The following is a 111,080-nucleotide window of genomic DNA, read 5'->3' as shown; positions in this document are numbered from 1 at the left end:
ACTCCGCCTGCATATTCTTTCCGCTTCGGCGCTGGAGTACCCCGCACTGGCCGTCCGGCGGGATCGGAATAGACCAGTGAAGCATGGACAGGGACCGTTCGCACACCAATCCTCAATCCTTCGTCCGGCGCCCAGGCCGGACCGGTGGCTGGATGGAGGGTGCGTATGCGTGCATACCGTCTCTTGGCCCACTCCCTGACCCGCGCCTTCGCGCCTGCGGTCGCCCGTCTTCCGATCCTCGCTCTTTTATGCCTGTCCGCATTCGTGGGTCCGGCCGCGGCGCAGACGCCGGTGGACGTGGAACTGGTCTTTGCGGTCGACGTGTCCGGCAGCGTCGATCCGGATGAGGCGAAGCTTCAGCGCAACGGCTATGTCCAGGCCCTGCTGAACCCGAAGGTGCAGGCGGCGATCCGCGGCGGGCCCTTCGGCCGGATCAGCGCCACCTATGTGGAATGGGCGGGGGAAAGCCACCAGCACACCGTCGTCGGCTGGACCGAACTGAGCGATCCGGCCAGCATCGAACGCTTCGCCGCCAGCGTGGCGGAGGCGCCGATGATGACGGAGCAGTGGACCTCGATCAGCGCGGTCATCGACTATGCCGTCCCGCTGTTCGGCAACAACGGGTTCGAGGGGACGCGGCGGGTCATCGACATTTCGGGCGACGGCGAGAACAACCGCGGCCGTCCGGTGGAGGAGGCACGCGACGCCGCGGTCGCCCGCGGCATCACCATCAACGGGCTGCCGATCCTGAACGACCGCCCCAACCCCTGGGGCGGGGCGGCGCCGAACGATCTGGAAGCCTATTACCGCGAGCATGTCATCGGCGGCCCCGGCGCCTTCCTGGTGCCCGCCCGCGACTTCGACGCCTTCGCCGACGCCATCCTCAGCAAGCTGCTGCTGGAGGTGTCGGGCATTCCGCCGACCGGGCGGGGGCAAGGGAGAGGGCGGGACTTCGCCGCCCGCTGAGCGGGCGGTGACTCACTTCGCCGTCCGGCCGTCAGTTGACCGTCCGGTCGATGGCGCGGCCGGCCTTTTCCGCCGGACCCGGCGGATCGATGGCGTCCTTGACGCTCTGGCCGGCATTGTCGAGGGACTTGCCGGCCCGCTCGGCCGGGCCTTCCTGGTGGCAGGCGGCCACGGCGACCAGCGGCAGGACCAGGGCGGCGGCGCGCAAAAGCCTCAGCATCGGATTCTCCTTCACATATGGCGCGCGGCGTCCGGTGACGGGCGGCGCGCTGCAGTGCGGAAGGAACGCCATGGCCGGGCTTCGGGTTCGCCGGCCTAGCCGATTTCTCCGCCGACGGCCACGCCTGGGCCGGAACGCCACCGTTCAAGCTACTCCCCCTGATCGCGCCTTTCTCTCTCCGGCCGGCATTTTGTGTTCTACGGTCAACTGCCCGCCGCCGCACCCGTGCCACTCTTGCGTCCGTGACGAGACAGGCGGGAGGCCGGCATGGCTGGTTACCAGTGCGACCTGGGGCGGCAGCGCCACCGGTTCGACGATCTGAAGGCGGTGATGGCCTGCGCCTCGCCGCGGCGGTCGGGCGACGAGCTGGCGGGCATCGCCGCCGACAGCGACGAACGGCGGGTGGCGGCGCGCATGGTGCTGGCCGACCTGCCGCTGAAGATCTTCCTGAACGAGGTGCTGGTCCCGTACGAGACCGACGAGGTGACGCGCCTGATCATCGACCGCCACGATGCGGACGCCTTCCGTCCGGTGGCGCACATGACGGTCGGGCAGTTCCGCGACTGGCTGCTGTCCTATCAGGCCGATACCGCCGCCCTGGCCGCGCTGGCCCCCGGCCTGACGCCGGAGATGGTCGCCGCGGTGTCGAAGCTGATGCGCAACCACGATCTGGTCTGCGTCGCCGCCAAATGCTCGGTCGTCACCCGCTTCCGCACCACGGTCGGGCTGCCGGGCCGGCTGTCGAGCCGCCTGCAGCCCAACCACCCGACCGACGATCCGACCGGCATCGCCGCCTCGACGCTCGACGGGCTGCTCTACGGCATCGGCGACGCGGTGATCGGCATCAACCCGGCCACCGACAATGTCCCGGCCTGCATCGCTCTCCTGGAGATGCTGGACGCCGTGCGCACCCGTTTCGACATCCCGGTGCAGTCCTGCGTGCTCGCCCACGTCACCACGACGATGCAGGCGATGGAGCGCGGGGCGCCGGTCGATCTGGTGTTCCAGTCCATCGCCGGCACCGAGAAGGCCAATCGCGGCTTCGGCGTCACCCTGTCCTTGCTGGCCGAGGCGCAGGAGGCGGCGAAATCGCTGAAACGCGGCACCATCGGCGACAATGTCATGTATTTCGAGACGGGGCAGGGATCGGCCCTGTCGGCCGACGCCCATTTCGGGGTCGACCAGCAGACGGTGGAGACCCGCGCCTATGCCGTCGCCCGCGCCTTCGACCCGCTGCTGGTCAACACGGTCGTCGGCTTCATCGGTCCCGAATATCTCTATGACGCCAAGCAGATCACGCGGGCCGGGCTGGAAGACCATTTCTGCGCCAAGCTGCTGGGCGTGCCGATGGGCTGCGACGTCTGCTACACCAACCATGCCGAGGCCGACCAGGACGACATGGACGTCCTGATGACGATGCTGGCGACCGCGGGCGTCAATTTCGTCATCGCGGTGCCCGGCGCCGACGACGTGATGCTGAATTACCAGAGCCTGTCCTACCACGACGTGCTCGGCCTGCGGCACCTGCTGAAACGTCCGCCGGCCCCGGAGTTCGAGGCGTGGCTGGAGAAGGCCGGCTGGCTCGACGAGCAGCGCCGCCTGCCGCCCTGGCCCGACCAGAGCCTCGTCGTCTCCGCCCTGCTGGGGAGTGCGGCCTGATGAGCGACACTCCCAAGGATCCCTGGGCGCGCTTCCGCAGCGCCACCCGCGCCCGCATCGCGCTCGGCCGCAGCGGCGACGCCCTGCCGACCAAGGCGTTGCTGGAGTTCCAGCTGGCCCATGCCCGTGCCCGCGACGCCGTCCACAGTGCCGTCGATTTCGACCGGCTGGCCGCCAACCTGTCGCCGCTGGAGGCGATCCGCGTCCACAGCGCCGCACCCGACCGCCCGACCTATCTGCGCCGTCCGGATCTCGGCCGCCGGCTCGATCCCGCCAGCGCCGCCGGGCTGATGGCGGGGGAGTGGGACTTGGTCTTCGTGATCGCCGACGGGCTGTCGGCCGCCGCGGTGCAGGTCAACGCCGCCCCGCTGGTCCAGGCTTGCACGGCGCGGCTGGGGCATCTGCGGATCGGGCCGGTGGTGCTGGCGGAACAGGCTCGCGTGGCGCTGGGCGATGAGGTGGCGTCCGCCATGGGAGCCCGGCTGGTGGCACTGCTGGTGGGCGAGCGGCCCGGCCTGTCGGCCGCGGAATCGCTGGGGGTCTATCTGACCTGGGAGCCCAGGCCCGGCCGCGCCGATTCCGAACGGAACTGCATTTCCAACATCCATTCCGACGGCCTGTCGATCCAGACGGCCGCCGACAAGCTGTGCTGGCTCGCCACCGAGGCGGCGCGGCTGAAACTGACGGGGGTCGCCCTGAAGGAGGACGCCCCGTCGCTCGCCGGTCCGGACAACGAGAAAAACCAACTGACCGACCGGTCGTGAGAGAGCGCCGCCAACGGCATCAACGCCACTGAATCCAAAGCCTTGAACAGGGGCAGGAGGCAACATGTCTGGGAACACGAAAGCTGAATTGAGCAAAAGCCTGAGCGGGCTCCATCTTTGGGGCATCGCCGTCGGGCTGGTGATCTCCGGCGAATATTTCGGCTGGAGCTACGGCTGGGCGGCGGCGGGGACGCTGGGCTTCCTCGTCACCACGATCCTGATCGCGGCGATGTACACCACCTTCATCTTCAGCTTTACCGAGCTGACCACCGCCATCCCCCATGCCGGCGGTCCCTTCGCCTACAGCTACCGCGCCTTCGGGCCCAAGGGCGGCTTCGTCGCCGGCTTCGCCACGCTGATCGAGTTCGTCTTCGCCCCGCCGGCCATCGCGCTGGCCATCGGCGCCTATCTGAACGTGCAGTTTCCCGGGCTCGACCCCAAGACCGCGGCGGTCGGCGCCTATATCCTGTTCATGGGGCTGAACATCGCCGGCGTGTCCATCGCCGCCACCTTCGAGCTGTTCGTCACCATCCTGGCGATCATCGAACTGGTGGTGTTCATGGGCGTCGTCTATCCCGGCTTCTCCTGGGCCAACTTCACCGCCAACGGCTGGGCGGGGCAGGCCAGCTTCAGCAAGGACGCTCTCGGCGGCATCTTCGCCGCAATCCCCTTCGCCATCTGGTTCTTCCTGGCCATCGAGGGGGCAGCCATGGCGGCGGAGGAGACCAAGGACCCCAAGCGCACCGTGCCGCGCGCCTATATCGGCGGCATCCTGACGCTGGTGGTGCTGGCCTTCGGCACGATGATCTTCGCCGGCGGCGTCGGCGACTGGAACGCGCTGTCCAACATCAACGACCCGCTGCCGCAGGCGATGAAGGCGGTGGTCGGTGAGTCGAGCGGCTGGCTGCACATGCTGGTGTGGATCGGCCTGTTCGGCCTGATCGCGTCGTTCCACGGCATCATCATGGGCTATTCGCGCCAGATCTTCGCGCTGTCCCGCGCCGGCTTCCTGCCGCCGGTGCTGGCCCGCCTGCACCCGACGCGCAAGACCCCGCACTGGGCGATCCTGGCCGGCGGCGTGATCGGTATCGCGGCCATCTATTCCGACTCCTTCATCGAGATCGGCGGCCAGCCGCTGACCGCCAACATCGTCACCATGTCGGTCTTCGGCGCCATCGTCATGTACATCATGAGCATGGCGGCGCTGTTCCGGCTGCGCGCCACCGAACCGGCGCTGGAGCGTCCGTTCCGCGCGCCCTTCTATCCGGTGTTCCCGGCGATCTCGCTGGTGCTGGCGGTGCTGGCCCTGGTGACGATGGTCTACTACAACACCCTGGTCTTCGGGCTGTTCGTGGCGCTGTTCGCTCTCGGCTACCTGTTCCACCTCGCCACCGCCGGCATGCGGGTGAAGGCCGGGGGTGCCGCCGGGCTGACCCACATGGATGCCTTCACCGAGGCGCGGACCATGGTGGACTGAGTGCTTTTGGCTGGTTGACGTCAGAAAAGGGGCGCCGGTGTTCGGCGCCCCTTTTCTGTTTTCACTGCCCGTCGTGGCTTTGGATGAAGCTGCGGATTTCCGGCAGGATGCTCTCGCGCCAGCGGCGGCCGTTGAAGATGCCGTAATGGCCGACGCCCTTCTGGAAATGCGTCTTGCGCATGTCGTCCGGCAGCGACGAGCACAGGCGCTGCGCCGCGATGGTCTGGCCGGGGGCGGAGATGTCGTCCAGCTCGCCTTCCACCGTCATCACGGCGGTCTTGCGGATCGCCGACGGCTCCACCTTGCGGCCGCGCGACACCATGGTGCCTTCGGGCAGGGCGTGCTTCTGGAACACCGTCTCGATGGTCTGCAGGTAGAAGTCCGCCGACAGGTCCATCACCGACAGATATTCGTCGTAGAAGCGGCGATGCTGTTCGGCCGAATCGCCGTCGCCGCGGACGAGGTGGCGGAACAGCCCGACATGCTCGTTGATGTGGCGGTCGAGATTCATCGACATGAAGCCCGACAGCTGGATGAAGCCCGGATAGACGCGGCGGAAGGCGCCCGGATAATAGACCGGGACCGTGGTGATCACGCTGCGCTCGAACCACTTCAGCGGGCGTTCCATCGCCAGCTTGACCGGCACCGTCGGGTTGGCCATCGGGTCGATGGGGCCGCCCATCAGGGTCATGCTGCGCGCCTGCACCGGCTCGTCCGCCGCCGCCATCAGCGACACCGCCGCCATCACCGGAACCGCCGGCTGGCACACCGCGATGACGTGGGTGTTGGGGCCCAGGAAGCGGATCAGCTCCGCCACCGTGTCGATGTAGTCGTCTAGGTCGAAGCGCCCGGCCGACATCGGCACCAGCCGCGCGTCGATCCAGTCGGTGACGTAGACGTCATGGTCGCGCATCAGCGCTTCCACCGTGCCGCGCAGCAGCGTGGCGTGATGGCCCGACATCGGGGCGACCAGCAGCACCTTCGGCTGGTGCGGCGTGCCGGCCGGCTTGGCGAAGTTCAGCAGCTTGCAGAAGGGCGACTGCCAGACGAACCGCTCGGTGACCGGAACGGTCTGCCCGTCGACCACCGTTTCCGGCAGCCCGAAAGCGGGCTTGTCGAAGCGGCGGGTCGTCCGCTCCACCAGTTCGGCCCCGGCGGCGACCGCCCGGCCCAGCTTGGTGTAGGACAGGGGCATCAGCGGGTTCTGGAAAGTCTGCTGGGCGGCTTCGGCCCAGAAACGCATCGGCCGCATGGCAGCGTGTTGCATGTCGTACAGGTGATACAGCAAGTCAGATCCTCACGTCACGGCTGTCCCCCGGTCGGCCAGGGTCGGTTATCTCTTCGATCGCTTATTGATCGTATGACCAACCATATCCTTCGTCGGGGGTCGCGTATAGGTCAAGAGCCTTTTCGCATTTGCAAAGCTCTGTTGTTAAAAGAACATTGCGGTGCACAAAAAATTATCAACCGCAACAATCCCGCTATGACCTCAGTGCGTGACTCCGTTGGTCATACTGACGTTCTGGAACGGCCCTCGACGATCAGGGAACGGCCAGCACCGCGCGGACCGGCAGATGGTCCGATGCCCGACGGGTGAGGATGGTGCGGATCACCTCGAAAGCGGGGATTTGCAAGCCGCCGGTCACATAGATGCGGTCGAGCCGCAGGGTCGGCATGCGGGCGTGGAAGCTGCGTGGGTTGGCGACGTCGGCGAAGGAGGACTCCAGCTGGCGCAGCCGGGGGGAACTGGGCGTCCATTCGTTGAGGTCGCCCATGAACAGGGTCGGCAGCCCAGGCTGGCTCTCCACCCGCGACACTATGTCGCCGACCTGCTTGGCCCGTTCCCAGGGGTCGAGGCCGAGATGGGCGACGATAACCCGCACGGGACGGCCCTGCACCTCCACCACCGCGTCGATGCCGCCGCGCGGCTCGCGCTTGCCGACCGACAGGTCCATCGTCTCCATCGACCGCACCGGCAGGCGGGTCAGCAGGCAGTTGCCGTAATGGGCGCGCTCGCTGTGCTTGGTCGGGCCGGCATAGGCTTTCAGCCCGGTGTTGCGCTCCAGGAAGGCGAACTGGTCCATCCCCGATTCGCCGCGGTGGTGCCAGCCGACCTCCTGCAGCCCGATCAGGTCGACGTCGAGGTCGCGGATCACCTGGGCGATGCGGTCGGGGGCGAAGCGGGCGTCCAGCCCGACGCAGCTGTGGATGTTCCAGGTGGCGACGCTGAGCGCCGCCATGCCGTCGGGAACGGGGAGGCTGCGGCGGTCGGCACGGCGGGGGCGGCGGGAGCGGGCTGCGCGCAACGCGGCGGCGATGCGCTGGACACGGTCGCGGCTGAAACGGATCACGGTTCCAAATTCCTTTCCTTCGGCCTTTCGGCTGCCCTGTCGTCTTGCCGGCCCGGCGTGTCGCCAGCCCGATCCCGGCCGGAGCGGCCGAGAAGCCGGCTGGTCAGCCAGCCGAGCCCGATGGCCACCGCCGCCATTCCCGCCAGCAGCGCGAAGTCGGCGCCGCCGGGATTCGTCATGGTGCGCTCAAGCTGGTGTCCGAGCAGATTGAAGGCAAGGATGCCGGGGGCAAGACCGACCATGGTGCCGATCACAAAATCGCCGAAGCTGAGCTTCGACGCACCGGCGGCGAGATTGACCACGGTGTAAGGCGCAATCGGCACGGCGCGCACGCCGGCCACCGCGGCGATGCCGCTGTCGGCCAGTTTCCCGTTGATGCGGGCGATCAGCGGGCCGCCATGGCGGTCCAGCAGGTCGCGCCCGGCGATCCGCCCGGTCCAGAACATCGCCGCCGCCGAGGCGACCGCCCCGGCCATGGCGGTGGGGAAGCCCCACCACGGCCCCATGACGATGGCGGTGGCGGCGATCATCACCGTCAGCGGGAACATGACGTAACCGCCGGCGACATAGGCCAGCATCAGCCACAGCGGTGCCAGCGGGCTGTCGCCCAGGCTGTGGAAGGCCGACATCACGGCATCCAGCGTCGCCCATTCCCGGAGCGCCGTGTAGCGCCACATGCCCCACAGCCCCAGCAGCGCCAGCATGCCGGCCAGCGTCAGCCAGTGGCGGGTGCGCGGGATGCGCGACGGCAGCACGCGGCGGACGATCTCCACCGCGCCGACCGGATGTTCGGGATCGAAGACGCGGGCATCGGCCACCGCGGCGGCCAGCCCGTCCGGTTCGGGGTCGTGCAGCGGCTCCAGCGTGCGGCCGACCGGCTTGCGCAGCCGGTCGATGGCTGCGGCGAGCGAGCCCAGCCGCCGGTGCGCCTCCGCCACCTCGGCCGCGGTGGAGCCCAGATGCTCGGCGATCAGGTCGTCGCGGGTGTGCAGGATGGCGCGGCGGGTGTCGGCATGCTCCGGCCCCGGCCCGGCCTCCAGCGCCAGGTCGCACTCGGTGTCGAGCCCCATGGAGCGGTTGTTCAGGTTGGCCGAGCCGATGCGCAGCAGCCGGTCGTCGACCACCATCACCTTGGCATGGACGGTGATGCAGGCGCCACCGTCGGTCAGTGCGGCGAACAGGCGGAAGCGGCCATGACGGTCGGCCTCGCGCAGCTCGCGGGTCAGCCGGGCGCGGGCGCCGAGCATGACGGTGTTCTCCAGCCAGCTGGTGGTGCGCACCGGGTTGACGACGATCACCTCCGGGCCGTCGGGCTCCGCCAGCCGGGCCTTCAGCGCCTCGGCCACCGCTGACGAGGCGAAATACTGGCTTTCCAGATAGATGACGTCGCGCGCCGCGGCGATGGCCGCCAGATAGAGCGCCTCGACCTCGCGGATCTCCTCGCGTCCGTTGCAGGCGGGATCGGTGCGGGCGATGCCGACACGGACGCCGCGCAGCATCGGCTCGAAGCCCGGCGGCCAGGGGTCGGCGGCCAGCGGATGGCGGCGGGCCGGCCGGCCGGGGGCAGGGGCGGGGGGCTTCAGCGTCTCGCCGGTGGCGCGGGCCCAGCGGTCGCGGAACATCTCGCCCAGCGCGCGGGCGGCGTCGCCGTCCACCGCCATCATCACGTCGTGGAACGGCTCGTAGGGCTTGCCGTCGGGCTGGCGCCGCCGCGGGTCATGGGCATGGTGGGCGCGGGTGTCCCAGCGGTTGGCGGTGATGTCCAGCCCGCCGCAGAAGGCGACCCGGTCGTCGATCACCAGCATCTTCTGGTGATGGCAGGCGCCGGTCGGGTGGTCGCCGTCCAGCCGGTATTGCAGGCGCCGGTGGGTCAGCCAGTTGCGCAGCATGAAGGGGTGCGACCAGCGGGCGAGGTCGAACAGCTCGGCATAGTCCCACTTCAGCACATGGATGTGCAGGTCGGGCCGGGTGGTCGCCAGCCAGTTCAGCAGCGTGCCGAGCCGGTCGGGGCGGCGCGGCCGGCGGGTCTGCGGCATCAGGCGGATGCGGGCGTCGAAATCCCAGGCGGTCATGTAGATGCTGCGCCGGGCGCGCCGCATGGCGGCCTTGGCCAGCGCGAAGTAATCCTCCGCATCGACGATCACGCCGAGCCTTGCGGTGTCCTCCACCCGCCAGCAGGTCTGCCCCGGTTGCAGGATTGGCCGCAGCACACCGGCGGAACCGGCGATGTCGGGCGTCGATCCGGCTGACGGAAGCTGCTGGGGCGAGTGGGCGTACATGGCGTCCGGTCTGGTGGATGTCCTGGGTCATAACATGTGGGAAGGCCGATCCTTCCCCACCCTTCGCCATTTGGTGAAAGCCGATGGGAATTGCAGCCATCCAGGCCACGCCCACGGTCGAAAAATCACGATGGCCGGAGCTGTCCAGGGCGCCGGGGCCGCTCGATTGACCTCGCTCAGTGCGGGCGGGCGCCGGGCGTGGCAGGACTGCGCCGTCGTCGGGCACCGCCTTCGAGGGGACCGCAGAGCATGAAGATCGCCATCGGCACCAAGGATTTCGCCACCATCGCCACCCATGGCGGCCGTACCCGCCGCTTCCTGGTCTATGAGGCCGATGCCGGCACCGCCCCGGTGGAGACCGGTCGGATCGAGTTGGGGGAGGAGGAGGTGCTGCACCTCTGCGACGACGGCCGGCCCCACCCGATCGATGCGGTGCGGGTGGTGATCGCCGGATCGTCGGGCGCCGGCTTCGTCGCCCACATGAAGCGCCGCGGCATCGAACCGGTGACGACGGCGGAGACCGACCCGCTGCGGGCGATCCAGGGCTGGTTCGCCGGCACGCTGGAGCCGGCGGCGGAACCGGCGCATCCCCATGAGCACCATGACGGGCATGACGATGGGCACGGGCACGTAATCCCCAGAGGGGGAGCCACTGGCCTCCTTAAACCGGGAAGCTGACGCTGGCCGTGGTGCCGGCGGCGTCGCTGTCGGTGGACAGCGTGTCGCCGAGCTGGCCGGCCAGCGCCTCGGCCAGCATCAGCCCGTCCTCGGCGGTGGTGTCGAAACCGGCGGGCAGGGCGCGGCCGTTGTCCTCCACCGTCAGGCGGGCGCGGCCGCTGTCGCCCTGCTGGCGCACGGTGATGCGGATCCAGCCGTCGTCGGGGAAGGCATGGTGCAGGCAGCTCGTCACCAGCTCTGCGATGATCAGGCCGAGCGGCATCGCCTCGTACAGGCCGATCTGGATCGGGTCGGAATTGACGGTCACCGGCACGCGCGACAGGGCGCCCGGCGTGCCTTCCCGCACCGCTTCGCAGAGTGCCGTGACATAGCGGCCGAGATCGACATGGGTGCCGGCGCCGCTCTCGTGCAGCTGGCGGTAGAGGATCGCCAGCGCCTCGATGCGGACCATGGTCTGCTCGTAGGCGGCGCGGGCGTCGGGATCGCGGATGCGGCCGGCCTGCAGCTTCAGCAGGCTGATGACCAGTTGCAGGCTGTTCTTGGCCCGATGCTGCAACTCCCGCAGCTCGGCTTCCAACTCCTGGATGCGCGCCGTCAGCCGGTCGGCCGGAGACAGGCCGGACACGCCTGACGCGATGCCGTCGCCGGTCTGGTCCGGAGGAGAATAGGCGGTCTGCGACCGCGGAAGCATCGGCATGGGGACGGACTCGGCTCGATCGTCACGGATAAGGATCGTCGAAAACATTCGTCAATCTAAGCGCTTGTCCGGCAGGCCCCACCGGTTCTGAGGGAGTAACCCGCCGCGCCTAGCCGATATGACCGGCCCGTTATGAGAGAGGTGGCGCAACGCTCGCCCTGCATCCTGCCGTATGTCTGACGCCGCGACCAGAAGAAAGCCAAAAGAAATATTGTATCCCTCGGTTGCACTGGCAAGAGTGGCCCGATGACGATACGCAAACGCCTGGCCTGGAGCCTGTTGCTGGTCGCCCTGTCCGGCGGTTGCGCCGCCGTGGTCGGTGCCGGCGGCGACTCCGACCCCACCTCCGGCCCCCTCTCCGTCACCGCCTCCGCGGTGCCGCTCGACCGCGGACGGCCGGACAAGGTCGCGGTCGGGCCGCTGCGCTTTCTGGGCGGTCTGGACATCGCCGGGGGCGAGCGGGTCGGCGGCCTGTCCGGACTTTGGGTCGATCCGGCCGGCGACCGCTTCGTCGCCATCGGCGACACCGGGCTGGTGGTGGACGGCCGGCTGCAAACCGATGCCGAGGGCCGGCTTGCCGGCCTGTCGGAGGTCCATGCCCGTCCCTTGGCGGTCGAGGAGGGGATCTCCCATCGCAAGCGCCGCACCGATGCCGAGGATTTGACGCGGTTGCCCGACGGCGGCTGGCTGGTGTCGCTGGAGCGCGATCACCGCATCCTGCGCTACAAGGGCGGCGATGGCACCGATCAGGGACCGGCGGGCACGCCATCGCCGATCCCGATGCCGCCGGGCATGGACGGCACGCCGGAGAATGGCGGGCTGGAGTCGCTGACCCTGCTTCCCGACGGCCGGCTGCTGACCATCGAGGAGGGCAAGGACGACGGCCATCAGGACCGCCGCGCCTGGATAACCCGCAGGGGCTCGTCCAGGGACGGCGTGCCGGCGAGCGCCGACGACTGGCAGCCCTTCACCTACCGGACGGCCCCGCGCTACCGCCCGACCTCCGTCGCCCCGCTGCCGGACGGCGGCGCGCTGGTGCTGGAACGAAGGGTGTCGCTGCTGGGCGGCTGGTCGTCGCGGCTGGTGCGGGTGGCGGCGCGCCAGTTGACCGCCGGTGCGGTGGTGGACGGCGAGGAACTCGGGCGTCTGGAGGCGCCGCTGGTGAACGACAATTTCGAAGGCATCGCCACCCGGCCTGGGCCGGTGGGGGAAACGCTGGTCTATCTGATCTCGGACAACAATTTCAGCGCGCTCCAGCGCACCTACCTGCTGATGTTCGCCCTGCACGGTCCCTCCTCGTGACCTTCACGGCCCAACCGAAGTAGGACCGACCAAAGTCGGACGTGGCCGGCAACGCTGGGCATTTGACAGGGCTGCCGCCCTGCGGCTAGCTGGGCGGGTCTGGTTGCAAGGGAAACAATCGTGGTGGCGAGCGATAAGACGGGTGCCGTTCCGGTGCCGGCGGCGCCCACTGCCGGGCGGGCGGCGCTGCTGACCCTGCTGGCGATGCTGGCCTTCGCCGCCAACTCCATCCTGTGCCGGCTGGCGCTGACCCAGACCGCCATCGACCCGGCCGGTTTCACCCTGGTGCGCATCGCCTCCGGTGCGGCCAGCCTGTGGCTGATCGCCCGGGCGACCGGACACGCGAAGGCGGGCGCCGGCAGCTGGCGCGGGGCGGCGGCGCTGCTGGCCTATGCCGCCGCCTTCTCCTTCGCCTATCTGACCATGACCGCGGGGACCGGGGCGCTGCTGCTGTTCGGGGCGGTGCAGGCCACCATGATCCTGGTCGGGCTGTATCGCGGCGAACGGCTGGTGCCGCTGCAATGGGGCGGGCTGGCGCTGGCGCTCGGCGGGCTGGCCCTGCTGCTGGCGCCCGGCCTGTCGGCGCCGGACCCGCTGGGGGCGCTGCTGATGGTGGGGGCCGGGGCGGCCTGGGGCGTCTATTCCCTGCTGGGACGGGCCAGCCGCTACCCCATCGCCACCACCGCCGGCAATTTCCTGCGCGCCGCACCGATGGCGGCGGTTCTGGCGCTGCCGGCGGCGCTGGCCGGACCGCTGTCCGGAGGCGGCCTGCGCTGGGACCAGGGCGGGCTGGTCTATGCGGTGCTGTCGGGGGCGCTGGCGTCGGGTGTCGGCTATTCCATCTGGTATGCCGCGCTGCCGGCCCTGACCGCCGCCCGCGCGGCCTCCGTCCAGCTGAGCGTTCCGGTCATCACCGCGCTTGTTGCGGTGCTGGCGCTGGGCGAACGGATCACGCCGGTCCTGGCGGTGTCGTCGGTCGCCGTGCTGGGCGGCATCGCCCTGGTCATCCTGGCCAAGTCGCGGCGGGGATGAGACCGCCCCGCCTCACACCGGAGCGGGCTGTGTCCGCTTCAACGCCCGCAGGGGCTCAGACAGGTTGCGCAGCCGGGAGGGCGGGAACAGCACGGTGGCGGTGGTGCCCCGGCCCAGCACGCTCGACAGCACGAAGCGGCCGTCCTGCAACTCGACCAGCGACTTGACCAGCGGCAGCCCCAACCCGGTCCCGGCATAACGGCGGGTGTGGGAGTTGTCGACCTGATGGAAGGGTTCCATCACCTGGTCCAGTTCGATGCCGGGGATGCCGATGCCGGTGTCGCTGACCCGCAGGCGCAGGCTGCGCGCCACCCGGTCGGCCTCGACGACGATCCGTCCGCCGGGCGGGGTGAACTTCACCGCGTTGGACAGCAGGTTCAGCAGGATCTGGCGCACGGCACGGGCATCGGCATAGAGGATGGGCAGGGAGGCGGGCAGCGCCGCCGTGAGGGTCACGCCCTTTTCCACCGCCAGCGGTCCCATCTGGCGCAGGCATTCGCCGATCAGGTCGTCGACCGGCAAATCCTCCTGATGCAGCACATATTTGCCCGACTCGATCTTGGTGGTGTCGAGGATGTCGTTGATCAGGCTCAGCAGATGCTGGCCGGACTTGCGGATGTCGCCGACATATTCGGTCTGCTTGGCCGACATCTGGCCGAAGATGCCGCTTTCCAGCGCCTCGGAGAAGCCGATGACGGCGTTCAGCGGGGTGCGCAGCTCGTGGCTCATGTTGGCCAGGAACTGGGTCTTGGCCCGGTTGGCGGCGTCGGAGACCTGCTTGGCGGCGATCAGCTCCGCCTCGATCCGGTGGCGGGCGGCGATGTCCTGGATCAGCCGCTGCTGGCTGTCGCGCAGCGCCCGTTCGCTGTCCTGGAGGTCCGCCATCGCCCGTTCCCGCCGCCCCGCCTCGCTCAGCAGGGCGAGCGTCATCGCCGCCAGCACCAGCGTCCCGGCAAGATCGGCGACCGCCAGCGTCATCGCCTTCGACCACCAGGGCGCCAGCACCGCGTCGCGCGACGACGAGACGGTCACCGCCACCGGCATCTCGGCCGATGCGCGATGGCTGAGGATCCGGCGCGGCCCGTCGCTGGCGCTGTCCAGCAGTTCGGTGCCCGCCCGCGTCTGCTTCAGCAGCGTGGTGAACAGCGGCAGATGGTGGGCGGAAAGGCCGATGTAGCTGTCATGGTCGGGGAAGCGGGCGATCACAGGCCCGTCGGCGTGATAGAGCGTGACCACCGCGTCGCCGGAGAGCGGAAGCGTCTGGTAGAAGCTGCGGAAGGCCATCGGTTCCATTACCGCGACCACCACGCCGGCGAAGCGGCCGTCCGGCCTCTCCAGCCGCCGGCTCATGCTGATGAACCAGGTGTTGGAGGTGCGGCCGCGCACCGGGTTGCCGACGAAGACCGCATCGGCACCGCCGGGCACCAGCCTGTCGCGGTGCGCCATCAGGTAATCGCGGTCCGACAGGTCGATGCCGGCCGGCTCAAGGGTCTGGGTGTCGTGGATCAGCTGGCCGCCGGCCGACACCACCAGGATTGCGCGGATCAGCGGCGACAGGGACGCTTGGCGGCGCAGCAGGGCGAAGACGTCGGCGTCGCCGCGTTCCCAGGCGTCGGCGCGCACGGCCAGGACCTCGACCGCCCCGGCAAGGATTTTCGCCACGCCGGACAGGCTGTCGGTGGCATGGTGCTCCAGAACCAGCGCCATCGCCGCGCTGTCCTCCCGCGCCCGGGCCAGCGTCTCGTCGCGCTGGTGCAGCAGGTCGTAACCGACCAGGGCGTTGAGGCCCAGGATCAGCGCCACACCGAATGCGCCCATTCCCCCTTTGAGACGCGAGATCAAGCGACGGCCCGCCATGTCCGGTCAAGGATCGTGCAATCCTACACCGTGCAGGGACCGGCCGGAAGTCGCCTTTTCGTGGAACAAAGAGGTCGTTTGTTCCCTTAAAGGCGGACGGACGTGCTGGAATAGCGCTCCGCGGTCGAGTGGTCCATCGTGTTCAGCACCGCAGCCGTGCCCAGCGCGATCACCGCCGCGGCGGCGAAGCCGAGGATCATTGCCTTCATTCCATCACTCCCTGACATGTGCGCGACTCCGGTCGCATAAAAGCAAAGCGGCCGCGGCGGCGCAATCCGCGCTTTCCCGGACGCCGGAGACCCGGCCGAAGCCGCTCAGATCCCGGCGGGATCTACCAGCGTCAGCGAGATGACGTCGCTGTCGATCAGCACCTTGCCGGCATGCTCGAAATTGACGGTGATGCGGTTGCGGATGGCCGACTGCACCTGTCCCAGCCCCCAGTCGGGCTGGTCCGGGTGGCGCACCCAGGCGCCGGGCACCAGCGAATCGTCCATGTCGGGTTCCATCCATCGAACTATTGTACATAGGAAATGCGACCGCCTGTGCGGCGGCGCCGGGAAAGTATAGAATCTCCAGCACCGTGCCGTCGCCGTTCCTTTTTTCCGGAGTCTGCCTCGTGACCGAATCGTCCTCCCTCCCCGTCAGCGTCGACATCCGCGTTCTGGAACTGCTGGCGTCGAAGCTCTGCCACGATCTGGTCAGCCCGGTCGGCGCCATCCGCAACGGGCTGGAACTGATCGAGGAGATGCAGGAGGACGAGGATGGCGGGACTGCCGTCGGCGGATTCCTGGGCGAGGCGGTGAAGCTGATCGACCATTCCTCCGGCCAGGCCGACCGCCGGCTGCGGGTGTTCCGGCTGGCCTATGGGGTGGCGGGGCGCGACCAGAAGGGCTTCGGCGACGCCCGCGCCGCCGCCGCCGGCTATGTCGAGGGCGGACGCACCCGGCTGGACTGGCCGGACCGGGTGCCGCACGACATGACCGCCCAGCGCCGCGGCGTGGTCAAGCTGGTGCTGAATCTGGTGATGCTGGCGGACGAGGCGCTGACCCATGGCGGGCTTGTCTCCGTCGCCGCCGACGGCGACGAGACGGCGGGCCGCATCACCGTGACCGCCGCCGGCCGTCCGGGCACCCTGAAACCGGAGGCCGCGGCGGCGCTGGCCGGAACGGCGACGGCCGAGGCGCTGAGCCCCCGCACCATCCACGCCTATCTGGCGGGCCGGCTGGCCGAGAGCGACGGATTCCGCATCGCCGTCGCCACCGAAAGCAGTGAGCGGCTGGTCTTCACCGCGGAGTGGTGAGGCGTCCGGCCGCTCTGCCGGGCGCTTCTACAGCAGTTTGAAAATCCGCGGCTCCAACACCACCTGCTCCACCCCGCCGGTGGTCTGGTGGGCCGTGGTGCGTAGCGTGACCGCCAGATTGTGGCGCGCGGCCTCCGCCAGCGCGGCGTTGAGGCGTTCCACGGCTTCGCGCACGGTTTGGGCGATTTCGGCGTCGCTCATCGATCCTCCCTGTGACAAAGGAACCCCGATCCTACCGGTAGCAGCCCCCGGAAGACTCCCTATCGGAAGAGGTAAGGTTCTCTTAATCAGTGTTTGACAGGCTCCCACCCTACCTGGACTGGAGCGCAACCGGCAGCCTTTCGATGCTGCCCGTTCGAGCCGCAGGCCGGCGCGGACCATAAACATTGGGCCTGGGGAATGCGACATGGATGATCTGCTGTCCGAATTTCTGACGGAGACCAACGAAAACCTCTCGGTGCTCGACGTCGAGCTGGTCAGGTTGGAGCAGAATCCCAACAATCCGGAACTGCTGTCGAATATCTTCCGGCTCGTCCACACCATCAAGGGAACCTGCGGCTTCCTCGGCCTGCCCCGCCTGGAAAAGGTGGCGCACGCGTCTGAGAACGTGCTGGGCAAGTTCCGTGACGGCGAACTGACGATCAACCCGGAAGCCGTTTCGCTGATCCTGCAGGCTCTGGACACCATCAAGAGCCTGCTGGCGGTGCTGGAAGCGACCGAGGCGGAACCGCCCGGCGACGACCTGCCGCTGATCGAGCGGCTGAACCTGTGCGCCGAAGGCAAGCTGGGCGGTCCCGCCCCGGCCGCCGCTGCCGCCCCGCCGCCCCCGCCGCCGACCGCCCCTGCGGTTGCCGCGTCGGAATCCCGGCCGGTGACGATGGACGAGCTGGAGGCGCTGTGGAACTCCACGCCCGGCCCGAACGACATTCCCGCTCCGGCGGCCGGCACCGCGGTCGCCACCCGCGCGCCCGAGCCGGCCGAGGAGCCCGTCCAGTCGCACGACCTCGTCGTGCCCGATGCCGAGCCGGCCGCCGCCAAGGTGCCGGCGCCGGTCGCCCCGATGGCCGGTGCCTCGGGCGGTGGCAACGCCGGTGCCGCCGATGCCGGCGCCGAGGCCGCGACCAAGGAATCGGCGGTCGCCGCCCAGACCATCCGCGTCAACGTCGACCTGCTCGAAAACCTGATGACCATGGTGTCGGAGCTGGTGCTGACCCGCAACCAGCTGCTGCAGATCCTGCGGTCGCAGAAGGAGAGCGAGTTCGCGGCACCGCTGCAGCGCCTGAACCATGTGACGTCGGAGCTGCAGGAAGGCGTCATGAAGACGCGCATGCAGCCCATCGGCAACGCCTGGGCCAAGCTGCCGCGTCTGGTGCGCGATCTGGCGCACGAACTGAACAAGAAGATCGACCTCCAGATGCTCGGCGCCGACACCGAGCTGGACCGCCAGGTCCTGGAGCTGATCAAGGATCCGCTGACCCACATGGTGCGCAACAGCGCCGACCATGGGCTGGAGATCCCGGCGGAGCGCGTGAAGTCCGGCAAGACGGAGACCGGCCGCATCACCCTGAACGCCTATCACGAGGGCGGCCACATCATCATCGAGATCCAGGACGACGGTAAGGGCCTTGCCATCGACCGGATCAAGCAGAAGGCGATCCAGAACGGGATGGCGTCGGAAGGCGAGCTGGCCTCGATGACCGACCAGCAGATCATCCAGTTCATCATGAAGCCGGGCTTCTCCACCGCCGCCAAGGTCACCAACGTTTCGGGCCGCGGCGTCGGCATGGACGTGGTGAAGACCAACATCGAGAAGATCGGCGGCACGATCGAGATCAAGTCGGCCCAGGGCAAGGGGTCGACCTTCGTCATCAAGATCCCGCTGACGCTGGCCATCGTCTCCGCCCTGATCGTGGAATGCGCCGGCGAGCGCTTCGCCATCCCGCAGATCAGCGTGGTCGAGCTGGTGCGTGCCGCCGCCGACAGCGAGCACACCATCGAGCGGCTGAAGGGTACCCCGGTCCTGCGCCTGCGCAACCGCCTGCTGCCGCTGGTCTCGCTCCAGCAGCTGCTGCGGCTGGACGACAGCGAGGGCGCCAAGAAGACCGAGGAAGAGACCTTCATCGTCGTCACCCAGGTCGGCACCTACACCTTCGGCATCATGGTCGACCGCGTGTTCGACACCGAGGAAATCGTGGTGAAGCCGGTGGCGCCGATCCTGCGCCACATCGAGATGTTCTCGGGCAACACGATCCTGGGCGACGGCTCGGTCATCATGATCCTGGACCCCAACGGCATCGCGTCGGCCACCGGCGAGATGGCGATGGGCGAGGCCGCGGGCAAGGAGACCACCGCGGTCCAGACCCAGCGCCAGGAGGACAAGATGGCGCTTCTGCTGTTCCGCGCCGGCGAGGGTGCGCCCAAGGCGGTGCCGCTGTCGCTGGTCGCCCGCCTGGAGGACGTCGATCTCGCCACGGTCGAGCTGTCGAACGGCCTGCCGGTGGTCCAGTACCGCGGCAAGCTGATGCCGCTGGTCCCGATCGACCCGAACTTCGTCGTCGCCAACGAAGGCCGCCAGCCGGTGCTGGTCTTCGCCGACGGCGACCGTTCGATGGGCCTGATCGTCGACGAGATCGTCGACATCGTGGAGGAGAAGCTGAACGTCCAGCTGGCCGCGGAGCGTCCCGGCCTGATGGGCTCGGCCATCATCGCCGGCAAGGCGACCGAGGTGATCGACGCCGGCTTCTTCCTGACCCAGGCCTACAAGGACTGGTTCGGCTCCTCCACCCAGGAGGGGTTCGAGGAGGAGAAGCTCCAGCGCGTGCTGCTGGTGGACGACAGCCCCTTCTTCCGCAACCTGCTGACGCCGCTGCTGTCGGTCGCCGGCTACGACGTGACGGCGGTGGAGAATGCCGGCGACGCGCTGGCGCTCTGCGAGGCGGGCGAGGACTTCGACGTCATCGTCTCCGACATCGAGATGCCGGGCATGAGCGGCTTCGACTTCGCCGAGGCGGTGCGCCACGGCAGCCGTTGGCAGCGCGTTCCGATGGTGGCGCTGTCCAGCCACGCCAGCGCCCGCGATCTCGACCGCGGCCGGATCGCCGGTTTCAACGACTATGTCGCCAAGTTCGACCGTGATGCGCTGCTCTTCGCGCTCCAGCAGACGCTGACCGACCAGAAAGGTGCCGCATGAGCAACGCCAAGCTGCCGTCCACCGTCCGCAAGTCGCGGGGCGACGACATCGTCGTCTCCGGCAACCAGGACTTCGTGACCATGACGATCGCCGACCAGATGTTCGGCATCCCGGTCCTTCAGGTGCAGGACGTGCTGGGCCATCAGCGGATCACCCGCATCCCGCTGGCTCCGCCGGAGGTCGCCGGATCGCTGAACCTGCGCGGCCGCATCGTCACCGCCATCGACGTCCGCCTGCGGCTCGGCCTGACCGGCCGTCCGAAGGACAAGCCCGGCATGTCGATCGTCGTCGACCTGCGCGGCGAGCTGTACAGCCTGATGGTCGATTCGGTCGGCGAGGTGCTCAGCCTGACCAAGGAGGACTTCGAACGCAACCCGGCGACCCTGGATCCGCGCTGGCGCGAGGTATCGACCGGAATTTATAGGCTGAACGGCCAGTTGATGGTTGTGCTGGACGTGCCCCGTCTGCTCAACTTCACAACCATCGAGACGGCCTGACGGTTTGCCGCGCCCTGCCCCCTGGGGAAGGGCGCCGCGCCGGCCGGCCGGCTTTCGCCGACGAACAGATGACCTGAGGCCCTGCCGCAATGAAATCCTGCCTGGTGGTCGATGACAGCCGCGTTGTCCGCAAGGTCGCGCGCAAGATCCTGGAAGAGCTGAATTTCGCCTGCTCGGAGGCGGAGGACGGCAAGCAGGCGATGGAAGCCTGCGCGGCGCAGATGCCGGACGCCATCCTGCTGGACTGGAACATGCCGGTGATGACCGGGATCGAGTTCCTGCGCCGGCTGCGCAAGATGAGCGGGGGCGAGCAGCCCAAGGTGGTGTTCTGCACAACCGAGAACGACCTTGCCCACATCCAGGAGGCGCTGTCCGCCGGGGCCAACGAGTACATCATGAAGCCCTTCGACAGCGACATCATCCAGACCAAGTTCGCGCAGGTCGGCCTTCTGTGATCCCGGCCGGGATTTCGGAAGAGTCCGCGTTGAACCAGTCGAGTTGAAAGGCGAATCGCCGTTATGTCGGACAGTTTTGGCAGAGGCCCCCTCACCACCGCGCGACCGGCCAACCCGGATCCCGTCCGGGTCATGGTGGTGGACGACTCCGCCGTCATCCGCGGCCTGCTGACCCGCGCGCTGGAAGGGGACCCGGACATCCGCGTCGTCACCTCCGTCGGCGATGGCCAGATGGCGGTCAATTCGCTGCAGCGCAATTCCATCGATGTCATCGTGCTGGACATCGAGATGCCGGTGATGGACGGGCTGACCGCCATCCCGAAGCTGCTGGCGGTGGCGCCGCAGGTGAAGATCATCATGGCCTCCACGCTGACGCTGCGCGGGGCCGACGTGTCGATCCGCTGCCTGTCCGCCGGTGCGGCCGATTACATCCCGAAGCCGACCTCCACCCGCGAGATCGGCGGGGCGGAGGACTTCAAGCGCGAGCTGGTCGCCAAGGTCAAGGCGCTGGGCGCCGCCGCCCGGCGTGCCGGATCGCGCTCGCGCGGCGAGATCCGCCCGCTGACCCCGGCGGCTCCGCTGGGGCTGCTGAAGCGCGAGGTCGGGCCGATCGTCACCCGGCCGACTCCGGCCGGCACCATCGCCACCAAGCCGGACGTGATCGCCATCGGCAGCTCCACCGGCGGTCCGCAGGCGCTGTTCGAGGTGCTGTCGCACCTCAAGGCCGGCGTCAGCCAGCCGATCCTGATCACCCAGCACATGCCGGCCACCTTCACCACCATCCTGGCCGAGCACATCACCCGCCAATGCGGGATCGATGCGCGCGAGGCCAAGGACGGCGAGCCGATCGTGCAGAACCGCTGCTACATCGCGCCCGGCGACTTCCACATGCTGGTGACCCAGCGCGGCGGCGCCAACGTGATCGCGCTGAGCAAGGATCCGCCCGAGAATTTCTGCCGCCCGGCGGTCGACCCGATGATGCGGTCGATCCTGAAGGGCTTCGGCGGCCGCAAGATCCTGGCCTGCATCCTGACCGGCATGGGGCAGGACGGGTTGAAGGGCTGCACCGACGTGGTCAATGGCGGCGGCACCCTGATCGCCCAGGACGAGGCGTCGAGCGTGGTCTGGGGCATGCCCGGTGCCGTGGCGCAAGCCGGCATCTGCAACGTCATCCTGCCGCTCAAGGAAATCGGTCCCCACATCCGCAAGCTCGCTTCGAGGGCAGCATGAGAGTCGAAGATTTCGACATGTTCTCCACGCTGCTCAAGCAGCGTTCCGGCCTGGTCCTCACCCGCGACAAGGCGTATCTGCTCGAATCCCGGCTGATGCCGGTGGCGCGCAAATGGAACATGAAGGGGCTTGAGGAGCTGGCGACCACCGTCCGCACCCGCAAGGACGAGGCGCTGCTGCGCGACATCACGGAGGCGATGACGACCAACGAGTCGTCCTTCTTCCGCGACCAGAAGCCTTTCGACCAGTTCCGCCAGCTGGTGCTGCCGAAGCTGATGGAGGCGCGGGCGGCCAAGCGGTCCTTGCGCATCTGGTCGGCCGCCTGTTCGTCGGGCCAGGAAGCCTATTCGCTGTCGATGATCCTGAACGACGAGGCGGCGAAGCTGGCCGGCTGGCGCATCGAGATCGTCGGCACCGACATCTCGGCGGAAATGGTGGAGCGGGCGAAGGCCGGCGTCTACACCCAGTTCGAGGTGCAGCGCGGCCTGCCGATCACCATGCTGGTGAAGCATTTCAAGCAGAATGGCGACAAGTGGCAGATCAGCCAGCAGCTGCGCCAGATGGCGTCGTTCCGCGAATGGAACCTGTTGGGCGATCTGTCGGCGCTGGGACAGTTCGACATCGTCTTCTGCCGCAACGTGCTGATCTATTTCGACCAGCCGACCAAGGCTAAGGTTCTGGAGTCCATTTCCCGCCAGATGCCGCAGGACGGCGTTCTGTATCTGGGCGGTGCTGAAACGGTGCTGGGCATCACCGACAAGTTCAAGCCGGTGGAGGGCCAGCGCGGTCTCTACAGCCTGGGCGGCTTCTCGGCCACCGGCGCCAAGGTGGCGTAAATCCTGGAATCCTTGTCCTGACGGACATCATCCCCGCGAAAGCGGGGATCCAGGCTTCCAATTCAATCGTTCGAACGGCTGGATCCCCGCCTTCGCGGGGATGGCAGCCAGAAAATGCACCAACTCTCAGGCCGACGGCGTGATCGACTTGATCGGGCCGCGCGGATTGCCGGACATTTCGGCGATCTTGCGGTCCTGCGCTTCGATGTAGGTGCGGATGGAATTCTCGCGGTCGAACTGATCGATGTCGGTGGTCGGCACCTTGCGGTTCGAGGTGCGCGCACCGTCCTGGTAAATCACGTCGAAAAGCGCGAAGGCGTTGTCGACGGGCTGTTTCTTCTGACGGGCCATGGCCTGTCCTCCGTATGGTCGCGGTCGGCCGCGCCTGCGGCCGTCCGTTCAGGCATTGTTGGTGTCGGTTTTGGTCTCGGCATCGGCGTCGGTGTCGGTCGCCAGGGTCTCGTCCTGCGTCTCCGTTTCGTCCGGATCGCCGGCGCGGCGGGCGGCGACGCCTTCCTCGCGACGCTGAAGCTTTTCCTGCTTCCTCTGTTCCTTGGCCCGGTTGCGCTCGGCCCGCTGCTGGTTGTAATTCGGTTTGAAAGCCATCGCGGATCTCCTCTGGGCAGAGCCCTGCATCTGGGCGACAGGGACTTGTGCAACACGGAAAAAGGGCACCGGTTTCCCGATGCCCCTTTTTCCGCAGGTCGGCGGTCAGGCGGTCAGACCGCCTTCAGATTTTCCGCCGAGGTCTTGCCACGCTTCGGATCGCGCTGTTCCTCGTAGGAAATCTTCTGGCCATCGACCAGGCTGCGCAGCCCGGCGCGTTCGACAGCGGAGATGTGCACGAACACATCCGGGCCGCCGCTTTCCGGCTGAATGAAACCGAAGCCCTTGGTGCTGTTGAACCATTTGACGGTGCCGACGGGCATGTCTGTCTCCCATAACGCAAAGGGCGCCACACCACCGGTGCGGCGCATCAGACTGGGTGTGGGATTGGCGGCCCCCAGGTGCTCGCGATCGAATTTTTGCGATGGCGAAAAAAGAGGGGCTGAGCGTGGAGGCTTTTGAAAGCCCCGCAGTCCGAAGCAGAATGACCCACCAGATATGGCGACGCCCGGTCCGACTTTCAAGGTGAAAGACGGCCGGGCGTGGAGAAGCAGCAAAAGAAAAGCGGAAGCGGTGAGGAGTCAGCCGGCGGCCTGCTGTTGCGGCACGCGCGGCGGGGGCGGGGGATTGCCTTCGACGATTTCCTCGTGCGGGTCGCGCAGCACGTAACCGCGGCCCCACACCGTTTCGATGTAGTTGTCGCCCTGGGTGGCGGCGGCGAGCTTCTTGCGCAGCTTGCAGACGAAGACGTCGATGATCTTCAGTTCCGGCTCGTCCATCCCGCCATAGAGATGGTTCAGGAACATCTCCTTGGTCAGCGTCGTGCCCTTGCGCAGGCTCAACAGCTCCAGGATGCCGTATTCCTTCCCGGTCAGGTGCAGCGGCGACTGGTCGACCTCCACCGTGCGGGTGTCGAGGTTGACGGTCAGGCGGCCGGTGCGGATGATGCTGTCGGAATGGCCCTTCGACCGGCGGACGATGGCCTGGATGCGGGCGATCAGCTCGCGCTTGTCGAACGGCTTGGTCAGGTAATCGTCGGCGCCGAACCCCAGCCCCTTGATCTTGTTGTCCATTTCGGTCAGGCCGGACAGGATCAGGATCGGGGTGGTCACGCGCGCGGCGCGCAGGCGGCGAAGAACCTCGTAACCGTCGATGTCCGGCAGCATCAGGTCGAGAATGATGATGTCGTAATCGTAGAGCTTGCCGATCTCGAGTCCGTCCTCACCCAGGTCGGTAGAATCGACGATGAAACCTTCCGTGTTCAGCATCAGCTCGATGCTTTTGGCGACGGAGGAATCGTCTTCAACCAGCAGAACCCTCATGGCGATATCCCGACGTTTGATGGCGCGCTTTCGCTACCCGACCCCGGACATGGTCCCCGATCCTTGATGACCGATTTCAACCATCCCGTTTACACAAGTTAACAGACGATTCAGCTTAACGCCAGTGCCAAGCGCTTACACAACGTTAATCCTTCCATCGCAAGATGCGATCATGGTGGTTAACGTCGCCTCCGTCCACAGAGCTACCACTTAATAGGAGCGCGTCCCGTCTTGGGACCGCCTTCCCAGGAAACGCCGGTATCCGATCCATGACGTTCGATATCGATCAGTTGATCCGCGACATCGACCTGATCCCGGACAGCAGCCGGTACGGCCGCGTCACCGCCGTGTCCGGCCTGATGGTCGAGGTCGGCGGGATCGAGAAGGAACTGTCGGTCGGCGGCCGCTGCATCGTCGAGACGCGCGACCGCCGCCAGGTCCCGTGCGAGGTGGTGGGCTTCCGTCAGGGCCGGGCGCTCGCCATGCCCTTCGGTGCGCTGGACGGGGTGGGGCTGGGCTGCCGCGCGCTGGTGGCGGGCGATCAGGCGCGGATCTATCCGACCGATGCCTGGCTCGGCCGCGTCGTCAACGCGCTGGGCGAACCGGTGGACGGCAAGGGGCCGCTGCCCAAGGGGCCGGAGGGCACGCCGATCCGCAACACGCCGCCCAACGCCCATTCGCGGGCCCGCGTGGGACAGAAGCTGGATCTGGGCATCCGCGCCATCAACGCCTTCCTCACCTGCTGCCGCGGCCAGCGCATGGGCATCTTCGCCGGATCGGGCGTCGGCAAATCGTCGGTCATGTCGATGCTGGCGCGCTTCTCCGCCGCCGAAGTCGCGGTGATCGGCCTGATCGGCGAACGCGGCCGCGAGTTGCAGGAATTCATCACCGAGGATCTGGGCGAGGAGGGTCTGGCCCGCAGCGTCGTCGTCTGCGCCACCTCGGACGAGGCGCCGCTGATGCGCAAGCAGGCCGCCTACATGACGCTGGCGGTCGCCGAGCATTTCCGCGACCAGGGCCGCGACGTGCTGTGCATGATGGACAGCGTCACCCGCTTCGCCATGGCCCAGCGCGAGATCGGCCTGTCGGCCGGCGAGCCGCCGACGACCAAGGGCTATCCGCCGACCGTCTTCGCCGAACTGCCGCGCCTGCTGGAGCGCGCCGGTCCGGGCGTGGTCGGGTCGGGCACCATCACCGGCCTGTTCACCGTGCTGGTGGACGGCGACGACCACAACGAGCCGATCGCCGACGCCGTGCGCGGCATCCTGGACGGCCACATCGTGATGGAGCGCCAGATCGGCGAGCGCGGGCGCTACCCCGCCATCAACATCCTGCGCAGCGTGTCGCGCACCATGCCCGGCTGCAACACGGCGAACGAGAACGAGCTGGTCGGCCATGCCCGGCGCCTGCTGTCGTCCTACGACAACATGGCGGAGATGATCCGGCTGGGCGCCTACCGCCGCGGCACCGACCCGCAGGTCGACGAGGCGATCCACTTCCAGCCGGCGCTGGAAGCCTTTTTGAAGCAGAGCAAGCGCGAGGCCACCGATCTGGAGACCAGCTATGCCATGCTCGCTGAAATCTTTGGGGTGCAGTGGCCGCAATGAGCCTGAAGACGATCATCCGCCTGCAAAAGCTGCAACTGGACGAGAAGCGTCGCGTCCTGGCGGACCTCCACACGCTGGCCGACCGGCTGCGCAACGAGATCGAGAAGGTGAAGCAGGAGATCGTGCACGAGCAGGAAACGGTGCGCGACGACTTTTCGGTTTCCTTCACCTATTCCAACTTCGCCCAGGCGGCGATGGAGCGTGGCCGCAAGCTGGGCGAATCGCTGGGGCAGGTGGAGATGCAGATCAACATCGCCACCGACGAGATGGCCGAAGCCTTCCAGGAGTTGAAGCGCTACGAGCTGGCCGAGGAAGAGCGGCTGAAGCGCGAGCGCGACAAGCAGAAGCGGAAGGAGGCCGCCATGCTGGACGAAACCGCGCTGGTGGGGTTCAGGCGCCGACAGGCGGAGGAGGAGGCGACCGGAGGGTGAGGATTACGGGCGGGGCAATCGGACGCCCTACCCGGTTCGAAGCTGCCCGGTTCGAAGCCGCCCGGTCAAACCCTTCAGACGGTCACCGAAACCAGTCCGCCCGGCGACCCGCCGCTGTATCCGCCTGTCGCGGCCGGTGTTAGCCCGCTTGTCGCCGGTGCCGCGGCGGTGGACCCTGCCGCCGTCCCGCTGCTGCCGGGAGCGCTGGCGAAGGACACGCCAATCGCCGTACTGGCTGACGTGGCCGCCGCCTTTCCGGTCGTCGTGCCGCCTGACCCGGACCCGCCCGCCGCTGCGCCATAGCCGCTGCCGGACGAACTCCCCGTGTTGCCGGCGGATCCGCCCGAGCCGTTCTTCGCCGCGGCCGCTTTCCGCTCGTCCTCCTGGGACAGGCGGTTGGCGGTGCGGCGGTATTCCTCCACCACGCGCTGGGACGGGATCTGGTCCTGGGTTTCGCCGGTGTCGAAGTCGCGGAAATACAGCACGGCCACCCGCGCGCCCTGGTCGTAGCGCATGAACGGGCTGATGAAGCCGGCGCCGGAGGCTTTTTCCGTTTCGCCGGAGGTGGCGTTGCCGGTGCTCTGGACTGCAGTCGATGGGGAGGCGGTGCCGGCTTCCGTCGGCTGGAAAGCCGTCGGGCGGAGTGCCGTCGTGCTGGAAACGCCACGGATCTCCATCGCTGCCTCCTGCGTTTCTTGCCCGCTTTCCAGGCGTTGCCCCTGGGACAGCCCCTTGGCTGGCGCCCTCCCTCGATGATCTCCTTGACCGACCCTGCCGCACCGGCCTGCCGCGCGATCCGCTACGGATCAGACCGTGATGTTCAGATTCTGGCCGCGGGTGGCGGTGGTGTTGCCGCCGCTCGATCCGCTCTGGGCCGTCTGCGCGTCCTGCTGGCGGCGGGTGCGCTCGGTCTGGTCTTCCTGTGCGGATTCGACGGGCGAGGTCGACCGCTGCGCCGCGGCCGGGCCGCTGCTGAGCGGGGTGACGTATGGCTGCTGCTGATAGCCGCCGATGCCGCCAATGCTGCTGACGCCCATGATCGTTCCTCCGCTCGCTGACGCGACGCTTCTCAACCCAACTAGGCAAATTTTGCCCGATCGAACGGGTTAGCGCCAGCGAAATCGCTTCGGTGGAGAAGCTTTATCGGGAATGTCAACGATCAAAGTGACTTGCGGGCAAAGGGTCACAACTCTTTTTCAGCGGTTGCGTCCGCTCCGGCAACCTGCGCTGCGGGTTCCGGCGGCGACTCGGCGTTCCGCCACAGCGCCGCTTCGACGGCCAGCGTCCAGAAGCTTTCGGCCGCCTTGCTCTGGCGCGCGCGCGGGCGGACCAGCCGGATCTGCACCGGCACGGTCCAGCGTTCGTCGCCGGCCGGCACGCCGGCGCGCACCAGCGAGCCGCGCGCCAGATCCTCGGCGATCAGGCTTTCCGGCAGCCAGGCCACGCCGCGCCCGTCGCGCGCCAGCGTGCGCAGGACCGCGGCAAGGTGGGACGTGAAGACGGTGTCGAGGGCGGCGGGGAGCGGATGCGCTGCCCGCACCGCCTCCAGGATGCGGCCCATGCCGGATTCGCGGCTGTAGGACAAATGCGGCAGCGCTGTGTCCTGACCGTCCGCCAGCAGATGGCGCGGCCGGCCGCCGGCATCGGGGGCGGTCACCGCCAGCAGCCGGTCGCCGCCGACGACGACGGAGCGGAAGGACTCCGCATCCAGCCGGCCGGCCGCCGCCGGATGGGCGTGGCAGAGCAGGAACTGCGCCTGGCCCGCCAGCATCAGCCGCTCGCAGGCCTCCAGGCTGTCCGACGACAGGGTGATGGCGCCCAGCCTTGCGCGGGCTTCCAGCGCCCGCAGCCAGGACGGGAAGAAGGTCAGCGACAGCGCATGGGTGGCGGCGAAGCGCAGGGTCGCCGCTTCCGACTGGGCGGCGAGGCGGGCCTCTTCCCGGCCTTGCAGCAGGCGGCGCACCGTCTCGTCGGCGAAGGGGCGGAAGCGCCGCCCGGCTTCCGTCAGGGTCACCGGCTGTCCGCTGCGGTCGAACAGCGGGGTGCCGGCCCAATCCTCCAGCGCGCGGATGCGGCGGCTGAAGGCCGGCTGGGTCAGGTGGCGCATGTCGGCGGCGCGGGAGAAGTTGCCGCAATCCACCAGCGCCAGGAAATCGTCGAGCCAGGAGAGTTCCATCGCCCAATCTTCGTCACGTCTGCCGGCCCGGCCCGGTGCCTGTGGGCGCACACCCTCCGGCAACCCTATGCCGAACCCGCATGACGCGTTCCGACCTTGGCATTGGCCCGGCGGCCCGCAACATCCCTACAGTGCCGGCACGAAACGCGCCACCACGCTGCAAGGGGAACCGCCATGCGCATCGTCGAAATCCGCGAGCAGACCGCCGGCATCAAGTCCGACATCGCCAACGCCTTCATCGATTTCAGCCAGATGACGTGCAGCGTCGTCGCGGTGGTCACCGACGTGGTGCGCGACGGCAAGCCGGTGATCGGCTACGGCTTCAATTCGAACGGCCGTTATGCCGCGGGCGGGCTGCTGCGCGAGCGCTTCATCCCCCGGCTGATGTCGGCGGCACCCGACAGCCTGCTCGACGACACGGGTGAGAACCTCGATCCGTTCCGCATCTGGGCGCGGCTGATGACCAACGAGAAGCCGGGCGGCCATGGCGAGCGCTCCGTCGCCGTCGGCACCATCGACATGGCGGTGTGGGATGCCGTGGCCAAGATCGCCGGCGTGCCGCTCTACCGCCTGCTGGCCGACCGTTTCCGCGGCGGGGTGGCCGACGACAGCGTCTGGGTCTATGCCGCCGGCGGCTATTACTATCCCGGCAAGGATGTGACGGCGCTTCAGGACGAAATGCGCAGCTACCGCGACCGCGGCTACAAGGTCGTGAAGATGAAGATCGGCGGCGCCCCGCTGGACGAGGATCTCCGCCGGATCGACGCGGTGCTGGAGGTGGTCGGGTCGGGCGAGAACCTGTGCGTCGATGCCAACGGCCGCTTCGACCTCGCCACCGCGATCAAATATGCCGAGGCGCTGAAGCCCTATGGCCTGTTCTGGTACGAGGAGGCCGGCGATCCGCTGGATTATGCGTTGCAGGCCGAACTCGCCAAGCACTACGACCGGCCGATGGCGACGGGCGAGAACCTGTTCTCCCACCAGGACGCCCGCAACCTGATCCGCCATGGCGGCATGCGGCCCGACCGTGACTGGCTGCAATTCGACTGCGCGCTGAGCTACGGTCTGGTGGAGTATCTGCGCACGCTGGACATGCTGAAAGACAATGGCTGGTCCAGCCGGCGGGTGGTGCCGCATGGCGGGCACCAGATGTCGCTGAACATCGCAGCCGGCCTGCATCTGGGCGGCAACGAATCCTACCCGGACGTCTTCAAGCCCTTCTGCGGTTTCGCCGACGGTATCGCAGTCGAGGACGGCCGCGTGCGGCTGCCCGATCTGCCCGGCGTCGGGTTCGAAGCGAAGTCGGAACTGTTCGCGACGATGAGCGGGCTGCTGGAAACCAGATAATCGCACTCAGGTTCAGGATCCGGACCTGTTCCATTGGGAGACGGCATCGCCAATCTTCGATTCGGCCATTGACCGAGTGCCTTACTGTGTCAATCTGTTGGAGGTCGCAACGTTTCAGAAAGGAGGTGATCCAATGTCTCATGGAGCCAGTCCGGTCGTCGCCGCTTTGTTCGGTCTCGCCACTCTCCTGACGGCGGGGATCGCCAACGCGGACTGTTCGCCCAACCACAGTGCGAGCGCGTCGCCGCCGCCGGCCTCCAGCACCGTCGGGTCGGCCGGAACACCGGCGCCCAGCAGCACGCGCGGCGGGTGATGGCCGAACGCTGACGACCAGGAAATTCCATGCACAGGAACGGGCTGCCCCTAACCGGGCGGCCCGTTTTCTTTGCGGGGTCCGACGAAACGAAACCCGGTTGTAGACAATTAAGCCCGAAAAATGCCACAGACGTAAATTTTAGTACTTTTCCGCATGGTAGAAGGCGCTGTATTGAAATTTTTAACAAAGCGATGCCACCATTGCGCGTGAACCCCCCCCGGCATGGGGTCGGGGCGTGTTGGGAGGGCGCAATGGAACATTCGACCGGTCATCATCATGGCTGCTGCCAGGGCGAGCACAGCTCTCGCCGCGGTTTTCTGAAGCTGGCGACGCTGGGCGCCGGCGTGACGCTGATGGCGCCGATGATGGTGAGCCGTCCGGCGCAGGCCGGGGGTGTCGACACGCTGCTGCTGACCTGCATGGACTACCGGCTGATGGCACGGGTGGCCGAGTACATGGAGGGGCGCAGTCTCAAGGAGAAATACGATCATATCGTTCTGGCCGGCGCCAGCCTGGGCGCGCTGAACGACAAGAAGCCGGCCTGGGGCGAGGCATTCTGGGACGAGGTGGAGATCGCCCGCGACCTGCATCACGTGAAGCGGCTGATCGTCATGGATCACCGCGACTGCGGTGCGTACAAGGCGTTCCTCAATCTGGATCTGGCCGCGGATCCGCGGCGGGAAAGCGACGTTCATGGCCAGTATCTGACGAAGCTCAGGACGATTGCCAAGCAACGCCATCCCGATCTGGAGGTCGAGCTGCTGATCATGGATCTCGACGGCAAGGTCGAGACGCTGGCGGTCTGATCGCATCGCGACGGCATGGCCGGCACTCCCGCCCCCGGTTCGGAGCGGGGAGTGCCGGCGGCCAGCCGTCACATATCCAGGCCGAGATCCAGATTCGGGGCGCTGTGGGTCAGCCAGCCGCAGCTGATCATGTCGACGCCGGTCTCGGCGATGGCGCGGACGGTGGCGAGCGTGACGTTGCCCGATGCCTCGGTCAGCAGGCGGCGATCCACCATCCGCACCGCGCGGCGCAGCGTGTCCGGGTCCATGTTGTCGAGCAGCACGACATCGACCGGCAGGCCCAGCAGCTCGTCCAGCTGGTCGAGCGTGTCGACCTCGACCTCCACCTTCACCATGTGGCCGATGGCGGCGCGGACGCGCTCCACCGCCGGGCGCACCCCGCCGGCGACGGCGATGTGGTTGTCCTTGATCAGCACCGCGTCATCCAGCCCGAAGCGGTGGTTGAAGCCGCCGCCCAGCTTGACCGCATGCTTTTCCAGAACGCGCAGGCCGGGGGTGGTCTTGCGGGTGCAGACGATGCGCGCAGTCGTGCCCTCCACCTCGCGCACCAGGGCGCGGGTGGCGGTGGCGATGCCGGACAGCCGGCCCATCAGGTTCAGCGCCGTGCGCTCCGCCGTCAGCAGGGCGCGGGCCCTGCCGGTCAGGGTGGCGATGGTGCCGCCGGGGGGCACGTCGTCGCCGTCGGCGCGCTCCACCGTCACCGAAATGCCGGGGTCGAGCAGGCGGAAGGCGATCAGCGCCGCCTCCAGCCCGGCGACGCGGCCATCCTTGCGGGCGGCGATGCGGGCGGTCGCCACCGCGTCGGCCGGGATGATGCTGTCGGTGGTGATGTCGCCGGCCCGGCCCAGATCCTCCGCCAGGGCGGCACGGACGATGGGCTCGACGGTCAGAGGATGCAGCATGCGGCGTCTCCGGGCAGGGGGCCGGCGGTGCCGGCCAGGTCGCTGAGGGTCAGGGTGCGGGAGAGGGAGGCGGGATTGGGCAGGGGATGGTCGCTGCGGCAATGGGCGCCGCGGCTTTCCTCCCGCGCCAGCGCGGCATGGACGACCAGACGGCCGACCAGCAGCCGGTTGCGTGCCTCGCCCCAGTGGCGGACGATGTCCGGCGGAGCCTGGACAGTGCCGTGGGCGTCGCCGTCCTCGCAGCGGAGCATGTCCAGCGCCGCCGCCAGCCGGTCGAGCTTGCGCCGGGCGGCCAGCAGCCCCAGACCGCTGCGGACCAGACCGGCCCCGTCATAGAGCGCCGTCCGCGCCTCCGCCCCGATGGCGTCGAGCAGGGCATGGCCGACATCGGCGGCGACCGCGGGCGGCCGGGGCAGGGCGAAGGGCGGCAGCGGCGCAAGGGTACGGTCCGCCACGTCGCGGGCGACGCGGGCACCGAACACCAGCGCCTCCAGCAGGGAATTGCTCGCCAGCCGGTTGGCGCCGTGGACGCCGGTGCAGGCGACCTCGCCGCAGGCCCACAGCCCCTCCAGGCTGGTCCGCCCGTCGGCGTCGGTGACCACGCCGCCCATATGGTAGTGGGCGGCCGGCGCCACCGGCATGGGCTCGGCGAAGGGGTCGAGCCCATGCTCGGCGCAAAGCGCCAGGACGGTGGGAAAGCCGCCGGGCTTGGCGGCCAGCGCCGGGCGCAGGTCGAGGAACACAGGCTCGCCCGCCGCGACGCGCCGGCCGATGGCGCGTGCCACCACGTCGCGCGGCGCCAGCTCGGCCAGCGGATGCTCGCCCGGCATGAAACGGTGGCCCTCGCTGTCGAGCAGCAGGGCCCCGGCTCCGCGCAAGGCCTCGGTCAGCAACGGCACCGGGTCGGCATCGACGGCCAGCGCCGTCGGGTGGAACTGCACGAATTCCAGGTCGGCCAGCTGGGCGCCGGCCCTTGCGGCGATGGCGAGCCCGTCGCCGGTGGCCTCCGCCGGGTTGGTGGTGCGGGCGAAGGCGGCGCCGATGCCGCCGGTCGCCAGGATCACGCGCGGCGCCCGGTGCAGCACCCAGCCTTGCCCATGGCAGGCCAGCAGGCCGCAGACCCGGCCGTTGCGCAGCACGAGATCGACGGCGAAGGCGTCGGTCTCCACCCGCACCGAGGGGGTGGCGCACAGGCGGTCCGCCAGTGCGGTGACCAGGGTGCGGCCGGTGGCGTCGCCGCCGGCATGGACGATGCGCGCCGCGCCATGGGCGGCTTCCCTGCCCAGCAGCGGCGAGCCGTCGGGCGCGCGGTCGAAGGGCAGGCCGCCCTCCAGCAGCCGGCGGACCTGGGCGGCGCCGTCGCGGGTCAGCAGGGCGGCCATCGCCGCATCGACCAGACCGGCCCCGGCGGCAACGGTGTCGGCGGCATGGTCCTCCGGCCGGTCGCCGGGACCGACGGCGGCGGCGATGCCGCCCTGGGCGTAGAGGCTGGAGCCGCCGGGCAGGCCGGCGGTCTTGGTGATCAGCGTGACCGCACGCGGCGCCAGTTGCAGCGCCGCGGTCATCCCGGCAAGGCCGGAGCCGACGACGATCACCTCGGCATCGCGGACATCGTAAGGCGTGCTGGAGGTCATGGGGGACTCCTGACTCTCCCTCTCCCGCCCCGGGAGAGGGAAGGGGCCCATGCGGGGCATGGGAAGGGTGAGGGGTGAGGCAAGGATCAGAAATCCATGTCCGGATAGCCCCTCACCCTCCCCGCGCCATTGGCGCGGGTCCCCTCCCTCTCCCGGGGCGGGAGAGGGCTTTCCACAAACTCACTTCGGCTTCACCGCCAGCATCCGCTCAACCGAGCGGCGGGCGCGGGCGGCCAGCGCGTCCGGGATCTCGACGCGCGGTTCCAGGGTCCGCAACGAGTCCAGGATGCTCGACAGCGTCACCGTCTTCATGTGCGGGCACAGGTTGCAGGGCCGCACGAACTCCGTCTCGGGCGAGGCGGCGGCGACGTTGTCGCTCATCGAGCATTCGGTGACCATCAGCACCCGCGGCGGCTTCTCGGTGCCGACGAAGTCGATCATGCGGGCGGTGGAGCCGACGAAATCGGCCGCCTCCAGCACGTCGGGCGGACATTCGGGGTGGGCGATCACGGTCAGCCGGTCGAAGCGGCGGCGGAACTCCTCGATCTCGGCGCCGGTGAAGCGCTCATGCACCTCGCAATGGCCCTTCCAGGCGATGATCTCGACCTTGGTCTGGGTGGCGACGTATTTCGCCAGATACTCGTCGGGCAGGAAAATCACCCGGTCGACGCCGAGCGATTCCACCACCTCCACCGCGTTGCCCGAGGTGCAGCAGATGTCGACCTCCGCCTTCACCTCGGCGGACGTGTTCACGTAGGCTACCACCGGAACGCCGGGATGCGCCTCGCGCAGCAGGCGAACGTCGGCGGCGGTGATGCTGTCGGCCAGCGAGCAGCCGGCGTTGCGGCTGGGGATCAGCACCGTCTTGGCCGGATTGAGCAGCTTCGCCGTCTCCGCCATGAAATGCACGCCGGCCAGCACGATCACGTCGGCGTCGGTTTCGGTCGCCTTGGCCGCCAGCGCCAGGCTGTCGCCGACGATGTCGGCCACGCCGTGGAAGATCTCCGGCGTCTGGTAGTTGTGCGCCAGGATGACGGCGTTGCGCTCGCGCTTCAGCTCGTTGATGGCGTGGACCAGCGGCGCGTGGAAGGGCCATTCGATGGCCGGCACGACGCGTTTCATGCGCTCAAAGATCGGCGCGGTCGCCGCGGCGACAGCAGGGGTGTAGGCGAGTTCGGCGACCTCGGGCATCGGATGCTCCGCTCTATGCTCGTTCTGAGCAAAACCATATGTGCTCGACTAGAGCATATCAAGCGGAAAAGCGAGGATGGAAACAATCGGCTTCGGGCGGCGTTGTGCGATGGCGGGAAAGGCCGGCAGTGCGGCCTCTCCCCCGGTAAGCGCTGTCTGGAGAATCGCCGATGAAAGTCTTCCTCGCCGCGCTCTGCGCCATCGTCGTCCTGGCGGGCGGCGCCTGGGCGGTGCTGCCGACCCTGTTCGCCCGCAGCGCCGACGAGACCTTCGCGTCGGTCGGTGCGCGGGTGGGGGAGGAATCGTCTGTCGCACACCGCAACTTCTCCGGCCGTCCGCAGCCCGACACCCAGCAGGGCGGCAATCCCCAGAAGTGAGTTCCGCTGCCGGAGAAAACGGATGACCCCGGCAGGGTAGCCCCGACCGGGTAAGGCAACCTTTGCCCGCGCCTGCCGTTGTTACGGTTCGGGCCTGCCATGGCCTTGAACAGGGCTTGCGGGAGTGCGATGACGGTTCACGATCCGGAAAGCGGCGCGGAGGACTTGCGCGCTGACGTCTACCGGCTGCTGGCGCTGACGCTGGCCGCCCCGCCGGGCGCCGACCTGCTGTCTCTGCTGGGCGGTCTGACCGGCGACGCGACGCCGCTCGGCCGGGCCTTCGACGATCTGGCGACCCGCGCCCGCACCACCGATCCACGGGCGGCGGAGCGCGAGTTCAACGCGCTGTTCATCGGCGTCGTCCAGGGCGAACTGGTCCCCTATGCCTCCTATTACCGCACCGGCTTCCTGACCGACCGGCCGCTGTCGGCCCTGCGCGCCGACCTCCAGGCTTTGGGGCTGGAGCGCGCGCCTGACGTGTCGGAGCCGGAGGACCACATCGCCGCGCTCTGCGACGTGATGGCGGTGCTGATCCGCGAGGGGGCCGACCCGACGGTGCAGCGCCACATGCTGGACAGCCACCTGACGCCCTGGGCCGGGCGCTTCTTCCAGGATTTGGAAAAGGCGGAGATGGCTGGCCTCTACCGCCCGGTCGGCACCATCGGCCGCCTGTTCCTGGAGATCGAACAGGAGGCCCTGAACAGACAGATCGACGACAGACAGATCGACCAGTTGGAGGGAGCCGACGCATGAAGACGCCGCCAGAATCCCCGCGCAATCCCCCCAAACGCAACCCGCTGCAACGCCGCGACATCCTGAAGACGCTGGGCCTGGGCGCGGCCGGTGCCGCTGCGGCTGCCGTGCTTCCGGCGGGCGACGAGGCGCAGGCGATGGAATCGCCGCAGGAGCAGGTGAAGGCCCGCTACCGCGAAACCGAACACGTCAAGCGCTTCTACGCGCTGAACCGCCTCTAAGGGCGATCCGGAGGGTGTCAATGCTGGTCAAACGCAGCTCGGCGAAAGCGGCAGGCGCAAAGCGGTCGGGTCTGGTCGCCGCCCTGGCGGACAGTCTGGAGTCGGGCGTCAGCCGCCGCGGCTTCCTGCGCCGGTCCGGCCTTGCCGCGGGCGGCATCGCCGCCGTCGGCGCGCTGCCGGGTGCCATGATCCGCAAGGCGGAGGCCGGTCCCATCCTGCCGAATGTCGAGGTGGTGACGCGCAAGAACGTCTGCACCCACTGCTCGGTCGGCTGCACGGTGATCGCCGAGGTGCAGAACGGCGTCTGGGTCGGGCAGGAGCCGGGCTGGGAAAGCCCGATCAACCAGGGCACCCACTGCGCCAAGGGCGCCTCGGTGCGCGAACTGACCAAGGGCACGCGCCGCGTCAAATACCCGCTCAAGCTGGTGGATGGAGTCTGGCAGCGGATCGGCTGGGACCAGGCGATCGAGGAGATCGGCAACCAGTTGATGGACATCCGCAAGGCGTCGGGGCCGGACGCGGTGTTCTGGCTCGGCTCGGCCAAATTCTCCAACGAGGGCGCCTATCTCTACCGCAAGCTGGCGGCCTTCTGGGGAACCAACAACGTCGATCATCAGGCGCGCATCTGCCACTCCACCACGGTCGCCGGCGTGGCGAACACGTGGGGCTACGGCGCCATGACCAACAGCTACAACGACATCCAGAATTCCAAGGCGCTGCTGATCGTCGGCGGCAACCCGGCCGAGGCGCACCCGGTGTCGATGCAGCACATGCTGCGCGGCAAGGAGCACAACCGCGCGCCCTTCATCGTCATCGACCCGCGCTTCACCCGCACCGCCGCCCATGCCACGGAGTATGTCCGCATCCGTCCCGGCACCGACATCCCGGTCGCCTGGGGCCTGCTGTGGCACATCTTCGAAAACGGCTGGGAGGACAAGGAGTATATCCGCCAGCGCGTCTACGGCATGGACGAGATCCGCGCCGAGGTGAAGAAATGGACTCCGGAAGAGGTGGAGCGGGTGACCGGCGCCCCCGGATCGCAGCTTCGCCGCGTGGCGGAGGCGCTGGCGAAGAACAAGCCCAGCACGGTGATCTGGTGCATGGGCGTCACCCAGCACACGGTCGGCACCGCCAACGTCCGCGCCCTGTCGATTTTGCAGCTGGCGCTGGGCAACATCGGCGTGGCCGGCGGCGGCGCCAACATCTACCGCGGCCACTGCAACGTGCAGGGCGCTACCGACTTCGGCCTCGATGTCAGCACGCTGCCCGCCTATTACGGGCTGGCGGAAGGGGCGTGGAAGCATTTCGCCCGCGTCTGGGACGTCGAATACGACTATCTGAAGGGCCGCTTCGCCACCAAGGATCTGATGGAGGCCAAGGGCATCCCGACCACGCGCTGGTTCGATGCCGTGCTGGCGAAGCCCGGCGAGATCGACCAGCCGAGCCCGTTGCGCGCCATGATGTGCTTCGGCCATGGCGGCAACACCGTCACCCGCATGCCGGAGATGGTGAAGGGGCTGGAGAAGCTCAGCCTGCTGGTCATCGCCGACCCGCACCCGACCACCTTCGCCGCGATCAAGGAACGGCGCAACGGCACCTACATCCTGCCGGCCTGCACCCAGTTCGAGACCGACGGGTCGCGCACCTGTTCCAACCGCTCGATGCAGTGGGGGGAGAAGGTGGTGGAGCCGATCTTCGAATCGAAGGACGACTACGCCATCATCTATCTGCTGGCGCGCAAGCTGGGCTTCGCCGACGAGATGTTCAAGCACATCACGGTGGAGAAGGACCGGCCGGTGCCGGAGGACATCCTGCGCGAGATGAACCGCGGCTGCCTGTCCATCGGCGCCACCGGCCAGTCGCCGGAACGGCTGAAGATGCACATGAAGCATCAAGCCGATTTCGACAAGATCACCATGCGGGCCGCCTCCGGCCCCTGCGCCGGCGATTATTACGGCCTGCCCTGGCCCAGTTGGGGCCATCCGGAGATCCGGCATCCGGGATCGGCCGTGCTCTACGACACCTCCAAGCATGTCATGGACGGCGGCGGCGTCTTCCGCGCCCGTTTCGGGGTGGAGCGCAACGGCGTCTCGCTGCTGGCCGACGGCTCCTATTCGAAGGGGTCGGAGATCGAGGACGGCTATCCCGAATTCACCATGGCCGTGCTGAAGAAGCTGGGCTGGGACAAGGATCTGACGGCGGAGGAAATGCGCGTCATCCAGGCCATCGGTGGCGGCGGGGCCGAGGTGGACAATGTCAGCTGGCAGACCGACCTGTCGATGGGCATCATCCGCGTCGCGCTGAAGCATGGCTGCGTGCCGCACGGCAACGCCAAGGCGCGCGCCGTCGCCTGGAACCTGCCCGACCCGGTGCCGGTCCACCGCGAGCCGATCTATTCCCCGCGCCCCGATCTGGTGAAGGCCTTCCCGGCCATCGAGGACCGGCGCGACTTCCGTCTGGTCCAGCTTGCCCGCTCGCTCCAGTTCAAGGTGGCGGACAGCGACCTGCGCCAGCGCTTCCCGATGGTGCTGACCTCCGGCCGGCTGGTCGAGTATGAGGGCGGCGGCGAGGAGACCCGGTCCAACCCGTGGCTGGCCGAGTTGCAGCAGTCGATGTTCGCGGAGATCAACACCAGGGACGCCGAGCGGCTGAACATCAAGGACGGCGCCTGGGTCTGGGTCTATGGGCCGGAGGACGGCAGCAAGGCCAAAGTCAAGGCGCTGGTGACCGACCGCGTCGGCGGCGGCACGGTGTTCATGCCCTTCCACTTCTCCGGCTTCTGGCAGGGCGACAGCTTGCGCGGCAACTACCCGCCCAACACCGACCCCATCGTGCTGGGCGAGCCGGTGAACGGGGTGACGACCTACGGCTACGACCCCGTCACCTTCATGCAGGAAACCAAGGTCACCCTCTGCCGGGTCGAGCCGGCGTGACGCACAGGAGCTGAACAGAACAATGGCCCGGATGAAGTTCCTGTGCGACGCCGAGCGCTGCATCGAATGCAACGCTTGCGTCACCGCCTGCAAGAACGAGCATGAGGTGCCGTGGGGCATCAACCGCCGCCGGCTGGTCACGCTGAACGACGGCAAGCCGGGCGAGCGGTCGATCTCCATGGCCTGCATGCATTGCAACGACCCGCCCTGCGCCGCGGTCTGCCCGGTCGACTGCTTCCTGCAAACGGCGGATGGGGTGGTTCTGCACAGCAAGGATTTGTGCATCGGCTGCGGCTACTGCTTCTACGCCTGCCCGTTCGGCGCGCCGCAATACCCGCGCACCACCGACTTCGGCAGCCGCGGCAAGATGGACAAATGCACCTTCTGCGCCGGCGGTCCCGAACCGGATGGCAGCGTCGAGGAATACCAGAAATACGGCGCCAACCGGCTGGCCGAGGGCAAGCTGCCGCTCTGCGCCGAGATGTGCTCCACCCGCGCGCTGATGGGCGGCGACGGGGCGGTGCTGGCCGACATCTATCAGGAACGCTCGCTGCGCCGCGGCTACGGCTCGGGCGCGCCGGGCTGGTCGACCGCCTACGGGCGCAACGACCGCGGCTCCCCCTTCGCCCCCGGCGGGCCGGGCACGGGAGGGGCGTGAGCGCCCCCGCAAGAAAGATCATACCGGGAGACCACCATGCGCCCCACCAGACTCCCCCTGCACGCCCTGCTGCTGATCGCCCTGCTGGCTGTCCAGAGTCTGGCCGCTCCGACTTTCGCACAAGCGCAGCTCACCCAGGTGCCCGGCCAGAACTCGCCGACCAGCAAGGAGCAGGTGCCGCTCTACGTCCCGCAGGACGACAAGCTGATCGGCCGCGTCAGCATCCCGGACGAAAAACTGGCGGTGCTGGTCCAGCCGGAAGGGCGGGAATGGCGGGAGTGGCGCACCAACACGCTGCGGCTGGCGATCGGCGGGCTCGCCATCGGCATGACGGCGGTGCTGGCGGTCTTCTTCCTCTATCGCGGCACCATCCGCATCCATGGTGGCAAATCGGGGCGGCTGGTTCTGCGCTTCAACGGACTGGACCGCTTCGCCCACTGGACGACGGCGGTCAGTTTCCTGCTGATGGCGCTGACCGGGATGATCCTGACCTTCGGCCGGCCGCTGCTGATCCCGCTGATCGGCCATCAGGCCTTCACGCCGCTGGCGGAATACGCCAAGTCGATCCACAACTTCGTCAGCGTGCCCTTCGTCGTCGGGTTGCTGATGATCATGGCCTTGTGGCTGCGCGACAACATCCCGGAAAAGGCCGACTGGCTGTGGGTCAAAACGGCGGGCGGGCTCTTCTCCAAGGCCGGCGGACAGCATCCGGAAGCCGGGCGCTTCAACGCCGGGCAGAAGCTGGTGTTCTGGAGCATCGTGCTGGGCGGCATCGGCATGGCGGCCACCGGCTATCTGCTGATGGTGCCCTTCGCCTTTACCGGGATCGGCGGCATGCAGATCATGCACGTCATCCACGGGCTGCTGGCGGCCGGCCTGATCGCCGCGGTGATCGGCCACATCTACATCGGCACCATCGGCATGGAGGGCGCCTTCGACGCCATGGGCTGCGGCGAGGTCGATGAGAACTGGGCAATGGAGCACCATCGCCGCTGGTACGAGGAGCAGCTGCGCAAGGGCTATGTCGAGGGGCGCCAGCCGGCGGAGTGAAGCGCCGCAAGGGGAACGCCCATAGGGTGGGATACGAACAATCCCACCCGCCGACCGTCTCCTTCCATAGTACAATTTACCCCCTGCCTCTCAGAATGGCTGAATGGCCCTCGACAAACGCGCTGGACCGGAGACCTGACCGGTTCACCACACTGAGAGGAACGGCCCAAATGCTCCACCAGGCTCTCGACACGCTCCAGAAGCAGATCGCGCTCCGCCCCCGCTACGACAACTATATCGGTGGCCAGTGGGTAGCGCCGGTGGACGGCCAATACTTCACCAACCTCACCCCGATCACCGGCAAGCCGCTGTGCGAGATCGCCCGTTCCCAGGCCGCCGACGTGGAGCTGGCGCTCGACGCCGCCCACGCCGCCAAGGACGCCTGGGGCCGCACCTCGCCGACCGAGCGCTCGAACATCCTGCTGAAGATCGCCGACCGCATGGAAGAGCGGCTGGAGGTCATCGCGCTGGCCGAGACGCTGGACAACGGCAAGCCGATCCGCGAGACCCGCGCCGCCGACGTGCCCCTCGCCATCGACCATTTCCGCTACTATGCCGGCTGCATCCGCGCCCAGGAAGGCTCGATCGCCGAGATCGACCACACCACCTACGCCTACCATTTCCATGAGCCGCTGGGCGTCGTCGGCCAGATCATCCCCTGGAACTTCCCGCTGCTGATGGCCGCCTGGAAGCTGGCCCCGGCGCTGGCCGCCGGCAACTGCATCGTGCTGAAGCCGGCCGAGCAGACCCCGATGGCGATCATGGTGCTGGCCGACATCATCGGCGACCTGCTGCCGCCCGGCGTGCTGAACATCGTCAACGGCTTCGGCATCGAGGCCGGCAAGCCGCTCGCCACCAACAAGCGCATCTCGAAGATCGCCTTCACCGGCGAGACCTCGACCGGCCGCCTGATCCTGCAATACGCGTCGGAGAACATCATCCCGTCGACCGTCGAGCTGGGCGGCAAGTCGCCGAACATCTTCTTCGAAGACGTGATGGCCGAGGACGACGAGTTCCTCGACAAGGCGCTGGAAGGCTTCGCGATGTTCGCGCTGAACCAGGGCGAGGTCTGCACCTGCCCGAGCCGCGTCCTCATCCAGAAGTCGATCTACGACCGCTTCATCAAGCTGGCGGTCGAGCGCGTCGCCAAGATCGCCCAGGGCCACCCGCTGGACGGCGGCACCATGATCGGCGCCCAGGCCTCGCAGGAGCAGCTGGAGAAGATCCTCTCCTACATCGAGATCGGCAAGGCCGAGGGCGCCAAGGTCCTGATCGGCGGCGAGCGCGCCCATCTGGGCGGCGAGCTGGAAGGCGGCTACTACGTGCAGCCGACCATCCTGGAAGGCCACAACAAGATGCGCATCTTCCAGGAGGAGATCTTCGGCCCGGTCGTCGCCGTGACGACCTTCGAGACCGAGGAAGAGGCGCTGGCCATCGCCAACGACAGCGAGTTCGGCCTGGGCGCCGGCGTGTGGAGCCGTGACGGCAACCGCGCCTTCCGCATGGGCCGCGGCATCCAGGCCGGCCGTGTGTGGACCAACTGCTACCACCTGTACCCGGCGCATGCCGCCTTCGGTGGGTACAAGAAGTCCGGCATCGGCCGCGAGACGCACAAGATGATGCTCGACCACTACCAGCAGACCAAGAACCTGCTGGTCAGCTACAGCCCGAAAGCGCTCGGCTTCTTCTGAGCCCTGCTCCTCCCTATCGGGCAAACCTGGGCCGGGGGCGTGTCCCCCGGCCTTTTTTCTTTCTCCGCGTGGTTTCGTGATAAAGGACCACCATGACCGCCACAACGCCGACTGACCGCGTCATCGCCACGCCTGAGGCCATCGCCCTGCTGGACCGGCTTGCCGCGAAGCACGGGCCGCTGATGCTGCACCTGTCGGGCGGCTGCTGCGACGGCTCGGCGCCGCTCTGCCTGCCGAAGGGGGAGTTCAGGATGGGCGGTCGCGACCTGTGCCTGGGGACAGTCGCCGGTGCGCCCTTCTGCATGTCCGACGACACCTTCCAATGGTGGCGCAACACCCAGGTCATCCTGGACGTTATCCAGGCGCGCGGCGGCGGCTTCTCGATCGAGGCGCCGGACGGCGTCCGCTTCACCGCCAGGGCCCGCCTGTTCACCGACGAGGAGCTGGCCGGGCTGCCGGATCCGCAACCGGCCGAGACTGTTTAGGCAAAGACTCTCTGGGAGCCGCCCCGCATCATGTCCTCCTTCACCGGTCCGCGGATTGGTCTTGCCCGCCGCCATCCCTGGAGTACCCTTGCCGGATCGCAACCGCAGACCGGGAGGGAGGCGGCAGGGCCAGCGATGTCCGCACAGGAGATCTCCGCAGACGGTCCCACCGTAAATGGCCCGGTGAGACCGGCCTCCGGCGACGGCATGCCGCGCGCCGTCACCCATGCCGAACGCGCCGACGAGGCGGCGCGGGAGCTGCGCGCCGGGCTGGGCGAGGTGGCGCTGGAGCTGGTGATCGTCTTCTGCGCGCCCAGCTACGACCGGGACGCGCTGGCCGACGCGCTGGCGCGGGAGTTCGGCATGGTGCCGGTGATCGGCTGCACCACGGCGGGGGAGATCGGCCCCGGCGGCTACACCACCAACGCCCTGGTGGCGGTTGGCTTCCCGACCGAGGATTTCTGCATCGTCACCGCGCTCGTGGACCATGTCGACCGCTTCGAGATCGCCGACAGCACCGCCATCGCGCGCTCCCTGCTGTCGCGCCGCGACCGCGCGATGGGGACCCGCCCGGTGCCGCTGGGCGAGGAGGCCCGCAGCTTCGCCATGCTGCTGATCGACGGGCTGTCGATGAGCGAGGAGACGGTGGTCAGCGCGCTGCACAACGCGCTGATCGACATCCCGCTGTTCGGCGCCTCGGCCGGCGACGACCTGCATTTCGAGCGCACCTTCGTCCTGCATGAGGGCGCCTTCCACCCCAATGGCGCGGTGGTGGCGCTGTTCACCACGACGCGGCCCTTCACCGTCTTCCGCACCCAGCATTTCGTCAGCTCCGACCGCAAGATGGTTGTCACCGGCGCCGATCCGCAGCACCGCATCGTCCATGAGATCAATGCCGAGCCGGCGGGCCGCGAATATGCCCGGCTGGTCGGGCTGGAGGGCGAGCCGCTGACCCCGATGATCTTCGCCTCCCACCCGGTCGTGGTGCGGGTCGGCGGCCAGTACCATGTCCGCTCGATCCAGAAGGTGAACGACGACGAGAGCCTGACCTTCTTCTGCGCCATCGACGAGGGCATCGTGCTGACGGTGGCGGAGGGGGTCGATCCGGTTGCCAACTTCGACGGGCTGATCGAGGGCATCGAGGCGGAGGTCGGCGCCCCCGACCTGATCCTCGGCTGCGACTGCATCCTGCGCCGGCTGGAGATGGAGCAGCGGCAGCTGAACGCCGTGATGTCCGACCGGCTGGCCCGTCACCGCGTCGTCGGCTTCTGTGCCTATGGCGAGCAGGTGAACGGCATGCACGTCAACCAGACCTTCACGGGCGTCGCCATCGGAGGGCGTTAAGCCATGGCCGGCATGCAGACCCGCAACTGGACACTCGACCCCGCCGACCGCATCGCCGAGCTGGAGCGGGAGAACGCCAAGCTCCAGCGCATCAACAAGGTGCTGATGGACCGTGTCGAGCGGTCGATGGATTTCCAGGGCGGCGCCTTCTCGCTGTTCCAGACCGCCATCGTGCTGGAGCAGAAGATCCGCGAGCGCACGCTGGAGCTGGAACGCGCCCTGCACAAGCTGGAGGACAGCAACCGCGACCTCGCCCGCGCCAAGGAGCTGGCGGACACCATGCGCACCCGCCTGTTCGAGGCGATCGAGTCGGTGAACGAGGGGTTCGCCCTGTTCGACTCCGCCGACCGGCTGGTGCTGTGCAATCGCAAATACCTGTCCTACTGGCCGTCGGTGGCGGGCCGCATCCAGGCCGGCATCCGCTTCAACGATCTGGTGGCGATGGTCGCCGCCGCCGGTGCCGTTGCCGAGCCGCCGCCCGACGTCTGGCTGCGCGAGCGGATGGAGCACCGTCACGATTTGAAGGGCGTCTTCCTCAACCGGCTGTCCGACGGACGCTGGATCCAGGTGAACGAGCGGCGCACCCGCGACGGCGGCATCGTCGGCGTCTACACCGACATCACCGTCATCAAGCGCGAGGAGGAGCGGCGTCGCGCATCCGAACAGGCGGAGAAGTCCGCGCTGATGATGCTGAACGACCAGTTGCAGCAGGCGAAATCCCAGGCCGATCAGGCCAACCTGTCCAAGACCCGCTTCATCGCCGCCGCCAGCCACGACCTGTTGCAGCCGCTGAACGCCGCCCGGCTGTTCGTCTCGGCGCTGGCCGATCTGGAGCAGCCGGCCGCCAATGCGGAACTGGTGGACAACATCGACCTCGCGCTGGCGTCGGTGGAGGATCTGCTGTCGGCGCTGCTCGACATCTCCAAGCTCGACGCCGGGGCGGTGACGCCGGACGTCACCGACTTCCCGCTGCGCGGCATCCTGGCGCCGCTCGCCACCGAATATGCCGCGGTGGCGGCCGAGCGCGGCATCGACCTGAAGGTGGTGGGGTCGGGAGCCGTAGTGCGCAGCGACATGCGGCTGCTGCGCCGGATCGTGCAGAATTTTCTGTCCAACGCGCTGCGCTACGTCCAGGGCGGCCGGGTGGTGGTCGGCTGCCGCCGGACCGGCGACGGAAGTATCCGCATCGAGGTGTGGGACAACGGTCCCGGCATCCCGCGCGACAAGATCGGCGAGATCTTCCAGGAATTCCGCCGCCTCGACACCCCCGTCACCAAGGGGCGCGACCGCGGCATGGGGCTGGGGCTCGCCATCGTCGACCGCGTCGCCCGCATGCTGGACCACCCCATCACCGTGCGGTCGGAGCCGGGCAGGGGCTCCGTCTTCGCCGTCACCGTGCCGCGCGGGACCGAGCGCCGCGCCGTCCGTCCGGCCAGCATCGCCGCCCGGCCGATGACCAACCGGCTGGCCGGCACCTCGGTGCTGGTGCTCGACAACGAGCCGGCGGTGGTGGCGGGGATGGAGGCGCTGCTGCGCGGCTGGGCCTGCGACGTGGTGTCGGCCACCAACGGCGACGAGGCGCTGGCGCTGCTGTCCGGCATGCCGCAGCCGCCGGATCTGCTGATCGCCGACTATCACCTCGACGACGGGGCGCTGGGCGTCAACGAGGTGGCGCGGCTGCGCGCCGCCTGCGGCCGCATCCTGCCCGCCGTGATCGTCACCGCCAACCGCACCCCGGAACTGGCGGACGAAGCCAAGGCGGCCGGCTGTCTGGTCCTGAACAAGCCGGTGAAACCGGCGCAGCTGCGCGCGGTGATGTCGGGGCTGGTGGGGTAGGGCAGGGTGGAAAAGAGAACCCGATGATTTACCGGTAACGCCTTACCGGTTCGGCTGTTGTCGATTTTTATGACCGACCCCGCTGCGTTGCGCGACAAGGCGCTCGAAATCCACCGGCTGCTGTGCACCGTCTATGGCTGCCCGGTCGCCTATTTCCACAGCCTGGACCCGCTGAGCGAGCTGGTGTCGTCGCTGCTGTCGCACCGCACCCGGAATGCGGCCTCCGGCGCTGCCTTCAAGGCGCTGCGGCGACGCTGGCCGGATTGGCAGTCGGTGCGCGACGCCCCGGTCGCGGAGGTGGAGGCGACCATTGCCGGCGTCACCTGGCCGGAGCAGAAGGCGCCGCGCCTCCAGGCCATCCTGCGCCGCATCACCGAGCGGGTCGGCAGCCTGTCGCTCGACCTGCTGTCCGGCATGACGGTGCCCGACGCCCGCGCTTGGCTGGAGGAATTGCCGGGAGTGGGGCCGAAGACCAGCGCGGCGGTACTCAGCTTCTCCACCCTGCGGCAGGCGGCGCTGCCGGTGGACAGCCATCACCACCGCGTCGCGGTGCGCACCGGCCTGATCCCCGCCACTCTCGCCGTCGGCCCGTCCCATGCCGTGCTGTCGGCACAGTTGCCGGCGGAGTGGGACGCCCAGCAGGTCTATGACAACCACGAGGTCATGATGCTGCATGGCCAGCGCTGCTGCTACCATCAGGCGCCGGCCTGCGACCGCTGTGTGCTGCTGCGGCTCTGCCCGACCGGACAGGCTCTGCGGCCATCGGAGGATGAGCGGGAAAGGGCGTGAAGCCATTCGTTTTGTGCATTGCAACATGCAGCCATTCCCAGAATGCAGGGCCGCTCACCGTCAGGGGAGCGCATATAGGATTGTGAGGGCGACGAAGACGCCGCTCCAATCTTCATAAGACGAGGCCTGAGGTGATTCACAAGATTTTGGACGCGATCGATGCCATCGTCGCGGAAAAACGGCAGAATGGCCAACTTGAGGACTGGCTCAAGAGCGGATCTGCCCGCCGTTTCTGTGAGAAGATTTCGTCCGGACGCAAGCACTATTACCCCGCTCTGCTCCTCTACTTGGAGCGCAATGGCGGGCAGCACGTCTGACGGCATATGAATAACGGGAACGGGCCGCGGCATTCCGCGGCCCGCCCGTTTTTGGAGGGGCCTATTCGGCCGCCAGCGCCGCAGGCATCATGCTGCCGGTCTGCTGGAAGCGGCTGTGCCAGGCGAAGGCTTCCTCCAGCAGATGCGGGGTGTGGCCGCCGCGCTGAAGCGCCCGCCGGTGATAGTCGGCCGCCAGTTCGCGGTAGCTGGGATGGACGCAGTTGCGGATGATGGTCTCCGCCCGCTCGCGTGGGGCCAGCCCGCGCAGGTCGGCCAGCCCGATCTCCGTCACCAGCACATCGACGTCATGCTCGTTGTGGTCGACATGGGTGACCATCGGCACGACGCTGGAGATGGCGCCGCCCTTGGCCAGCGACTTGGTGACGAAGATGGCGAGGTGGCTGTTGCGGGCGAAGTCGCCGGAGCCGCCGATGCCGTTCATCATCTGCGTGCCGTTGACATGGGTGGAGTTGACGTTGCCGTAGATGTCGCACTCCAGCGCCGTGTTGATGCCGATGACGCCCAGGCGTCGGATCACCTCGGGATGGTTGGAGATCTCCTGCGGCCGCAGCAGCAGCCGGCCCTTATAGGAGCCGATCTTCGGCAGCACCTCGGCGTACTTCCCGGCGCTGAGCGTGATCGAGGAACCCGAGGCGAAAGTCAGCTTGCCGGCGTCGAACAGCTCGAAGGTGCTGTCCTGCAGCACTTCGCTGTACATGGTCAGATCATGGAACGGCCCGTCGATCAGCCCGTGCAGCACCGCGTTGGCGATGGTGCCGATGCCGGCCTGGAGCGGCGCCAGCGACCGGCCGAGCCGGCCCTGTTTCACCTCGCGGCCGAAGAATTCGATCAGGTGGCCGGCGATGGCGTTGGTCTCGTCATCGGGTGGCAGGATGCTGGCGGAACTGTCCTGCTTGCGCGTCACCACGATGGCGGCGATCTTCGACGGATCGATGGGGATGTAGGGCAGGCCGGCCCGGCTCTCCACCGTCACCACCGGGATCGGTTCGCGGAAGGGGCGGCGGGTCGGGATATAGACGTCGTGCATCCCCTCCAGATCCAGGGGCTGGGTCAGGTTCAGCTCGATGATGATCTTCTCGGCCAGGATGGCGAAGGTCGCCGAATTGCCGATGGAGGTGGTCGGCACGATCCCGCCGGTGTCGGTGATGGCGCAGGCCTCGATCACCGCGACATCGACCGGCCCCATCTGGCGCGAGCGCAGCAGTTCCACCGTTTCCGACAGATGCTGGTCGACGAACATCACCTCGCCGCGGTTGATCGCCTTGCGCAGCACCGGATCGGCCTGGAAGGGCAGGCGGCGCGACAGCACCCCGGCCTCCGTCAGGATCCTGTCCACGTCGTTGCCCAGCGAGGCGCCGGTCATCAGCGTGATCTTCAGCTTCTCCGATGCGGCGCGCTCGGCCAGCGCCAGCGGCACCGCCTTGGCGTCGCCGGCACGGGTGAAGCCGCTCATGCCCACGGTCATGCCGTCCTTGATGAGAAAGGCGGCCTCTTCCGCCGGCACCACCTTGCCCCACAAGGATTTCAGGCGGATGCGATCTCGGTACATCGGGCGTTCCTTTTATGAGTGTTTTTTGTCGGATGACGAACGATCCGTGCCTTGGCGATCGTTTTTCTTATTTGAAAATACTCATAAGGACGGGCTGTCCGATGCCGCAACCGTTCGTCCGGAATATCAGGTCACGGGGAAGTGAATGGGTGGGCGAATATCGCCATGTCCGTTCGAAATGCGTCCGGAGACTTCATTCGATTGTCATCGTCATTTACCGGAACTCAGTTTCGCAAATCGGTATTTGCCGAGCAGCGCCCGGCAACAGGGTGGTTGCCGGCGGAACGGTCGAGGGCGTACCATCGGTCCCTCGAACCGATTTCAGGAGTCCGTCGGCGTGGCGTCCCCGCATCGGCCGACCGTCAGCACCCGCAGTTACGACGGGCATGAACGGCGGCACGCGCATGACCATCACCAGATCGTGCTGCCCATCGCCGGCACCCTCGACATGGAGGTCGGCGGCGCCTGCGGCCGGGTGGGAGACGGGCGCGGCGTTCTGGTGGCCGACGGCGTGCCGCACAGCTTCCGCAGCGGCGGCGCCAACCGCTTCGTCGTGCTGGATGTGCCGGCCGCCGGGCTGGTGCCGGAGGCCGCGGTGCGCGCCTGCGATGCCTTCTTCGCCATCGACGGGGCGCTGGATGGGCTGGTGCGCTATCTGGTGGCGGAGGCGGCCGACCGGCCGCTCGACCCGGTGCTGGCCCATCACTCGGCAGGGCTGCTGCTGCGCGCCCTGGAGACGCGCCAGCCGCCGCCGCCCGCATCGCCCGTATCAAGGGATCCCATCGACCGCGCCCTGGCGCTGATGGCGGAGCGCTGCGGCGAAGCGTTGACGGTGGCGGAACTGGCCGAGGCGGCCGGTCTGGCGCCCAGCCGGTTCCATGAGCGCTTCCGCGCCCGCACCGGCAGCACTCCGGCCCGCCTGCTGGCCGAGCTGCGGCTGGATCGGGCGGAGGCGCTGCTGCGGGACGGCCGCCTGCCGCTGGCGGAGGTGGCGTTGGCGGTGGGATTCTCCGATCAGAGTGCCCTGACCCGCAGCCTGCGGCGGCGGCGGGGCACCACGCCGGGGGCGGTGCGACGGTCTAGATAGCGCGGGCAGCCTCGACGATCACCGCCGCCACCGCATCGGGGCGCGACAGGTGGGGGGCGTGGCCGCTTTCGACCTCGACCGTCCGGGCGCCGATGCGGGACGCGGTGGCGCGCAGGAAATCCGGCGGCAGCATGCGGTCCTGGCTGGCGACGACATACCAGGCGGGTTTGGTCTTCCAGGCGGCGGCGCCGACCTTGCTGGCGAAGCAGGCCGCCGCGACCGGCCCCTGGGTGGCGGCCAGCAGGGCGGCCTCCTCCGCCGGCAGATCCTGGGCGAAGTTGCGGGCCATGCCCTCCGGTGTCAGGGTCAGGAAACGGCCCTTGTCCACCGACACGCCCGACAGGCCGGCCGACGGCGGGAAGGGCTTCAGCGTGTCGTTCGGCGACTGCCCGACGTCGGGAGCGAAGGCGGCGATATAGACCAGCGACTTCACCCGCTCCTGCCCGCCGATCTGGGTGATGACCGCCCCGCCCCAGGAGTGGCCGACCAGCACCACCGGCCCCTTGGTCCGGTCGATGGCGCGCTGGACATGGGCGGCATCGTCGTCGAGCGAGACCAGCGGGTTCTGCACCGCGACCGCCGCGAACCCTTCCGCCTGCAAGCGGGAAATCACCCGGCCCCAGGAGGACCCGTCGGCGAAGGCGCCATGGACGAGGATGATGGTCGGATTGGAACTCATGGAAACGGCTCCCGCTGACGGTCGGACCCGCCAGTCAGAGCATGGCGGCAGCCGGACCGTCCAGCCGGGGAGGTTCAGTTTTCCTCTGTGCGGAAAAGGGCTTGGCCGTTATTCCGCCGGCTGGCGGGCCGACCGCCGGCCGAAGGTGGCGACGCGGTAGACGTACCAGAGGGCGATTCCGGCGGCGACGATATTGGACACCGGGTTCAGCCAGCCGGAGACCTGCTGGTAGCGGTCCTCCAGCAGATAGCCGGCGCTTGCCAGGAAGGTGGTCCAGATCGCGGTGCCAAGGGTGGTGTAGAGCAGGAAGGGGACCAGCGCCATGGTCGACACCCCGGCGGGAATAGAGATCAGCGTACGCACCGCCGGGATCATCCGGCCGATCAGCACCGCCCGGCCGCCATGCTCGCGGAAATGGGCGGCGGCCTCGTCCACCTCCTCCGGTGCGATGGTCAGCCAGCGGCCATGGCGCGCGGCCCACTGCTTCAGCCGGCGGCTGCCGACCCAGCGGCCGATTCCGTACCAGAACAGCGCCCCCAGCACCGCGCCCACAGTGCCCGAGACGATGATCATCGGCAGGCCGAGGTCGCCCCGCGCGGCGGTGAAGCCGGCCAGCGGCAGGATCAGCTCCGACGGAATGGGGGGAAACAGGTTCTCCGCGAACATCAGCAGAGCGACGCCGAGATAGCCCGTCTGCTCCACCATACCGACAATCCAATCGAACACGGTCTTCTCCTCGCGCCTGCCGACCCGCCACCCACCGCCGGAGCAACACCGGGACGGGGGGATTGGTTGCATGGAAGGGCTCGCACGCGATGCCGGCTCTGCTTATGTTTGCAGATGCAACGATTGGATGGACGGAGAGGGTGCCAATGGCGGCGATCAAGCTCGACCGGCATGAGAAGGGGATCCTGGCGGCCCTGCAGGAGAATGCCCGCCTGACCATGCAGGAGCTGGGCGACACGGTCGGCCTGTCGGCCTCCCCCTGCTGGCGCCGGGTGCGGTCGATGGAGGAGATCGGCGTCATCCGCCGCTACACGGTGCAGCTCGACCCGCGCAAGCTGGGGCTCGGCGAGTGCGTCTTCGCCCATGTCACGCTGGAGCGCCACAAGGAGAATGCGGTCGACCAGTTCGAAACCGCCATCGCCGCCATGCCGGAGGTGCTGGAATGCTTCGCGGTCACCGGCGACGCCGACTATCTGCTGCGCATCGTCGTGCCGACCACCGAGGACTATGGCCGCTTCCTCAGCGAACGCATCTTCTCCATTCCCGCAGTGTCGCACGTGAAATCGAGCGTCACCCTGAAAGAGGTGAAGTTCGAGACCCGGCTGCCGCTGGACCATCTGGAGTGAGCAAGGAGCTTTCCCGAACAGCACCAATGAAAAAGCCCCCGCTCCGGTGGAGCGGGGGCTTTTTCACATCACAACGACCGATGAGAGATCAGGCCATCTCGACGCGCTGGGCCTCGGGGCCCTTGGCGCCCTGGCGGATCGTGACGCGGACCTGCGCACCGTCGTCCAGACCGTTGATGCCCGACCGCTCCAGCGCACGGATGTGCACGAAGATGTCCTTGCCGCCGGTCGACGGGGCGATGAAGCCGAAGCCCTTCGACACGTTGAACCACTTCACCGTGCCGTCGACGACTTCGCCGCCGTCCGAATCGCCGTAGCTGTCGGCGCCGTAGCCGCCGCGGCTGCCGCCGCCGTAGCTGTTGCCGCCGCCGTAGCCGCCGTCGTTGCCCCAGCTGTCACGCTCGCGCGGGGCGCGCGACGGACGGCTCGGAGCGGCGGTCGAGGTGTCGACCGCGTGGATGGTGGCGACCTGCGGGCCCTTCGGGCCGCGCGACAGATCGCAGGTGATGGTGGCGCCTTCGGGCAGGCTGTCGTGTCCGCAGAACTGCAGAACCGTGGAGTGCAGGAAAGCGTCGGGCGACCCATCGTCGGGGGTGACGAAGCCGAAGCCCTTGGTGGCGTTGAACCACTTGACGGTGGCGCGGATGTCGCGCTGGGTGATTTCAGGAGCGCGGAAGGAAGAGCGCTGCGGACGGTCGAACATCAGTTATCGTCTCATCTGTCGTGTTAAACCCCATCCCGGCAAAAACCAAAGAAGGGACACCCGGAACAGGGCAGGCGAAGGATGATCCGTTCCGACCCATAATTCAATCGGGATTGCGAATTTTCACCATCCGCGCACAACAAAAACTCCGCCGCCGCCTGACGGGCAGGCGGGGCGGGGCGATTCGGCCGTTTTTGTGCAGATGCAGCGTGACGATTCAGCCGCGACTCAAGACCGGAGCCGGTCAGGCGCCGTGGCACTTCTTGTATTTCTTGCCGCTGCCGCAGGGGCAGGGGTCGTTGCGGCCGACCTTGGGGCCGCTGCGCGGACGGGCGCCCAACTGGCCGTCCACATAGTACCAGCGGCCGTCCTGGTGGGTGAAACGGCTGGTCTCGTGGTGGGTCATCGGCTTGCCGTTCATGCTGAAGCGGGCAACGAACTCGACGATCCCCTCGCTGTCGCCCGGCTGGCCGTCCTCGGTCGAGCGGATCTCCACGCCGGTCCACACGCTGTTCCTGGCCCAGGTCTCGATCTCTTCGCGGTTGAAGTCGTCGCGGGTGCTGGGCAGCAGCGTGTCGTGCAGATAGTCGATGTTGCCGGTGGCGAAGGCGGAATAGCGCGAGCGCATCAGCGCCTCGGCCGTCGGGGCGGGCATGCCGGCCAGATAGGGTCCGCAGCAGGCGTCCAGCGGCTTGCCGGAACGGCAGGGGCATTCGGCGGCGGTCTGGGTCGTGTCGGTCATGGCCTGCTCTCGGGTGATGGCGGGGCGGGTTGCGGCAGAATCGCTGATGGTGGGGTCCGGCTTCGCGGGGCGCATCCATAGCGCAGCCGTGCGCCGCTTCTCAAGAGGCTGGTTGGCGCACATGGCTGCAATCTGCGGCGGCCTTGCGCGCGGACTCCGCCGCCGCTATCAAGCGGCCCCATCCCGATCCAGGTTCCACCGCCGCCCGGAAGGCTGTCCGCTCCCATGCCTGCCAAAGCACCCCGCAAAGCCGCCATCCCCCGGCAACGCCCCGACCTGTCGCTGGAGGCCGGCTTCGGCCCCGGCCGCCGCGTCTGCGGCATCGACGAGGTCGGGCGCGGCCCGCTCTGCGGCCCGGTGGTCACCGCCGCCGTGGTGCTGCCGCCCGAAGGGCTGCCGCCGGAGATCGCCGCCCTGATCGACGACAGCAAGGCGGTCAACCGGCGCCTGCGCGAGGAGATCGAACCGGCGATCCGGGCGCATGCGCTCGCCTTCGCCATCGCCGAGGCGTCGGCCGCCGAGATCGACGAGCTGAACATCCACAAGGCGACGCTGCTGGCGATGAAGCGGGCCTATCTGGCGCTGCCCGGTCCCGCCCCCGACGCGGCGCTGATCGACGGAAAATTCACCCCCGACATCGCGTGCGAGAGGGTGGCGGTCGTCAAGGGCGACAGCCGCAGCCAGTCCATCGCCGCTGCCTCTATTCTCGCCAAAGTGGCGCGCGACAGCGAGATGTTGCGGTTGTCGGTCCAGTATCCACACTATGGATGGGACCGAAACGCCGGCTATCCGACACCGGAGCATCTGGACGCGCTGACCCGCCACGGTGTCACGCCGCATCACCGAGTCAGTTTTGCACCAGTGAAACGCCAAAGGGCACTAAGCGGCTGAGCCGTCGTCACTTGGCAAAGAAAGCTGTTGACGGCGACTCGGCCGCGACTCATTGTCCGGCCGAGTCCCAGTTCTTTGCCGGTCGTGAAATGCTCCCTGAAAACCGTATCCTGGTCGGCGATTGCATCGCTCTCATGAACGATCTGCCGCCCGCTTCGGTCGATCTCATCTTCGCCGATCCGCCCTACAACTTGCAGTTGGGGGGTGAGTTGCTGCGGCCGAACCACACCCGCGTCGCCGGGGTGGATGACGAATGGGACAAGTTCGACGATTTCGAAGCCTATGACCGCTTCACCCAGGACTGGATGGCGGCCGCCCGCCGCATCCTGAAGCCGGAAGGCTCGCTGTGGGTGATCGGCAGCTATCACAACATCTTCCGCGTCGGCGCCACCTTGCAGAATCTGGGCTTCTGGATTCTGAACGACATCGTCTGGCGCAAGACCAACCCGATGCCGAACTTCCGCGGCACCCGCTTCGCCAACGCCCACGAGACGATGATCTGGGCGGCCCGCGACAAGGACGCGCGCTACCGCTTCAATTACGACGCGATGAAGAGCCTCAACGAGGATCTTCAGATGCGCAGCGACTGGCTGCTGCCGATCTGCAACGGCGGCGAACGGCTGCGCGACGAGGACGGCAAGAAGACCCACCCGACGCAGAAGCCGGAATCGCTGCTGTACCGGGTGATCCTGTCCTCCTCGCGTCCCGGCGACGTCGTGCTGGATCCCTTCTTCGGCACCGGCACCACCGGGGCTGTCGCCAAGCGGCTGGGCCGCAAGTGGATCGGGCTGGAGCGCGACGACACCTATGTCAAGGCGGCCCAGGCCCGCATCGACGCGGTGGAGGAGGCGCCGGAGGCGGCGATCCTCGACACCCCGCCGAAGCGCGCCGCACCGCGCATCCCCTTCGGCTGGGTGGTGGAGCGCGGGCTGCTGCGCCCCGGCTCGACCCTGTTCGATCACCGCCGCCGCGTCGCCGCCCGCGTGCGCGCCGACGGCACGCTGATCGGCTCCGGCCCGCGCGGCGACCATCGCGGCTCGATCCATCAGGTGGGGGCGGCGATGGCCGGCCTGCCGGCCTGCAACGGCTGGACCTTCTGGCACTATGAGGAGGGCGAGGATCTGCGCCCGATCGACGTGCTGCGCGAGCGCATCCGCTCGGAAATGCACTGACTCCACCCCAGACCTGTCCGTCTGGCATAGGCGCCAGCGGGGACGGTTGCTTGGCAGCGGTGGCGTTGCCGTGTTAGGGCTGTCGGCCATGAACAAGCTCTTCGCCACCGTCACCGCCCCGGTGCCGCGTTCGGCCCCGGCGACGCTGTCCACCCGTTGTTTCGTGCGCGATCTGGTGATGGACGCGCTGATCGGCGTCTATGCCCATGAACGGGCGAAGCCCCAGCGCATCCGCCTGAACCTGGATCTCGACGTGATCGCCCCCGGCGTCACCGGCGAGGACATGGCGACCATCGTCAAGGGCGTGGTCACCCAGGGCCACGTCACGCTCGTGGAAACGCTGGCCGAACGCATCGCCGAGCGCTGCCTTGCCGACGCGCGTGTGACGATGGCCAAGGTCCGGGTGGAAAAGCTGGATGTCTTCCCCGACGCCGCCAGTGTCGGCGTCGAGATCGAGCGCGCCCGCGGATAAGGGCGCGCAAGCGTGAGGGCTGGCTCGGCCCTCACCGAACTCTGTCTTACCGCAAAATTTTCCTATCGCCGCAACGGCACCGCCCGCTTGACCAGCCGGCGGTCCATGTCGGCTGCCGCCACCGTCGGCTCGCCCAGGCTGCGCATGACGAAGGCGAAGGTGTCCATCACCCGGTCCAGCACGATCTCGTTGTCGTCCGGGCGGCGGCTGACCGACACCACGGCATAGCCGGCGGCCCGCGCCACCGCCGGTTCGCCGCGCAGGCCGCGCACGCCCCATCCGGCGAGCGCATCCTTGCAGCGGAACAGTTCCGCGGCGAAACCGCCGGCAGACTGGGTGCGGCCGACCACATAGGCGGCGGCGACCGCCAGCGGCGCCAGCAGCCCGTCCCAGTCCAGGCAATCCTCCCGCCCGACCCACACCCCGCCGACCGAGCAGGCGGCGGCGCCGACCGCCTCGCCCAGCCCGGCGCGGAAGGCGCGCAGCGACTCCACGGCGTCGGCCGCCGGCATCGGCTCCACCCGCCGCCCCTCGGGCATCAGCATCAGCCGGCCCGCCCATTCCGACGAGGGCGGCAACTGTTCGGTCAGGCGCGCGAGCAGCGCCTCGCGGGCGGCGGCGAAGGGGACGACCTCGGACATCGGGGCCTGCGGCAATGGTGGGGAGAGGAGGCGAGAAAAAGCCTGAGATGCCCTGAACTGTCAAGAGCGAGCCTGTGGGCCGGCAACCCATGGCTGCGGCTTGGCTGTATTGTCACAGGCGGAGGGCGCGAAAACCGCCTTTTTCCGGAAAAATGCAGAGCTTTGCATTTTTCCGCTTGCCAGCTTTCGCCAGCAGCCATATAAGGCGGTCCTCCGTTCCCGGTTAGCTCAGTTGGTAGAGCAGCGGACTGTTAATCCGCTTGTCGCTGGTTCGAGTCCAGCACCGGGAGCCATAGCGCGGGTGTAGCTCAGTTGGTTAGAGCGCCGGCCTGTCACGCCGGAGGCCGCGGGTTCAAGTCCCGTCACTCGCGCCATTCTCTCCTCTATCTCTCCAAAACGATGTAGCGGATGATGGCGACTGCCCCACAGGGCAGCTTCGCGCTATCATGCATTCTTCGCCGTGTTCACGATCTTCGTCGTGTTCACGATGCGGCCGAAGGCGCCGGTTCCCTGTTGATACGGAGTCCGCGCGCCGCAACGGCCGTGCGCATCTCGGATCGAGAATTGCCGGGGAGGAACCGCTCATGCGTTTGTCTGACAAGGTCGCCGTCGTCACCGGTGGGGGATCGGGCTTCGGCGAGGGCATCGCCCGACGCTTCGCCGCCGAAGGGGCTCGCGTCATCGTCGCCGACCTGGACGAGGCCGCCGCCGGCCGCGTCGCCGACAGCCTGGGAGAGACCGCACTCGCCGTCCGCGCCGATGTCGCGGTTGGGGAGGATTACGAGGCCATCGTCTCGGCGGCGCTGGGCGAGTTCGGGCGGCTCGACATCCTGGTCAACAATGCCGGCTACACCCACCGCTACGGCTCGATGCTGGACGTGGACGAGGCCACCTTCGACCGCATCTATGCCGTCAACGTGAAGTCGATCTATCACAGCGCCATCCACGCCGTGCCGGTGCTCCGCGCCCATGGCGGCGGCGTGATCCTGAACATCGCCTCGACCGCCGGTCTGCGGCCACGACCGAACCTGACCTGGTACAACGGCTCCAAGGGGGCGGTCATCACGCTCACCAAGTCGATGGCGGCGGAACTTGCGGCCGACAACGTCCGTGTCTGCGCCATCGCACCCGTGGCCGGCGAAACCGGCATGCTCCACCGCTTCATGGGCCAGGACACGCCGGAACGCCGCGAGCAGTTCCGCAGCAGCATCCCGCTGGGACGCCTGTCCACCCCGGCCGACATCGCGAACGCGGCTCTCTATCTCTGCTCCGACGAGGGGAGTTTCCTGACCGGCGTGTGCCTGGAGGTCGATGGCGGGCGGTGTATCTGAGGAGGGTCGTCGGGCCGTTTTGTATCCCCCTCTCCCCCCTGGGGAGAGGGAGTTGGTTCCCGGTCCGATGCGTCGACAGGAGACTCTTCCAATCCATCTGCGGTCGGAAGCTGCGGAGACCGAGCCAAGATTTCGGCATTGGCCACCTCAACCACCTCTTCCTCCTCCCGCTTCTCGTCGGGCAGCACGGCGTCCAGCAGGCGGGCGATGTCGTCGGTGGGGCGCAGGGCGCCATAGCCCGGTGCGTTGTAGTCCCAGTCATATTCAGCGAAGCCGCGGAAGCCGGCGATGACCGGGTCGCTCGCCCAGGCCCGGCGCAGCGCTTCACGCCGCAGATCCGCCGGAACCTCGCTGCGCAGAAAACCGGTGTAGTCGCTGTCGGAGCCCAGGCTGTCCAGCGAGGGCAAATCCGCCACCTCCTCGCCGGTCTCTCCAGGCGATGGTTCAGGCGGCACCGTCCCGGGCAGCAGGGCGTCCGGCGGCGGTGTCGCCGGCTCCATCACCGGTTCCTCCACCCGAGCCTCGCGCTTCAGCCGCGACCAGCGGCCGAGGAAACCTTCCTCCTCGTCCTCAGCCATGCTGCGGCAGACCGGGCTTGCGGTGCCGCGCCAGGGCTTCCGGGTCGGCGCGGTCGCGCTTGCGCTTGTGGAAGGGGCGCTCGACGAAATGACGGGCGACGAAGCCGTCCATCCACAGCACCAGCGGGATCGGCAGCGGCAGCGCCTCGATCACGTCGTCGCCGGCTTCGGCATGGGCGTCGATCTCGCCGGGGTCGGCGGTGACCGCCAGCAGCTGCATCCCCGGCGCCTGCCCGCCCGGCCGCAGGATGACGTAGGCGCTGGGCGTGCCGCCGTCGAGGTTGTGCTTGTAGTTCTCCGCCTCGGTCGGGAACAGCGCGATCTCGGCGGTGCCGGCGTAATGGCGCGTCCAGTCCGGCCCTTCGGCCAGCACGCTCCAGTCGGGCAGGGTGGGGTCGGCCGGGACCAGCATCACCGGCTGCCAGCGCGCCTCGATCCACGGATTGTCGACGCGCCGCCGCTCCACCACCACGCCGACGCTGCGCCGTTCGGCGCGGTCCTGGGGCGAGGCGGGAGCGGTGGCCGGGGCAGGGGAGGCGGCGGAGGACGGGAACTCGCTGGGCATTGTCGGTGTTCCTGATGGGCTGGGACCGGACGGCCTGAAAGCCGGACTCTGTCCCCGGTACAACGCGCCGCCGGCCATTTGGTGCCGTTGCGCATTGGACTCCGACGGCTTTCCCCAAAAGCCCAAAGGCCACACGCCCCAAAGGAAGGATGCGCCATGCGCAAGTTCGCCGCCGCCCTGCTGCTGTCGGGGCTCCTGTCCGGCCTGCCGCTGGTCGGGGCCGCCGCACAGCAGGCGGATCAACAGAGCCGGCAGCCGGCCGCCGCTCCCGTCGACTCCGGATCGAAGGAGTCCACCGGCGACGCGCTCGCCCGCGACGGCAAGGTACAGCAGAGCCAGGATCCGCAACCCAGCGCCCAGGGCACCAAGCCGCCGAACCCGTCCAGCTCCGCCGCCACCGGAAGCCAGGAGTTGCAGCAGGCGCTCGCCGACGTGCGCCGGGCGCCGCCCGACCTCAACGGCAACCCGGTGCCGCGCCCGAACCAGTGGGCGAGCGAGCCGGATCAGCCGAACGAGCCGACCCGGTCGCAGAACCCCTCGGACCTGACCAGCCAGGAAGTGAAGTAAAAGGCGCTCAGCCGGAAACCCGGCGGCTGCGGACGCGGATCAGTCCGCTGCCCTCGGGGTCGGCGCGGTCGGGCTTCAGCATCGCCTCCAGCAGCCGGGCGTCGCTGGTCCAGTAGGGGACGTACCAGGCGCGGTCCGGGTCCATCACCAGCGCGCGCTTGCCCACCGGGTCATAGGCGCCGAGCGGTGCTATGTGGCCGAGGCCGATGTCGCCGGTCAGGGTGCCCTGGTCGAAGGCCAGCAGGATGATGTCGTCGGCGCTGCGCTCATTGTCCGACAGGATGCGGCGCAGCTCCGCCAGCGTGGCGGGAGAGGTGTCGCGCGGGCGCCAGACCTCCACCTCGGCGTCGATGCCGTAGGCGCTCAGGCTGCGGCGTACATAGGTGATCAGCTCGCCGAAGGAGATGCCCTCGCCATCGTCGGCGGTGGCGTCGCGCCAATGATCGTCGTCCAGCCGGTCGAGCAGCTGCTTGGCGGTGACCAGCCGTTCCGACGCCAGCCCGGGCAGCCCGCGCAGCGCGTTCAGCATCATGGCCACGCTGGCCACCGAGCAGGAAGCGCCGGTCGTCTGCGGCACGTAATAGGGGCTGAGCGCCCAGTAATCCGGTGCGGGCGTGGTGCGGACGAAATCGATCGAGCGGGTGATCGGCACGGCGTCAGGGCCGAATTTGGGTTTCTTGTCGTCCTGTTGGGCCGAGGCCGGCCCCGCCGCACAGGCGGCCCACAGCAGCAGGCCGGCCCCCAGGGTCTTCGCCACCGCTCCTGCGGTCCATCCTGCGGTCCACGTCGCTTGCATCATCGGAAACTGTCTCGGTCCGTCCGGTCTGGAATGGGAGTGCGCTCCGATCCGTGCAGCTTGGGCCTGTCCGCAGCGGAGCGCGGCCTGGATATGGTGCGCTGCGGCGCGGACGCCAAGCCGGGGGCACGGCTGCGCCGATTGCGCTTGTGCCGGGCGCCGGGGGTGTCTTCTGAAGGGGTTTGCGAAACGCATGTGGGCGGAGCCTCCGTCGCTCGACCTCGAGCAAAACAGGCTCCGCCCACCGCTGGGGCCGGCACGTCGAGGGCGTACCCCCGATGCGCCGGCCCCTATATGCCGGCTTCAGGATCGGGCGATCAGACGCCGTCCCAGAAATGCTCCAGCCCGACCGCCGCGACGCCGTCGGCACCCATCTTGGCCCAGGCAAGGTCGTGGATGCCCATCGCGAAGGCGGGCGAGGTCGGCAGCAGCGAGTAGTCGCCCCAATAGGCGTTGGCGAACATCGGCTTGCCGATCACGTCGTGATCGCCGTATTTCGGCACGTTGAAGACAAGGTTGTTGTCGATGACGAAGTCGTTGGCGCTCAACAGTTCGATGTAGTCGTCCAGCGGCAGGGTCCCCATCACCACGTTCTTGGTGATCGTGTTGTTGTGCGGGTCGCCGGCGGTGCCGTGCACCGGCTGCCATTCGATGCGGATGAAGTCTTCCTTGTTGCTGGCGATGACCGAGAAGTTGTTGGTCACCACGTTGTTGTCGCCGCCATGGATCTGCACCGAGGCCCAGTCGGCATCCTTGATGAAGTTGTCCTTGACGGTGATGCCGCCGGCCATGTCGTCCAGATAGATGCCGAAGCCCTTCTGGCCGAACATCCAGGTGTCCTGGTTGCTGGTGGCGAGGCCGTTGGCATGCTCGATCCAGTTGCCCTGGATCACCATGCCGGTGTCGACGCTGGACCGCCCGAGGATCTCGATGGCGCCGCCGTCGGCGGTCTCCAGCCCGGTGTGGGAGATGTGGTTGAACTGGATGACGTTGTTGTGGTTCACCGTGTTGGTGGTGCCGCCGTAATCCTTGAACGAGATGCCGTAGCGGGCGCTGTGGTCGATGTCGTTGTTGGAGATCAGGTTGTTGTCCACGCCGGTGCCGATGATGCCGGACACCGCCTTGCGCACTTCGCCGATGTTGCTGATGCTGTTGCCGTAGATGCTGTTGCCGTTGCTGCGGCCGTCCATCTCGATGCCGCTTTCCGCCAGATGGTTCAGCGTGTTGTGGGCGATGTCGTTGTTGGACGAGGCGGCGGTCAGCTTGATCGCGGTGCCGACATTCAGGAAGCTGTTGTCGCTGATGTGGTTGCCGCTCGACTTCGTCAGCAGCAGGGCGTCGCCGCCGGTGGTGGTGTTCTTGAAGGTCAGCCCGTCGATGGTGACGTTGCTGGTGCCGTTCAGCTTGATCAGCGTGTCCAGCCGCGGCACCTCGACGCCGCTGGAGACGAAGCCGGAGCTGGCGGCCTTGTAGAGCAGCTTGCCGTCCGACGTGCGCCAGGCGAACTCGCCGGCCTGATCGACATAGGAAGCGTTGTTCAGCAGCTTGTAGGTGGTGCCTTCCGCGAACGGCAGGGAGGCGCCGTTCTTCAGCATGATGGTGCGGGTGGAGGCGTTGAAGCTGGCGATGGTGCCCAGCGTGTCGCCCAGCCGCTCGGCATCCATGATCTGGATGAGCGTGCCCGGCTGGATGTCGGCGGCGGTCACGTCGGTGCCGTGCGAGCGGATCGACCAGCCACTCGGCCCGCCCGAGGCGGCGTCGGCGAAGTGCCAGCCGCTGGTGACGTCGGAAGCGTCGTAGGCGAACTTCTCGGCCAGATGCTGGCGGACGTCGCCGACGATCAGGTCGAGGTTGCTGGCGGTGCCGAGCTTGGCCGAATAGAGGCCGTTGCCCTCGCTGGTGAAGCTTTTCACCACCTCGCCGCCGCTCAGCACCGGCTTCTCGCCGGGATAGTTCTGGAAGCTGTGGCCGTTGTCGAGCGAGGTCAGCTCCAGCGTCTTGGTCAGGTGATAGGTGCCCTCGCGGACATAGGTGGTGTCGATGGCCGGGTTGGCCCGCATGGCGGCCTGCGCCTTCTCCAGGCTGGCGAAGGGGCCGTCGGTGCCGTCGGCGTTGGGGGCGGACAGCTTGCCCGACCACGTGTCCTTGCCGTTGGCGGCGACGTAGAAGGCGGGCTTGGTCGGGGCGGTCGGCTCCGGCGTCTGGGTGGCGGGGGTGTTGCCGAACAGGTCGGCCCCGGCCTTGACGTTCAGGGCGCCGCCCCAGTAGAGGCCTTCCTGGCCCTTGACCACGTCCTTGCCGTCGACCGCACCCTTGTCATAGGTGACGATGCTGTCGGTGGCGGCGACGGTGTTGCCGTTGATGACCACTGACTTGACGAACAGGTTGCGGTCGACGCTGTTCACGGTGGCGTCGTTGTCGTACCAGACCTGGACCGTGTGGGCCTTGGTCGGGTCGACGTTGGCGGTGAACTTGTAGCCGGTGGTGGTCGCCGCCGCCTTGGCGTCGCCGATCACCTGCCCGTCGACCAGCAGCTTGAAATGCGCGGCCTGACCGCCGGCCGAGGTGCCGTAGGCGTTGACGACGATGTCCACCGCCTTGCTCGGCGGCGGCGGGGGCGGCGGGACATAGGCGCCGCCGAAATACTCCTCCGGCACGCCGAAGGTAAGGGCGCCGCCCCAATAGAGGCCTTCCTGGCCGGCGACGACGAACTTGCCGTCAACCGCCCCCTTGTCGTAGGAGGCCATGTCGGAGGTGGAGGCGATGGTCTTGCCGTCGATGTTGATCGACTTGACGAACAGGTTGCGGTCGACGCCGTTCACGGTGGCGTCGTTGTCGTACCAGATCTGGATCTTGTGGGCCTCGTTCGGGTCCACCTTGGCGGTGAAGGTGTAGTCGGTGGCCGAGGTGGCGCTGACCCAGGCATCGCCGACCACCTGATCGTCGACCAGCAGCTTGAAGTGCGGGGCCTGTCCGGCGGCGCTGACGCCATAGGCGCTGACCTTGATCGTCGTGGTCATGGTGGCGGCCGTCTCGGCGTCCGGCACGGTGGCGGCGGACGGGAACAGGGTGGCGGGCAGCGGCACGTTCAGCGCGCCCGGCCAATACATCTCGGTCTGGCCGGAAATGACGTTCAGCCCGTCGATCTTGCCGGTGTCGTACTTGACCGAGGGGTCGATCGACAGGATGGTCTTGCCATTCACCTCGAACGACTTGACGAACAGGTTGCGGTCCTCGCCGTTAACCGTATCGTCGTTGTCGTAGACCAGCTGCAGCGCATGCGCTCTATCGGCCGGCACGTTCGCGGTGAAGACGTAGCGGGACTGGGTGGCGGAGGAAACGGTGGCCTCGCCGATGCTGGCACCGTCCAGAAGCAGTTGAAAATGCGGCCATTTTCCGCCGGCTGCCGCGCCCCAGGCATTGACCGCAAAGGTGACCTGGATCGTGCCGTCGGTGTTGGTGGTAGCCATTTTGGAACTCCGCTTTATGGGTATCGCCTCGTTCCGCAGGCTCGTCTGTTAGCCTTAATCGGGTACTAACACTTATGGTTAGGAAATTATGAAGGAGGGTGTTTCCCGTGGCATGAATGAGACAAAAAACGGACGATTGTTTTTTAGGCGAATCAGAGGAAAATGAAACTCCGGCGTCATTGGCAGTCTGGCAGAAACAGATCGGCAAATTTTTCCCAGTTACCTCTGGCCTGACCGTTTCCATTTGATGGAAACCTTGTCAGTGAAGAGTGAGCCTCCTATTTTTGGGTGGTCCGACTTGCGAATGCCGGTTGCATGCGTCGTCCGGATATCGCGTTGAAAGAATGGAACCGGAGGCCTTGTTTGCGCGTCAGCTTGGGCCCCCCAGCGCGTAGGGGCAACCAAGAACACATAAGTAGAATTATGGAAATATTTGGCGCAGATCCGCGGTTCCAAACGCGGAAACGCCGCCCGGCTTTGCGACCGGACGGCGTTCGGAACCCTGTCTGGAGAATTGGCTGAGGGTCAGGCCGCGTTCTCGCTCAGCACGCCGCGGCGGATCTGGTCGAGTTCGATGGATTCGAACAGCGCCTTGAAGTTGCCCTCGCCGAAGCCCTCGTTGCCGATGCGCTGGATGATCTCGAAGAAGATCGGACCGATGACGGTCTGGGTGAAGATCTGCAACAGCAGGCCCTGGCCCTCGGTCGGGGCGCCGTCCACCAGGATTCGGTTGCCTTGGAGGCGCTTCAGATCCTGGTTGTGGCCCGGAACACGGGTATCGACGCGCTCATAATAAGTGTCGGGCGTGTCCTGGAACGGGGTGCCCATGCCGCGCATCGTCTCCACGGTGCGGACGATGTCGTTGGTGCCGAGCGCCACATGCTGGATGCCTTCGCCCCTGTAGTCGCGCAGATATTCGACGATCTGCGACTTGTTGTCGGCGGATTCGTTGATCGGGATGCGGATCTTGCCGCAGGGGCTGGTCATCGCCTTCGACCGCAGGCCGGTCAGCTTGCCCTCGATGTCGAAGTAGCGGACTTCGCGGAAGCCGAACAGGCGGGTGTAGAACTCGGCCCACTCCTCCATCCGTCCGGTGTGGACGTTGTGGGTCAGGTGGTCGATGTAGGTCAGGCCGGCACCCTGCGGATGCTGGTCCACTCCCGGCAGCGGCACGAAATCGACCTCATAGATGCTGCCGCGGTCGGCATAGCGGTCGACGAGGTAGATCAGCGAATCGCCGATGCCCTTGATGGCGGGGATGTTCAGTTCCATCGCACCGACGCGGGTCTCGACTCCCCAGGCGCCAAGCTCCAGCGCCCGGCGATAGGCGAAGGCGGCGTCGCTGACACGGAAGGCGATGGCGCAGATCGACGGGCCGTGCTGGGCGGCGAAGTTGCGCGGGAAGCCCGACGGCTCGGCATTGACGATGAAGTTCACGTCGCCCTGGCGGTAGAGCGTGACGTCCTTCGACCGGTGGCGGGCGATCGCCGTAAAGCCCAACTGCTCGAACAGGCAGCCCAGCGCCACGGTGTCCGGCGCGGTGAATTCGATGAACTCGAATCCGTCGGTCTTCATCGGGTTGTCCCACATGTCGGCCATGATCGCCTCTCCCTTGGATTGTCCTGCGATCAGTATGCCGGACTGTCCGTGGAAAGAGCTTTCAAAGTGAGGCGGGCACACCTATGATTTTGGCAGGATTTTCCGGCGTTTCGCCTGTGACCGGAGATTTTTGCCGTTGCCTGCCGCACTATCGGAAATCGACATCAGACTCCTCGTCGCCTTGCAGGAGGATTCGCGCCTGACCGTGCAGGAGCTGGCCGACCGGGTCGGCACGTCGCCTTCGTCCTGCTGGCGCCGCCTGAAGTCGCTGGAGGAAACCGGGGTGATCCGCCGCTACACGGCGCTGGTCGATCCCAAGGCGGCGTCGGTCGGCGAGTGCGTCTTCGCCCATGTCACTCTGGACCGTCACTCCGCCGAGACCGCCGCCATCTTCATCGACGCGGTGCGCAAGCGGCCGGAGGTTCTGGAGTGCTACGCGGTGTCGGGCGATGCCGACTATCTGCTGCGGGTCGCGGTGCGGGCCATCGCCGACTACAACCGCTTTCTGGAGGAGTTCGTCTTCCAGCTGCCCTTCCAGGTCCGCATCCGCTCCAACTTCGCCCTGAAGGAAATCAAGTTCGAGACGGCGCTGCCGTTGGGGAGCGGGGCGTAAAGCCGCCCCTGGCTTCTCCCCCTACCCTGCCACGCGGCGCTTGGCCGGCACTGCGGCGGCGGCGGCGGCCGGGTGCGGGCCGGCGATACGGTCGAGCAGCAGGTCCAGGCCGCTGCGGCTGGTCTCGAAGGCCACGCGCGCACGGGTCAGCGTCTGCGCCGAGGCGGCGGCGAGCGCCTCGCGGTCGTCGGCCCAGGCCGACAGGATCGGGACGGCCGCCTTCACGAAGTCGGCATTCTGCGGCACCAGCCCGTCGGCCGGAATGTCGGAGCCGATGCAGCCGCGCTCATAGGCCAGCACCGGCACGCCGGCGGCCATCGCCTCGAACAGCACCAGCGGCTGCGCCTCGTTGCGGTAACGGGTCGGGAAGACGAAGACGTCGATGTCGCGGTAGAAGGCCTCCTTGGCCTCGCCATGGACCGGGCCATGATACTCCACCGCCCCGTCGAAGGCCATCAGCCCGGCGGCGATCATCGCGTTGTCCTTCGGCTTCAGCCCCGGACCGGCCAGCACCAGCCTGGCGTCCACCCCTTCGAGTTGCAGGGCGCGCAGCAGGGCGAACAGCGTGTCCAGCCCCTTCTCGCTGCACAGGTTCGACAGATGGCCGATGCGCAGGGGACCGTCGCGCCGCGGACGCGGGAGGGCGCCGGGGGCGGAGAAGATGGCGTTCGACATGGTCATGCAGCTGCGCGCCGCCGGATAGATCGACTGGAAGCGCATCTGCATCGCCGGGCACAGCAGGACATGGGTGCAGTCGTTGCCGGCGACGCGGGTCAGCAGCCGCATCCGCCAGGTCGGCTTGGAGATGGTGGCGAAGGAATGATGGTGCAGCACCCGCTCATAGCCGAACAGCCGCGCGGTCCCGGCGAGGGCCGCGGTGTAGAGCGCCCCCCAGCCGGAATCCACCGGCATGTAGAAGCGGCGGTCGGGCTTGCGCAGCCCGGCGGCGAGCCGGCCCATGGTGCCGAAGACCCGTGTCATCTTGCGCAGATGGTAGACGGCGCCGCCGCCGTTCCAACCGGGCGACAGGTCGGCGACCTCCACGCGGCCGCGCCCCCGCATGCGGTCCTGCAAGCGCTCCAGCACCAGGGCCGTCACCCGGCTCATCCCATCCACCGGCGGCGGCAGGCGCCCGGAGACGACCACATGGGTGCGCGCGTTCCGTTCCATCGTCAACTCCCGGTCAGTGCCGCTCCGGTCGACCGGCCATGCTGGCCACCCTCCGGGTCGGCGGAATAGTCGGACACATAGTCCGTGTCCGCGCTGCGCTCCGCCTTCGGGCCGCCCAGCGCCACCACGGCCTTCTCCACCGACAGGGCGAAGAAGCTGGCGTCGGCCAACGCCTGGAAGGGCCGCCCGTTCAGGCTCAGGCGGCGCCACTCGTCCTCGTCGCCCGCGACCGACAGCATGTAGCGCGCCAGCCCCTCGGGGTTGTCCGGCTCCACGATGTGGCCGTTCAACCCGCTGCGGATCAGCACGTCGCGCGCCCCGCACTGGTCGGACAGGATGGTCGGAACGCCCATGGCGAGGGCCTCGTTCACCACCAGTCCGAACTGCTCCTCCAGCGACGGCAGAAGCAGGCAGAGCGTGGACCCCAGCGTCTCGGCGATCCCCTTTTCCTGCAGGAAGCCGCGGAAGACGATCGACCCGTCCAGCCCGCGCCGCGTCACCTCGGCCCGCAGCTCCGCCTCCAGCGGACCGGATCCGCAGAGGTGGAGCGGTCGGGCGGCGGGACCGGCTAGCCGCCGGTAAATGTCATAGGCTTCGACCGCCCGGAACAAGTTCTTCTTCGGGACGAAGCGCGCGATGATGGTGAAGTGGCGGTCGGCGAAGGGTACTCCCCCAGGGGCCGGTTCCATCCCGGACAGTCGGCGGATGCGGTCCAACGACAGCGTGTCGTACCCGATGTAGAGCCGGTCCTTCGGAAGTCCCAGCAGACGGAAGTAATCCACCGTGCGGTGACTGCCGCCGATCCCCGCCTGATAGGGGGAGTAGAAGACGCTCTTGACCATTTCGCGCCACAGGATGCGCGGCTTGTCGTCGTATTTGGAGGCGTTCATGTTGATGACCTTGCGGCCCATCAGCCGCATGGTCAGGGCGAGCGCGAAGACGTCCGGGTCCTCGTAATGGCAGAGGAAGACGTAGCGCGCGTCGGCGTTGCGGCATTCGCGCAGCAGGGCGCGGTAGACCGCGGCCTTCGACAGGTCGGCCTTCGACTGTCCGGGGAACAGGGTGATCTTGCGGAAATTCTGCCCCGTCCCGGTCGAATCCCAGTCGTAGGTGTGCGACTTCGACCCGACCTCCAGCCCGATCACGTCGTAGACATGGCCCAGCCGGCGGCCGACCGCCTCCAGCCGGTCCATGTGGTAGGGGCCGAACATCTCCCAACTGAAGACCAGCGCGGGCTTCTTCATGCTGCCTCTCCCAACAGAAGGCGGGCGTAGCGGTCGAGCGCCACGGCACGGGTGGCGTTCGCCTCCACCCAGGCGCGGCCCCGGCGGCCCATGGCGGTGGCGCGGGCGGGGTCCGACAGCAGGGCGGCCACCGCCTCGGCCATCGCGCGCGGCTCCTCCGGCGGGGTGCAGAGGAAGGCGCCGACCTGCGCCTCCAGCGTGGCGAGCGCCGATCCCGGCAGGCAGGTGCTGACGAAGGGCCGGCCGGCGGCGAGGATGGTCACCGCCTTGCCCGGCATGGCGAAGGCCGCCCCCTCGGGCCGCTGGGGCACGAGATGGACGTCGCCCTCCGCCATCGCCTCGTTCAGCTGGTCCTTGGGTGCCAGCGGCTGGAAGATCACGTTGCCGAGCCCCATGGCGCGGGCACGGCCCTTCAGCTCCTCCTCCAGCCCGCCCTGCCCGCGCATCTTGATGCGCGCCTGCGGCATCAGTTCCGCCAAGTGCCCGGCCATGTCCAGCACCTGCTCCAGCCCCTGCTTGCGGGCGAAGGCGCCGCTGTAGAGTGCCGTCGGCGGCTGGTCGGGGCGCGGCAGCGGGTGGACCGCGTCGGCATCGACATGGGGCGGGATCACATGAATCGGCCGGGTGACGCCCAGCTCCTCCAGCACGCCGCGCATCGGCTCCGACAGGACGACGATGGCGTCGGCACGGTTCAGCGCCGCGCGCTCCATGGCGCGGATCGCCTTGACCGCCGCCTTGCCGCCCATGCCCAGCGCCCCGGCGAGACCGGACTGGATGTCGTGGACGATGGCGACGTGGCGGCCGCCCGGCGCCTTGAAGCGGTTGGCGATGGCCACCGACAGGATCGACGGGCAGAGCGACAGCACGGCGGCATGCCGTCCGACCCGGCCGCGGGCACGGGCGGCGGCGAAGCCGGCATGCAGCACGCCCTCGTGGATCAGCCGGGCCTTCATGCCGCCGCCGGCCGGCGGGATGGTGTGCAGGCGCTCGATCAGCACGCCCTCCACCGTCTTGCGGTCCTGCGCCCCGTCGGCGTAGCCGTCATAGACTTTGTTGCCGGGATAGTTGGGACGCGCGGTCAGCACCGTGGTCTCGGCCCCGGCCGCCGCGAAGGCGGTGGCGAGGTCGGTCATCATCGGCGCGCTGCCGGCCGGTTCCGGCCAATAGCTCTGCGCCACCAGCAGCAGTTCTTCCGGCACGGGCACCTCCGCCAGGGAAAGCGCGCCCGCTGAAGCCTTGGAAGCCGGCCGGTCGAAAGCCGGCGGCCGCAGATGGATGGAATCGTCCGGCATCGGGCGTTACTCCGCTGCCTGCTTGGGGACTTGGCGACGCTCCGGAGCGGCATTCTCCAGGAACCAGTCGTAGGTGCGGCGCAGCCCCTCCTCCAGCGACACCTTCGGGCGCCAGCCGGTGGCGAACAGGCGCGACACGTCCATCAGCTTGCGCGGGTGGCCGTCGGGCTTGCTCAGATCGTGGGTCAGCGTGCCGGTGTAGCCGACGGTGTCGCGGATCGAGGCGGCGAGGGAGGATATGGCGATGTCCTCGCCGGGGCCGACATTGATGATCTCGCCGCTGTCGTAATGGTCCATCAGATGCAGGCAGGCATCCGCCATGTCGTCGACATAGAGGAATTCGCGCCGCGGCGTGCCGGTGCCCCACAGGGTGACCGTCGGGTCGCCCGCCACCTTGGCGTCGTGGAAGCGCCGGATCATGCCCGGCAGGGCATGCGAGGTCTCGGGCTCGAAATGGTCGCCGGGGCCGTACAGGTTCGACGGCATGGCGCAGATGGCGTTGAAGCCGTACTGGCGCCGGTAGGCCTGGCACATGGTGATGCCGGCGATCTTGGCGACGGCGTAGGGCTTGTTGCTCGGCTCCATCTCGCCGGTCAGCAGCGCCTCTTCCTTGATCGGCTGCTCGGCATGCTTGGGATAGAGGCAGGAGGATCCCAGGAACAGCAACTTCTTCACGCCGGCGCGCCAGGCGGCGTCGATGACGTTGTTCTGGATCAGCAAATTGTCGCGGATGAAGTCGCCGCCGAAGCGGTCGTTGGCGAGGATGCCGCCCACCTTCGCCGCGGCCAGGATCACCTGTTCGATGCCCTCGCGGTCGAAGAAGGCGCGCACCGCCGCCTGATCGGTCAGGTCGAGCTGCGAGCGGTCGCGGATCACGAGGTCGGTGTGCCCGGCCTCGGTCAGCCGCCGCAGAATGGCGGATCCGACGAGTCCCCGGTGCCCGGCGACGAAGATGCGGCTGTTGCGGTCCATGCGGGCCGTCTCCTTAAGATCTTGTGCGAACGAATGCCTCATCGGCCGTCCTCCCCGCGAAGGTGGAACTCCGCCTTCACAGGGGTGACGGATGGGAGCGCGACCGCCGGTCACGCTCCCCGATGACGCCCTACTCCGCCGCTTGCCCCATGCGCCCCAGGTCCGCACGCGCCCGCTCGGCATACCACTCGACCACGCCGGGCAGGCCGGCGGAGAGCGGGATGCGCGGGGTGAAGCCCAGCGCGGTCAGCTTGGCGATGTCGGGGCTGCGGCGGTCGGTGCCGCCGGGAGCCGCCGGGCCGGGCATCACCTGGGCCTCGCGGCCAAGGCAGGCGACCGTCTGGCGGGCGAGGTCGGCGATGGTGACCTCCTCCGGGTTGCCGACATGGTAGATGCCGAGATGCTCGCCCTTGTCGACCACCGTCACGATGCCGTCGATGGCGTCGTCGATGTGGACGAAGGCGCGGGTCTGGCGGCCGTCGCCCTGGATCTTGAAGGGCACCGTGCCGTTCGGATGGCCGGCGATGGCCTCGACCGCGCGGCGGGAGAATTCCGGCACCACATGTTCCCAGCCCATGTCGGGGCCGTAGACGTTGTGCGGACGGAAGATCGCCACGCGGTCGAAGCCGCTGCGGCCCCAGTTGACGGCCAGCAGCTCCGAGATCAGCTTGGAGCCGCCGTAGCTGTAGCGGGCGTTCAGCACGTCCGGCACCACCAGCGGCACATCCTCCGGCGTCGGCACCATCGGCGGGGTCTGGTAGGCCTCCGAGGAGGAGGCGACGACCAGATCGCCCACGCCGTCGGCGCGGCAGGCGTCCAGGACGTTCAGCATGCCGCGCACGCCGACGTCCAGCACCACTTCCGGCTTCTCATAGAAATGCTTGGTTCCGTTGACGGCGGCCAGATGAAGCACGCCGTCGACGCCGCGCACCGACCCGCGCACGGCGTCAGCGTCGCGGATGTCGCCCTGGACGAACTCCACGTCGTCGAGCACGCCGGCCAGCCGCCCGGTATGCCCGCGCGAATTGTCGTCCAGAACGCGGACGCGGTGGCCGTCACGGACCAGACGGTGGACCAGGGCGGCGCCGATGAAGCCGCTGCCGCCGGTGACGAGATAGTGTTTCATGTCGGTCAAATTCCTCTTCCCAAACCGCTTGGCCAAAGCCCTTTGCGGGCCCGGCTTTCGTCAGGCCACATGCGCGTAGCGGGCGGCGCCATGGCTGCCGAGCGCCACGTAGGCGGTGCCGTCCGGCAGGTCGACGTCACGGCTGTTGAAGTTGTTCCAGAAGTCGTAGATCACGCCCGGACGGTCCATCCGCTGGGCCAGATCCGGCAGCGGCATGGAGGTGAAGACCGGGTGGTTGTTGAGGATCACCGCCAGATTGGCGCCCGACACCGCCTCGGCCATGTTGGCCGCCGGGTCCAGCCCGAAGGAGCGGATGTCGTCGGGGCGGACCACGGCGTCGAAGCCGCGCAGGCGGGCGGTGGGGAAGCGCTGGCGCAGCTCCTCCAGCACCGGCTTGGCCATCGTGCCGCGCAGATCGTCGGTCGCCGGACGGCCCTTGAAGGCGAGGCCCATCAGGCTGATGGTCGGCACCTCCGGGAAGCCCTGCATCGAGTTGGCGAGCTTGCCGAGGAAGTCGGCGACCTCGACCGGCTGGCTTTCGTTGACCAGACGGCCGGCGGCGGTGATCGCCATCTCGACGCCGACTTCGCGCGCCGCCTCGATCAGGATATGGGGGTCCTTCTCCAGGCAGGGGCCGCCGACCGGACCGGGCAGCGGCAGGTTGGTGCGCGGATAGCCCAGCTTGCCGGCGCGCGCCACCTCGACCGCCGAGATCTCCATGGCGTTGCACAGCTTGGCGATCTCGTTGGAGAAGGCGAAGGTGACGTCGCGGTAGGTGTTGTCGACCAGCTTGATCAGCTCCGCCGTCTCCAGCGTGGAGACCTTGACGGTGGTCGGCGTCAGGAAGCCGAAGATCTGCGCCGCACGGGTGGCGACGTCCAGGCTTTCGGCGCCGATGATCTGCGGCAGCTGGTTCAGCTCCAGCAGCGCCTGCCCTTCCAGGGTGCGCTCCGGGCAGAAGGCGATGTCGAACTTCTTGCCGGTGGCGCGCAGGATCGGCGCCACGACGTTGCGGGTGGTGCCCAGCTTCACGGTGGAGCGCAGGATGACCAGATCGCCGTCATGCAGGCTGCCGGCGACCTGACGGGTCGCCGCCTCGATCATGTCGGTGCGGACCCGGCCGTCCTTGCTGAGCGGCGTGCCGACCGTGATGATGAAGACGCTGGCCTTGCTGCAATCGGCCTGGTTGCGGCTGAAGGTCAGCCGGCCGCGTGCGATGACGTGGCGCAGCTTCTCCGTCAGGCCCGGCTCGTGGAAGTGCGGGTTGCCCTCGCCGAGCTTGTCGAGCACGTCCTGCCGCACCTCGACCCCGTGCACCTGGAAGCCGGCGTCCGCCATCGCGACCGCCAGCGTCAGGCCGACATAGCCGAGCCCGAGGACGCAGACGTTACGATCGGAAAAAGTCTTGGGAAGCATCGTCGCTCCTGCCGTTTGCTGAGGCCCCGCCACCGGCGGCGGGTTGCCGAAAGTTTGGAGACGCCCCGCGTGCCATGTCCTGTTGCCAAGCAGGCAGACGGAGAAACCTCGAAATTCGAAATTGTTTTCTTGTTGTGACTTCGCCGTGACGATGAAGTACCTCGTTACCGGCGTTGTGCAACGCGAAGTGTTTCAGAAATCACCGTCCGATGAAAAGACCATGATTGCAGATCTCCGCCGTATTAATGGTACTAACCCTCGCCGGGGCCAAATGAATGCTTGGAGGCACCAACAGAGACGTTCGAAAGTGGTGCAATAGGCGCATTCCGTTCCTGCTGCCGGTATCCCTTGACCCGGCCTTGCAGAATTGAGGGTTGAACCATCCATCCAGCCACGGCCCGCCCCTCTCAGGCCGTGGCGCTGGTCAGCCGCCGCAACCGTTTCAGGTGGACCAGTCCGGTCAGCACGGCCATCGCCGCATAGACCGCGACCATCGCGACGCTGCCGGCGACGAAATGCACCAGCGCAGGCACCCGGTCGAACAGCGGGGCGGCGAAGCTGTCGAGCGCCAGAGCCGCGGCTATGGCCGCACCGGCGCACAGCAGAGCCCGCGCGGCGATCCCGCCATACAGCTCCCCGACCGTCTGCCGGTGGATCCAGGCGATGGCGACGGTGGCGGCCAGTTCCGCGGTGAAGGTCGCCATCGCGGCGCCCTCGATGCCGTAACGGGGGATCCACCAGATGTTCAGCAGGGCGTTCAGCGCGCCGCCCGACAGCATGGCCACCATGTAGCCGGTCTGCCGGTGCCAGACGAGCAGCGGATTGCCCAGGATCATATTGGCGTAGACCACCGCCGAGGCCAGCATCAGCAGGCGCAGAGCCAGCGTCGCCGGGGCGTAGGCATCGCCGAACAGCGTGCCGAGGATGGACGGCGCCAGGGCGAAGCCGCCGGCGATGACCAGCCCGCCGACCGCCAGCATGACGCCGGCATAGGCCCGCATCCGGTCGCGCATCGGCCCGAGTTCGCCATAGGCGGCGGCCAGCTGCGGCAGGAAGGCGTTCATCACGATGTTGCCGACCAGATTGGCCAAGGTCTGGATCTTCACCGCCGCGCTGTACCAGCCGACCTCGGTGTGCGGCGCCAGGAAGCCCAGCATCACCACGTCGAGATGGGTGAAGATCGCCCAGGCGAAGACGCCGACCGCCATCGGCGTCGCCGCCGTCAGGATTTCGCGCCACACCTTCAGGTCGACCCTGGGGCGCAGATGGCCGAAGTCGCGGCGGAAGCGGCCGATCATCACCAGCGCGTTGACGGTGATGGAACCGCCGGTGATGGCGGCTGCGGTGATGGCGTCCTCAGGCCCACGCACCAGCAGGAAGACGAGAAGCATCGAGCCGATGGAGGTGCCGATCTCGCGCGTGGCGATCACCCCCATCTTCTCGGTCGCCTGGTAAACAAAGTCGAGGACCAAGGCGTTCCCGAGCAGCTGGACCGCCTGCACCAGAAGAACCGCCTTCACCTCCATCGGTTTGTCCAGCGAGAGGACGAAGGCCGCATAGAGGACGCCGACCACCAGGGCCAGCACGGTGCGCAGGGTCAGCACATGTTCCGACAGCTCGGCCGCCCGCTCGCGGTGGTCGTCCTGCTCGCGGTTTCTCGCGATTTCACGGATGGCGTAGGTGGAGAGGCCCATGTTCACGAACAGCGCCGCATAGGCCATCAGCGAAGTGCCGAAGCCCAGCACGCCGAAACTGTCCGGTCCCAGAACCCGCGCGGTCCAGGCCGCGGTGACCAGCCCGCTCGCCATCGTCGCCGTTTTCGCGGCGGCAAGGGCGCGGATGTTCCGGAAGATGCGGTGTCCAGCGGACATTCATGGGCTCTTCGGTGGTTGATGGAATCGTGACGCACTGCGCAAAAGATCCTCGGCCGGCTTTCGGCCGGCCGAGGGGCCTTGTCCTCAGTTCGCGTAGTAGCGGCGGTAGCCGTGGTAACGCCCGCTGTCCGGGAACTCGTACTGGGCATGGCGCCGGGTATCGACCTGGCTGAACAGGACGCCGACCACCTCGCCGCCGGCCTCGATCACCTCCTTCAACCCGGCCATCGCGGTGCCGCGCTTGGTCATGCCCCAGCGGACGATGAAGACGGTCTGGTCGGCCAGGGCCGCCAGCAGCTTGCCTTCCGACACCGCCAGCACCGGCGGCGAATCCAGCACGATGCGGTCGTAATTGACCGACAGGCGCGACAGCAGCTGGTGCATGCCCGACGAGCCCAGCGTGTCCTGCGGCAGCGTGCGGCCATGGCCGGCGGGGATGACGTGCAGGCCGGTGCGCGGATCGACCTGGATCACCTCCTCCAGCGTCGCGGTGCCGGCCAGCACTTCCGCCAGACCGCGGTTGTTGGACATGCCCAGCATCTCGTGCAGGCACTTCCGCCGCAGGTCGCAATCGACCAGGATCGTCCGCTGGCCGGCGTTGGCGCAGGTGCGGGCGAAGGCGGCGGCGACGGAGCTCTTGCCCTCGCCGGGGACGGACGAGCTGAACAGGATCACCCGGTGCCGTCCGTCCGGATTGGCGAGCAGCAGCGAGGTGCGCAGGTTCTGCATCGATTCCGCGAAGGCGGAGATCGGCTTGTCCACCACATAGGCGGCCGGCGACCCGCCGAAGCGCGGGATGCGCGGCACGATGCCGAGGCTGCGGACGCCGGTCGCCGTCTCGAACTGGTGCGGGCTGCGGAATCCGCTCTCGGCCCGTTCGCGCAGCATGGCCAGCAGTACGCCCAGCGTGCCCGACGCCACCAGCGCCAGCAGCAGGATCAGCTTGCGGTTCGGCTGCGACGGGTCGAGCGGGATCGAGGCCTCCGACACGATGCGGGCATCGGGCTGGCGCATGTCGTTCTGCGTCGCGATCTGCTGCGAGCGGGTCAGCAGCGCCTCGTACATCGACTGGGCGGTGGTGGCGTCGCGCTCCAGCGTGCGCAGGCCGACGGTCGCCTGCTGCTGCTCGTTCTGCTTGGCCTCGACCTGATCCAGGCTGGCCTTCAGCCCCTGCTCGCGGCCCTTCGCCAGCTCCACCTCGTTGCTGAGGTTGGAGACGATCTTGCCGACGTCGGCCTTGATCTGGCCTTGCAGGTCGCGCAGCTGGCTCTGCAGCGCCTGCAGCATCGGGTGCTTGGCACCGTAGCGGTTGGTGGCCTCGGCGATCTGGCGCTGGAGATCGACCTCGCGCTCGCGGAGCGCCTGGATCAGCGGCGAGCCCAGCACGTCGCCGACCGCCGAGGCGCCGCGCGGCGAATTCGCCATGGCGGTGACGTCGCGCAGCTTGGTCTCCGCCTCCTGCCGCTTGGTGCGGGCCAGGATATAGTCGGCGTTCAGCTGGCTCAGCTGCTGGCCGACCACCGTGCTCTCGTTGTTGGACGAGGTGGTCAGGCCATGCTGGGTCCGGTACTTCTCCACCGCGTCGCCGCTGGTCTGCGCTTCTTTGCGCAGGTCGGTCAGCCGCTCCTCCAGCCACTGGGTGGCGCGCTTGGATGCCTTGAACTTCTCGTCGAGCTGATCGACCAGATAGAGGTCGGCCATGGTGTTGGCGATCAGGGACGACTTGCGCGGATCCTCGCTGTCGAAGCTGACGGCGATGACGTAGGAGCGGCCCTGCGGACGCACCGACGTGTTGTCGAGCACGGCGTTGACCACGGAGGTCAGGTGGTTGCGCTCGATCTCCTCCGGCGACAGCGGCACGCCGCTGGACGCTTTCCAGCTGTCCGGGATCCAGTTGCGCGGGTTCAGCGCCGACACCCATCCGGGGGGCGGCGGACGCAGCGAGGCATTGAACTCCGGATCGTTCATCAGCTTGAGTTTCGCCACCACCTTTTCGGCGAAGGCCGGCGACTTCAGGATCGCGACCTCGCTCTGCAGCGCGCTGATGTCGGGGGTCATGTCGGACACCACCCCCTCGAAATTGAGGACGGTGTTCTTGCGGTGCTCGACCATGATGAGCGTTTCGGCGGTGTAGAGCGGCGTCATCCGGAAGGCGACCAGGGCCGCCAACCCGGTGCCGACCACGATCACCGTCCCGATCAGCAGCTTGTGCCGGCGCAACAACCCCGTGGTCCGGCGCACCGCGCTGGCGGCGCTGGCCGACAGATCGTACGAAATGCCGGGCGACATGGACCCGGGGCCCCGCCGAGACTCAGGGTTGTTGCGTCGGGGTTGTTCCTGAAGTTCCTGGGTGGCCAAAGGGTCCTCCTCGCGTAACGACCAGAAAGCGCGGCCATAGGACCATCCGTTTGCCCGATCCTCCATTCCGGGCAGCGGATGCTGTCCGGTGGGCAGGCTCGGCGGTTCGTCCGATTGGCTGAAACGCAGTGTTAGTCCAGCCGTTGCATCGGCCATCCAGTGCATGCGGCGAGCAATGGGCGCGCAGTGGGTAGCCTTCCTGACCCTGTTGCAGTGCAGTATGAACCGTCGATGCAGGACCGGGCATAATGGGGGTTACCCGGAAGGACAGGTTGCAAGACGTTCGATCGCACCGGCCGGGCCGCGGGTATTCCAGCGATTTTCCCGGCGCGGACAAGCCCGGGGCCGGATGCGAAGACCCATCCCGCCAACGCCGGGCGGCACGCGACGTTCCGCGCCGGAACGGTTTCTCAGCCGTGCCGGCTGCCGTTGTCACACTTTCCCAACGATTTTAGAGGGTGCGGCCCAAAGGCAAATGATGCCGGGAACCGGGCGCCGGATCGTGATGCACCGCATCGGACCGCGGGCGCCGGACAGACCGAATTCCCAATCCCGACTTGCGGCAAATTGTTCTGTACACGAATTTTTATGCTATAACGGATACTGTAAAAGGTATAGAGTTCCTATGTCTTTTGGACGGAGATTGCGTCATGCCATACCGTCAGGAATCCGCCACCGTCAGCGCGATCAGGTTGATCCGCGACCATAGCCGTGCATGCCATAACCTGTCCGCCCGTGAGGTGCTGCTGCGGGTCGAACGGCGCATGATCGAATTTCTTGAAGATTGCCCTGCCCTGCCGACGCGCAATTGACGCCCGGCTCAGCGACAGGACGGCCCATCGCGTCCCGATGACCGACAGGGGGCGAGCCGGATGCTATGCACGGCGGGAGTTGGTATGAACCAGTGGGAACTGAAACGGGCTCTCCCCGATCCGCAGCACTGTGCCGTCGACCGCAGCAAAGAAGCGGTCGCCCAGACCGAAGGAGCGGCTGTCGTACCAAGCCTGGGCCTCACGCAGATCCGTCTCCGCTTCGGGCAGAAAGAAAACCGGGAGGCTCACGCGTCGCGCTGCCTCAATCTGGCGCGCACCGTCTCCCATGGAACCGCGTGTGCGCTGGTTTCGGAGAATCCGGAGTTGCGCCGGTCGAGTTCGGCCCTCATGCCCACCGTCAGCGGAATGTCGGCGTCTTTGAGGCTATCCAGCAGATCCTCCGCCAGTTCCAGGCGCTCCTGCGGCGAAAGATGACTGAAGTCGATCCTGGGCATGGCCTCGTCTCTCCTGTGCAATTTGAAGATGGCACTGCCGAACGAGCCTGTCGAGAATTGCCAAAGCGATCTTTTGCGGTGGCTCCATCACAAACGGCAAGCCCGATACCCGACATGCGAACGGCCCGCCCCCGATCCGGGGCGGGCCGTTCGCATGTCGGGCCTGAACCGCTCCGGCTCAGGCGCGCGGGGCGTGCTTGTTCAGGATGCGCTGGAGCGTGCGGCGGTGCATCTTCAGGCGGCGCGCGGTTTCCGATACGTTGCGGTCGCACTGTTCGAAGACGCGCTGGATGTGCTCCCAGCGGACGCGGTCGGCCGACATCGGGTTTTCCGGCGGTTGGGGCAGCGGGCGGCCGTCGGCCAGCAGCGCGGATTCCACCGCGTCGGCATCGGCCGGCTTCGGCAGGTAATCGACGGCGCCGGCCTTCACCGCGGCGACGGCGGTGGCGATGTTGCCGTAGCCGGTCAGCATGACGATCCGGGCGTCGGGACGGGCGTCGCGCAGGGCCGACACCACGTCCAGCCCGTTGCCGTCGCCCAGACGCAGATCGACCACCGCGAAGGCGGGCGCCGATTCCTGCGCCACCTCGATGCCGAGCTGGATGCTGTCGACCGCGACGACGTTGAAACCGCGCTTTTCCATGGCGCGGGCCAGCCGCGTGCGGAAGGGGGCGTCGTCGTCGACGATCAGGAGGCTGCGGGTGACGTCGCCAGTGAAGGTCAGTTTGACGGCATCGCCCGACAGCATGTCATCGGTTGTTTTGAGGGTGTCCACCGTAAAACCTCATTTCTTGGCGTTGATGGTCTTCCAGCGCACGGAAATCCGCGCACCGGTTCCGCCCTGATTGGAGTGCCCGCCGGCGGCCTGATCAGCGGGCGGCGTGCCGTCCGGCGGATTGTTGGTGTAGCGCACGGTTGCGCCGGTCTTTTCCAGCAGCGTCTGCGCGATGAAAATGCCGAGGCCCATATGCCCGCCGCCCGTCTGCCCCTTGGGCCCGGAGCGCTCGCCGCGCACCGACAGGTACGGCTCGCCGATGCGGCCCAGCAGATGGGGCGGGAAGCCCGGTCCGTCGTCCATCACCGTGATGGTGACGCCACGCCCGTCCCAGGCGGCGGCGACCGTCACCTTGTGGCGGGCGAACTGGTGGGCGTTCTGGATGAAGTTGCCGATGCCGTGGATGATCTCAGGGCTGCGGCGCAGGAAAGGCTCCTCCGCCTCGCCGACCGGGTGCGGTTCCACGGCGAAGTCGATGTGGCCGAGACGGTGCGGGGCGGCGGCGGCCTCGATCAGCGTGGTCAGCGGCAGCCGTTCGAACGGGTCGCCGCCGTCGGCCTCCGGCTTGCGCGCCAGATCGGCCAGGATCTCGCGGCAGCGCATCACCTGGCTTTGCAGAAGCTCGACATCCTCGCCATAGGGACTGTCCGGCGGCAGGTCGCGCGCCAGTTCCTTCGCCACCACGGCGATGGTGCCGAGCGGCGAGCCCAGCTCGTGCGCAGCCGCCGCGGCGAGCGCGCCCAGCGCACCCAGCCGCTGTTCGCGGGCAAGCGCCACCTGCGAGGCGGCGAGCGCATCGGCGAAGCGCCGCGCCTCCGCGGCGACGCGGAAGACGTAGCCGGCGATGAAGACCGACGACACCGTCAGCGACAGCCAGACGCCGAAGGCATAGAGCGGCGCCATCGAGCGCACCGGCTCCTCCCACGGCAGCGGGAAGTGCCAGAGGGCGAGTGCCGTCAGGCAGATCAGGTTCAGCCCGGTCAGCAGCACCGTGCTGTAGCGCGACAGGATGGCCGCACCCACGGTCATCGGCGCCAGCAGCAGGATGGCGAAGGGGTTGCTCAACCCGCCGGTGAGATAGAGCAGCAGCGTCAGCTGCAGCATGTCGTAGCTGAGATACAGCGCCGCGTCGCGGTCGGCCAGCCGCAGCCGGCCGCCGCGCTGGGTCATCGCCACCACGTTCAGCAGGGCCGACGCGCTGATGGCGGCCAGCACCGGCCCCAGCGGCAGCGGGAAGCCCAGCCCGAGATTGACGAAGGTCACCGCGGCCAGCTGACCCAGCACCGCGACCCAGCGGATCAGGATCAGCGTGCGCAGCGTGATGCGGCCGTCGGGCTGCGCCCAATGCGCCGGCACCGGGGAGGCCGGGACCGGTCCGGTCAGCGCGCTGGCGAACGTCACCATGATCGTTGTCCCGATCCTTGTCCCGATCCTCGCCGCTGGGCCGCATGCCCCTGGCGGTTGCGGCGCTTGCCGCCATATTCTGTGCCCATGACCGAACGAACCATCCCACAGCAGCCGGGCACACCTGCCATTGCCCCCGCCATCCGGGCGGAGGGGCTGACCAAGCGCTTCCCCACCCCGGACGGGCGGGACGTCACGGCGGTCGACGCCATCGGCTTCACCGTGCCGCGCGGCAGCGTCACCGGCCTTCTCGGCGGCAACGGCGCGGGCAAGACGACGACCATCTCGATGCTGCTGGGGCTGTTGCTGCCGACGGCCGGGACAGTGGAGATCCTGGGCGTCGACATGGCGCGCCATCGGCATGCCGTGCTTCCGCGCATGAACTTCTCCTCCCCCTACGTCGAACTGCCCCATCGGCTGACGGTGCGGGAGAACCTTACCGTCTATGCCCACCTCTACGGTTTGACATGCGTCAAAAAGCGCGTCCAAGAATTGGCCGAGCATCTTGACCTGTCGCGTTTTCTGGATCGGCCGTCGGGCGGACTGTCGGCGGGACAGAAAACCCGCGTGGCGCTGGCCAAGGCTTTGCTGAACGACCCGGAGCTTCTGCTGCTGGACGAGCCGACGGCGTCGCTCGATCCCGACACCGCCGACTGGATACGGACATATCTCGAACGCTACCGGCTGCGCACCGGCGCCACCATCCTGCTGGCCTCCCACAACATGCTGGAGGTGGAACGGCTGTGCGACAGCGTGCTGATGATGCGGCAGGGGCGGATCGTCGACCGCGGCGCGCCGTCGGCCCTGCTCGCCCGCTACGGCCGCCAGACGCTGGAGGAGGTCTTCCTCGACATCGCCCGCGCCTCCGACGACCGCATCCTGACCGGGGAGACTGCCGATGCCGCCGAATGAACTGGCGATCCCGCGCGCGGATTTCTCGCTGCGCCGGGTCGGCGCCATGGTGCTGCGCTACTGGTACCTGCTGCGCGGCTCCTGGCCGCGTATCCTGGAGCTGGCCTATTGGCCGACCATGCAGATGATCCTGTGGGGCTACATCAACCAGTTCATGGCCTCATCCAGCGGCGGCGGCAGCGGCTGGGTGGCGCAGGGCGCCGGCGTGCTGGTCAGCGCGGTCCTGCTGTGGGACGTGCTGTTCCGCGGCCAGCTCGGCGTCTCCATCTCCTTCCTGGAAGAGATGTGGTCGCGCAATCTGGGTCATCTGTTCGTCAGCCCGCTCCGCCCCGGCGAATGGGTGACGGCGCTGATGACCATGAGCCTGCTGCGCACCCTGATCGGCGTGCTGCCGGCGGCGGGGCTGGCGATTCCCTTCTTCGGCTATTCGGTCTTCACGCTCGGCCTGCCGCTCGCCGCCTTCTTCGCCAATCTGATCGTGCTGGGCTGGTCGCTGGGGTTGCTGATCGTGGCGCTGATCCTGCGCTACGGCATGGGGGCGGAGGGGCTGGCCTGGATCGTCGTCTTCATGCTGGCCCCGGTCAGCGCGGTCTATTACCCGGTGTCGGTCCTGCCGGCCTGGCTCCAGCCGGTGGCGCTCGCCCTGCCGTCCGCCCATGTGTTCGAGGGCATGCGGGCGCTGGTGTTCGACGGCACGCTGCGCTGGGACCATCTGGCCTGGGCGGTCGGGCTGAACATCGTCTACATGGCGGGCGGCATCGCCGTGTTCCTCTATGCCTTCCACCAAGCGCGGGTGCGCGGTGCCTTGCTGCAAACCGGCGAATAGCGGGTAGAGTGCCGGCCCCACTACGTCAGCGACACCGGAGACAGCCGCCATGACCCCGCCCACCGCCGCCGACCCTGCCACACCCGACCTGTTCGACCGGCTCGTCGCCGGGGCGCGGCCGGACTGGTCGGCCTATGTCGACCATGCCTTCGTGCGCGGGATGGGCGACGGCACGCTGCCGCAGGAGTGCTTCCGCCATTATCTGGTGCAGGACTACCTGTTCCTGATCCATTTCGCCCGCGCCTATGCGCTCGCCATCTACAAGGGCCGCGACCTGCGCGAGATGCGGGCCTCGCTGAACGGGCTGAAGGCGATCCTCGACATGGAGATGGACCTGCATGTCGGCCTGTGCGCCGGCTGGGGCCTGCCGGCCGCCGAACTGGAGCAGGCGGCGGAGTCAAAGGCGACGATGGCCTACACCCGCTATGTGCTGGAAACCGGCTTGCGCGGCGACCTGCTGGACCTGCATGTCGCGCTCAGCCCCTGCATCATCGGCTATGCCGAGATCGGCCGCCGGCTGGCGGCGCTGCCGGGTGCGCTCGACGATGCCAACCCCTACCGTGTCTGGATCGCCGAATATGCCGGCGATGCCTATCAGGAGGTGGCGCGGGCGGCGCGGGAGAATTTGGACCGGCTGGCGGCCGACGGCATGACCGAGGCGCGCTTTCCCCGGTTGCTGACCATCTTCCGGCAGGCGTCCCGGCTGGAAGCGGACTTCTGGGAAATGGGGATGACGCTGGCGGAGTAAGAGCTACGGGAAGGAGGAGGCGTCTGCCTCCTCACCCCGCCAAGGTCACCCCGCCAGGTCACCCCATCGTGTGCTCCAGCAGGATCTTCGCGCCCAGCCCGATCAGCACGACGCCGCCGGCCATCTCGGCCCAGCGGCCCAGATGGTTGCCCGCGGCCTTGCCGATCAGCACGCCGCCGAAGGCGACCGCGAAGGTCACCACGCCGATCAGCGCCGAGGTCGTCACCATGTCGACATCGACCAGCGCCAGCCCCGCCCCCACGGCGGCGGCGTCGATGCTGGTGGCGACGGCGGTGGTCAGCAGGGCCAGCCATTCGGCGCGCACGCTGCGCACCGGGCCGCAATCCTCCTCGCCCTCATCCTCGCCGTCCATAATGGCGTTGCGCAGCATCGCACCGCCGACCGCCAGCAGCAGGCCGAAGGCGATCCAGTGATCGACCGACTCCACCAGACTGGCGAAGGCGATGCCGATGCCCCAGCCGACCAGCGGCATGGCGAACTGGCAGACGCCGAAGGCGGCCCCCACCCGCACCGCTTCCGGCAAACCGGCACGGCGCGAACAGGCACCGCGGCCGAGAGCGGCGGCGAAGCTATCCATCGAAAGGCTGAAAGCGAGCGCGAGGGACGTGGCGATCATGGCTATTCCCGGGCCAGACAACACAGTGGAATCGGGCGGACTCCGGCTGGCCGCGGAGATGTCCGATCCACTGGTCTCGCCGGGTCGACCCTTTGGTCGCCGTGCGCGCCATGGCGGTAACGGCCGAAGGCCGGAACCATCCAAGTCTGTTGACGCGAACCCCACCGGATCGCTGCCGGCGGGTGGCTACTCCCCAATGACGGCGGAAGTCCTACAGGGACTAGGGGCTTGGGTCAAGCGCCGGTTTGCCGCAGGTGCGAATTGCGGCCGCGCAGATAGGTGGCAGCCACCGAGCGGTCGTCGCCCAGCGTCACCTGGATGAACAGCTCCTCCTCCAGATCGCCGTCCACCGCCTTCATGCGATGTCGCATAGCCGGCGTCGCGGCGGGATCGAGCACGACGAGGTCGGCCCAGCGGCCGGGCTCCAGGCTGCCGATCTCGCCGGCCATGCCCAGCGCCTCGGCATTGCCGCGAGTCATCCAGTGCAAGGCGGCGAGCGCCGGCAGGTTCTGCCGCCGCAGTTGCAGCACCTTGTAGGCCTCCGCCGCCGTGCGCAGCATGGAATAGCTGGTGCCGCCGCCGACATCGGTGGCGATGGCGGTGCGCACCGGCCGCTCCGGCTTCGACAGGGCGTCGAGGTCGAACAGGCCGCTGCCGATGAACAGGTTGCTGGTCGGGCAGAAGACGGCGACCGAGCTGCTCTCCGACAGCCGGGCCATCTCCGCGTCCGACAGATGGATGCAGTGGCCGAACAGCGAGGTCGGTCCCAGCAGCCCGAAACGGTCGTAGACGTCGGTGTAGTCGCGCGCACCGGGAAACAGCCGGCCCACCTCGGCGATCTCGTCGGTGTTCTCCGACAGATGGGTCTGCATGTGGACGCCGGGATGCTCGCGCAGCAGCGCACCGGCGGCCTCCAGCTGCGCCTCGGTCGAGGTGATGGCGAAGCGCGGCGTCACGGCATAGCGCTGCCGCCCGGTCCCATGCCAGCGGCCGATCAGATCCTTGCCGTCGCGGTAGCTGCTGTCGGCTGTATCGGTCAGGGCGGCGGGGGCATGGCGGTCCATCATCACCTTGCCGGCGATCAGCCCGGCGCCGCGCGCCTCGGCCTCGGCGAACAGGGCATCGACCGACTGCGGGTGGACGGAGCCATAGACCACCGCCGTGGTCGTGCCGTTGCGCAGCAGCTCGTCCATGAAGAAGGATGCGTTGGCGGCGGCATGGGCCGGATCGGCGAAGCGCTGCTCCTCGATGAAGGTGTATTTCTCCAGCCAGTCGAGCAGCTGGGCGCCGTAGGAGGCGATGACCTGGGTCTGCGGGAAATGGATGTGGGTGTCGATGAAGCCCGGCAGCACCAGCTTGCCGCTGTGGTCGTCGACCGCCACCCCGTCCGGAACCCGGCCGCGCAGATCGTCCCAGTCGCCGACCTCCAGAATCCGCCCGTCAGCCCCGACCAGTAGCAGCCCGTCCTCACAATAGGTCAGGCAATCGAGATCGCCCGGCCCGGCGGGCGCGCGATGGAAGCTGAGCAGGCGTCCGCGGATGGCGGCGGAAACGGGGACGGCGATAGACTGGTCGGGCATGGGGGTCCGGTTCGATGGAGTGCTGTGAGGGAGGGTTACTTAATGTTCCCGGACCACGCCGCCAACACCGCCCGCTCCTGCGGGGTGATTCCGGTGATGTTGGCGGGGGGCATGGCGCTGCTGTAGCCGGCTTGCAGGCGGATCTGCTCGGCATGGCGGCGGATGCCGTCGCCTTCCAGCACGACGCCGCGCGGCGGGGTGGCGATGCCCTCCCACACCGGCTGGGCGGCATGGCACATGCTGCATCGGGTGGCGACGATCTCCTCCACCTGGGCGTAGCCGACCTTGACCGGCGCCGCAGCGGCGGTGTCGGCCGTCGCCGGCCCCATGGTGCTGAGCCAGATGCAGCCCAGCATGCCGGCGGCGGCCACACCCCAGGTCCACCAGGGCGTCGGCTTGCCGGCATGGCGGCTGTTGAAGAAATGGCGGATCGCCGTGCCGACCACCAGGACCAGCGCCACCATCGCCCAGTTGTAGCGGGTGGAGCTGACCAGCGGGTAATGGTTGGACAGCATCAGGAAGACGACCGGCAGGGTCAGGTAGTTGTTGTGCAGCGAGCGCTGCTTGGCCTTTTTGCCCAGCGACGGGTCCGGCGTCTCGCCGCGCAGCATGGCGGCCACCGTCTTGCGCTGGTTCGGGATGATCAGCATGAAGACGTTGCAGGCCATCATCGTCGCCATCAGGGCGCCGACCTGCAACATGGCGCCGCGCCCGCTGAAGATCTTCGTCATGCCCCAGGCCGTCGCCACCAGCATGACGAAGCCGGCGACAGCCAACGCCCCGTCGTTGCGGCCGAGCGGCGACTTGCACATCAGGTCATAGGCGACCCAGCCCGCCACCAGCGCCCCGACGCTGATCGCCACCGCCTGCCAATGGCTGAGCGCCAGCACGTCCTGGTCGATCAGGAACAGGTCGGCGCCGCGGTAATAGAGCACGCACATCAGGAAGAAGCCGCTGAGCCACGTCGCGTAGGATTCCCACTTGAACCAGGTCAGATCCTCCGGCAACTGCGGCGGGGCGACCATGTATTTGGTCATGTGGTAGAAGCCGCCGCCGTGAATCTGCCAGGCGTCGCCCGCCGTCCCGGACGGCGCCCCTGTCCGCTTGCGCAGCGAGGCGTCGAGATGGATGAAGTAGAAGGACGATCCGATCCAGGCGATGGCGGTGATGACGTGCAGCCACCGCGCCAGGGCGTTGATCCATTCCCACAGGATGGGCTCCATCGCGCGCACGCTCCTTCCGGTCAGGTCGATGGCATGACTGTAAGGCCAGTGTGCAGCTGCGGAAAACCATTCGTCCGTCCCAACAGCTTCAAAAAATGACGAAAGATGGAAGGGTGCCGACCGTGCCGCCGGTTGCCAACCCTCCTGCGAATTGGTAGAGGGGCTTACCCTTCCTCGCACCGCACGGCTCTCCGCGATGCCCACGTCCGGCAGCACAGTCACCCGCCGTGCCCTTCTGATGCTGCTCGCCGCCGCCTTCGCGCTGCTGGCGATCATCATGATGTCGGGATGGCTGGCGGACAGCACCCAGCAATATTCCCGCTCCGTCAGCCGGATAACGGCCCTGCGGGTCGCCGCCGGGACACTGCTCAGCCAGTTGCAGGATGCCGAGATCGGACAGCGCGGCTACCTGCTGACCGAGGACCGCCAATATCTCAAGCCCTACGAGGCGGCGGTCGCGGCGGTGGACGCCACCATCGCCCGGCTGCGCGAACTGGTCGACGGCGATGCCGGCGAGCTGCACATCGTCGACCGTCTCGTCGGTCTGGCCGCCGCAAAGCGGGAGGAACTGGCGGAGACCATCGCCCTGATGGGGGCCGGACGCCGGGAAGACTCCCTGGCCATCGTGCGCACCGGCCGCGGCATGCGGCTGATGGACGATGCCCGGCGCTCGCTCGACGAGCTGATCACCCCCGCCGATGCCCAGCTCGACACCCAGCTCCGCGCCCTGACCGGGCAGGCCAGGACGTCGGGATGGGTGGCGATCCTGGGCGGCCTGTTCATCCTGCTGGTCGTCGGCGGCGCCGTGTGGATCGCGGTCGGCTACACGCGCGCCCTCATGCAGGCGCAGCGCGCGATCCAGGCCCTCAACGATTCCCTGGAACAGCGCGTGTCGGAGCGCACCATGGAGTTGCAGCGGGCCAACGACGAGATCCAGCGCTTCGCCTACATCGTCAGCCACGATCTGCGCGCACCGCTGGTCAACGTGATGGGCTTCACCAGCGAGTTCGAGGCCGGACTGGCCAGCGTAGCCGCCGACCTCGACCGCCGGCCTGCGGATGGCGACGACGCCACGGCGGCGGAGGCGCGGCGGGCCGTCGCCGAGGACATGCCGGAGGCCATCGGCTTCATCCGCACGTCGACGACGAAGATGGACCGCCTGATCAACGCCATCCTCGCCCTGTCGCGCCAGGGCAGCCGGACGCTGAACCCGGAGCCCATCTCCATGCAGGCCTTCCTGGAAAACGCGGTCGCCAGCTACCGCCACCGGGCCGGCGAACTGCGCTGCGCCATCGACATCGCCGGCCCGCTGCCGTCGCTCGTCTCCGACCGGCTCGCCCTGGAGCAGGTGTTCGGGAACCTGCTGGACAACGCGATCAAATATCTCGACCCGGCCCGGCCCGGCCGGATCGCCATCCGCGGACGCGCCGAGGCGGGGCTGCTGATCTTCGAGGTCGCGGACAACGGCCGCGGCATCGCAGCCCAGGATCACGAGCGCATCTTCGAGCTGTTCCGCCGCTCCGGCGTGCAGGACCGTCCGGGAGAGGGAATCGGCCTCGCCTATGTCCGCACGCTCGTCCGGCGCCTGCAAGGCGACGTCACCGTCGATTCGGTTCCTGGACAGGGAAGTATCTTTCGCATAAGCCTTCCGAAAGTTCTTGCCCTGTCCCCGGAGAAGTCCGCTCATGAATCGTGACCCCCAAACGGTCTGCATCGTCATGATCGAGGACGACGAGGGACACGCCCGCCTGATCGAGAAGAACATCCGGCGGGCCGGCGTCACCAACGAGATCGTGCCCTTCACCGACGGCACCAGCGCGCTGGACTATCTGTTCGGTCCGGACGGAAGCGGACAGGCCAGCTCAGGCCGGGCGCTTCTCATCCTGCTGGATTTGAACCTGCCGGACATGACCGGGGTCGATATCCTGTCCAGGCTGAAGGCCAACCCCCACACCAAGCGCTTCCCCGTCGTGGTGCTGACCACCACCGACGACCGGCAGGAAATCCAGCGCTGCTACGACATCGGCGCCAACGTCTACATCACCAAGCCGGTGAACTACGAAAGCTTCGCCACCGCGATCCGGCAGCTCGGGCTGTTCTTCTCGGTCATCCAGATCCCCGAGGCGGAGGCATGACCGACCCGGCCATACGCATCCTCTACATCGACGACGACGCTGCCATGGCCCGGCTGGTGCAGCGGAAACTCGAACGGCGCGGCTATGCGGTGGAGTGGGCGAAGGATGGCCGGGTCGGGTTGGAACGGCTGGAACGGGGCGGCATCGCGGTGGTCGGTCTGGACCACGAGATGCCGGGGGAAACCGGGCTGGACATACTGCCGGCCCTGCTGGCGCGCGAGAACGCCCCGCCGGTCATCTACGTCACCGGTGCCGGCGACACGCGGGTGGCCGTCGCGGCGCTGAAGGCCGGTGCTGACGATTACGTTCCCAAGGAGGCCGGCGAGGGATTCTTCGATCTGCTGGCGGCGGCCATCGAGCAGGCGCTCGAAAAGGCCCATCTGCGCCGGGAACGGGAACAGGCGGAGCGGGAGGTGCGCGCCGCCCGCGACCGGGCGGAGCTGCTGCTGCGGGAGGTCAACCACCGGGTCGCCAACAGTCTGGCCCTGGTGGCGGCCTTCGTGCGGATGCAGCGGTCGGGCCTGTCCGATTCCATGGCCCGCACCGCCCTGGACGAGACCCAGGTGCGCATCACCGCGATCGCCGGCATCCACCGGAGCCTCTACACCTCCGACGACGTGCGCTCCGTCCGGTTCGACTCCTATCTGGAAACGCTGCTGGCCGAAATGCACACCGCCATGGCGTCCCGGCGCCCGGACAGCTTCGTCGTCGTCGCCGACGAGGTTTCGGTGCCGACCGACAAGGCGGTGTCCCTGGCGGTCATCGTGACCGAGCTGGTCACGAACGCCTGCAAATACGCCTATCCCGATGGCCAGGCCGGCAGCATCCGCGTGCGGGCGATGGCCGCCGAGGGGCAGCTGTCGGTGAGCGTCGAGGATGACGGGGTCGGCTTCTCCGGCGACGACGCCCCCAAGGGAACCGGCCTCGGCACCCGCATCGTCCAGGCGATGGCGGCCAGCCTGGGGGCGCTGCTGCATCACGACCGGCAGCATGCCGGCACCCGGGTGACGCTGACGATGCCGTTGCAGCCTCTGTAACCGCGCGTTCGGGCACCCCGCCCCGCCGGCCCCCTGTCAGGGGCCGGGCAGGAGACTGCCGGCCATCCTGCCGAACCCCATGGACAGGATGCCGCACCCAAGCTATATCTCCGCCATCAAGGTGAGTAAGCACTCACTTATCACAAGCGACCGACCCGGCCCCCACCGATGGCCCCCTTCTGATGGCCCCGCGCCTCGACAGCCACGCCCGCAAGCGGGCGATCCTCGACGCCGCCTTGCCGCTGTTCGCGCGCAAGGGCTTCGCCGCGACCACCACCAAGGAGATCGCGCAGGCCGCCGGCGTGTCGGAGGCGCTGATCTTCAAGCATTTCCCGTCCAAGGCCTTGCTCTACCAATCGATCTTCCTCTGCTGCATCGACGGCGATCCGGAATATGAGCGGCTGGTGTCGCTGCCGCCCAGCACCGGCACGCTGGTGCAGATGATCCAGGGCATGGTGAACTACTTCGTGATCGAGCTGCCGGTCGATCCGAACGAGCGCGCCCGCCACCGCCTGTCGATCATCAGCCTGCTGGAGGACGGCGAGTTCATGCGGCAGGTCTTCGAAGGCATCCGCAGCCGCTTCCTGCCCTGCTTCGCCGCCTCCATCGAGGCCGCGACCGCTGCCGGCGACCGGCTGCCGGGTCCGGTCGATGCGGAGAACGGCTTCTGGCTTGCCGAGCATCTGTGCGAGATGATGGCGACCGTCTGCCTGTCGGGCGGGGCCATCGTTCCCTATCCTTGCGGCCGTCCCGACCTTGCGCGCCAGACCATCTGGTTCATCCTGCGCGGGCTCGGCCTGCGTGACACCGCCATCGCCGCGCATGAAAGCGGCGGGCGCTTCCCCTTCGTGCCTTCCCAGCCACCGCCGGCAAACGATGCGGCCAAGCCCGCACATGGCGCAGCCAAGAATGACGACCCCACACCCGAGAGACCGGAGTAGCCGAACGTGACCCTGGACCATTCGCCAAAGACCGAGACGTCATTCGGCCACCCGGCGTCCGAGCCGGGTCGCGGGGCGCCTCCCCCCACCTCGCCGCCGCGCAAGCCGGTGACGCGCGGGCGGTTGACCGTGCGCATCGTCATCACGCTGATCGTGCTGGGGCTGCTGGGTGCGGGGCTGTACGGCTTCAACACCTTCCGCGCCAAGGCCATCGCCGATTTCTTCGCCAACAACAAGCCGCCGCCCACCCCGGTGGCGCTGGCGGAGGCGACGGTGCAGACCATCCCGAAATACCTGTCGGCCATCGGCACGCTCCAGGCGGCGCGACAGGTGACGGTGGCCCCCGAGGTCGCCGGCCGCGTCGACCGCATCCCCTTCGAATCGGGCGCCCGCGTCAAGGCCGGCGACCCGCTGGTGCAGTTGAACGACGCCACCGAGCAGGCCGACCTGCTGGCCCAGCGCGCCCAGGCGCGTCTGGCCGAGCTGAACCTTGAACGCTACCGCGACCTGCGCCGCAGCCAGGCGACGCCGCAGAGCAACGTCGACCAGTATCAGGCGCAGCTCGACGAGATCAACGCGAACATGAAGCGGACCAGCGCCCTGATCGGCCAGAAGCTGATCAAGGCGCCGTTCGACGGCGAGCTCGGCATCCGTCAGGTCAATGTCGGCGACTACGTCAATCCCGGCGCCACCATCGTGACGCTGACCGACCTGTCGCAGCTCTACATCAACTTCACCCTGCCGGAGCAGAGCTTCACCAAGCTGTCGGTCGGCCAGAGCGTGCTGATCAATGTCGATGCCCTGCCCGGCCGCGATTTCGAGGCGAAGATCACCACCATCGAGCCGCAGGTCAGCGCCGACACCCGGGCCGTCAAGGTGCAGGCGACCATGGACAACCGCGAACGCCAGCTGCGGCCGGGCATGTTCGCCAATGTCCGCGTCGTCCTGCCGCCGCAGCCCAACACGCTGACCGTTCCGGAAACCGCGGTCGACTACACGGTCTACGGCGATTCCGTCTTCGTCGCCACCCAGCAGAAGACCCAGGACGGCAAGGAGCAGCTGGTGGTGGAGCGCAAGCCGGTCAAGGTCGGCGACCGCCTCGCCAACCGCGTGGAGATCCGCAGCGGCATCAACCCCGGCGACCGCGTCGTGGTGTCGGGCCAGCTGAAGCTCGCCAACGGTGCGGCCGTGGTCCCGGCGGAGAAGAATCCGCTGACCCCGCCGCAGACCCTGCCGCAGAACTGAGGCCGACGCCATGGGCAGTTTCACCGACATCTTCATCCGCCGGCCCGTCCTGTCGCTCGTGGTCAGCCTGCTGATCCTGCTGGTCGGGGCCCGCGCGCTGCTGGAGCTGCCGATCCGGCAGTATCCCCAGCTGCAGAACACCGTCATCACCGTGACCACCAGCTATCCCGGCGCCTCGCCGGAGCTGATGCAGGGCTTTATCGCCACGCCGATCGAACAGGCGGTTTCCTCGGCCGAGGGGCTGGACTATCTGACCTCCTCCTCGACCCAGGGGCAGAGCGTCGTCACCGCCTATGTCCGGCTGAACTTCGATCCCAACGTCGCGATGACCGATGTGATGGCGAAGGTGCAGCAGGTCAAATACCAGCTGCCGCGCGAGGCCAACGACCCGGTCATCCTGAAATCGACCGGCGAGACGACCTCGATCCTCTATATGGGCTTCTCCAGCCCCGACCTGTCGGGAGCCGCGATCTCCGACTACCTGACGCGCGTGGTGCAGCCGGTGCTGTCCACGGTGGAGGGCGTCGCCCGCGCCCAGATCCTCGGCGGGCAGACCTTCGCCATGCGGCTGTGGCTGGATCCGGTCAAGATGGCGGCGCGCAACATCTCGCCGGCCGACGTCTCGGCGGCGATCACCGCCAACAACTACCAGTCGGCGCCCGGCCAGACCAAGGGCGTCTTCGTCATCTCCAACGTCACCGCCAACACCGGCCTGACCGACGTCGAGCAGTTCCGCGAGATGGTGGTGAAGGCCAAGGACGGGGCGCTGGTGCGCATGCGCGACATCGCCACCGTCGAACTCAGCTCCAAGAGCTTCGACGCCAGCGTGGCGATGAATGGGCAGCAGGCGATCTTCATCGGCGTCGACAGCACCCCGACCGGCAACCCGCTGAACATCGTCGCCGACATCCGCAAGATGGAGCCGGAGCTGCGGCGCAACCTGCCGCCCGACATGAAGATGGAGATCGTCTACGACAGCACCCGCTTCATCCAGGCCTCCATCGACGAGGTGGTGAAGACGCTGCTGGAGGCGGTCGCCATCGTCATCGTCGTCATCTTCCTGTTCCTCGGCAGCCTGCGGTCGGTGCTGATCCCGGTGGTGACCATCCCGCTGTCCATCGTCGGCGCGGCCACCTTCATGCTGGCGCTGGGGTTCTCGCTGAACCTGCTGACGCTGCTGGCGATGGTGCTCGCCATCGGCCTCGTGGTCGACGACGCCATCGTGGTGGTGGAGAACATCCACCGGCATATCGAGCACGGCAAGTCGAAGGTCGCCGCGTCGCTGATCGGTGCCCGCGAGATCATCGGGCCGGTCATCTCCATGACCATCACGCTGGCCGCGGTCTATGCCCCCATCGGCCTGCTGGGCGGCCTGACCGGCGCGCTGTTCCGCGAATTCGCCTTCACGCTGGCCGCATCGGTGATCGTGTCGGGCGTGGTGGCGCTGACGCTGTCGCCGATGATGTGCTCCGTCATCCTGAAGGAGGGCGAGCCGGGCCGCTTCGCCGCCTTCCTCGACCGTCAGTTCGAACGGCTGGCGGGCTGGTACGAGCGGCGGCTGCACGGCATGCTCGACTACCGCGCCGCGACCCTGCTGTTCGCGGTCGGCATCCTGCTGTCGGTCGGCTACCTGTTCGCCAACACCATGTCGGAACTGGCGCCGGAAGAGGACCAGGGCATCCTGTTCGGCATCTCCAAGGGGCCGCAATACGCCAACCTCGACTACATCGACAGCTTCGGCAAGCAGATCGACGAGACCTTCGCCGCCTTCCCGGAGACCGACACCCGCTTCATCCTGACCGGCCTGCCCACCCTGAACCAGGGCTTCGCCGGCATGATCCTGAAGCCGTGGGACGAGCGCAAGCGGTCGGCCAAGGAGCTGCAGCCGCTGGCCCAGGCCGAGCTGGGCAAGGTGACGGGCATCAACGTGTTCCTGGTGTCGCCGCCGGCCCTGCCCGGCTCCACCGGCGGCCTGCCGGTGCAGATGGTGATCTCCAGCCCCGGCGACTACCGCACCATCTTCGACGCCATCGAGCGGATCAAGGACGCCGCCACCAAGAGCGGCATGTTCATCGTCACCGACAGCGACCTGCAATATGACAGCCCGGTCGTCCGGCTGAAGATCGACCGCGCCAAGGCGGCCGATCTGGGACTGACCATGCAGTCGGTGTCGAGCACGCTGTCGGTGCTGGTCGGCGGCAACTACGTCAACCGCTTCAACCTGAACGGCCGCTCCTACGAGGTCATTCCCCAGGTGCCGCGGGTGGACCGCCTGACGCCGGACTCGCTGACCAACTACTACGTCACCTCCGGATCGGGCGCCCAGATCCCGCTGTCCACCGTGGTGTCGGTGGAGACGGCGGTGGAGCCCAACGCGCTGAACAAGTACAACCAGCTGCCGTCGGCCACCTTCTCCGCCGTGCCGATGCCGGGCGTCTCCATGGGTCAGGTCGTCGATTTCCTGGAGGAGCAGGCGCGTACCCAGCTGCCGGCCGGCTTCAACCACGCCTACCTGTCGGAATCGCGCCAGTTCGTGACGGAGGGCAGCCAGTTGATGGTCACCTTCGCCTTCGCGCTGATCGTGATCTATCTGGTGCTGGCCGCGCAGTTCGAATCGCTGCGCGACCCGCTGGTGATCCTGGTGTCGGTGCCGATGTCGATCTGCGGCGCGCTGCTGCCGCTGTTCTTCGGCGTCGCCACCATGAACATCTACACCCAGGTCGGTCTGGTGACCTTGATCGGCCTGATCTCCAAGCACGGCATCCTGCTGGTGGAGTTTGCCCGCGAGATGCAGCTCAACGAGGGCGTCGACCGCCGCACCGCCATCGAGCATGCCGCCCGCGTCCGCCTGCGCCCGATCCTGATGACCACCGCGGCGATGGTGGTCGGCCTGCTGCCGCTGCTGACCGCGGCGGGCGCCGGTGCGGCCAGCCGCTTCTCCATCGGTCTGGTCATCGTGTCCGGCATGCTGATCGGCACGCTGTTCACCCTGTTCGTCCTGCCGGCGGTCTACACCCTGCTGGCCAAGGACCACTACGCCGCCTCCCGCTCCAGCCGGGCGGAGCAGCTGCGCAGCACGACCTGACGCGCCGTCGGGCACCCGTGCGACGAAACAGGCCCCTCCCGACCGGGAGGGGCCTGTTTTCGTTCGGGGTTTTCTTGCGAGGCCTCTCACCCCGCCAGTTCAGCCGGCACCGGCAGGTCCTCGCCCTCCTCGCGGCGGAGCATCCAGATCATCCAGCGTTCCGTGTGGATCAGCAGGCGCCGGGTCTCGACGCTGTCGCAGCCGCGGCTGTGGCTGCGCAGGAGGCGGATGGCGCGGCAGATGGCGGACTGCGGGTCCTGGGCTCGATCCGGCACGGGCTGGGGTCCTCGGTGGCTATGCGGAGGGTAATGCGGGCTCTCCGACACATAGCGGACCGATCCGCAACCAAAGCGTGATCTTTCTTGGCTCCGCGCAGAATCCTGTCCGTCTGCCGTTCCAAAGTTGCGCCCGGCCGCCGCAATGATGCGGACGGTGACGATCGAAGTTTCAAGGGGCGCCACCAGTCACGGGTATCCGGCCGGCTCATGCCCGGCAAAGGCCACCCTGTGCGCTCTTGTCCCTACCTGCGGCATTTATCGAATGTTATATCTTTCGTCCTAGACCATCGCTCGGGCCGTCGCCGTCACGAATGCTGTCCGTCCAAGCGCCGGCATTTCACAACCGCAGTCCGTGGGGATCCAAACGCCATGACCAAGCGACTGTTCGCCCGCCTCGCCGCGCTCTGTTCCGCCGTGTTGTGCGGCCTGGCGGCCACCGCGCCGTCTCCGGCGCAGGCGGAGGAGCAGGCGTTCCGCATCGGCATCGCCCCGCACACCAGCGCCCGCGTCATCATCGAACAGTACCAGCCGGTCCGCCGCGCGGTGGAGGCGGCGCTGGGCCGGCCGGTGGAGATCGTGACGGCGCCCGACTTCACCGCCTTCGCCCGCCGGGCGGTCGAGCAGGACTACGACATCGCCGTGACCACCGGCCATCAGGCGGAGATGCTGCGCAAGGATGCCGGCTACCTGCCGGTGCTGACCTACAAATCGGACTTCCGCGCCGTGCTGGTGACGGCGGCCAAGGGGCCCTACCGGACGGTCCAGTCGCTGGCCGGCACCACGGTGCTGGGGCTCAGCCCGTCGTCGCTGGTGACCCTGTGGGGCCAGCACTGGCTGGCCGAGCAGAAGCTGCCGAACATCCAGCTGCGCTATGTCAGCGCCGCCGACAGCGTCGCCCAACTGATCCTGGCCGGCGACGCGTCGGCCGGCTTCATGTCGCTGGCCAACCGCGCCAAGCTGGCGCCGGAGGTGCAGGCCCAGCTGTCCACCATCGCCGAAAGCCCGCCGATGGCCGGCCGCGTCTACATGCTGAACGGCAAGCAGGCCACCCTGCTGGAGCCGTTGCGCAAGGCCCTGTTCGCTTTCGGCGAAACCGCGGAGGGTCGGACCTATTTCGACGCCAACCAACTGGGCGGCTACCGCCCGGTCACCGACGCGGAGCTGGAGGCGATGGAGCCGCTGGCCGACGAGGTCCGGAGCGTCCTGAAGGCCGGGAAATGATCCTGTCCCGTCTGGCGCCCTGGAAGACGCTGCGCGGGCGCATGCTGGCCGCCGCCATGGCGGTCGAGGCGATCATGCTGACCCTGCTGGTCGCCAACAGCGTGCGCCTGCTCTACGGCAGCCTCGCCGAACAGGCCAGGCTGCATGCGGAACAGGTGGCGCCGGTGCTGAACGCCGCCCTGGTGGCGCCGCTGGCCCAGCGCGACTATGCGACCCTGCAGGCGGTGCTGGACGAAAGCCGCTCCACCGGCGGCGTGCTCTATCTCGCCGTCGCCGACAGCAAGGGCAAGCTGGTGGCGACCAGCGGCTGGCGGCAGGACCGCGGCCTGCCCGCCCCCGACCCGGCGCTGACGCTGGACGCCAAGGACGGCGTCGCCCGCTATGACGTGACGGTCCCGGTGGCGCTGGCCGGGCAGAAGCTGGGCACGGTGCAGTTCGGCCTGGATCTGGCCCACATCGTCCAGGCCCGGCGCGACCTGCTGACCCAGGGCATCGCCATCGCCATGTCGGAGATCCTGCTGTCGGCCGGGCTGCTGACCCTGCTCGGCCTGTGGCTGACCCGCCATCTGGCGGCGCTGGCGCGGGCCAGCGAACGGGTGGCGGCCGGCGATTACAGCCCGCCGGCGCTGGCGGAGGGCGACGACGACATCGGCCGGCTGGGGGCCGCCTTCAACACCATGTCCCACGCCATCAAGGAGCGCGTCGACCAGCTGACCGTGGCGCTGGACGAGCAGGAGGCGCTGGCCCGCGACGTGGAGCACGAGCGCGCCCGCCTGTCGGCCCTGCTGTCGGCGATGGATTTCGGCGTGCTGTTCGTCGGCGGCGACGGCTGCATCGCTTATGCCAACCCTGCCTTCTCCGCCCTGTTCGCCATTGCCGGGGCGCCGGTCGGCCACCGGCTGGACGAGACGCTGGCCAATGCCGGCAACGCCCCCAGCGACACCGACCACACGCTGCTGTCGGCGGTGGACGGCGACGAGCGGCGCGAGATGACGCTGACCGACGGGCGCATCGTCAGCTGGCACAATGTGCCGGTGCGCAACGCCGCCGGGACCGCCATCGGCAAGCTGTGGCTGTGCATCGACGTGACCGAGCCCCGGCGCGCCGCCGAACAGCTGCTCCAGGCCAAGGAGACGGCGGAAGCCGCCAGCCGGTCGAAGACCGAATTCCTGGCGACCGTCAGCCACGAGCTGCGCACCCCGATGAACGGCGTGCTGGGCAACCTGACCCTGTTGTCCGACGCCTCCCTGCCGGCCGGGGAGAAGCGGCTGGCCGACGTCGCCCGCCGGTCGGCCGAAACGCTGCTGCGGCTGCTGGACGACATTCTGGACCTGTCGAAGCTGGAGGCCCGCCGCATCGACCTGGAGGAGGCCGACTGCGCCCTGCCCCAGCTGATCGACGGCGTGCTGGAGGTGCTGCGCCCCAACGCCACCGACAAGGGTCTGGAGCTGTCGGCCCGGCTGATGCCGTCGGTGCCGGAGGTGATCGTCACCGACCCCGCCCGGCTGCGCCAGATCCTGTTCAATCTGGTCGGAAACGCGGTGAAATTCACCGAGGAGGGCCACATCGCCGTGCGGGTGCGCCGGCTGGACCGCGACCTTGCCGAATTCGCCCCCTACGGCCGTCCGAATTCCTTCCTGCTGGAGTTCGAGGTGGAGGACACCGGCATCGGCATCGCGCCCGACTCGGTGCCGACCCTGTTCGACCGCTTCACCCAGGCCGACAGCTCGATCACCCGGCGCTATGGCGGCACCGGGCTGGGGCTGGCGATCTGCCGCGACCTCTGCCTGCTGATGGGCGGCAGCATCGCCGTCGACACCGCTCCCGGCCGCGGCAGCGTCTTCCGCTTCACCATCGTCGCCGGTCCCGGCGATCCGTCGGCTCTGCGCCGCATCGACGCCGGCCACGGCACCAGCCTGGGCGAGGCCGCGCGCGTCGCCGCATTGCCGCCACTGCGCGTGCTGGCGGTCGACGACATCGAGGTGAACCGCGACATCGTCCGCGGCATCCTGGAACGCGCCGGCCACAGCGTGGCGCTGGCCGCCAGCGGCGGCGAGGCGGTGCGCATGGTGCGCGACCAGCCCTTCGACCTCGTGCTGATGGACATCCAGATGCCGGGCATGGACGGGCTGACCGCTACCCGCCGCGTGCGCGAACTTCCCGGAGACAAGGGCAACGTGCCGATCCTGGCGCTGACCGCCCATGCGTCGGGCAGCTCGCGGCCGGAATGCCTGTCGGCGGGGATGAACGGCTTCGTCACCAAACCCTTGCGTCCCGCCCTGCTCTTCGCCGAAATGGCTTCGGTGCTGGGCAAGGGCCTGTCCCCCGCTCCCGAACAGGCGAATCCAAAGCCGGCCGCTCCCGAACCCCAGTCCCCGGAGGCTGACATGACCGATATGCCGGACACCGACCTCCTGGACGAAGAGCAGGTTTCGCTGCTGCTGGAGGTGCTGACGGCCGACGACTGGACCGCCTCCATCGCCGGCTTCACCGAGAATGGCCGCAAGACCATCGACGGCCTGATCGCCCAGGCCCGCGCCGGGGAGCCGCACAACCGCACCGCCCACACACTGAAGGGCACCTCGCTCAATCTCGGCGCCGCCGCCCTCGGCCGGCTGGCGAAGGAGTTGGAACACGCCCCCGCCGCCGCGGTTCTGGAACAGGAAGGGCGGCTCTACGACCTGCTCGACCGCTCGCTCGCAGTATTGGCCGCACGAACGCCAATCGCCATCTGAACGGATAAGCCGACGGTTGGGCAGCACCCATCGGGCAGTGGCGGCTTCCACATTCGGACAGGTGGGCATGGCACAAAAGCTTCCCTGACGCGTTGATCCATCAGGACAACGACCAGAGAGGCATCATGAGCGAGCTTGCGGACGATCTCGACCAATGGACCGGCACGCGGCCCGGGGTGAGGGCCGACCGGGTTCGGCCGGCGGTTCGCCAGGCGATGACCGCGGCCGGCTTCGCGCCGATGGATTTGGGCGACGGCAGCCATGCCTGGTATCGCCGGTCCGATGACGGCACCCATGCGATGATTTCGCACAACAACGCGCTGGACGGCGACCCGGCGGTCAAGGACTGGATCGTCGGCCAGTATGGCGAGCGCGGCGGCTTCGTCGAGGTCGGCGGCCTGCCCCTGGCCCGCGCGCTGCAAGGAGCCGACGTCCTGCCGTCGCCGGTTCGGCCGGACGGGTCGCTGGTGGAGGCGCTCTACCCCTCCCTCCAACAGGCACTTGATGATCTGGGGTGATAGTCCAGCCCGAGCTTGCCAATGGCCCAATGGGCGATGACCAAAGGTCTGGGGGCGATGACCAAGGTCGGGGTGGACAAGCGGACGGCTGAACGGAAAAGCTCACGCCGGTTGCCGGAGGGGATTGCGACCCCCATCTGTCCGCCGACCACCGCTTTGACCAGCAGCGAGCCGCCTGTCCATGGAAGCCGACCGATCCAAGCCCCTGCGCATTCTGCTCGTCGAAGACGAACCGCTGGTGGCCATGGCCATAGAGGATTCGCTGGAAGTCCAGAATGTCGTCGTCGTCGGCCCCGCCGGCACGGTGGCCGAGGCGCTGGACCTGATCGCCAAGGGCGGCATCGACGCCGCCCTGCTCGACGTCACCCTGCGCGGTGAGCGCGTCGACAGCGTCGCCGATGCTCTGGGCGCCGAGGGCATCCCCTTCGTCTTCACCACCGGTCATGGCGCCGCCGGCCTGCCGCGGACCCATCAGAACCGGCCGGTCCTGACCAAGCCCTTCCGCGAGGTCGAGATGACCGACGCCATCGACCGCTATTTCCGCGGCGGGGCATAACGCCCCGCCCAACTGCATTCCAGTCACTCTGCCCCAGTCACTTTCCCTCTGCCCTGCTCAGCCCGGCCGCCCATCGGCCCGAGGCGACAGCAGGACCGGGGCGTAGGCGACGAGGTACAGGGCGAAGGCGGTGACCCAGGCATAGCCCGACCATTGCAGCGCCGCCCACACCCAGTCCACCGGCAGCACAGGCGAGGCGGTGCGGCCGACCGCGGCGACCGTCAGCAGCACATAGGCGGCGACCGTCGCCCGCGACACCGTCAGCGGCCGCCCGGTGTGGCCGAGCGAGGCGCGGCTCATCACCGCCAGGATCAGCGTGGCGAAGGCGCCGACCGTCATCGCATGGGTTCCCGAAGCAGCGGGCAGCCCGGCCAGGGCATGCAGCCCGCGCAAGGTCAGCGCCACCGGCACCCACAGATAGCCGACATGCAGGATCCACAGGATCGGCGAGCGCCAGGCTTTCCAGCCCTGCCAGCCGGCCAGCCGCACGGCATGGGCCACCGCGGCGGCGAGTGCGATCAGTCCGGTGATAGCCGACTCCGGCGCCACCATCGTCGCCGGGATCAGCGCCAGCGTCAGGACCAGCGTCGGCCGCTCCACCATCGGCCAGGACCGCACGCCCAGGCCTGCCTTGCCGAGCCCGTTGCGGGTGAAGGCCGGCAGGATGCGCCCGCCGATCACCGTCACCATCATCAGGATGATGCCGAGCCCCAGCGCGAAGCCGGCATCCGCCCCGCCGTCCAGCATCTCCAGCCAGTCCAGATGGATCAGCAGATTGGCGGCGGTCAGCAGCCCGATCAGGATCAGGAAGGCGCTGTTGCGCCACTTGCCCGCCTTCACCAGCGGCCGGGCGAGCGCGATGCCGAGCCCCGGCAGGAAGGCGATGTCGATCACCGCCGCCACCGCTTCCGGCATGCCGGTCCAGGGAAAGACGGCGACGCGACCGGCCATCCACAGCGCCGCGAGCGCCATCAGCGGTGCGCCGGACACCGCCTTGGTCCCCGTCCAGCTCGGCACCGCGGTCAGCAGGAAGCCGGCGACGGCGGCCACCACCATGCCGAACAGCATCTCATGGGCATGCCAGGCGCTGGCGCCCGCCGCATGCTCCGGCCATTCCCCGGTCACCAGCACGCCCAGCCAGGCGGCCAGCAGCCCGACGGCGGCCACGCCGCTGAACAGGAAGAAGAAGCGGAAGCCATACTGGAACAGGATCGGGATGGCGGGGCCGTCGTCACGGCCGGCAAGACTGGGGGAGGACATGGACAGGAACTCCGCAGGACGGGTGCTGCAATGCAGGATGACCGTCAGCCTGCGCGCAGCACCTCCACGCCGCCTTGACGAAAATCAAACGCATTCTCAAGCTGGCGTCCCATCCAACCTCCCTCCGAACCCATGCCCCGTCCCGACAGCCTGTCCCTGCGCGAGGCGCGCCGCGTCGCCATCGCCGCCCAGGGTTTCGCCAGCAGTGCCGCCACCACTGATGCCGATACCACCGCCGACACGGTCGAAGCCCGCCATGCCCGGCGCCTGATCGGGCGGCTGGGGCTGGTGCAGATCGATTCGGTCAATGTGCTGGTGCGCTCCCATTACCTGCCGCTCTTCTCGCGGCTCGGACCGTACGAGGCGGCCCTGCTCGACCGGCTGGCCTATGGCGGCAAGCGGCGGGCGCTGTTCGAATATTGGGGTCACGAGGCCTCCCTGATCCCGGTGGAGCAGCAACCGCTGTTCCGCTGGCGCATGGCGCGGGCCGAACGCGGCGAAGGCACCTATGGCGAACTGGCGCGCTTCGCCGTCGAACGCCGTCCCTACATCGAGTCGGTTCTGGCGGAGGTGGCGTCACGCGGGCCGATGGGAGCGTCCGAACTCAGCGAGGCCGGGCGCGGCGCCGGCGGCTGGTGGGGATGGAGCGACGGCAAGCGGGCGCTGGAGTTCCTGTTCTGGGCCGGCCTCGTCACCACCGCCGGCCGGCGCGGGTTCGAACGGCTCTACGACCTGCCGGAGCGGGTGCTGCCCGCCGCCGTGCTCGACACCCCCACCCCGGAGGAGGCGGAGGCCCAGCGCGCCCTGCTCCGCATCGCCGCCCACGCCCATGGCGTGGCGACCGAGCGCGACCTGCGCGACTATCACCGGCTGGACGTGACAGACGCCCGCCTGCGCATCGCCGAGCTGGTGGAAGCCGGCGACCTGCTGCCGGTGACGGTGGAGGGCTGGGACCGCATCGCCTACGTCACCCCCGACCTGCGCATCCCGCGCAAGGCCGCGTCCCGCGCCCTGCTCTCCCCCTTCGATTCGCTGATCTGGGAGCGGCAACGCACCGAGCGGCTGTTCGGCGCCCGCATCCGGCTGGAGATCTACACCCCCGCCCACAAGCGCGAGCATGGCTATTACGTCCTGCCCTTCCTGATGGACGAGCGCATCGCCGCCCGCGTCGATCTGAAGTCCGACCGCAAGGCCGCCACCCTGCTGGTCCAGGCCGCCCATAGCGAGCCGCATGCCCAGGCCGCTGCCGTCGCCCCGGCCCTGGCGGCGGAGCTGCGCCGGCTGGCCGGCTGGCTCGGTCTGGAGCGGGTGACGGTGGTCGGTGCCGGCGATCTGGCGCCGGCCTTGGCGGGGATGCTGGGCGACGCTCAGGGATACTGAAGCCGGCTCCGCCTACCCCACCACCCGCTGCGGCGGGAAGCGCAGCCGCACCGTCGTCCCGCGCCCCAGTGCGCTGTCGACGGCGAGGCTGCCGCCATGCAGCTCCACCAGCGCGGCGGTCAGCGGCAGGCCGAGGCCGGACCCATGCTGGGCCACCGTCATCGGATCATAAGCGGGGTCGTGCAGCTGCGCGAAGGCGGTCAGCGCCTGCGGAATGCGGTCGGGCGGCATGCCGCGGCCGTCGTCGGCGACCGCCAGCACCAGACCGCCGTCCGCCTCACGCTCCGCCGACACCGTCACATGGCCGCCGGCTGCTGTGAATTTCAGCGCGTTGCCGACGAGGTTGGTCAGCATCTGCCGGACCAGCGACGGGTCGGCCCACAAAACCGGCAGATCGGGCGGCAGGTCCGCGGACAGGGTCACGCCCGACCGCTCCGCCCGGCACGCCATCATCGACAGGGTGGCATCGACGATCAGGGCCGGCGGGCACTCCTCCTCATGCAGGTCCGGCCGCCCGGCCTCGATGCGGGCAAGGTCGAGCAGGTTGTTGATCAGCTCCAGCATATAGTCGCCCGCGGCGACGATCTGGGCCGCCGCCTCGCCATAGCGCGGGCTGTCGGGCGGCCCCAGCAGCCGGTCGCGCAGGATCTCGGCGAAGCCGATGACGGCGGTCAGCGGCGTGCGCAGCTCGTGGCTCAGATGGTGGACATACTCGGACTTGCGGCGGTTGGCCGCGGCCAGTTCCAGCGCCTGGGCCTTCAGGTCCGCACTCTCGGCCGCCCCCTCCACCAGGATCAAATCCCAGTCCGGCACAGGTCCGATGCGGGCGGTCAGCGCGAGCGGCGGGCCGTCGGCTCCCCGGACGATCACGGCGCGCCCGGTCTTCGTCCCGCCGGTGGCCGCCACCGGTTCCGCCGGCTCGATCCGCAGGCCGCCACCCGCCGCATCCGGGTCGAGCAGCGCGCGGGCCGTCCCGTTCAGCCAGACCACGCCGCCATCCTCCGGCCGCGCCAACCACAGCGGCGTGGCGAGCCCGGCCAGCAGCTCCAGTGCCGGCAGACGGTTCAGATCGGGCATGGTGACGGACAGGGACGGCATCGGCTCCCCGGCGGCAGGCGTTCACGATGTGGAAACCAACGTCCTGAAAGGATAACACGATGGCATGAAAACAGCCAGCCGTTGAGTCGATCCAGCTCACCCGTCCGCCGGCGTGTCCCAGTAATGGCAGGCCACATGATGGCCGGGCGCCACCTCCTCCAGCGTGGGAATGGCCTGGGCGCAGAACTCGCGCGCCAGCGGGCATCGGCGGCGCAGCGGACAGCCGGCCGGCTGGGCGAAGGCCGACGGCGCGTCGCCCTCCAGCGCCGGGCGTTCGCCCTGCGCCGCCGCCAGCATCGCCCGGCTGTAGGGGTGCAGCGGCGCCGTGCGCAGCGTTCCGGCGTCAGCGCTCTCCACCACCCGGCCGGCCAGCATGACGACGCCGCGATGGGCATCGCGCAGCCCCTCGTCATACCGCTCGGTCGCCAGGACCAGCGACAGCCGGCGGCGGTCGCGCACCGCCATCAGCGTGTCGAGGAAGGTTTCGCGCTCCTCCGCCGACAGGCGGGATGCCGGCTCGTCGGCGACCAGCACGCGCGGCTCCGACAGGATGGCGCGGGCAAGGCCGGCATGGGCGGCCTCCGCAACGCTCAGCGCCGACGGCCAGCGGAGCGCCGCCTCCGGACGCAGGCCGGCTTCCTCCAGCGCCTCGTCGATGCGGTGGTCGCGGCGGTCGGCGGCGATGTCCGGACGCAGGCTCTCCAGCACAAGGCCGAACTGGGCGCCGAGCGTCATCGCCGGGTCGAAGGAGGCGGCCGGGTCGGGGAACAGCGGTTGCAGGTCGCGCCGGGCGCGGCGCAATCCACCGCGGTCGGGGTCGTCGCCCCGGGCGTCCCCCGCAGCGGACGGCGCGGCGGTCGCCATCAGGTCGCGGCCCATCCAGACCACCGCCCCCGCCGTCGGCGGCGGCAGGCACAGCAGCGAGCGGGCGAGCGTCGCCTTGGCGCTGCCGGTCTCGCCCAGCAGGACCAGCGTCTCACCCGTGCGCAAATCCAGGTCGATGCCATGCAGCACCGCCAGCGACCGCGCCTCCCCCCGCGGGCCGGGGGCGAGCGGATAGGACATGCCGACGCCGCGCGCGTGCAGGCGGGCGGTGCCGGGCGGCTCCAGCGGCGTCAGCGGTTCGGTCCTTGCCGGGTTGGCCGGCAGCAGACGGGCGCGGCGCAGCGCCAGCACCCGGTCGGCCGGGCCGGCCAGCCCATCCTCCGGCCGTCCGGCCAGGATCAGCGCCACCCCGTCAGCCCGCGCCCAGTCGGCCAGCCGGTGAAGAAGCCGCAACCGCACCGTCGGATCCAGCCCGGCGGCCGGCGCGTCGGCCAGCAGCACCGCCGGCCCCACCGCCACCGCCATGGCGAACAGGCAGGCCCAGCGCAGCTGCTCCGGCAGTTGCTCCGGCGGCAAATCGAAGCGCCGGGCGGCGGCGGGAACGCCCATGCGGTCCAGCCCGTCGGCCATGCGGCGCAGCGACGACCGCAGATCGAGCCCCAGATGGTGGCCGACCACCTCCGCCACCTGCAGGGCCAGCGGCCGGCGTGGCGCCAGCCGGCCGCCCTGGGCGATCAGCAGATGCCCGTCGATGCGGGCGCTCCCCGCCATGTCGACGCCGGCCGGCAATTGGCCGGCGAGCGCCCCCAGCAGGGCGGTCTTGCCGCTGCCGGCCCCGCCGGTGATGGCCAGAACCTGCCCGCGCTCCACCAGCAGAGTGGCGCGGTCGAGCAGGACGCGGTCGCCCAGCATGAGGGTCAGCGCCTCGGTCTCGACCGGCGCGGGCTTCGCGGCCCCGAGGACGGATGCATTCTTCATGGTTTGCGGTGTCCGGTCGCCATGCCGTCGGCGATGGCGCAGGCGGCCCACAGGGCGAGCGCCAGCAGCAGGGCCCGCGGGACGAAGGCCACCGGGTCGCCCAGCCGCGCCGCCAGCCCGACCGAGGCGCCCCAGCTGCCCAGGGCCGGCGGCAGGCCGAGTCCGAGCAGGCTGGCGAAACTCTCCGCCGCCAGGACCCGCGGCAGGGCCAGAACCCCGGCGGCCAGCAGCGGGCGCGTCAGGTTGGGGATCAGGTGCCGGCGCACCACCTCGCTTTCCGGCAGGCCGGCAGCGCGGGCGGCGGTCAGGAACTCCGCCCGCATCAGGCTCGACAGCTCGGCATGGGCGAGCGCCGCGACCGCCGGTGCCGCGGTCAGCGCCGTGACCAGCGCCAGCAGCCAGACCGGCCCCATCAGCCCGCCGGCGAGCGGAACCAGCAGGGCGAGCGGCCAGCCGGCCATCCGCTGGGCGGCGGCGATGGTACGCCGCTCCGCCCGGTTGCCGGCCAGCGTGCCGAGCATCCCGGCCAGCAGCGCCCAGCCGATGCCCAGCAGCCCGCCCAGCACCGCGGCCAGCAGCGCGAAGGACAGGCTGCCCCGCCCGTCGAGCAGCGCCGCGGCCACCGGGTCGGCGTCCAGCCGGTGCACCGCGCTTCCGTCGGCCATCAGCGGCGCCGCGGCACAGGCAAGCACCAGGGCGGCGAGGATGGCGGCACCCGACAGCCCGCGGGCGAAGCCGGCACGCGGGGTCTCCGGCGGAACCGGATGGGAAAGCGGCGGTTGGTCGTACTCGGCCATCGGGGTCCTTCTTCGGTCACGCCCCTTCGTAGGGCGTGGAACTGTGGTTGGCCGGGTCGATCCAGTCGCGCACCCCGAGGCCCAGCGCGTTCAGCAAAGCGGTCAGCCCGCCCAGCGCCACCAGGACCGGCACCGCCCCGGCGGCCGATCCGGCGCGGGCGGCATCGACCATCAGCGCCCCCGCTCCCGGCAGGTCCAGCAAGCTTTCCAGCGCCACCGCGCCGACCATCGCCGCCAGCACCGCGGCACGCAAGCCGCCCATCACCGGGGCGACCGCCTGCGGCAGGGCGTGGTGGCGCAGCACGGTGCGCTCGTCCAGCCCCAGCCCGCGGGCCATCCGCACCGCCCCACCCTCCGGCCCCGGACCCAGGGCGCGGCCCATCGCCGGGCGGGCCAGCCGGGCGGCCTGGCAGGCGGCGGGAATCGACAGGGCGGTCCAGCCCAGCGGCGCCGCCGACGCCCCGGCCCGAACCGCCAGCGCGGCGACCGCGGCCAGCAGGAAGCCCGGCAGCAGCGGCCCGGCTCCGGCCAGAAGCCGCCCGACCAGCCCGCCGGCCGACCGCGGCGCGAGCGCGGCCCAGGATCCGGCCAGCGTGCCAAGCGCGGTTCCGACCGCCAGCGACGGCAGCGTCAGCAGAAGCGTCACCACCAGCCCGCGCAGCAACGCCATGGCGGCATCCGGCTGCGGCGCCACCAGTGCCGACAGCCCCACCCCCGCCACCATCGGCAGGACGGCGGTCGGCACGGCATCGATCAGGCGGCGGATCACGGGACGCGGCATCTGGGCAGGGGGACCGGTGGGGAAAGGACCATGACTGGAGAGACATGCGACCGTAAGCGCCCCTCCCCCGCCGGGCAACAGAATTAGCGTCGGGCGGTGACTCAGCCCGATCGGACCGAACCGGTTTCGAGGATGGCGACCAGTTCGGTTTCGACCGGGTGCGGCAAGCCCAGGCTCTTGAGCTTCGCAATCGTCGCCCCGACCGGATAGCGAAAGGATTTGAGTTCGAAACGACCGTCCTGGCAGACGGCGTAGCTTGCCAGCGTCGTGCCGTCGCGGGGTTGGCCGAGGCTTCCCGGATTGAGCACCACCCTGTCGCCGATCCTGCGCAGCATCGGCACATGGGTATGCCCGACGAGGAGGACATCGGCCCGCAATCCGTCGAGTTCCCTCTCCCACCCGGCGGCGTCCTCGGGATGCCGGCCATAGAGCGGATCCGACGGCATCGCGTGCGTCAGGTGAAACCGGAGACCGTCGCGTTCGGCCTGCGCCTGCTGCGGCAGCCCGCGCAGATAGGCCTTCTGCGCGTCGCCGAGAGCGGACGACGTGTAACGCCGGGTCGCTTCGGCCATCGGACGATAGCGCGCGCTCCAGCGTCGGTCGTCGTCGTGCGCCACCGCATGGTCGTGGTTTCCCTGGATCGCCAGGGACGCCTTTTCCATGATGTCGGTGACGACTTCGTTCGGCTGCGGCCCGTAATTCACGAGATCGCCCAGCACCCAGAGTTCGTCATACGCCTCGGGCAGGGCGCGCAAGGCGTCATGGTTGCCGTGGATGTCGGATATGATGACCAGCTTCACCATGGTCTCCCGGTGTCAGATGCGGATCAGGACGACGCCCAGCAGCAGGGACGCCGCGCCGGCCAGCCGGGCGGGGCTCACCGGGTGGTGGGGAAGCCCGAACAGGCCGAAATGATCGAAGGCAAGCGAGCCGAGCATCTGCCCGACGACGATCAGGGCGAGCACGGTCGCGGCGCCGAGGCGGGGAACCATCAAAATGGCGGTCCCGATGAACAGCGCGCCGAAAAGGCCCCCCGTCCAGGACAGCCACGAGGTCGGTCCGGCCAGCGTGTCGGTGAGCCGGGGAACGGAGGAGGTCAGCGCCACCGCCAGCATCGCCAGCATGCCGACGAGGTAGCTGACGAAGCCCGCCCACCAGGGCGACCCGAGCTCGGCCCGCAGGTTCGCGTTCAGCACCTGCTGCAAAGCGACGCTCACGCCGGCGCCGACCACGAGAAGATAGGAAAAGGCGGCGGTCATGCCGTACTCCCCGAATATATGCCGGCCGGCATGGATGGCTTTCCAGGCGGCGCGTCCCGAAAGATGGATAGCAGCGCCGTGCCTTCGCCGTCTGGAACGCATGTGACCGGACCGCGGCTTTGCCCATGCAACCGGGACTTGATTACGGTTGCGCGAACGTCGATTTTCCGAAAGGGCTGAGCCCGAAAGCGGGGTGGTTCGTCATGGCGGTGTCATTTCAGTTTCCCAACGACATGTGCAGCGGCGGCATGGGCAGCGGCGGCCGCTGGGACTATTGGCGGCCGTTCAGCCGCGACATCGTCGAACTCGGCGTCGTGTGCGGGCAGGACGTCTCGCTGCCGGTGCATTTCCATGAAGAGGACCAGCTGACATTCGTCCTGTCGGGCCGCCGGCGCTTCCTGATCAAGGACAGGCTGTTCGATGCCGCACCGGGCGAGGGGGTGAGAATTCCGGCCGGAACGCCGCACAGCTCCCTTTCCGAACCGGCCGATGTCTTCTGCATCAACATCTACACCTCGCCCGGGGCCTGCAACGCCGCGGCCCTGTTTGCCGGGATGGCACTGCTGTGGCGGCGGCAGGGGAGCATCGGCTGGCCCGATCTGGCGGCGATGATCGAGAACCACCGGCAAAATCACCGGTGCGGGGACGGCATGCCGCCGCAACGGGTGGAGACGATGCCCCCTTCCTGGGAAACGGTCGGCGAGGGTGCCCGCCTTGCCGGGATGAGCCGCGAAGGCTTCTCGCGCAGCTTCCGCAAGCAGCACGGTGTCCCGCCGCAGCTCTTCCGGCTGTCCGAACGGTTGAACGAGGCGCGGCGCCTGCTGCGTGCCGGAGAACCGGTCGCCGCCGTCGCGGCCGAAGCCGGCTTTTCCGATCAAAGCCATCTCGGCCGCTGTTTCCGGCGCGCCTTCGGCGTCACGCCGGGCCGGTACCGCCGGAACCTGCCGCCCGCCCCCTGAGACTCCCATACCCGACCGCCGCGCTTGACTTACAGCACCAGTTTTGTACTATATGCCTGCCTGCTCCGCCGGAGAGGCCTGGGCCCGCCAATTGGGGGTCCTGAACCCGTCATATCGCTTTGCACGAGGATGTGACATGAGCACCGCCATTGCCCTCCGTTCGCCCGATTCCGGCGAATCCCTGTCCCGCTACATCAACGACACGCACCGTTACCCGGTCCTGACGGCCGAGGACGAATACATGCTGGCCAAGGCCTGGACCGAGCATGGCGATGTCGATGCGGCGCACAGGCTGGTCACCAGCCACCTCCGTCTCGTCGTCAAGATCGCCGGCGGTTACCGCGGCTACGGCCTGCCGCTGTCCGACCTGATCGCCGAGGGCAATCTCGGCCTGATGACCGCCGTCAAGAAATTCGAACCCGAACGCGGCTTCCGCCTGTCCACCTACGCGATGTGGTGGATCAAGGCCTCGATCCAGGATTACATCCTGCGGTCCTGGAGCCTCGTGAAGATCGGCACCACCGCCGCGCAGAAGAAGCTGTTCTTCAGCCTGGGCCGCCTGAAGCGGAAGCTGGGCGAATATGGCAGCGGCGACCTGCACCCCGACAGCGTCACCAGCATCGCCACCGACCTGTCGGTGCCGGAGGATGACGTGGTCGCCATGAACCGCCGGATGTCGGGGCCGGTGGCCTCGCTGAACGCGCCGATGAGCGCCGATGGCGATTCGGGCGAGTGGCAGGATCTGCTGGCCGACGAGC

At 68.4% G+C, this 111,080-nt stretch carries 107 protein-coding genes, 2 tRNA genes and 1 riboswitch (1 of these 110 cut by a window edge); of the genes, 57 read left to right on the top strand and 52 right to left on the bottom strand.

All coding sequences use genetic code 11. From position 1 onward, the window contains the following. The first annotated feature begins 165 nt into the window (after positions 1–165). Positions 166–966 carry a DUF1194 domain-containing protein gene (locus CRT60_RS09870; RefSeq protein WP_098736209.1) on the top strand — a complete coding sequence of 267 codons (801 nt, stop codon included), beginning with the start codon at positions 166–168 and terminating at the stop codon, positions 964–966. A 31-nt stretch (positions 967–997) separates the two neighbouring features. Here the strand turns inward: CRT60_RS09870 and CRT60_RS09865 are convergent, their stop codons facing one another. Further along, positions 998–1,186 (bottom strand): hypothetical protein, encoded by a 189-nt coding sequence (locus CRT60_RS09865; protein ID WP_244592380.1) that lies wholly within the window; start codon positions 1,184–1,186, stop codon positions 998–1,000. 267 nt (positions 1,187–1,453) lie between these two features. On the opposite strand from CRT60_RS09865, the gene CRT60_RS09860 reads away from it, so the two are divergent. The 3 genes from CRT60_RS09860 to eat all read left to right on the top strand — a co-directional run bounded on the left by CRT60_RS09860 (position 1,454) and on the right by eat (position 5,086). Then, positions 1,454–2,845, top strand: coding sequence for an ethanolamine ammonia-lyase subunit EutB (locus CRT60_RS09860; RefSeq protein WP_098736207.1), 1,392 nt, complete (start codon positions 1,454–1,456; stop codon positions 2,843–2,845). Then, a complete protein-coding gene (eutC, locus tag CRT60_RS09855; protein WP_098736206.1) occupies positions 2,845–3,609 on the top strand; it encodes an ethanolamine ammonia-lyase subunit EutC in 765 nt (254 codons plus the stop codon). Before CRT60_RS09860 ends, eutC begins: the two co-directional genes overlap by 1 nt. A gap of 88 nt (positions 3,610–3,697) precedes the next feature. Further along, entirely contained in the window at positions 3,698–5,086 is a 1,389-nt protein-coding gene (gene eat, locus CRT60_RS09850) for an ethanolamine permease (protein WP_425290401.1), read from the top strand. A 61-nt stretch (positions 5,087–5,147) separates the two neighbouring features. Here eat and CRT60_RS09845 read toward each other — a convergent pair whose 3' ends face one another. The 3 genes from CRT60_RS09845 to CRT60_RS09835 form a co-directional block, all read right to left on the bottom strand. Continuing rightward, entirely contained in the window at positions 5,148–6,374 is a 1,227-nt protein-coding gene (locus CRT60_RS09845; protein ID WP_098736204.1) for a polyhydroxyalkanoate depolymerase, read from the bottom strand. 253 nt (positions 6,375–6,627) lie between these two features. Continuing rightward, a complete protein-coding gene (locus CRT60_RS09840; RefSeq protein ID WP_098736203.1) occupies positions 6,628–7,437 on the bottom strand; it encodes an endonuclease/exonuclease/phosphatase family protein in 810 nt (269 codons plus the stop codon). Beyond that, positions 7,434–9,716, bottom strand: a complete 2,283-nt coding sequence (locus tag CRT60_RS09835) for a VTT domain-containing protein (protein ID WP_098736202.1) — start codon at positions 9,714–9,716, stop codon at positions 7,434–7,436. Before CRT60_RS09835 ends, CRT60_RS09840 begins: the two co-directional genes overlap by 4 nt. 249 nt (positions 9,717–9,965) lie before the next feature. Here CRT60_RS09835 and CRT60_RS09830 point away from each other — a divergent pair, with 249 nt between their 5' ends. Next, entirely contained in the window at positions 9,966–10,394 is a 429-nt protein-coding gene (locus CRT60_RS09830; protein ID WP_098736201.1) for a NifB/NifX family molybdenum-iron cluster-binding protein, read from the top strand. Here the strand turns inward: CRT60_RS09830 and CRT60_RS09825 are convergent. Next, positions 10,378–11,091 (bottom strand): sensor histidine kinase, encoded by a 714-nt coding sequence (locus CRT60_RS09825; RefSeq protein ID WP_098736200.1) that lies wholly within the window; start codon positions 11,089–11,091, stop codon positions 10,378–10,380. The two genes, CRT60_RS09830 and CRT60_RS09825, sit on opposite strands and share 17 nt — an antisense overlap. A 246-nt stretch (positions 11,092–11,337) precedes the next feature. Here CRT60_RS09825 and CRT60_RS09820 point away from each other — a divergent pair, with 246 nt between their 5' ends. Both CRT60_RS09820 and CRT60_RS09815 read left to right on the top strand, forming a co-directional pair. Continuing rightward, positions 11,338–12,393, top strand: a complete 1,056-nt coding sequence (locus tag CRT60_RS09820; protein WP_167421656.1) for an esterase-like activity of phytase family protein — start codon at positions 11,338–11,340, stop codon at positions 12,391–12,393. A 123-nt stretch (positions 12,394–12,516) separates the two neighbouring features. Beyond that, positions 12,517–13,425 (top strand): DMT family transporter, encoded by a 909-nt coding sequence (locus CRT60_RS09815; protein ID WP_244592379.1) that lies wholly within the window; start codon positions 12,517–12,519, stop codon positions 13,423–13,425. A 12-nt stretch (positions 13,426–13,437) separates the two neighbouring features. On the opposite strand, the gene CRT60_RS09810 is transcribed toward CRT60_RS09815, so the two are convergent. The 3 genes from CRT60_RS09810 to CRT60_RS09805 all read right to left on the bottom strand — a co-directional run bounded on the left by CRT60_RS09810 (position 13,438) and on the right by CRT60_RS09805 (position 15,776). Beyond that, the gene (locus CRT60_RS09810; protein ID WP_098736198.1) at positions 13,438–15,243 is read right to left on the bottom strand and encodes a sensor histidine kinase; all 1,806 of its coding nucleotides are present in this window, start codon (positions 15,241–15,243) and stop codon (positions 13,438–13,440) included. 125 nt (positions 15,244–15,368) lie between these two features. After that, positions 15,369–15,491 carry a hypothetical protein gene (locus tag CRT60_RS37500; protein ID WP_280177207.1) on the bottom strand — a complete coding sequence of 41 codons (123 nt, stop codon included), beginning with the start codon at positions 15,489–15,491 and terminating at the stop codon, positions 15,369–15,371. A gap of 105 nt (positions 15,492–15,596) precedes the next feature. Then, positions 15,597–15,776, bottom strand: a complete 180-nt coding sequence (locus CRT60_RS09805; RefSeq protein ID WP_098736197.1) for a DUF3553 domain-containing protein — start codon at positions 15,774–15,776, stop codon at positions 15,597–15,599. Between the two features lie 122 nt (positions 15,777–15,898). Here CRT60_RS09805 and CRT60_RS09800 point away from each other — a divergent pair, with 122 nt between their 5' ends. After that, positions 15,899–16,582 carry a histidine phosphotransferase family protein gene (locus tag CRT60_RS09800; protein WP_098736196.1) on the top strand — a complete coding sequence of 228 codons (684 nt, stop codon included), beginning with the start codon at positions 15,899–15,901 and terminating at the stop codon, positions 16,580–16,582. Between the two features lie 27 nt (positions 16,583–16,609). Here the strand turns inward: CRT60_RS09800 and CRT60_RS36420 are convergent, their stop codons facing one another. Then, complete coding sequence (locus tag CRT60_RS36420; RefSeq protein ID WP_167421655.1) at positions 16,610–16,783, bottom strand: hypothetical protein; 174 nt, start codon at positions 16,781–16,783, stop codon at positions 16,610–16,612. 205 nt (positions 16,784–16,988) lie between these two features. Between CRT60_RS36420 and CRT60_RS09795 the strand changes: the two genes are divergently transcribed. From CRT60_RS09795 to CRT60_RS09775, 5 genes are all read left to right on the top strand, one after another. Beyond that, a complete protein-coding gene (locus CRT60_RS09795; protein WP_098736195.1) occupies positions 16,989–19,772 on the top strand; it encodes a hybrid sensor histidine kinase/response regulator in 2,784 nt (927 codons plus the stop codon). After that, a complete protein-coding gene (locus CRT60_RS09790) occupies positions 19,769–20,269 on the top strand; it encodes a chemotaxis protein CheW (protein WP_098736194.1) in 501 nt (166 codons plus the stop codon). The genes CRT60_RS09795 and CRT60_RS09790 overlap by 4 nt, the downstream gene beginning before the upstream one ends. An 89-nt stretch (positions 20,270–20,358) precedes the next feature. Beyond that, complete coding sequence (locus tag CRT60_RS09785; protein WP_045583532.1) at positions 20,359–20,724, top strand: response regulator; 366 nt, start codon at positions 20,359–20,361, stop codon at positions 20,722–20,724. Between the two features lie 63 nt (positions 20,725–20,787). Then, positions 20,788–21,954 (top strand): protein-glutamate methylesterase/protein-glutamine glutaminase, encoded by a 1,167-nt coding sequence (locus CRT60_RS09780; protein WP_098736193.1) that lies wholly within the window; start codon positions 20,788–20,790, stop codon positions 21,952–21,954. Continuing rightward, the gene (locus CRT60_RS09775) at positions 21,951–22,790 is read left to right on the top strand and encodes a CheR family methyltransferase (protein ID WP_098736192.1); all 840 of its coding nucleotides are present in this window, start codon (positions 21,951–21,953) and stop codon (positions 22,788–22,790) included. The genes CRT60_RS09780 and CRT60_RS09775 overlap by 4 nt, the downstream gene beginning before the upstream one ends. Positions 22,791–22,916: 126 nt before the next feature. Here CRT60_RS09775 and CRT60_RS09770 read toward each other — a convergent pair whose 3' ends face one another. The 4 genes from CRT60_RS09770 to ctrA all read right to left on the bottom strand — a co-directional run bounded on the left by CRT60_RS09770 (position 22,917) and on the right by ctrA (position 24,718). Further along, positions 22,917–23,141: a hypothetical protein gene (locus tag CRT60_RS09770; RefSeq protein ID WP_098736191.1), complete on the bottom strand. Its 225-nt coding sequence runs from the start codon at positions 23,139–23,141 to the stop codon at positions 22,917–22,919. Positions 23,142–23,189: 48 nt separating this feature from the next. After that, the gene (locus CRT60_RS35600) at positions 23,190–23,396 is read right to left on the bottom strand and encodes a hypothetical protein (RefSeq protein ID WP_143273188.1); all 207 of its coding nucleotides are present in this window, start codon (positions 23,394–23,396) and stop codon (positions 23,190–23,192) included. Between the two features lie 113 nt (positions 23,397–23,509). Beyond that, positions 23,510–23,719, bottom strand: coding sequence for a cold-shock protein (locus CRT60_RS09760; protein WP_012977930.1), 210 nt, complete (start codon positions 23,717–23,719; stop codon positions 23,510–23,512). 258 nt (positions 23,720–23,977) lie between these two features. Then, positions 23,978–24,718: a response regulator transcription factor CtrA gene (ctrA, locus tag CRT60_RS09755; RefSeq protein WP_098736190.1), complete on the bottom strand. Its 741-nt coding sequence runs from the start codon at positions 24,716–24,718 to the stop codon at positions 23,978–23,980. Positions 24,719–24,987: 269 nt separating this feature from the next. On the opposite strand from ctrA, the gene fliI reads away from it, so the two are divergent. Next, the gene (gene fliI / locus CRT60_RS09750; RefSeq protein ID WP_098736189.1) at positions 24,988–26,325 is read left to right on the top strand and encodes a flagellar protein export ATPase FliI; all 1,338 of its coding nucleotides are present in this window, start codon (positions 24,988–24,990) and stop codon (positions 26,323–26,325) included. Continuing rightward, positions 26,322–26,756 (top strand): flagellar export protein FliJ, encoded by a 435-nt coding sequence (locus tag CRT60_RS09745; protein ID WP_098736188.1) that lies wholly within the window; start codon positions 26,322–26,324, stop codon positions 26,754–26,756. The genes fliI and CRT60_RS09745 overlap by 4 nt, the downstream gene beginning before the upstream one ends. Before the next feature lie 74 nt (positions 26,757–26,830). On the opposite strand, the gene CRT60_RS09740 is transcribed toward CRT60_RS09745, so the two are convergent. The 3 genes from CRT60_RS09740 to CRT60_RS09730 all read right to left on the bottom strand — a co-directional run bounded on the left by CRT60_RS09740 (position 26,831) and on the right by CRT60_RS09730 (position 28,932). Then, the gene (locus CRT60_RS09740) at positions 26,831–27,433 is read right to left on the bottom strand and encodes a hypothetical protein (RefSeq protein WP_098736187.1); all 603 of its coding nucleotides are present in this window, start codon (positions 27,431–27,433) and stop codon (positions 26,831–26,833) included. Between the two features lie 129 nt (positions 27,434–27,562). Continuing rightward, a complete protein-coding gene (locus CRT60_RS09735; protein WP_098736186.1) occupies positions 27,563–27,793 on the bottom strand; it encodes a hypothetical protein in 231 nt (76 codons plus the stop codon). A gap of 146 nt (positions 27,794–27,939) precedes the next feature. Then, on the bottom strand, positions 27,940–28,932 hold the full coding sequence (locus tag CRT60_RS09730; protein WP_098736185.1) for a LysR family transcriptional regulator: 993 nt from the start codon (positions 28,930–28,932) through the stop codon (positions 27,940–27,942). Between the two features lie 174 nt (positions 28,933–29,106). On the opposite strand from CRT60_RS09730, the gene CRT60_RS09725 reads away from it, so the two are divergent. The 3 genes from CRT60_RS09725 to CRT60_RS09720 all read left to right on the top strand — a co-directional run bounded on the left by CRT60_RS09725 (position 29,107) and on the right by CRT60_RS09720 (position 31,401). After that, positions 29,107–30,279, top strand: a complete 1,173-nt coding sequence (locus CRT60_RS09725) for a mandelate racemase/muconate lactonizing enzyme family protein (RefSeq protein ID WP_098736184.1) — start codon at positions 29,107–29,109, stop codon at positions 30,277–30,279. 133 nt (positions 30,280–30,412) lie between these two features. Continuing rightward, the gene (locus tag CRT60_RS36150) at positions 30,413–30,592 is read left to right on the top strand and encodes a hypothetical protein (protein WP_161958009.1); all 180 of its coding nucleotides are present in this window, start codon (positions 30,413–30,415) and stop codon (positions 30,590–30,592) included. Between the two features lie 254 nt (positions 30,593–30,846). After that, positions 30,847–31,401 (top strand): carbonic anhydrase, encoded by a 555-nt coding sequence (locus tag CRT60_RS09720; RefSeq protein WP_098736183.1) that lies wholly within the window; start codon positions 30,847–30,849, stop codon positions 31,399–31,401. A gap of 68 nt (positions 31,402–31,469) precedes the next feature. Here CRT60_RS09720 and nadC read toward each other — a convergent pair whose 3' ends face one another. From nadC to nadA, 3 genes are all read right to left on the bottom strand, one after another. Next, positions 31,470–32,303, bottom strand: coding sequence for a carboxylating nicotinate-nucleotide diphosphorylase (gene nadC, locus CRT60_RS09715; RefSeq protein WP_098736182.1), 834 nt, complete (start codon positions 32,301–32,303; stop codon positions 31,470–31,472). Continuing rightward, positions 32,288–33,937 carry an L-aspartate oxidase gene (locus tag CRT60_RS09710; protein ID WP_098736181.1) on the bottom strand — a complete coding sequence of 550 codons (1,650 nt, stop codon included), beginning with the start codon at positions 33,935–33,937 and terminating at the stop codon, positions 32,288–32,290. Before CRT60_RS09710 ends, nadC begins: the two co-directional genes overlap by 16 nt. Before the next feature lie 180 nt (positions 33,938–34,117). Further along, the gene (gene nadA, locus CRT60_RS09705; RefSeq protein WP_098736180.1) at positions 34,118–35,128 is read right to left on the bottom strand and encodes a quinolinate synthase NadA; all 1,011 of its coding nucleotides are present in this window, start codon (positions 35,126–35,128) and stop codon (positions 34,118–34,120) included. Between the two features lie 170 nt (positions 35,129–35,298). Between nadA and CRT60_RS09700 the strand changes: the two genes are divergently transcribed. The 12 genes from CRT60_RS09700 (at position 35,299) to CRT60_RS09645 (ending at position 47,582) form a co-directional block, all read left to right on the top strand. Further along, positions 35,299–35,505: a hypothetical protein gene (locus tag CRT60_RS09700; RefSeq protein ID WP_098736179.1), complete on the top strand. Its 207-nt coding sequence runs from the start codon at positions 35,299–35,301 to the stop codon at positions 35,503–35,505. 129 nt (positions 35,506–35,634) lie between these two features. Next, positions 35,635–36,258 carry a TorD/DmsD family molecular chaperone gene (locus CRT60_RS09695; protein ID WP_098736178.1) on the top strand — a complete coding sequence of 208 codons (624 nt, stop codon included), beginning with the start codon at positions 35,635–35,637 and terminating at the stop codon, positions 36,256–36,258. Continuing rightward, the gene (locus CRT60_RS09690) at positions 36,255–36,479 is read left to right on the top strand and encodes a twin-arginine translocation signal domain-containing protein (protein ID WP_098736177.1); all 225 of its coding nucleotides are present in this window, start codon (positions 36,255–36,257) and stop codon (positions 36,477–36,479) included. Before CRT60_RS09695 ends, CRT60_RS09690 begins: the two co-directional genes overlap by 4 nt. 20 nt (positions 36,480–36,499) lie before the next feature. Next, a complete protein-coding gene (locus tag CRT60_RS09685; protein WP_098736176.1) occupies positions 36,500–39,412 on the top strand; it encodes a formate dehydrogenase subunit alpha in 2,913 nt (970 codons plus the stop codon). Positions 39,413–39,434: 22 nt separating this feature from the next. Next, on the top strand, positions 39,435–40,070 hold the full coding sequence (fdh3B, locus tag CRT60_RS09680) for a formate dehydrogenase FDH3 subunit beta (protein ID WP_098736175.1): 636 nt from the start codon (positions 39,435–39,437) through the stop codon (positions 40,068–40,070). Positions 40,071–40,106: 36 nt separating this feature from the next. Continuing rightward, complete coding sequence (locus tag CRT60_RS09675) at positions 40,107–41,120, top strand: formate dehydrogenase subunit gamma (protein ID WP_098736174.1); 1,014 nt, start codon at positions 40,107–40,109, stop codon at positions 41,118–41,120. Positions 41,121–41,290: 170 nt separating this feature from the next. Beyond that, entirely contained in the window at positions 41,291–42,811 is a 1,521-nt protein-coding gene (adh, locus tag CRT60_RS09670) for an aldehyde dehydrogenase (protein WP_098736173.1), read from the top strand. Positions 42,812–42,903: 92 nt separating this feature from the next. After that, positions 42,904–43,296, top strand: a complete 393-nt coding sequence (locus CRT60_RS09665) for a DUF779 domain-containing protein (RefSeq protein ID WP_098736172.1) — start codon at positions 42,904–42,906, stop codon at positions 43,294–43,296. A gap of 183 nt (positions 43,297–43,479) precedes the next feature. Then, positions 43,480–44,640 carry a nitric oxide-sensing protein NosP gene (gene nosP / locus CRT60_RS09660; RefSeq protein WP_244592378.1) on the top strand — a complete coding sequence of 387 codons (1,161 nt, stop codon included), beginning with the start codon at positions 43,480–43,482 and terminating at the stop codon, positions 44,638–44,640. A gap of 3 nt (positions 44,641–44,643) precedes the next feature. Further along, a complete protein-coding gene (locus CRT60_RS09655; RefSeq protein ID WP_098736170.1) occupies positions 44,644–46,476 on the top strand; it encodes an ATP-binding response regulator in 1,833 nt (610 codons plus the stop codon). A 69-nt stretch (positions 46,477–46,545) separates the two neighbouring features. Beyond that, positions 46,546–47,265, top strand: coding sequence for an endonuclease III domain-containing protein (locus tag CRT60_RS09650; RefSeq protein WP_098736169.1), 720 nt, complete (start codon positions 46,546–46,548; stop codon positions 47,263–47,265). 131 nt (positions 47,266–47,396) lie between these two features. Continuing rightward, the gene (locus tag CRT60_RS09645; protein ID WP_098736168.1) at positions 47,397–47,582 is read left to right on the top strand and encodes a hypothetical protein; all 186 of its coding nucleotides are present in this window, start codon (positions 47,397–47,399) and stop codon (positions 47,580–47,582) included. Between the two features lie 61 nt (positions 47,583–47,643). Here the strand turns inward: CRT60_RS09645 and CRT60_RS09640 are convergent, their stop codons facing one another. Then, entirely contained in the window at positions 47,644–49,152 is a 1,509-nt protein-coding gene (locus CRT60_RS09640; RefSeq protein WP_098736167.1) for an acetyl-CoA hydrolase/transferase family protein, read from the bottom strand. 337 nt (positions 49,153–49,489) lie between these two features. Here CRT60_RS09640 and CRT60_RS09635 point away from each other — a divergent pair, with 337 nt between their 5' ends. Continuing rightward, entirely contained in the window at positions 49,490–50,239 is a 750-nt protein-coding gene (locus CRT60_RS09635; protein ID WP_098736166.1) for an AraC family transcriptional regulator, read from the top strand. Here the strand turns inward: CRT60_RS09635 and CRT60_RS09630 are convergent. Both CRT60_RS09630 and CRT60_RS09625 read right to left on the bottom strand, forming a co-directional pair. Next, positions 50,232–50,918: an alpha/beta fold hydrolase gene (locus CRT60_RS09630; RefSeq protein ID WP_098736165.1), complete on the bottom strand. Its 687-nt coding sequence runs from the start codon at positions 50,916–50,918 to the stop codon at positions 50,232–50,234. The genes CRT60_RS09635 and CRT60_RS09630 overlap by 8 nt on opposite strands. 108 nt (positions 50,919–51,026) lie before the next feature. Then, positions 51,027–51,644 (bottom strand): DedA family protein, encoded by a 618-nt coding sequence (locus CRT60_RS09625; RefSeq protein WP_167421652.1) that lies wholly within the window; start codon positions 51,642–51,644, stop codon positions 51,027–51,029. A 146-nt stretch (positions 51,645–51,790) separates the two neighbouring features. Between CRT60_RS09625 and CRT60_RS09620 the strand changes: the two genes are divergently transcribed. Further along, positions 51,791–52,270: an Lrp/AsnC family transcriptional regulator gene (locus CRT60_RS09620; protein WP_098736163.1), complete on the top strand. Its 480-nt coding sequence runs from the start codon at positions 51,791–51,793 to the stop codon at positions 52,268–52,270. 88 nt (positions 52,271–52,358) lie between these two features. On the opposite strand, the gene CRT60_RS37495 is transcribed toward CRT60_RS09620, so the two are convergent. Together CRT60_RS37495 and CRT60_RS09610 are read right to left on the bottom strand one after the other, a co-directional pair. Continuing rightward, on the bottom strand, positions 52,359–52,973 hold the full coding sequence (locus CRT60_RS37495; protein WP_098736162.1) for a cold-shock protein: 615 nt from the start codon (positions 52,971–52,973) through the stop codon (positions 52,359–52,361). 244 nt (positions 52,974–53,217) lie between these two features. Continuing rightward, positions 53,218–53,715 (bottom strand): YchJ family protein, encoded by a 498-nt coding sequence (locus CRT60_RS09610; RefSeq protein WP_098736290.1) that lies wholly within the window; start codon positions 53,713–53,715, stop codon positions 53,218–53,220. A gap of 225 nt (positions 53,716–53,940) precedes the next feature. Here CRT60_RS09610 and CRT60_RS09605 point away from each other — a divergent pair, with 225 nt between their 5' ends. From CRT60_RS09605 to CRT60_RS09595, 3 genes are all read left to right on the top strand, one after another. Continuing rightward, complete coding sequence (locus CRT60_RS09605; RefSeq protein ID WP_098736161.1) at positions 53,941–54,606, top strand: ribonuclease HII; 666 nt, start codon at positions 53,941–53,943, stop codon at positions 54,604–54,606. Between the two features lie 89 nt (positions 54,607–54,695). Then, the gene (locus CRT60_RS09600) at positions 54,696–55,778 is read left to right on the top strand and encodes a site-specific DNA-methyltransferase (protein ID WP_098736160.1); all 1,083 of its coding nucleotides are present in this window, start codon (positions 54,696–54,698) and stop codon (positions 55,776–55,778) included. A gap of 88 nt (positions 55,779–55,866) precedes the next feature. Continuing rightward, a complete protein-coding gene (locus tag CRT60_RS09595; RefSeq protein WP_098736159.1) occupies positions 55,867–56,250 on the top strand; it encodes a dihydroneopterin aldolase in 384 nt (127 codons plus the stop codon). Between the two features lie 62 nt (positions 56,251–56,312). Here CRT60_RS09595 and CRT60_RS09590 read toward each other — a convergent pair whose 3' ends face one another. Then, positions 56,313–56,891: a hypothetical protein gene (locus tag CRT60_RS09590; protein WP_098736158.1), complete on the bottom strand. Its 579-nt coding sequence runs from the start codon at positions 56,889–56,891 to the stop codon at positions 56,313–56,315. Between the two features lie 217 nt (positions 56,892–57,108). Between CRT60_RS09590 and CRT60_RS09585 the strand changes: the two genes are divergently transcribed. From CRT60_RS09585 to CRT60_RS09575, 3 genes are all read left to right on the top strand, one after another. Next, a tRNA-Asn gene (locus CRT60_RS09585) sits at positions 57,109–57,184 on the top strand. A gap of 4 nt (positions 57,185–57,188) precedes the next feature. After that, positions 57,189–57,265 (top strand) — tRNA-Asp (locus CRT60_RS09580). 210 nt (positions 57,266–57,475) lie between these two features. Further along, positions 57,476–58,222: a glucose 1-dehydrogenase gene (locus CRT60_RS09575; RefSeq protein ID WP_098736157.1), complete on the top strand. Its 747-nt coding sequence runs from the start codon at positions 57,476–57,478 to the stop codon at positions 58,220–58,222. On the opposite strand, the gene CRT60_RS09570 is transcribed toward CRT60_RS09575, so the two are convergent. Together CRT60_RS09570 and CRT60_RS09565 are read right to left on the bottom strand one after the other, a co-directional pair. Beyond that, positions 58,150–58,800 (bottom strand): DUF3306 domain-containing protein, encoded by a 651-nt coding sequence (locus tag CRT60_RS09570; RefSeq protein ID WP_098736156.1) that lies wholly within the window; start codon positions 58,798–58,800, stop codon positions 58,150–58,152. The two genes, CRT60_RS09575 and CRT60_RS09570, sit on opposite strands and share 73 nt — an antisense overlap. After that, positions 58,793–59,365 (bottom strand): DUF3305 domain-containing protein, encoded by a 573-nt coding sequence (locus tag CRT60_RS09565; RefSeq protein WP_098736155.1) that lies wholly within the window; start codon positions 59,363–59,365, stop codon positions 58,793–58,795. Before CRT60_RS09565 ends, CRT60_RS09570 begins: the two co-directional genes overlap by 8 nt. Before the next feature lie 156 nt (positions 59,366–59,521). Here CRT60_RS09565 and CRT60_RS09560 point away from each other — a divergent pair, with 156 nt between their 5' ends. Beyond that, complete coding sequence (locus CRT60_RS09560) at positions 59,522–59,932, top strand: hypothetical protein (protein WP_098736154.1); 411 nt, start codon at positions 59,522–59,524, stop codon at positions 59,930–59,932. Positions 59,933–59,939: 7 nt separating this feature from the next. On the opposite strand, the gene CRT60_RS09555 is transcribed toward CRT60_RS09560, so the two are convergent. From CRT60_RS09555 to hppD, 3 genes are all read right to left on the bottom strand, one after another. After that, positions 59,940–60,689 (bottom strand): phytochelatin synthase family protein, encoded by a 750-nt coding sequence (locus CRT60_RS09555; protein ID WP_244592377.1) that lies wholly within the window; start codon positions 60,687–60,689, stop codon positions 59,940–59,942. A 356-nt stretch (positions 60,690–61,045) separates the two neighbouring features. Then, positions 61,046–64,198, bottom strand: coding sequence for a carbohydrate-binding domain-containing protein (locus tag CRT60_RS37490; RefSeq protein WP_098736153.1), 3,153 nt, complete (start codon positions 64,196–64,198; stop codon positions 61,046–61,048). A gap of 525 nt (positions 64,199–64,723) precedes the next feature. After that, positions 64,724–65,797, bottom strand: coding sequence for a 4-hydroxyphenylpyruvate dioxygenase (hppD, locus tag CRT60_RS09545; RefSeq protein ID WP_098736152.1), 1,074 nt, complete (start codon positions 65,795–65,797; stop codon positions 64,724–64,726). A gap of 136 nt (positions 65,798–65,933) precedes the next feature. On the opposite strand from hppD, the gene CRT60_RS09540 reads away from it, so the two are divergent. Further along, on the top strand, positions 65,934–66,410 hold the full coding sequence (locus CRT60_RS09540; RefSeq protein ID WP_098736151.1) for an Lrp/AsnC family transcriptional regulator: 477 nt from the start codon (positions 65,934–65,936) through the stop codon (positions 66,408–66,410). Between the two features lie 21 nt (positions 66,411–66,431). On the opposite strand, the gene CRT60_RS09535 is transcribed toward CRT60_RS09540, so the two are convergent. The 8 genes from CRT60_RS09535 to CRT60_RS09500 all read right to left on the bottom strand — a co-directional run bounded on the left by CRT60_RS09535 (position 66,432) and on the right by CRT60_RS09500 (position 77,793). Then, on the bottom strand, positions 66,432–67,580 hold the full coding sequence (locus CRT60_RS09535) for a glycosyltransferase family 4 protein (protein ID WP_098736150.1): 1,149 nt from the start codon (positions 67,578–67,580) through the stop codon (positions 66,432–66,434). 2 nt (positions 67,581–67,582) lie between these two features. After that, positions 67,583–68,824, bottom strand: coding sequence for a glycosyltransferase family 4 protein (locus CRT60_RS09530; protein ID WP_098736149.1), 1,242 nt, complete (start codon positions 68,822–68,824; stop codon positions 67,583–67,585). Further along, positions 68,821–70,116, bottom strand: a complete 1,296-nt coding sequence (locus tag CRT60_RS09525; protein WP_098736148.1) for a glycosyltransferase family 4 protein — start codon at positions 70,114–70,116, stop codon at positions 68,821–68,823. Before CRT60_RS09525 ends, CRT60_RS09530 begins: the two co-directional genes overlap by 4 nt. A gap of 6 nt (positions 70,117–70,122) precedes the next feature. Then, entirely contained in the window at positions 70,123–71,088 is a 966-nt protein-coding gene (locus CRT60_RS09520; protein WP_098736147.1) for a GDP-L-fucose synthase family protein, read from the bottom strand. A 130-nt stretch (positions 71,089–71,218) separates the two neighbouring features. Continuing rightward, positions 71,219–72,214: an NAD-dependent epimerase/dehydratase family protein gene (locus CRT60_RS09515; RefSeq protein ID WP_098736288.1), complete on the bottom strand. Its 996-nt coding sequence runs from the start codon at positions 72,212–72,214 to the stop codon at positions 71,219–71,221. A 60-nt stretch (positions 72,215–72,274) separates the two neighbouring features. Continuing rightward, positions 72,275–73,630, bottom strand: a complete 1,356-nt coding sequence (locus CRT60_RS09510; protein WP_098736146.1) for a nucleotide sugar dehydrogenase — start codon at positions 73,628–73,630, stop codon at positions 72,275–72,277. A 407-nt stretch (positions 73,631–74,037) separates the two neighbouring features. After that, complete coding sequence (locus CRT60_RS09505; protein ID WP_098736145.1) at positions 74,038–75,501, bottom strand: flippase; 1,464 nt, start codon at positions 75,499–75,501, stop codon at positions 74,038–74,040. An 87-nt stretch (positions 75,502–75,588) separates the two neighbouring features. Further along, positions 75,589–77,793, bottom strand: coding sequence for a GumC family protein (locus CRT60_RS09500; protein ID WP_244592376.1), 2,205 nt, complete (start codon positions 77,791–77,793; stop codon positions 75,589–75,591). Between the two features lie 719 nt (positions 77,794–78,512). On the opposite strand from CRT60_RS09500, the gene CRT60_RS36145 reads away from it, so the two are divergent. Next, the gene (locus tag CRT60_RS36145; RefSeq protein WP_161958008.1) at positions 78,513–78,674 is read left to right on the top strand and encodes a hypothetical protein; all 162 of its coding nucleotides are present in this window, start codon (positions 78,513–78,515) and stop codon (positions 78,672–78,674) included. Between the two features lie 245 nt (positions 78,675–78,919). Here CRT60_RS36145 and CRT60_RS09485 read toward each other — a convergent pair whose 3' ends face one another. The 3 genes from CRT60_RS09485 to CRT60_RS09475 all read right to left on the bottom strand — a co-directional run bounded on the left by CRT60_RS09485 (position 78,920) and on the right by CRT60_RS09475 (position 81,308). Continuing rightward, positions 78,920–79,129: an addiction module protein gene (locus CRT60_RS09485; protein ID WP_098736141.1), complete on the bottom strand. Its 210-nt coding sequence runs from the start codon at positions 79,127–79,129 to the stop codon at positions 78,920–78,922. Between the two features lie 178 nt (positions 79,130–79,307). After that, positions 79,308–79,904: an ActR/PrrA/RegA family redox response regulator transcription factor gene (locus CRT60_RS09480; RefSeq protein WP_425290400.1), complete on the bottom strand. Its 597-nt coding sequence runs from the start codon at positions 79,902–79,904 to the stop codon at positions 79,308–79,310. A gap of 9 nt (positions 79,905–79,913) precedes the next feature. Next, complete coding sequence (locus CRT60_RS09475; RefSeq protein WP_098736140.1) at positions 79,914–81,308, bottom strand: ActS/PrrB/RegB family redox-sensitive histidine kinase; 1,395 nt, start codon at positions 81,306–81,308, stop codon at positions 79,914–79,916. Positions 81,309–81,395: 87 nt separating this feature from the next. On the opposite strand from CRT60_RS09475, the gene CRT60_RS09470 reads away from it, so the two are divergent. From CRT60_RS09470 to tenA, 3 genes are read left to right on the top strand one after another with little or no spacing between them, the layout of a single operon-like run. Next, entirely contained in the window at positions 81,396–82,220 is an 825-nt protein-coding gene (locus CRT60_RS09470; protein ID WP_098736139.1) for an ABC transporter ATP-binding protein, read from the top strand. Continuing rightward, a complete protein-coding gene (locus tag CRT60_RS09465) occupies positions 82,207–83,046 on the top strand; it encodes an ABC transporter permease (protein WP_098736138.1) in 840 nt (279 codons plus the stop codon). The genes CRT60_RS09470 and CRT60_RS09465 overlap by 14 nt, the downstream gene beginning before the upstream one ends. Before the next feature lie 49 nt (positions 83,047–83,095). Further along, entirely contained in the window at positions 83,096–83,794 is a 699-nt protein-coding gene (tenA, locus tag CRT60_RS09460) for a thiaminase II (protein WP_098736137.1), read from the top strand. A gap of 58 nt (positions 83,795–83,852) precedes the next feature. On the opposite strand, the gene CRT60_RS09455 is transcribed toward tenA, so the two are convergent. The 3 genes from CRT60_RS09455 to CRT60_RS09445 form a co-directional block, all read right to left on the bottom strand. Continuing rightward, a complete protein-coding gene (locus CRT60_RS09455; RefSeq protein WP_098736136.1) occupies positions 83,853–84,431 on the bottom strand; it encodes a manganese efflux pump MntP in 579 nt (192 codons plus the stop codon). Between the two features lie 82 nt (positions 84,432–84,513). Then, a riboswitch (yybP-ykoY riboswitch) is annotated at positions 84,514–84,638 on the bottom strand. A gap of 26 nt (positions 84,639–84,664) precedes the next feature. Beyond that, the gene (gene guaD, locus CRT60_RS09450) at positions 84,665–86,011 is read right to left on the bottom strand and encodes a guanine deaminase (protein WP_098736135.1); all 1,347 of its coding nucleotides are present in this window, start codon (positions 86,009–86,011) and stop codon (positions 84,665–84,667) included. A 35-nt stretch (positions 86,012–86,046) separates the two neighbouring features. Next, on the bottom strand, positions 86,047–87,234 hold the full coding sequence (locus CRT60_RS09445) for a urate hydroxylase PuuD (protein ID WP_098736134.1): 1,188 nt from the start codon (positions 87,232–87,234) through the stop codon (positions 86,047–86,049). Between the two features lie 196 nt (positions 87,235–87,430). Here CRT60_RS09445 and CRT60_RS09440 point away from each other — a divergent pair, with 196 nt between their 5' ends. The 6 genes from CRT60_RS09440 (at position 87,431) to CRT60_RS09415 (ending at position 95,677) form a co-directional block, all read left to right on the top strand. Next, complete coding sequence (locus CRT60_RS09440; protein ID WP_098736133.1) at positions 87,431–88,930, top strand: sensor histidine kinase; 1,500 nt, start codon at positions 87,431–87,433, stop codon at positions 88,928–88,930. Continuing rightward, positions 88,920–89,369 carry a response regulator gene (locus CRT60_RS09435; RefSeq protein WP_098736132.1) on the top strand — a complete coding sequence of 150 codons (450 nt, stop codon included), beginning with the start codon at positions 88,920–88,922 and terminating at the stop codon, positions 89,367–89,369. The genes CRT60_RS09440 and CRT60_RS09435 overlap by 11 nt, the downstream gene beginning before the upstream one ends. Beyond that, a complete protein-coding gene (locus CRT60_RS09430; protein WP_098736131.1) occupies positions 89,366–90,406 on the top strand; it encodes a sensor histidine kinase in 1,041 nt (346 codons plus the stop codon). The genes CRT60_RS09435 and CRT60_RS09430 overlap by 4 nt, the downstream gene beginning before the upstream one ends. 182 nt (positions 90,407–90,588) lie before the next feature. After that, positions 90,589–91,347 carry a TetR/AcrR family transcriptional regulator gene (locus tag CRT60_RS09425; RefSeq protein ID WP_098736130.1) on the top strand — a complete coding sequence of 253 codons (759 nt, stop codon included), beginning with the start codon at positions 90,589–90,591 and terminating at the stop codon, positions 91,345–91,347. 6 nt (positions 91,348–91,353) lie between these two features. Beyond that, a complete protein-coding gene (locus CRT60_RS09420; protein ID WP_244592375.1) occupies positions 91,354–92,592 on the top strand; it encodes an efflux RND transporter periplasmic adaptor subunit in 1,239 nt (412 codons plus the stop codon). A 10-nt stretch (positions 92,593–92,602) separates the two neighbouring features. Beyond that, positions 92,603–95,677 (top strand): multidrug efflux RND transporter permease subunit, encoded by a 3,075-nt coding sequence (locus CRT60_RS09415; protein ID WP_098736129.1) that lies wholly within the window; start codon positions 92,603–92,605, stop codon positions 95,675–95,677. An 86-nt stretch (positions 95,678–95,763) separates the two neighbouring features. On the opposite strand, the gene CRT60_RS09410 is transcribed toward CRT60_RS09415, so the two are convergent. Continuing rightward, entirely contained in the window at positions 95,764–95,952 is a 189-nt protein-coding gene (locus CRT60_RS09410) for a hypothetical protein (RefSeq protein WP_098736128.1), read from the bottom strand. Positions 95,953–96,324: 372 nt separating this feature from the next. Between CRT60_RS09410 and CRT60_RS09405 the strand changes: the two genes are divergently transcribed. From CRT60_RS09405 to CRT60_RS09390, 4 genes are all read left to right on the top strand, one after another. Continuing rightward, the gene (locus CRT60_RS09405; RefSeq protein WP_098736127.1) at positions 96,325–97,176 is read left to right on the top strand and encodes a phosphate/phosphite/phosphonate ABC transporter substrate-binding protein; all 852 of its coding nucleotides are present in this window, start codon (positions 96,325–96,327) and stop codon (positions 97,174–97,176) included. Continuing rightward, positions 97,173–99,911 (top strand): hybrid sensor histidine kinase/response regulator, encoded by a 2,739-nt coding sequence (locus CRT60_RS09400; protein ID WP_098736126.1) that lies wholly within the window; start codon positions 97,173–97,175, stop codon positions 99,909–99,911. The genes CRT60_RS09405 and CRT60_RS09400 overlap by 4 nt, the downstream gene beginning before the upstream one ends. A 125-nt stretch (positions 99,912–100,036) precedes the next feature. Beyond that, the gene (locus CRT60_RS09395; protein WP_098736286.1) at positions 100,037–100,429 is read left to right on the top strand and encodes a hypothetical protein; all 393 of its coding nucleotides are present in this window, start codon (positions 100,037–100,039) and stop codon (positions 100,427–100,429) included. Between the two features lie 181 nt (positions 100,430–100,610). Further along, positions 100,611–100,985: a response regulator gene (locus CRT60_RS09390; protein ID WP_098736125.1), complete on the top strand. Its 375-nt coding sequence runs from the start codon at positions 100,611–100,613 to the stop codon at positions 100,983–100,985. Positions 100,986–101,042: 57 nt separating this feature from the next. Here the strand turns inward: CRT60_RS09390 and CRT60_RS09385 are convergent, their stop codons facing one another. After that, entirely contained in the window at positions 101,043–102,245 is a 1,203-nt protein-coding gene (locus CRT60_RS09385) for an NnrS family protein (protein ID WP_098736124.1), read from the bottom strand. Positions 102,246–102,377: 132 nt separating this feature from the next. Here CRT60_RS09385 and CRT60_RS09380 point away from each other — a divergent pair, with 132 nt between their 5' ends. After that, the gene (locus tag CRT60_RS09380) at positions 102,378–103,625 is read left to right on the top strand and encodes a winged helix-turn-helix domain-containing protein (protein ID WP_098736123.1); all 1,248 of its coding nucleotides are present in this window, start codon (positions 102,378–102,380) and stop codon (positions 103,623–103,625) included. Positions 103,626–103,637: 12 nt separating this feature from the next. Here CRT60_RS09380 and CRT60_RS09375 read toward each other — a convergent pair whose 3' ends face one another. From CRT60_RS09375 to CRT60_RS09350, 6 genes are all read right to left on the bottom strand, one after another. After that, the gene (locus CRT60_RS09375) at positions 103,638–104,723 is read right to left on the bottom strand and encodes a sensor histidine kinase (RefSeq protein WP_098736122.1); all 1,086 of its coding nucleotides are present in this window, start codon (positions 104,721–104,723) and stop codon (positions 103,638–103,640) included. Positions 104,724–104,819: 96 nt separating this feature from the next. After that, positions 104,820–106,526, bottom strand: a complete 1,707-nt coding sequence (locus CRT60_RS09370) for an oligopeptide/dipeptide ABC transporter ATP-binding protein (protein WP_098736121.1) — start codon at positions 106,524–106,526, stop codon at positions 104,820–104,822. Further along, positions 106,523–107,323, bottom strand: coding sequence for an ABC transporter permease subunit (locus CRT60_RS09365; protein ID WP_098736120.1), 801 nt, complete (start codon positions 107,321–107,323; stop codon positions 106,523–106,525). Before CRT60_RS09365 ends, CRT60_RS09370 begins: the two co-directional genes overlap by 4 nt. A gap of 16 nt (positions 107,324–107,339) precedes the next feature. Next, entirely contained in the window at positions 107,340–108,104 is a 765-nt protein-coding gene (locus CRT60_RS09360; protein ID WP_098736119.1) for an ABC transporter permease subunit, read from the bottom strand. Between the two features lie 101 nt (positions 108,105–108,205). Continuing rightward, complete coding sequence (locus CRT60_RS09355; protein ID WP_204561758.1) at positions 108,206–108,907, bottom strand: metallophosphoesterase family protein; 702 nt, start codon at positions 108,905–108,907, stop codon at positions 108,206–108,208. Positions 108,908–108,919: 12 nt separating this feature from the next. After that, positions 108,920–109,363 carry a DMT family transporter gene (locus CRT60_RS09350; protein ID WP_098736118.1) on the bottom strand — a complete coding sequence of 148 codons (444 nt, stop codon included), beginning with the start codon at positions 109,361–109,363 and terminating at the stop codon, positions 108,920–108,922. A gap of 203 nt (positions 109,364–109,566) precedes the next feature. Between CRT60_RS09350 and CRT60_RS09345 the strand changes: the two genes are divergently transcribed. Further along, positions 109,567–110,322 (top strand): helix-turn-helix domain-containing protein, encoded by a 756-nt coding sequence (locus tag CRT60_RS09345; protein ID WP_244592374.1) that lies wholly within the window; start codon positions 109,567–109,569, stop codon positions 110,320–110,322. Between the two features lie 136 nt (positions 110,323–110,458). Beyond that, a protein-coding gene (rpoH, locus tag CRT60_RS09340; protein WP_098736116.1) for an RNA polymerase sigma factor RpoH crosses the window boundary here: on the top strand, positions 110,459–111,080 show its 5' portion. 260 nt of this gene lie beyond the right edge of the window; the window shows 622 of its 882 coding nt (coding positions 1–622); its start codon is at positions 110,459–110,461; the stop codon falls past the right edge of the window.

The sequence above is a fragment of the Azospirillum palustre genome, from assembly GCF_002573965.1.
Classification (GTDB): Bacteria; Pseudomonadota; Alphaproteobacteria; order Azospirillales; family Azospirillaceae; genus Azospirillum; species Azospirillum palustre.
Note: the sequence above shows the minus strand (reverse complement) of the source record. Positions and strands in the feature narration are given on the sequence as shown.

Bases quoted from the DNA above. Each gene is read 5' to 3' on its own strand.
- CRT60_RS09870 (WP_098736209.1), top strand. From the start codon at position 166: ATGCGTGCATACCGTCTCTTGGCCCACTCCCTGACCCGCGCCTTCGCG.
- CRT60_RS09865 (WP_244592380.1), bottom strand. From the start codon at position 1,186: ATGCTGAGGCTTTTGCGCGCCGCCGCCCTGGTCCTGCCGCTGGTCGCC.
- CRT60_RS09860 (WP_098736207.1), top strand. From the start codon at position 1,454: ATGGCTGGTTACCAGTGCGACCTGGGGCGGCAGCGCCACCGGTTCGAC.
- eutC (WP_098736206.1), top strand. From the start codon at position 2,845: ATGAGCGACACTCCCAAGGATCCCTGGGCGCGCTTCCGCAGCGCCACC.
- CRT60_RS09835 (WP_098736202.1), bottom strand. From the start codon at position 9,716: ATGTACGCCCACTCGCCCCAGCAGCTTCCGTCAGCCGGATCGACGCCC.
- CRT60_RS09830 (WP_098736201.1), top strand. From the start codon at position 9,966: ATGAAGATCGCCATCGGCACCAAGGATTTCGCCACCATCGCCACCCAT.
- CRT60_RS09825 (WP_098736200.1), bottom strand. From the start codon at position 11,091: ATGCCGATGCTTCCGCGGTCGCAGACCGCCTATTCTCCTCCGGACCAG.
- CRT60_RS09820 (WP_167421656.1), top strand. From the start codon at position 11,338: ATGACGATACGCAAACGCCTGGCCTGGAGCCTGTTGCTGGTCGCCCTG.
- CRT60_RS09810 (WP_098736198.1), bottom strand. From the start codon at position 15,243: ATGGGCGCATTCGGTGTGGCGCTGATCCTGGGCCTCAACGCCCTGGTC.
- CRT60_RS37500 (WP_280177207.1), bottom strand. From the start codon at position 15,491: ATGAAGGCAATGATCCTCGGCTTCGCCGCCGCGGCGGTGATCGCGCTG.
- CRT60_RS09805 (WP_098736197.1), bottom strand. From the start codon at position 15,776: ATGGACGATTCGCTGGTGCCCGGCGCCTGGGTGCGCCACCCGGACCAG.
- CRT60_RS36420 (WP_167421655.1), bottom strand. From the start codon at position 16,783: ATGAGCGACGCCGAAATCGCCCAAACCGTGCGCGAAGCCGTGGAACGC.
- CRT60_RS09795 (WP_098736195.1), top strand. From the start codon at position 16,989: ATGGATGATCTGCTGTCCGAATTTCTGACGGAGACCAACGAAAACCTC.
- CRT60_RS09790 (WP_098736194.1), top strand. From the start codon at position 19,769: ATGAGCAACGCCAAGCTGCCGTCCACCGTCCGCAAGTCGCGGGGCGAC.
- CRT60_RS09785 (WP_045583532.1), top strand. From the start codon at position 20,359: ATGAAATCCTGCCTGGTGGTCGATGACAGCCGCGTTGTCCGCAAGGTC.
- CRT60_RS09780 (WP_098736193.1), top strand. From the start codon at position 20,788: ATGTCGGACAGTTTTGGCAGAGGCCCCCTCACCACCGCGCGACCGGCC.
- CRT60_RS09775 (WP_098736192.1), top strand. From the start codon at position 21,951: ATGAGAGTCGAAGATTTCGACATGTTCTCCACGCTGCTCAAGCAGCGT.
- CRT60_RS09770 (WP_098736191.1), bottom strand. From the start codon at position 23,141: ATGGCCCGTCAGAAGAAACAGCCCGTCGACAACGCCTTCGCGCTTTTC.
- CRT60_RS35600 (WP_143273188.1), bottom strand. From the start codon at position 23,396: ATGGCTTTCAAACCGAATTACAACCAGCAGCGGGCCGAGCGCAACCGG.
- CRT60_RS09760 (WP_012977930.1), bottom strand. From the start codon at position 23,719: ATGCCCGTCGGCACCGTCAAATGGTTCAACAGCACCAAGGGCTTCGGT.
- ctrA (WP_098736190.1), bottom strand. From the start codon at position 24,718: ATGAGGGTTCTGCTGGTTGAAGACGATTCCTCCGTCGCCAAAAGCATC.
- fliI (WP_098736189.1), top strand. From the start codon at position 24,988: ATGACGTTCGATATCGATCAGTTGATCCGCGACATCGACCTGATCCCG.
- CRT60_RS09745 (WP_098736188.1), top strand. From the start codon at position 26,322: ATGAGCCTGAAGACGATCATCCGCCTGCAAAAGCTGCAACTGGACGAG.
- CRT60_RS09740 (WP_098736187.1), bottom strand. From the start codon at position 27,433: ATGGAGATCCGTGGCGTTTCCAGCACGACGGCACTCCGCCCGACGGCT.
- CRT60_RS09735 (WP_098736186.1), bottom strand. From the start codon at position 27,793: ATGGGCGTCAGCAGCATTGGCGGCATCGGCGGCTATCAGCAGCAGCCA.
- CRT60_RS09730 (WP_098736185.1), bottom strand. From the start codon at position 28,932: ATGGAACTCTCCTGGCTCGACGATTTCCTGGCGCTGGTGGATTGCGGC.
- CRT60_RS09725 (WP_098736184.1), top strand. From the start codon at position 29,107: ATGCGCATCGTCGAAATCCGCGAGCAGACCGCCGGCATCAAGTCCGAC.
- CRT60_RS36150 (WP_161958009.1), top strand. From the start codon at position 30,413: ATGTCTCATGGAGCCAGTCCGGTCGTCGCCGCTTTGTTCGGTCTCGCC.
- CRT60_RS09720 (WP_098736183.1), top strand. From the start codon at position 30,847: ATGGAACATTCGACCGGTCATCATCATGGCTGCTGCCAGGGCGAGCAC.
- nadC (WP_098736182.1), bottom strand. From the start codon at position 32,303: ATGCTGCATCCTCTGACCGTCGAGCCCATCGTCCGTGCCGCCCTGGCG.
- CRT60_RS09710 (WP_098736181.1), bottom strand. From the start codon at position 33,937: ATGACCTCCAGCACGCCTTACGATGTCCGCGATGCCGAGGTGATCGTC.
- nadA (WP_098736180.1), bottom strand. From the start codon at position 35,128: ATGCCCGAGGTCGCCGAACTCGCCTACACCCCTGCTGTCGCCGCGGCG.
- CRT60_RS09700 (WP_098736179.1), top strand. From the start codon at position 35,299: ATGAAAGTCTTCCTCGCCGCGCTCTGCGCCATCGTCGTCCTGGCGGGC.
- CRT60_RS09695 (WP_098736178.1), top strand. From the start codon at position 35,635: ATGACGGTTCACGATCCGGAAAGCGGCGCGGAGGACTTGCGCGCTGAC.
- CRT60_RS09690 (WP_098736177.1), top strand. From the start codon at position 36,255: ATGAAGACGCCGCCAGAATCCCCGCGCAATCCCCCCAAACGCAACCCG.
- CRT60_RS09685 (WP_098736176.1), top strand. From the start codon at position 36,500: ATGCTGGTCAAACGCAGCTCGGCGAAAGCGGCAGGCGCAAAGCGGTCG.
- fdh3B (WP_098736175.1), top strand. From the start codon at position 39,435: ATGGCCCGGATGAAGTTCCTGTGCGACGCCGAGCGCTGCATCGAATGC.
- CRT60_RS09675 (WP_098736174.1), top strand. From the start codon at position 40,107: ATGCGCCCCACCAGACTCCCCCTGCACGCCCTGCTGCTGATCGCCCTG.
- adh (WP_098736173.1), top strand. From the start codon at position 41,291: ATGCTCCACCAGGCTCTCGACACGCTCCAGAAGCAGATCGCGCTCCGC.
- CRT60_RS09665 (WP_098736172.1), top strand. From the start codon at position 42,904: ATGACCGCCACAACGCCGACTGACCGCGTCATCGCCACGCCTGAGGCC.
- CRT60_RS09655 (WP_098736170.1), top strand. From the start codon at position 44,644: ATGGCCGGCATGCAGACCCGCAACTGGACACTCGACCCCGCCGACCGC.
- CRT60_RS09650 (WP_098736169.1), top strand. From the start codon at position 46,546: ATGACCGACCCCGCTGCGTTGCGCGACAAGGCGCTCGAAATCCACCGG.
- CRT60_RS09640 (WP_098736167.1), bottom strand. From the start codon at position 49,152: ATGTACCGAGATCGCATCCGCCTGAAATCCTTGTGGGGCAAGGTGGTG.
- CRT60_RS09630 (WP_098736165.1), bottom strand. From the start codon at position 50,918: ATGAGTTCCAATCCGACCATCATCCTCGTCCATGGCGCCTTCGCCGAC.
- CRT60_RS09620 (WP_098736163.1), top strand. From the start codon at position 51,791: ATGGCGGCGATCAAGCTCGACCGGCATGAGAAGGGGATCCTGGCGGCC.
- CRT60_RS37495 (WP_098736162.1), bottom strand. From the start codon at position 52,973: ATGTTCGACCGTCCGCAGCGCTCTTCCTTCCGCGCTCCTGAAATCACC.
- CRT60_RS09610 (WP_098736290.1), bottom strand. From the start codon at position 53,715: ATGACCGACACGACCCAGACCGCCGCCGAATGCCCCTGCCGTTCCGGC.
- CRT60_RS09605 (WP_098736161.1), top strand. From the start codon at position 53,941: ATGCCTGCCAAAGCACCCCGCAAAGCCGCCATCCCCCGGCAACGCCCC.
- CRT60_RS09600 (WP_098736160.1), top strand. From the start codon at position 54,696: ATGCTCCCTGAAAACCGTATCCTGGTCGGCGATTGCATCGCTCTCATG.
- CRT60_RS09595 (WP_098736159.1), top strand. From the start codon at position 55,867: ATGAACAAGCTCTTCGCCACCGTCACCGCCCCGGTGCCGCGTTCGGCC.
- CRT60_RS09590 (WP_098736158.1), bottom strand. From the start codon at position 56,891: ATGTCCGAGGTCGTCCCCTTCGCCGCCGCCCGCGAGGCGCTGCTCGCG.
- CRT60_RS09575 (WP_098736157.1), top strand. From the start codon at position 57,476: ATGCGTTTGTCTGACAAGGTCGCCGTCGTCACCGGTGGGGGATCGGGC.
- CRT60_RS09570 (WP_098736156.1), bottom strand. From the start codon at position 58,800: ATGGCTGAGGACGAGGAGGAAGGTTTCCTCGGCCGCTGGTCGCGGCTG.
- CRT60_RS09565 (WP_098736155.1), bottom strand. From the start codon at position 59,365: ATGCCCAGCGAGTTCCCGTCCTCCGCCGCCTCCCCTGCCCCGGCCACC.
- CRT60_RS09560 (WP_098736154.1), top strand. From the start codon at position 59,522: ATGCGCAAGTTCGCCGCCGCCCTGCTGCTGTCGGGGCTCCTGTCCGGC.
- CRT60_RS37490 (WP_098736153.1), bottom strand. From the start codon at position 64,198: ATGGCTACCACCAACACCGACGGCACGATCCAGGTCACCTTTGCGGTC.
- hppD (WP_098736152.1), bottom strand. From the start codon at position 65,797: ATGGCCGACATGTGGGACAACCCGATGAAGACCGACGGATTCGAGTTC.
- CRT60_RS09535 (WP_098736150.1), bottom strand. From the start codon at position 67,580: ATGGAACGGAACGCGCGCACCCATGTGGTCGTCTCCGGGCGCCTGCCG.
- CRT60_RS09530 (WP_098736149.1), bottom strand. From the start codon at position 68,824: ATGAAGAAGCCCGCGCTGGTCTTCAGTTGGGAGATGTTCGGCCCCTAC.
- CRT60_RS09525 (WP_098736148.1), bottom strand. From the start codon at position 70,116: ATGCCGGACGATTCCATCCATCTGCGGCCGCCGGCTTTCGACCGGCCG.
- CRT60_RS09520 (WP_098736147.1), bottom strand. From the start codon at position 71,088: ATGGACCGCAACAGCCGCATCTTCGTCGCCGGGCACCGGGGACTCGTC.
- CRT60_RS09515 (WP_098736288.1), bottom strand. From the start codon at position 72,214: ATGAAACACTATCTCGTCACCGGCGGCAGCGGCTTCATCGGCGCCGCC.
- CRT60_RS09510 (WP_098736146.1), bottom strand. From the start codon at position 73,630: ATGCTTCCCAAGACTTTTTCCGATCGTAACGTCTGCGTCCTCGGGCTC.
- CRT60_RS09505 (WP_098736145.1), bottom strand. From the start codon at position 75,501: ATGTCCGCTGGACACCGCATCTTCCGGAACATCCGCGCCCTTGCCGCC.
- CRT60_RS09500 (WP_244592376.1), bottom strand. From the start codon at position 77,793: ATGTCGCCCGGCATTTCGTACGATCTGTCGGCCAGCGCCGCCAGCGCG.
- CRT60_RS36145 (WP_161958008.1), top strand. From the start codon at position 78,513: ATGCCATACCGTCAGGAATCCGCCACCGTCAGCGCGATCAGGTTGATC.
- CRT60_RS09485 (WP_098736141.1), bottom strand. From the start codon at position 79,129: ATGCCCAGGATCGACTTCAGTCATCTTTCGCCGCAGGAGCGCCTGGAA.
- CRT60_RS09475 (WP_098736140.1), bottom strand. From the start codon at position 81,308: ATGGTGACGTTCGCCAGCGCGCTGACCGGACCGGTCCCGGCCTCCCCG.
- CRT60_RS09470 (WP_098736139.1), top strand. From the start codon at position 81,396: ATGACCGAACGAACCATCCCACAGCAGCCGGGCACACCTGCCATTGCC.
- CRT60_RS09465 (WP_098736138.1), top strand. From the start codon at position 82,207: ATGCCGCCGAATGAACTGGCGATCCCGCGCGCGGATTTCTCGCTGCGC.
- tenA (WP_098736137.1), top strand. From the start codon at position 83,096: ATGACCCCGCCCACCGCCGCCGACCCTGCCACACCCGACCTGTTCGAC.
- CRT60_RS09455 (WP_098736136.1), bottom strand. From the start codon at position 84,431: ATGATCGCCACGTCCCTCGCGCTCGCTTTCAGCCTTTCGATGGATAGC.
- guaD (WP_098736135.1), bottom strand. From the start codon at position 86,011: ATGCCCGACCAGTCTATCGCCGTCCCCGTTTCCGCCGCCATCCGCGGA.
- CRT60_RS09445 (WP_098736134.1), bottom strand. From the start codon at position 87,234: ATGGAGCCCATCCTGTGGGAATGGATCAACGCCCTGGCGCGGTGGCTG.
- CRT60_RS09440 (WP_098736133.1), top strand. From the start codon at position 87,431: ATGCCCACGTCCGGCAGCACAGTCACCCGCCGTGCCCTTCTGATGCTG.
- CRT60_RS09435 (WP_098736132.1), top strand. From the start codon at position 88,920: ATGAATCGTGACCCCCAAACGGTCTGCATCGTCATGATCGAGGACGAC.
- CRT60_RS09430 (WP_098736131.1), top strand. From the start codon at position 89,366: ATGACCGACCCGGCCATACGCATCCTCTACATCGACGACGACGCTGCC.
- CRT60_RS09425 (WP_098736130.1), top strand. From the start codon at position 90,589: ATGGCCCCGCGCCTCGACAGCCACGCCCGCAAGCGGGCGATCCTCGAC.
- CRT60_RS09415 (WP_098736129.1), top strand. From the start codon at position 92,603: ATGGGCAGTTTCACCGACATCTTCATCCGCCGGCCCGTCCTGTCGCTC.
- CRT60_RS09405 (WP_098736127.1), top strand. From the start codon at position 96,325: ATGACCAAGCGACTGTTCGCCCGCCTCGCCGCGCTCTGTTCCGCCGTG.
- CRT60_RS09400 (WP_098736126.1), top strand. From the start codon at position 97,173: ATGATCCTGTCCCGTCTGGCGCCCTGGAAGACGCTGCGCGGGCGCATG.
- CRT60_RS09395 (WP_098736286.1), top strand. From the start codon at position 100,037: ATGAGCGAGCTTGCGGACGATCTCGACCAATGGACCGGCACGCGGCCC.
- CRT60_RS09390 (WP_098736125.1), top strand. From the start codon at position 100,611: ATGGAAGCCGACCGATCCAAGCCCCTGCGCATTCTGCTCGTCGAAGAC.
- CRT60_RS09385 (WP_098736124.1), bottom strand. From the start codon at position 102,245: ATGTCCTCCCCCAGTCTTGCCGGCCGTGACGACGGCCCCGCCATCCCG.
- CRT60_RS09380 (WP_098736123.1), top strand. From the start codon at position 102,378: ATGCCCCGTCCCGACAGCCTGTCCCTGCGCGAGGCGCGCCGCGTCGCC.
- CRT60_RS09375 (WP_098736122.1), bottom strand. From the start codon at position 104,723: ATGCCGTCCCTGTCCGTCACCATGCCCGATCTGAACCGTCTGCCGGCA.
- CRT60_RS09370 (WP_098736121.1), bottom strand. From the start codon at position 106,526: ATGAAGAATGCATCCGTCCTCGGGGCCGCGAAGCCCGCGCCGGTCGAG.
- CRT60_RS09365 (WP_098736120.1), bottom strand. From the start codon at position 107,323: ATGGCCGAGTACGACCAACCGCCGCTTTCCCATCCGGTTCCGCCGGAG.
- CRT60_RS09360 (WP_098736119.1), bottom strand. From the start codon at position 108,104: ATGCCGCGTCCCGTGATCCGCCGCCTGATCGATGCCGTGCCGACCGCC.
- CRT60_RS09355 (WP_204561758.1), bottom strand. From the start codon at position 108,907: ATGGTGAAGCTGGTCATCATATCCGACATCCACGGCAACCATGACGCC.
- CRT60_RS09350 (WP_098736118.1), bottom strand. From the start codon at position 109,363: ATGACCGCCGCCTTTTCCTATCTTCTCGTGGTCGGCGCCGGCGTGAGC.
- CRT60_RS09345 (WP_244592374.1), top strand. From the start codon at position 109,567: ATGGCGGTGTCATTTCAGTTTCCCAACGACATGTGCAGCGGCGGCATG.